Below are 115,343 nucleotides of genomic sequence, written 5' to 3'. Positions count from 1 at the left end.
TCCCCCTCGTGGTCAGCCGTGATCCCGCCGGAACCCGTTCGCGGTGCACCACGGGTCCCGGCCGCACGCTCACGGCCTCGACAAGCCGATGTGGACACGTCCCCTACGCTTCCACCGGCGTTTCAGTGCGGCCTGGATCGGGCGGCCCCACCGCCGACTCGGGTTCGAAAGAGCACCACAGTCGCCACACTGGTGTTATACCCGCTGCGGACTATACGCGCACGCTCTGTCGTTGTTCGAATTCGTTACGTAGTAAACGATTCATCTACCCCGGTAAACGGATCCCAGCTCGCGGGTGACCGCCGCGATGCCGAACCGCTCGCCGTCGACACCGCGGTTACCAGCACTTCCCATGCGGACCCGTTCGGCCGGGTCCTCCAGTAGGTCGGAGATCGCTCCGGCCAACAGATCGGGGCGACGTGGCGGAACCAGCACCCCGTTGTGTCCTGTCACGACGAGGTCCGGGACAGCGTTGACCGCCGTGGCAACGACGGGGAGACCACACAGCATGGCCTCGATCACCGCCAACGGCAGCCCTTCGTACCTGCTGGGCAGGGCGAACACGTCGAAGGCTGGCAGCAGCTCGGCGACATCCGAACGATGCCCCGCGAACACGAAACGGTCACCGAGCCGGTCCCGTGCCAGACGTTCGAGCCGGTTCCGCAGCTCCCCCTCGCCGAGCCAGACACCACAAACATCCGTTCGGGGCAGCCGGGCCAGTGCGTCGACGAGGTCCTCCGGCGCCTTTTGATAGGTCAGCCTCCCGACAGCACCGACGACCAGCCGGTCGTCGGGGATGCGAAGCGCACGACGGGCTCGGCGTCGGCTCTCGGCGTCCGCGCGGGGGGAATCCAGCGAAACGGGAACGCCGACGGCGCGGATCCGGTCGGGGGCCGCCAGCCCGAGCCGCGTCGCCTCGTTCGCGACCTCGCCCCCCACGCACAGCACATCGTCGGTGAGTCGGCCGAGCAGCCGTTCCACCGCCGCGTAGCAGAGTCGCAGCCAGCGCGCCTGAAACCGGTGGAACGGGAATCCGTGGTACGTGTGGACCACTCGCGGCACCGCTGAGAACCGGGCGGCCACCCGCCCGAGCGCCCCGGCCTTGGCGGTGTGGGTGTGCACGACGTCGAACCCCGCCCGGGCGAACAACGCGGTCAACCGGAACAGCGCGACGAGATCCCACCACGGGACGATCGGCTTGCGCAGCGCCGGTTCCACCACGACGTCGAGTCCGGCCCGTTCCGCGTGCCTCACCAGTTCCCCGTCGCTGCCGGTGACGAGGGTGACCGGCCAGGAGTCGGCATGTTGCGCGAGTGCGCAGCGCAGGGCCACCAATCCGGCCCCGCCTTCCAACCGCGTGATGACGGTGGCTACCCGTGGGTGCTCGCGCATCTCGTCTACCGCGGCAGAGCACGCACGGTGGTTGCCGGGAGTGCGGGTGTCTCTCGCCCGGAACTCGCGAGCATGGCCGCCTCGAGTTGGGTGTGCACGTTGAGCTTGGTGAGGATGCCGCGAGTGTGCTTGCGAACCGTCTGCACCGAGATGAAGAGTTCGGCGGCTATCTGCCGACCGCGTTTGCCCTCCGCCATGACGGCCAGCACTTGGCGCTCGCGCACGCTGAGGACGGCGAGCGGATCATCGCCGGTCCCGGGGGACCCGGCCTCCTGCCGCAACGCGCACAGCACCTCAGCGAGCACTTCAGGGGGGTACCAGGCGTGTCCGCGGCCGACCAGCCGGATGACCTCGACGAGTTCGGTGATGCCACGCTCCTTGGGCAGCCAGGCGGCCGCGCCGGCACGCGCGGCACGCACCGCCGAGTCCGAATCGAGGGTCGAGCTCAGCATCACCACCCGCGCGTCGGGACACGCTTCTTCGAGTCTTCGTAGCACTTCGTGCACGCGATTTCGCAATATCGCGATATCGACGACAGCGACGTCGGGCCAGGCGATTCGTGCCCGGTCGAGCAGATCCGTCTCGCTCGGATACGCGCTGTCGGACACCCAGAGGTCCGACTCGGTGGACAGGTACTGCGAGAGAGTCTCGACGAACATGCGTTGTTCGTCCACGAGCAACAGGCGGAGCATGTTCCCCCCAGGACACGGCCGGCGCGGTTACCTCCCGTACCGGCGAATTCTGCAGTAGTCACACAGGACGCGCAGCACGAGGGGATCGCGCCGTTCCATGGGAGCGCGAGACGTTCTCCGAGCAGAACGACGTGATGTTCACGCTCCTGAACCACTGGATGTGGTGACATCGGTCCCGACCGAAGGGTTCGGCTCCACCGGCGATGGCGCGGGAGCACGCCGTCCCGGACTCCGCCACCGTCCCGTCGACCTGGTCAGCCATGCCAGCGGGAGGGTGTACAGCGACAGGGCGGCATCCAGTATCCGCAGGAACAGGAAGAAGGCGCCGAACACGAGAAAACGTGGTTTGCGAAGCGCCAGAGTCACCAGCAGGGTCAGGGACAGGTCCACTACCACCACGGCCAGCAGCAACGAGAACAGGCTGACGTAGCCCGACACCGCGTCGTGCAGTGGTCCCAGCACGACGAGATCTGCCGTGCCGGGGAAGAGCAGCGGCAACAGCAGCAGCAGGAGGACGAGCGGCAACGCGACCATCAACAGACTGCTGGTGAGCAATTCGGTCAACAGCAGCAACAGCATGCAGGTGAACAGATTGGTCCTGGGGCGATGTCGGCGTACGGTCTGCCACAGCCCCAGCGCCCAGCGCTTGGTCTGCCGGACGTAGTCGCGAAGGTTGTCCGGATCCTGTGTCACTGCCACCGCGGCGGGCGTGAAGCCGACCTTGCCGAGCCGTTTCTGATACACCTCGAAGGTCATGTTGAAGTCCTCGATGACCAGACCGGGTGGATTCATCTCGATGTGGGGCAGCACCTCGGTGCGGTACATACTGGCGAAGCCGGGAACGATGTGTGTGGCGTTGCACCGCAGCCAGGTCTGACCGAACTTGAGCAGATACTGGCTCAGCGCGTAGATCCGCTGCCGGTGGGACACCAGCAACCTGCCCAGTGGAGAGATCCCGCCGCGATCCCAGTCGGTTCGTACGAAGCCTGCGACCGCGGCGACCCGCGGATCGCCGAACAACGGCAGGGCCGCCCGGAAGTAGTTCCTGTCGAGCCGGGTGTCGGCGTCCAGCAGCAGTACGGCCGGATAGTGTTCGACGAGGCGGAACCGCTCGATCGCCTGCTGCAGTGCGCCCGCCTTCCCCACGTTGCTCCAGGTGCTGATCACGTTCACGCCCGCCCGTTCGGCGAGTTCGACGGTTCGGTCAGTGGAGCCGTCCGAAACCACGTACACGTTCTCGCGTGGCACGAGCTCGGTCACCGAATCCAAACTGTCGTTGATCACGAGCTCCTCGTTGTGGGCGGCCATGAGCACTGCCACCCGATCGGTGCCGAAGGGAGGATCGCCAGCCGCTCCCCGTCCGAGATCGACGTCACCGGGAAAGCAGCCGGAGCCGCGACGCGAGAGCGGTGGTCGGATCCGGCGCGCCACGCGGTCGTAGGACGCGGCAAAGCTCGTAGTGAGCATCCGGAGCAGTCCCATGCTCCCCCAGAGCACGAAATTCGCCCCGAAGATCAGCACGGCCACAAGCCACCACGGAATCAACTGGCCACCTCCTCAACACCCGAACCACCGCGTGGACGGACGTCATCGGCGTGCGCGAGCGGAACGACGGGCCACGGGAAAGGTCTGGCGCAGTCGCGGCCAGGTGGCGGGATCGGCCGGGCCGTACATCCACAGGTAGACACCACCGATGCCGGACCGGTCCGCCACTTCGAGCTTGGCGTGCGAACTGGCCGCGTTCTCGAACCACACCTCGTGCCGGGTGCCGTCCGTGTCGGTGTAGCGGAACCACGGAGTACGGCTGTCCTCGTCGAACCGGATCCGCACGTCGTGCCGCCGCGCGATTCGAGTGGCCTCGCCCCAGGTCACCGGCTGCCCCTTGCCCTGTGACCAGTCGTATCCGTAGAGCGGTATCCCCAGCACTATCTTCTCGGGCGGTATGGTGCCGCGTGCGTAGTCGAGCACGTCTCGTATCCAGTCGACCGGCGCCACCGGCCCGGGCGGCGAGGTCGACCAGTGCCGGTCGTACCCCATCAGACGCACCTGGTCCGCGGCACGCCCGATGGCCGCGTAGTCCTGCGCGACGTTGCGTTCGTCGTAACCACGTCGGCTGGCCTTGGCGAACACCGCCACCGACAGTGTTCTGTCGTGGGCGTGCAGCGCGTCCGCCAACTCCCGGACCAGCGTGCTGAACTCGTCGCGGTCCTCGGCCTTGAGATCCTCGTAGTCGATGTCGATACCGGCGTAGTCGTTGGAAAGCACCAGGTCGACGATCTCCCGTACGTGCTGTCGCCTGCGCTGCGGATCGTGCAGGATCGGAGCAACCGAGTCGTAGGACCAGGCACCGTGGGTCATGTTCGCCACGCTGGGGGTGAACCGCAGTTCGGTCCTCCGCAGCGAATTCAGGGCCTCACGGGTCCGCCCGGCTCGGTCCGAGGGGATCTGGCTGACCACGTGCCCCTCGGGATCGAGCCCGTACATCCAGGGCGAGACCTCGGTGAACCCTTCGGTGTGCCGCATCAGCTCCGAGGTCCCACCCTCGAAGTTCCAGAACGGCAGGGCGGCGACCACCTCACCGGATCCGGCCGTAGGGCGTGGAGCGGGATCGCGTCGCACCGAAAGCACGACCAGTATCAGCGCCAGGCACAACACCGCCACACCTCCGACCAGGGCGATGCGCCGTACCCTGGATCCGAGCACGGTGAACCGCCCGGTTACGGGCTTCCCACGCATGAGCACACCCCCAACCGCGCGTCAGCCGGTGTCGACACGACCCGACCTGGCGGTGACGCCCTCCCCGGCGCGGGTGTGCTCGTCGACGACCGATCTGATGATCGAATCCAGATCGTGGACCGGCCGGAAACCGACCAGCTCCCGCGCCAGCGAACAGTCGGGCACACGCCGCGACATGTCCTCGTAACCGGAGCCGTACACGGCCTCGTAGGGGCTGTGCACGATATCGCTCGGGGAGCCGGTGGTGGCTATCACCCGGTGCGCGAGTTCCTCGATCGACACCTGCTCGGTACTGCCGAGGTTGACCGCACGACCACGTGCCGAGTCACTGTGCACCAGCGAGACCAGCGCGGGAACCACGTCGTCCACATGGCAGAAACAACGAATCTGCTCGCCGCTCCCGAACACCGTGAGCGGGTGTCCGCGAAGCGCCATCGACACGAAACGGGGCAGCACCATGCCGTAACGACCGCTCTGTCCGGGCCCGACGGTGTTGAACAGACGCACGATGACCGCCCACAGCCCCTGTTCGTCCACGAAGGACCTGGTCATGCTCTCGTCGACGGCCTTGGCCTCCGAATAGGACCACCGCGACTTCAACGGCGATCCGACTACCCTGTCGTCGTCCTCGGTGAGGCCGATCTTGTCGTTCTTGCCGTAGATCTCGCTGGTGGAGGCGATCAGCACCCGGCTGCCGTGCCGGTGGGCCGCCTCCAGCACGTGGTGTGTGCCGTGGATGTTGGTGAGCAGGCTTTCCAGCGTGCGGTCTCGGATGACGAAGGCCCCGACGGCGGCGGCCAGGTGGAACACCACGTCACAGCCGGCCGTGGCCCGCTCCACGGTCTCCCCGTCCACAACGCTGCCCGGAACCGGGCACAGCCGTTCTTGATCGGCCACCCCGGCGAGATTGTCCCAGTCCCCGGTGCTGCCGTCGTCCAGCGCGACGACGGTGTGTCCCGCCGCGAGCAGATACCGAACCAGGTGTGATCCCACGAAACCCGCGGCCCCGGTGACGAGTGCCCTCATGGGTTCACCCCCGAACTCGCGGGGTCGCCGACAGTGCCCTGCTGCCGAACACGCCGTCCGTCACGACGACCGCTCAGCAGCTCGTCGTAGAGCTGGTCGATCCGCTCGGTCACGGCGTCCATCCCGTACAGCTCCCGCAGCTCGGGAACCTGGGCGCGTGGCCGAGCGGCTGACAGCTCCGCACGCAGCGCGGACCGCAGATCCTCGACCTCTCCCGCCACCTCGATCGCGCGGTCGGTGCTGACCCCGTCCAGTGCCGGGCAGGTGGTGTAGAGCACCACGAGCCCGTTGGCCAGAGCCTCCAGCACCGACAGCCCGAACGTCTCCTGCTTGGAGCAGGCGACGAAGAGGTCCAGCGCCGACAGCACGGACGCCACGTCACTTCGCTTGCCCGCGAAGACCACCTTGTCGGAGACCCCGTTGGCTTCCGCGAGTTCCTCCAGCCGTTGCCGGTCCGGACCGTCGCCCACCAGCAACAGCCTGGTGTCCTCGTCCAGCAACGGAGTGGCGGACTCTATGAGCAGGTCGAACCGTTTGTTCGGGTCGAGCCTGCCGAGCACTCCGACCACCCGGTGCCGCTCGGAGAGTCCGAGTTCGTTCCTGGTGCGTGCGCGGGCGTCCGCATCGAAGGCGACCCTGTCGAAGTCGACACCGTTCGGAATGACACGCACCTTGCGCGCGGGCAGACCCCACCGACGCAACCGGGCGGCCACGGTGTCCGACACCGCTATGGTGGTGTCGGAGAACAGATCACTGGCCAGGTAGAGCAGCCGCACCCCCGCGCTCATGCGTCTGCGCTCGAGGTGGGTTTCGCCGATGGAGTGCTCGCTGGCGACGACCACGGGAACGCCCGCGAGTCGCGCCGCTGTCCGGCCGTAGACGCAGGAACGGTAGAGATGCGTGTGCACGGCGTCGAACCCGCCGGAACGCATCAGGGAACGGAGCCGGAACAACGCGCCCAACTCGGTGTTGCTGGTCATGCCGAGATCGTGCACCGGAATTCCGGCCCCGGAGATCATGTTCGCGACCTCGCCCGCGTTGTACAGGGTCACGACCTCGCATTCGTGTCTGCTACGGCGTACCAACTCGTAAAGCTGCAGTTCTGCTCCGCCGATCCCCAGTCCGGTGATCACGTGTAGGACTCGCACTATTGCCCCCTCTGCCGGTCGCGGCGCGACCCGATGAGTCCCGTGAGCACGACTCCGGCCGTGCGCACGAGAATCACCAGGTCCAACCAAGGTGACCAGTACTCGATGTACTGGTTGTCGAAACGGGCCCGCTCGACGATCGAGGTGTCACCGTGCAACCCGTGCACCTGTGCCCAGCCGGTGAGCCCTCCCACGACGCGATGCCGGTCGGAGTAGCTCGGTATCGCCGCCGCGAAGCGCACCGCGTAGTACGGCCGCTCGGGACGTGGCCCGACCAGGGAAATGCCACCTCGTAGTACGTTCCAGAGCTGCGGTAACTCGTCGAGGTGATTGCCGCGCAGCCAACCACCCAGCTTTCCGCACTGCCCCGGTGTCGGTGTCCACCCCGTATGCCCGGTCGGGTTGACGGTGCGGAGTTTGGTGACGCTGGTAAGAGCTCCGGCCGCGGTGATCCGCTCCTGCCGGAAGAACGCCGCGGGGTTCCGGCAACGCACGGCGATGCTCAGCAGCAGCAGCACCGGCAGCGTCAACAGCGACAGCACCGGGGCGAGCAGCAGATCGAGGGTTCGTTTGGCGAAACTCCCGCCGAGGGCGTGTGCGCCGCGGCGGAGCGGCAGCAGCGGTATCCCCCACACTTCGTCCAGCGACGCCCGTGACGCGGCCAGCCCCAGCCCGGGCATCCGGGGAAGCACGCAGATGTCCAGCGCCGAGCTCCGGCACCGGCGCACCACACCGGTGATCTCGGGGATCCGCTCGTCGGTGCAGCACAGCACCACCCGGGTGACGCGGTGGCGTCGAACGACCTCGGCCAGCTCTTCCGGGCGGGACAGCACGTCCCGCCCCACCTCCTCCGCCGGGCCGGGGTGATCGAGAAACCCTACGAACCGCAGGCCGAGTTCACGGCGCCGCGTCATGGCGCGGGCCAGCTCCGTCGCGATCTCGTTGCGTCCGACGATCACCACGGATTCGAACAGCCTTCCCCGGCTACGGGCGCTACGGAGCACGAACACGGTCACCGACCTGCCGAACAGCAGCGCCGCCGCGGAGCAGGCTCCCAGCAGCAGCACACGGGATACCGGTAACCAGGCGAACAACGCCAGCAGCGGCAGACCGGCGGCGGTCAGCAGGCTTCCGGCGTCGTCGGAGATCCTGCTGCGCAGTGGGAGACGTTGGGTCCCCCGAGCGGCCAGCGACAGCAGCACCGCGGGTACGTAGAGCAACGCCGCTGGGCCCGGCAATCGCAGCACGATCGCCACCGCACCGAGCACGAGCAGATCGACCGCCGGAAACAGCCGCGGTAGCAGCGAGGGCGTCCAGCTCGCGGGCAGCGGCGAGTCGGTCCCGAGGGCCCCGGTGAGTCCCGCCGACTCACCGGGTCGCCGCGTCTCCCCCGGTCCCGCCGCTCGTGGAGCGGGCACCGCCCGGTGCCGATCGCGCACCGGTTGCCAATTCATCTACCCACCCCCGGCAGGGCGAACGCGCGGCGCTCCCTGGCTGGTGAGATCCGGCCGGTGACGGCGCGAGCGGCGTGGTCGGCACCGTAGACGAACCGCATCACCGGACCGAACGTCGGGGTGACGGCGGGTCCGATGAAGTACAGTCCCGGCACTGTGGACTGGTACCCGGGATCGACACGCGGTGCCCGGTCCAGCGTTCCCACCCTGCCGCGCAGCTCGGGGCTGATGAAGGGCAACCGCCCGAGGTCGGGTCGATAGCCGGTGGCACTGATGATGTGATCCAGCGTGAGCGTGGTGGTCTCGCCGCCTCGGCGCAATCCCAGCCTCAACCGGTCCCCGGTGGGATCGGCCCAGTCCAACTGGCGGTCCAGCAGCATCGGGATGCGTCCGTCCACGCGTTCCCGCAACCACCAAGCACCGGCGGGCCCCATCGCGGTACGGGCCAGCCGCACCCGAGTGCTCACCGGCAGCCTGCGGAACAGGTCGGGGTGTTCGGAATAGAACCAGGTCGCCCAGCCCGAACCGAGTCCCGCTTCGGGTTCGCGGAGTCTGCGGCGCAGCGATTTGTCGTCGGTGGGTGGTAGACCGTTCCACACGATGTCACTGGCTCGGGCGATGATCCGGACCGAAGCCCCGGACTCCCGCAACAGCGCGGCGGTCTCCAGTGCGGACTGTCCGGAGCCGACAACGGCCACCTCGCGGTCGCGGAAGACCCCGAGGTCCACGTGAGCACTGCTGTGGGAGGCCAGGTGAGCGGGCAGCTGGGCGAGCACGTCGGGAACCCGGGCGAAGTGCTCGACGCCGGTGGCTATCACGACGTTTCGGGCGGTGGCGCTCCTGCCGTCGGTCAGCTCCAGTTCGTAGTGGCCCCCGGCGCTACGAACGTCCTCGACCAGCACCTGCTCCACGTCGGGAGTGTGGTGGCGCTCGAACCACGCACCGTATTCCAGAAAGGTCTCCAGCGAGACCGGGATTCCGATATCGGCGTAGGCCCGTCCGGTCTCGCGGCAGAACTTTTCGAGCGTGTGGCTGGCATGGGGATCGGAGAGGTTGGAGGCGAATCCCTGCGATTTGAGGTACATCCCCCGAGGCATGGCGGTACGCCACAGGTTGAGCGGAACTCCGAACTGTCTGTGGCTCACTCCGGCGGCTCGCAGGTGGGCCGCCAACGACAGGCCGTAGGGACCGGCTCCGACAATGGCGACGTCGACTGTTTCGTTCATCGCTGGACCCCCTCAACTCGGAACTGAAGTACTCGACTCGTTCGACTCGTTCACCGTGGGCGAGCCCCGACGGGAGCCCGCTCGTCCGGGACGGAACTCGGGTGCGCGCGCCCGTTGCGGCCGACGCGACACCGGAATCCGACGTGACAGCGCTCGCCATCCCATCCGCAGACACATCAGCCCGAACGGAGCGAGGTCGTCCCGTGCGAACCATGCGGTTTCCTCGGCGCCACGCAGCGAGGTGATCCACTCCCGGAGACCGAGACGACCACCGCGCCACCCTCCGAACGCCGCCAGCGGGTCGTAGTTCTCCACCACGAAACGACGCTCGGGACCGTGCGCTATGCGTGGAACACGCTGTCCGGTCAGGTCCAGATAGGCCGTCACCGCGAGGTCCAGCCCGGCGCGGTCGCTGAAAAGCCGGAACTGAGCGCCCAGTCTGGGGTTGCAGTCGAGTAGTTTGTAGTGGCCGTCCCTGGGATCCCAACGCCAGTCCATGTCCACGAGACCGCGGAAACCGGTACGGCGCAGCAGTTCGACGGCTTGTCGCCCGAGCTCGTGGTTGGCCACCCAGCGACCGAAACTGGTCAGTCCCGCCGCGGCCGGATAGGAGCGTTCCTTGACCCCGGTGCACACCGGACTCTGTGCCGGATCGTCACCCAGATACCCGTGGAGGAACCAGTCCTGACCACGTCCCGGCGTCGTCGCCTGGGGCAGGAACTCCTGCAACACGATCGGCTGCCCCGCGGCGCGATGCAGTTCCGCGAGTTGATTCGGGGTGCTCACCACGCTTGTGCTGGGAACGCGGTGGCCGTCGCGGCGCCAGGGGGTGGCCAGCTTGGCGATCAGTGGATAACCGACCGAGGCCGCGAACGCACGGGCTCTCGGCCAGGTGGTGACCGTCTCGGTTCGGGGAGCGGGAACTCCGTGATCCCGGCAGAGCCGGTACAGCGAATCCTTGCCCGCCAGTTTTCGCGGCAGCTCGGTGGGAGGGCTGGGGAACAACAACCACGGATGCAGTCCGGCCGCGTGTTCGGCCAGCAGGATGGCCCCCGCGTCGTCGGTCGGCAACACGACCGTGGGCCGTCCGAGCCGTTCGACGATCCGTGCCAGCCCGTCCACGACGTCGAGTTCGGTGCCCTCCCCGGCACGCCATCGCCAGTGGCCGTACAGGTAGCGGGAGTGGGCGGTGGGAACGAGCGGGTCCTCGCAGACCCCGTAGACCGGCACCCCCAGCCTGCCCAGACCGCGGATGATCCCCAGACCCCCGTGGTGCAGCGGGTTGTCGTCCAATTTGAGGACCACCACTGGTGTGGCGGTGTCGAACACCCCCGCGGCGGGCGACGGTGTGTTTCGTGAACCGAGCACGGCACACCTCCTCACACGAGCCTGCGATGCGGCGCGTGATCGAACCGGTAGGTGGCGTCGAGCACCAGCGGGAAGCGGCCGACCCAGCGGTAGTCGAACTCCGGATGGGGCGTGTGCACCAGCACGAGATCCCACTGTCCGTCGGCGGGGCTGAGCTCGCTGGCCAGCTCGGTGCTCTCGGAGAGCCGGACTCGCGGAACCAACGGATCGTAGTAACCGATCTCGGCCCCCAGTTCCGCGAGCCCGGACAGAATGGGCAGTGCCGGCGACTCCCGCAAGTCGGCCACGCCCGCCTTGTAGCTGACCCCTACCAGCAGAACGCGGGCCCTCTCGGGGGTGATCCCGGCCTCGTCGAGCAGTTCGGCGACCCGCGCCACCACCTGTTGCGGACGGTCACGAATCACACGCATCACCTGCTCCAGCAGCGGAGCGGACACTCCCTGGGAGCGCAGCTGCCACAGCAGGTAGTAGGGGTCGCAGGGAATGCAGTGTCCCCCCACACCGGGGCCGGGGAACCCACCCAGAAACCCGTAGGGTTTGGTGCCCGCGGCCAGTGTGACCTCGATGGGATCCAGCTCGAGGTGCCGGCACACCTCGGCGAACTCGTTGGCCAACGCCAGCGTGACCGCGCGGAATATGTTCTCGTACAACTTGGTCAGCTCGGCGGCTTCCGGGGAACTGACCAGGAACACCGAGTCGGTCACCTGGTTGATCACGTCAGCCGCCCGCACCGAACAGCTCTCGGTGACCCCGCCCACGACACGCGGCGTGTCCTGCTGCCGGTGATCCGGATTTCCCGGATCGATCCGTTCGGCGCTGAACGCCACGTGGACGTCCCTGCCCGGCAGCAACTCACGTCGCCGCAGGGGTTCGACCAGCAGCTCACGCGTGGTGCCCACATAAGTCGTGGAGGTCAGGATCAGGGTTTGGCCCGGACGGGCGTGCGATGCCACCTCGGTACAGGCCGCCCGCAGCGCGGCCAGCTCGGGAGTGCCGTCCTCACGCACCGGTGTGGGAACGCATATGACTATCACCTCCGCCTCGGCGATGGCTCCGCTGTCGGAGGTGAGTCGGATCCCTCCCGTGCCGAGCGCGTGCCGCAGCGCCTCCCGGTCGGATTCGGCCAACTCGACGTCGCCGTCCAGTATGGTGCGCAACCGCTCGCCGCTGGTGTCCACTCCGATCACGTCGATTCGTTTGGAGTGGAACTCCACAGCGGTCGGCAGCCCCACGTAGCCCAATCCCACCACCGCCACCCCGGCGGGAGCGGAACCGGCGAGTCCGTCTTCGCCGTCCCCGAGCGGCGAATGAGTCACCAACCGATCGTTGAATTCGTACTCCCGGCCGTTGACCGCCAGCGAGAGCGGAAGTTCCCCCACGATTCCTCCCAGGATCGACGGTGCGGTATCACTGCCGATGCCGTTCGACCATGCCATCGGCGGGACCCCGCGTTCCTCATCCGCAGTGGGGAAAAGCGTCTACCCACCCGGCAGGAGGGATTTCCGCCACCACTCGACGGGACGCCGCACCGGACTCGCCGTCAACGGCTCGGGCGCAGCCGGGCGCGCCACCGCTTGGCCTCCAGCCGCGGCCCGTTGTCACGGTCACCGACGTGGATTCGTGGTATGGCGAATCCACAGGCGAGCGAACCCGGCCGAACGGCGCAGGCGTAGGTGTAACCGGCCTCGTGGACCTCGCGCATCGTGTTCCGGTCGAGGTCACCGTAGGGATAGCAGAAACCCTCGATCGGGTGATTAAGTAACTCCGTGAGCTCGGAACGGCTGCGGTGCACCTCCTCGGCCATCTCGGCACGGGAGAGCGCGGACAGCGGGCGGTGCAGCAGACCGTGCGAGCCGATCTCCATCCCCAGTTCGGCGGCGCGGTGGATCTGCTCGGCGCTCATCAGGGACTTGCGTGGGCCGTCGCCGTCCCACGCGTTGTGCCCGTCGATCCGTCGGGCGAGCACGAACACGGTCGCGGTGAAACCGTGTTCACGCAGCGCGCTCACCACGGTGGTGTCGAAGTCGGCGTAGCCGTCGTCGAAGGTGAGCCCGATGAGCCCACGCGCGAGTCCCTGCCGGTGCGCGCGGAGCAGCTGCCCCACCCCCACACCGGTCCAGCCGCGCAGGCGGAGCCAACGCAGCTGCCGCAGGAAACGCTCGGGGCGAACCGTCACCCGGTAAGGGTCAGTCGCGTACTCCTGCACGGAGTGATACATCAGCACCGGCGGCATGTCACCCGACAACCGCTGAGCAGTGCCTGTCGTTTCCGAGCCGATCATCGTCCTCCCCCGCGACGGGCACTCGTGCGGGGTCGACGATAATCGGCGACCCGCCCCGACGGATCCGTCAAGGCGGGTATCGCGCCTACCTCAGATTGTCCAGGTGTCGCGGCCGGTGAGCAGCTGCTGCAGGTCGGCGGGACGCTGTCGGGCCGCGTCGTCGAGCTGCTGCCTGGCCTGGTCGTCGTAGGTGGGTCGGTCGACGGCGCGGAAGACACCGGTGACCGTCGGATCGAGGTCCTGCCCGCCGAGCCGGGACAGTGCGAAGGCGTGACCGGTGTCCTCGCGGTGCGCGTCGTGGATCACGAGGTCGCGCTCGTCGATCTCGTCGAGCTTGGCCACCCGCAGCTCGCCCCGCTCATCACGGACCACCCCGAACCTCTCGTCCTCGGGACCGAACGTGACGGGCTCACCGTGACGCAGCTGGATCAGCCTGCGCTGCTTTTCGTCGGAGTCCTTGAGCACGTCGAACGCGCCGTCGTTGAAGATGGGGCAGTTCTGGTAGATCTCCACCAGCGACGAGCCGCGGTGGGCCGCCGCCGCCCGCAGCGTCTCGGTCAGGTGTGCGCGGTCGGAGTCCAGGGTGCGGGCCACGAACCCGGCCTCGGCCCCCAGCGCCAACGACACCGGGTTGAACGGGGTGTCCACCGAACCGACCGGGGTGGACTTGGTGACCGTGCCCTGGTCCGAGGTGGGTGAGTACTGCCCCTTGGTCAACCCGTAGATCCGGTTGTTGAACAACAACACGGTGATGTTGACGTTGCGCCGCAGCGCGTGGATCAGGTGGTTACCACCGATGGACAGGCCGTCGCCGTCGCCGGTGACCACCCACACCGACAGATCGGGCCGCGTGGTCGCCAGCCCGGTGGCGATCGTCGGTGCCCTGCCGTGGATCGAGTGCATCCCGTAGGTGTTCATGTAGTACGGGAAGCGGGCGGAGCAGCCGATACCGGACACGAACACGGTGTTCTCCCGCTTGATGCCCAGCTCGGGCAAAAAGCCGCGCACCGCCGCCAGCACCGCGTAGTCACCACAGCCGGGGCACCAGCGGACCTCCTGGTCACTGGTGAAGTCCTTGGCGGAGTACTCCTCGTCGGTGGTGGGCACCTCGGCCAGGCCACCCATCGTGGGCAGTCCCAGATTCGTCGTCACAGCTCGACTCCCTGAACCACATCGGACAGCACGTTTTCCAACTCCTCGGCCTGGAACGGCAAGCCCGCCACTTTGGTGTAGGACTGAGCGTCCACCAGGTACCGCGATCGCAGCAACATCGCCAACTGCCCCATGTTCATCTCGGGCACCACGACTCGCTCGTAGCGCCGGAGTACCTCGCCGAGGTTGCCCGGCATGGGGTTGAGATGGCGCAGGTGTGTCTGCGCGATCGACATTCCGCGCGCTCGCAGCCTGCGGCAGGCCGCACCGATCGGCCCGTAGGACGAACCCCATCCCAGCACCAGCACCCGCGCGTCACCGCCGGGATCATCCACCTCGACGTCGTCCACCTCGATGCCGTCGATCCTGCGTTGCCGCAGCCGCACCATCGCGTCGTGATTGTCCGGGTCGTAGGAGATGCTGCCCTTGCCGTCCAGCTTCTCCAACCCGCCGACGCGGTGCTCCAGACCGGCCGTACCGGGGATGGCCCACTGCCGGGCGAGGGTCCGCGGGTCGCGCAGATACGGCCAGAACTCCTCGGAACCGTCGGTTGCGTTCGCCTCGGTCGCGAAGTCGACCCGCAGGTCGGGAAGGTTCGCCACGTCGGGGATCATCCAGGGTTCGGAGCCGTTGGCAGTGGCCCCGTCCGACAGCAGCAGCACAGGGGTGCGGTAGGTCAACGCGATCCGTACGGCGTCGACGGCGATGTCGAAGCAGTCCGCCGGTGAACGCGGCGCCAACACCGGCACCGGGGACTCCCCGTTGCGGCCGTACAGCGCCTGCAACAGATCGGCCTGTTCGGTCTTGGTGGGCAACCCGGTCGACGGCCCGCCACGCTGGATGTCGCAGATCAGCATCGGCAGCTCCAGGGCCACCGCCAGTCCGATCGTCTCCGACTTCAGCGCCAGCCCCGGTCCGGAGGTGGTGGTCACGCCGAGCGAACCACCGAAGGCGGCCCCCAACGCGGCCCCCACGCCCGCGATCTCGTCCTCGGCCTGGAAGGTCGTCACACCGAAGTTCTTGTGCTTGGCCATCTCGTGCAGCACGTCAGAGGCGGGCGTGATCGGGTAGCTGCCCAAAAACACCGGGAGTTCGCTGCGCTGCCCGGCCGCCACGAGACCGTAGGACAGCGCGAGGTTGCCGGTGACCTGCCGGTAGGTCCCCTCGGGCAGGCTGGCGGGCTCGACCTCGTAGGTCACCGCGAACGACTCGGTGGTCTCCCCGTAGTTCCACCCAGCCCGGAACGCGAGCAGATTCGCCTCGGCCACCTGCGGTTTGCCGGAGAACTTCTCACGCAGGAAGCGCTCGGTGTTCTCGGTGGGACGGTGATACATCCACGACAGCAGCCCGAGCGCGAACATGTTCTTGCAGCGCTCCGCCTCCTTGCGGGTCAGCCCCGTCTCGGCAACCGCCCCCTTGGTCAGCTCGCTCATCGCCACCCGGTGCAGCGTGAACCGGTCGAGTTCACCGGACTCCAGCGGAGACTGCTCGTAGCCCACCTTCTTCAGGTTGCGCTTGGTGAACTCGTCGGTGTTGACCACCACGGTCGCGCCGTGCGGAAGATCGCCGAGATTGGCCTTGAGCGCGGCCGGGTTCATCGCCACCAGCACGTCCGGCCGGTCACCGGGCGTGAGAATGTCGTAGTCGGCGAAGTGCAGTTGAAAGCTCGACACTCCGGGGAGGGTTCCCGCTGGTGCCCTGATCTCGGCCGGGTAGTTCGGCAAGGTCGCCAGGTCGTTGCCGAACGCGGCGGCTTCCGAGGTGAAGCGGTCGCCGGTCAACTGCATACCGTCACCGGAGTCCCCGGCGAACCGGATCACGACGCGGTTCACCTTGCGCTGCGTGTCCGGCTGCTGTTCGTCAGCCCCGGCTCCCGCTCGCTCAGCGGGTTGTTGCCCGTTCGTCGCCACCACTTGACCAGTTCCCTTTCACCGTGCGAGGAAGCCCCCATCGCGGAATGGGCGACTCGTCCACCGCCGCTGTTCGTACCGTGAGCCGCGTCCGGCGATCAAGTCGCAACCCGTCCGCAGCATACTCGTGGCACAACGAACTCGGCAGTCATCGCATTCCGTTTTCCGGGAAACTCCGTTCCGTGCGGCACGGGAGGAAGCGCGGTCGACGACGGAAACGAGAATCGCCATGACCGATTCGAACACCTCCCACAACAGTGAAAACCGCCACGACGGGCGCGGGGCACGTGGCGAGCACCCGCGCGGCGACGGTCGAGCGAGGTGGGCAGGGTGGCGCATCTCCGGAACGCCGATCGTGAGCACGGCATCACCACTGCGCATCCCACAACCAGCCCCACGGCAGCGGTTCCGCGTCCCGGCGGCAACGTGTCCCGAGCCGCACGTCGGATCCGTGAGCACGGCAGGAACGGCTCGACACGGTCCCGGCGTGCGCCTCGAGCCCGATCACGCGAGCGGATGCCTGCCCGGTGGCGGGCGACCCGTTCCACCCGTGCATTCGAAACGGGGACACCCATTCCGGACGACACCTGATCGGCGGCGCGATTTCGCATTACTCGACCGAAAAAATAAATGTGATTTACACCATATCGAACGGCGGGGTTTTTCCGCGGTCACGGGCGGCGGCCACAACACCCGCGACCACGGCGCTCGGGCTTGCCCACATCGGTGCGGGGAAACCGGTGTCCTCGCGCGGCACGGATCGCGGGGGTGGGCGAGACCCCGTGTCCGGCTGTCGCGATTCAGCCTCGACCGGAAACCACCATGCCGTCGCGGAAAATACGGGTGTACTGCTCCGCGATCCCCTGGACGCTCATGCGGCCACCGGGGTTGTACCAGCGCACGGCGGCGGAGACGGAGTCCCGGATGAATCGGTGCGCCAGGCGGGGACTGAGCTCGGCGCGAAACACACCCGTCCGCTGGCCCTGCCGCAGCACACGTACCCAGATGCGCTCGAAGTCGCGGTTCGCGGTGTCGATGTAGCCGAACCTGTCGAACCCGGCGAGGTATCCGGCCTCGTTGTGCAGAACGGCCATCGCCCACCGATGGCGGTGCAACGCCGCGAACGCCTCGTGGATCAGCTCGCCCACCGTGGTGTGCGGATCGTGCCCGGCGTCGACCACCCGGCGGAACCGCTCCAGCTGCGCGTTCAGGTACTCCCGCAGGATCTCGTCGACCATCGCCTCCTTCGAGTCGAAGTGGTGGTAGAGACTGCCGGGCAGTATCCCCGCCTCGTCGGCGATCTCACGCATCGTGGTGGCCGCGACCCCGCGGGTCGCGAACATCCGGGCCGCCATGGACAGCAGCTCCGCCCTGCGCCCGGAACCACGCTCCTTGCCGCTCGTCCGATTCCCACCGCTCATCAACGACATTGTCCGGGCGCACGCGGGAGTTCGCCGGAAAGCAGCGGGGTGCTCGACGGCTGGAACTCCGCCGTGCTCGCGGCCCGGCCCCGTCCGGGAGCGGTCGGACTCGGGCACGTGATCACTCACTGCCCGGGCGGGGCCTAGGCTGATCGTGGTCGAGTCCACTTGGAGGAGTTTCGGTGTCCGCGTCCCCGTCCACCGTCGAGCGGCGGAACCCGAACACGCGTGCGGCGATGGGGACCACCTCGTTCGCACGCGTGCCGGTACCGCTGCTCGCGGGAGCAACCACCGCCCTGTTGCTGGTGCTCAGCCCTCGTTACGGCTATCTCTCGGACGAGCTGTACTTCCTGGCCGCGGGCAAGTACTACCTGGACTGGGGCTACATGGACCAGCAGCCGCTGGTCCCGTTGTTGGCGCGGTGGGCCGACGCGCTGGCTCCGGACTCACTGCTCGTGCTGCGGTTCGTCCCCGCCCTGGTGACCGCGGGCGGAATCGTGCTCACCGCCCTGATCGCCCGGGATCTCGGCGGGGATCACCGGGCACAGACCCTGGCGGCCGCTGCCTACGCGATCTCACCGTGGCTGCTGCTCAGCGGTCACTGGCTGGCCGCTGCCACGCTGGCGCCGCTGGAGTGGGGCCTGATCCTGTGGTTGCTGATCCGCTGGACCCGGTGGCACCGAGCCGGATTTCGCAGGGACAGGCTGCTGTGGGGCACGACGGCGGTCGTGGTCGTGGGGGTGCAGACCAAGTTCCAGGTGGTCCTGTTGTGCGTTGCGGTCCTACTGGCGGTTCTCGCAGTCGGACCACGTCGGATGCTGCGCCGGCCGGCGGTGTGGCTCGGTGCCGGAGCGGTACTGGCCACGTCCGTGCCGACCCTGCTGTGGCAGCACCGGAACGGATGGCCCGCCCTGGACATGGGCGCGGTGGTGGCGGGCGAGACGCGACGCCTGCTGTTCGTGCCGAACGCGCTGTTCTACTCCGGGGTAGTGGTGGGAGCGGTGCTGTGCTGCTACGGGCTGTGGCAACTGCTGCGAGCTCCCGAACTCGCCGAGTACCGGTTCCTGGGGTGGACGGTACTGGGCCTGGTGTTGTTCTTCCTCGCGGCCGGTGGCAGACCGAACTATCCGGCGGGAACGTTCGGGTTGCTGTTCGCCGCGGGCGCGGTGGGACTGCGGCGCCGCCGCGAACTACCCGGGCACAACAGGGCCCGTTGGGTCCCGTGGGTGGTCTATCCGCTGTCGGCGTTGCTGCCGATCGCGCTGCTGCCGATCTATCCCCTGCCGCTGTTGGCCGCCCACCCCGAGCTGCCCAGCTACAGCAGGATGTACGAGACGGGGTGGCGAGCGCTGGCACGAACAACCGCGAGTGCCTACCGCGAGCTGCCCGCGGAACTGCGCGAGGACACGGTGGTGGTGGCGGAGAGCTATCCGACCGCGGCGGCGCTGGACGTGCACGGGCGGGAACTCGGGATACCCCGGGCCTACAGCCCGCACCGGGGGTACTGGTTCTTCGGGGCCCCGCCCGATTCGGCGCGCGCGATGCTCTACGTCGGCAGCGAGCATCCGCTGGCGCCCCACTTCGGCGACCGGCGGCAGCTGGACACCGTGCGAACCGAGCACAACGTGGTCAACATCGCGCGCGGCGTCGCCGTCACCCTCTACACCGAACCCGAGCTGAGCTGGTCCGAGCTGTGGCCCCGGATCCGCGGGATGTGAGTGCGGCGGCCCGCCGAGCGGAAGCTCAGCCCGGAAGCTCAGCGACGCGCCACGGGCCTGCGGCAGACGTAGACGCGAGCGGGTGGCACGTTGCGCCAGACGGTGCGCGAGGTGATCACCTCGTCGAACGCCGCTCCCAGTCGGTCACGGAATCGCCGGGCACCCGACATCCCCAGCGCGTGTGCGTAGGCGATGGTGGTGAACCCGCCGCCGGGTGCCAGTACGGAACCGATCTCGCGCAGGATCCGCCGCTGCGATTCGGCGGCGAACAGCGACCAGGGCAGCCCGCTGACGACGGCGTCCGCCGACTCGATCCCGTTCTCGGCGAGCAACTCGCCCAGCCGCATCGCGTCCCCCTGCAGGACCTCCAACCAGGGCGCCTCGGTGCGCAGGTGCTCGCACATACCGGGGTCGACCTCGACGGCGACGTGGCGTCCCCCTTCGGGGACGCGCTCGGCGATGGCACCGCTGAGCGCACCGGTTCCGGGGCCCAGCTCGACGACGACCGGCTGTTCGACGCTCGGCACGACGGCTGCCATCTCCCTGGCCAGCACGGGAGAACTCGGCAGGACGGCACCGACGGTGGAGGGTTCGCGCACCGCCCGGTTCACGAAAGTGCGGTACTCGGACAGCAGCGAACCGCTGCGGGATGCCGGTCCGGCGAGGTCACCGGATCCGGTCTGCTGGGATCGTGTCAACGGATGGCCTTCTCGTTCGGTCCTGTCCACGCCGGAGTCACCGATCGTGGCGGTATTTCGGCCGGAAACCCGGCACGGTGTCTGACTCCGGGCGTCACGGGGTTCGGGACGGCCACGCCGGAGCGAACCGCCCCTACTGGCAACCAGCCTAGCGCCCGGTGGTGCGGGAGCGCGGACGTGGCCGCTGCTACGCCCGTTCGGGCGTCACGCGACGGGCGTCGCGGCGCGCAACGCCTCGACCAGCGCCCGAGCCCCTTCGGTCGCCTCCTCCTCGGTGACGCTCAGCGGCGGGGCGATACGCAGCACGTTTCCCTCCAGTCCCCCTTTGCCGATCAGCACTCCCCGCTCCCGCGCCCGCTCGGTGACCGCGGCCGCGGTCTCGGGGGCGGGGGTTCCGTCCGCTCGCGCCAGCTCGACACCGAGCATCAGCCCCTTGCCGCGGATCTCGGCAACCGAGCTCAGGGACTCGGCGGGCCGCAGTTCGTCGCGCAGCACCGCACCGACCCGACGCGCGTTCTCCCGCAGGTCGTGGCGCTGGTGGTAGTCGAGGTTCGCCAGCGCGCCGGCGGCTGTCAGCGGGCTGCCGCCGAAGGTGGAGATCGAGTTCGCGGCGACGCTGTCCATGACCTCACCCCGGGCCACCACCCCGGCTATCGGAAGACCGTTGCCGATCCCCTTGGCGAAGGTGACCACGTCCGGCGTGCCGTTGTCGGCGTGCGCCTGCCAACCCCAGAAGTGCTCGCCGGTGCGTCCCCAGCCGGTCTGCACCTCGTCGCTGATCCACAGGATGCCGTGCCGGTCCAGCACTTCTCTGAACCGCGCGAGCAGGCCGTCCGGGGGCGCGGCGAACCCACCGACGCCCTGGATCGGCTCGGCGATCAGGCACGCCACGTTGCCGTGCAGCTGATCGAGGGTGTCCTCCAGGTCGCGCACGCAGGACTCGGTGAACTCCTCGTCGCTCAGCCCCTCCAGCATGGTGCCGCGCCTTCGGGTGCCGTGGACGTAGCTGGTCTGCACCGGTGAGAGGCTGCTCGGCGACCAGCTCCGGTTGCCGGTCACCGCCAGCGAGGCGAACGAACGGCCGTGGTAACTGTTGCGCAGCGCCAGGATCTGGTTGGAGGCCCGGTAACCGGTGGCCAGCAGCAGAGCGGTGTCGTTGGCCTCGGTGCCGCTGGTGGTGAAGAAGACCCTGGGATCGTCCAGGCCGGACAACTCGGCGATCCGTTCCGCCAGGTCCACCATCGGCCGGTTCAGGTACAGCGTCGAGGAGTGCAGGATCCTGCCTGCCTGTTCGGCCACCGCCTTGGTCACCTCGGGCACGGCGTGACCGGTCATGGTCGTGAGGATGCCGCCGAAGAAGTCGAGGTAGCGGTTTCCCTCGCCGTCCCACACGTGTCTGCCGGAGCCGCTCTCGATGTCGATCGGCTCGGAGTACATGGTCGACAACCAGGACGGCATCACCGCGGCACGCCGCCGCGCCAAGCGTGCGTGCTCTCCGCCCCGGTCGAAGCCCGCTTCGGCGTTCATCGTCACTCCTGTCAGCTCCGCCGTTGGTGCCGCCGGACCGCTTCGCGGGCCAGCGTGGTCTCGAACATATGGGCGAACCTGGGTCGGGGCAATACCGAAGCACGCGAACGGAGCGACTTCGGGAGGGCCTCATCCGGCCGGGGAATCCGGCCGGTCTGGTGGGTGGGCTCGTTCTGCCGGGTTCATTCGGCCGAGTTCGTCCGGGTGAGCTCATTCGGGTCGTCCGCGCCTGCGCGCCTCGTCCCTGGTGGCCCTGCGGACCTCGCGGTACATCGCGCGGGTCTCACGTCCGATCCCCGGGGGGTAGCCGTGTTTGATCACGCGGTGTTCACAGCTCTCGCCCATGGCGCTGATCGAGTAGAACAATCCCACCAGCAGCCCCAACGCGACCGAGGACAACCGGATGTAGAGCGGGCCCGGCAACAGCAGCACCACCACGCAGAACGGGGCGAGCTGCGTCAGGGCGCGGAGGAGATGGCGGAGCACCCAGGTACGGCAGGTCACGTCGTGCAGTACCCATTCGGCGAGGTGAGCGGGTAGCTTGCCGCCGAACGTGTACCAGACCCACTGCGGGGGGTTGGGCCGGTGCTTCCCCATCGTCCCGACGATAGCCCGCCTGCCGCGGCTCGCTCGCCGCCGGCGGGTGAACATGACCGCCACCCCCGTGCTCCGGGGCCGCAGAAGGTGGTGTAAGCTGATCACAGTTCAACAGAAGAGCGGGACGTGGCGCAGCTTGGTAGCGCACCTGACTGGGGGTCAGGGGGTCGTGGGTTCGAATCCCGCCGTCCCGACCAGAACTCAGCCCCGCTGATCTGTCACCACGTGCCAGGTCAGCGGGGTTTTTCGTTATCTCCTGCCCGCGGTGGTGTCGATCCGGCACGCCGACACGAACGCGTCGCACGGCCGGGGTCTCGTCGTGGTTTCACCGAACCTCGGAAATCCCTCGGTCGCACTGCTCATCGTGCCCGAACAATTCACCGTGATTTCGAAATCAACAGGATCGGAGCACCCGAAACGGAACGGCACGACCTCCGAATTACCGGGAGTCACCGGTTTCGTCGGAAGGTAGTGCGGTCGTCTCCTGGATGTGTTGCACCTCAGCCCAGTAGCCCTGGGCCTGTTCGGAGGCTTGATTCAGTACCTGCCGCAGACTGCTGAGATGTTCGACAGCCCGGTCGAGCGCCTCGTGAGGGTGGTCCTGCAGTGCATGGCGGTAGAGGCGTTCGCGGTCGTTCTCGTCGATCTGGGAAACCAACTCACCCGCGAACGCGGCCATCGCACCCAGCGTTCCCACCAGAGCCGAACCGTAAGCGGTCCAATCCATCTCGTCGAGACGGGTGTGGCGCTGGCTCTGTGCGGCGTTTTCGAGTTCGGTCCGCGCGTTGTAGATCGATTCCAACGGGTGGTCCGGCATACTCACGAACTCATTCTACCTCGGCAGCCGGGAACACGCTCGCTGCTTGACGGCCGAGGAGATGCTTGTCGACCTCTCCACGAGGCCCGGACGGGACAGAGCGCGACTACTGCCCTCGGGGAGACGAGCGGTGAATCCGGCCCCGGGCGGTTAGCGTGGATGCCGTGGAGGCCAGAGCGTGGCGAGCGAGGGAACACGTGCTGTGGGAAGCCCTGTGGAATCAGGCAGCGGGCCCGATCGCGCTCGTCGACCTGTCGGGACGCCACCTGGATGTCAACCCCGCCCTGTGCGATCTCCTCGGCTACGACCGGGAGACGCTGCTGCGGCTGTCACCCGCGGAAGTCACATATCCGGGCGACTACGCGTTGGAACGAGAGACGATCGACAGCCTCGTAAGGGAGGAGATCGACTGCTTCACCTCGGAGAAGCGGCTACTGCGTTCCGACGGCCGCGCCGTCCTCGTCCTCGTCAACAGCTCGCTGATCAGGACGTCGGACGGCTCCCCCGAGATGATCGTGTCCCAGTTTCACGACATCACCGCGCGCCGGGAGTCGGAACGACTGTGGCAGCAGACGCTGCTCAACGCACCGGTCGGGGTGACCTCGATGGACCTGGAGGGACGTCTCACCGAGGCCAACGGCAGATTCTGCGAACTGGTCGGTCTGCGCAGGCGAGAACTAATCGGTCAACTGTGCACCGGTCTGATCTACGACGGGGACCAGGCACAGGTCGATGCCCTGAACGCCGAGTTCCGGAACAGAAGCACCGACTCGGGGACAGTCGAGATTCGCCTGCGACACCGGGACGGCCATACCCTGTGGGTCCTGGGCAGGCTGGGTCTCGTTCGAGGACTCGACGACCAGCCGGCCTATGTCATCGGCCAGTACGAGCCGATCGGCGACGATACGCAGGTCAACGAGGAACGTCTGGCCGAGCTGACCCGCATGGCGCTGCACGATCCGCTGACGGACGTAGCCAACCGTTCCCTGCTCGGCGACCGATTCCAGCAGGAGCTCTGCGCGTTGTCGAAATCCGACGGCGTACTGGTCGTACTGCTGGTCGACCTCAACGGGTTCAAAGAGGTCAACGATCAGTACGGCCACGACGCGGGCGACGAGATCCTGCGAGCCGTGGCGCACGAACTTTCGAACGCCGTACGCTCCGGCGATACCGTGGCCCGCATCGGAGGGGACGAGTTCGTCGTCCTCGCCTGTCTGGTCCACCAGACGGAGGCTGTCGAGCTGCGTACCAGGGTCGAGCACCGACTCAATACGGCGACCAGCACAGCGGCCGGAGGCATCCGAGTCACGGCCAGCGTCGGCATGTCCTCCACCCGCGATCCATCGACCTCCTACCGGGACCTGAAAAACGAGGCCGATCAGGACATGTACATTCGCAAGCACAATTACAGCTTGTAGGTCGACAACCTCGCGAGGGGCCCGAATCCGGGCACAGGACCCGCTTTTACGACCCTACCGGGGCCGGGAAAACCGAGTTCGACTACGATTCGAATGATCTTCCTTGCACCGGAAATTTTCCGATACGACTTCGAGGGGATAGTACGACTTCCGGCAAGAGAGAAAGGCACGTGGCTCCGCCTGGCTCACACAGCAACTCTGCCGAACGAGGAAGTCAGCACCACGATCCGCAAACTACATTTCAGGAATGTTCTTCGATCCACACATCCCCATCAGACTCCAGGCGACAACTACGCAAGCCAGTGGATCCGTCACTCATCCGCAGCTTCAATTCCCACGCTTCCCGGACGGACAAAATACCAAAAATTCAACCAGAAACCATGATTTAGTCCGACCAAGGAATAACCCGTGGACAACGAAAATACCACCAATAATCCCCACGGAAACGAACCCCTTGTCTTTTAAGTTCGACGCCTCCGTCGTGCACAGTAACCCTGCAAAACCTTCGATCGACAGGATCGACGATGCTTTCCAAGACGCCGGACAAACTCACCCCAACACGATCAATAACTTCCTGAATTCCGCTCCTGATGTCAAGATCGTTATGGTATTCGAATACCATATACCAATCATAGGGCGACCAATCACTCTCCATAACTTCCACCAAGATCTCCCAATTACGCAAACGATTTCTCGTCGAATGGACACCACGAAGACTCTCGAACACAGTCGGACTCACACCGGGAAACCTCGACAAGGTATCACTGTAATCAATTGATGACATCAAATCCTTGTCTTCCTCTGAAAGACGATCGAACATCCGCTCAACCCAAGTGACACGAGGACTGTTTTCAGACAAAACAAACACCCTTTTGCTTGACCTGATGACCTGAAGCACTTACGCACCCCCGCTCTTTCTCCGCCAGCCTGACGCAATGCGACCGGTAGAGAATATTTCTTCGTTTCGGGAAATTATCACGGCGTCCGGAACCCGCGAAAGGTAACCGCTTTGCGGACCACGAAACCGAGTCGTTCGTAGAGCGCGCGAGCATCGCTGTTGGCAGCCGCCACGTGCAGGAAGGGACGCTCGCCCCGGGACTCGATACGTTCGATCATCGCGAGCACCAGCCGGGCCGCGTGGCCTCGACCGCGCGCTTCGGGAGCGGTGCAGACGGCACTGATCTCGGACCAGCCCGTGGGGCGGAGCCGCTCGCCCGCCATCGCGACCAGCACGCCGCTCTCGCGGATGCCCAGATAGGTGCCGAGTTCGTACGTGCGGGGCCGGAACGGCCCCGGGGCGGTCCGCGCGGTGAGGTCGAGCATCTCCGGAACGTCGTCGGCGCCCAGCTCGACCACGGCCGGACCGTGCTCGCAGGCGTCGTGCTCGAGTGGGTTGTGAGCGGGGTGACTGTCGGTGGGACGGATCAGCTGCAGACCTTCCAGGGAGAAGACCGGCTCCCAGTCCGACGGCGGGGTCGCCGGACAGCTGAACATGTCGGCCAGCTCGCCACGACCGAGCAGCTCCGCCAGCTCCGACCACGAGTCCCGGTCCGGCTCGGCGGGCAGCGCGCAGAAGGTGGCGACCTCCGGCGTGTAGGTGGCCGCCCGGCCGACCAGACGAGCCAGGTGCGCGTGGTTTCCGCGCAACGACTCGCCGACGGGGTCGTCGAGTACCTCCGCGTCGCGATCGACCATCGTGGTGCCCCTCCTCCGTCTGGAAGGTGTTCGTGGCGAGCTCCGCCGTCCGGAGCATCCCACCGACCGATTCCCGTTCCTCCGGTTCCCCCGTCACCGGCTGGTGGAAGGAACCGCCACACGAGCTCGGGACGAAGAGGGCGCACCCGGCGCAACCCGCCCGGAAATGCGGGCGCTCCGGTGGACGGTGCCTGGCAGGCTGCGTGGTCATGCGGAACACGGATGGGGAACCCGGGCTCGGTGACGCGTTCGGCATTGCTCTTCGGCAGCACCACGAGGGCCGGAGTTCCTTCGAGATCGTCGAGCGCGACGACGGCCTGATCGGCGTGAACGACCTCGCTCCCTACTTCGCGGACCGGGCCGACTGGCCCGCGATCGATCAGCGTGCCGCACCGGGGATCACCGGCAGGGTGCTCGATCTCGGTTGCGGGGCGGGCAGGCACGCCGTTCCGCTGAGCCGCGACGGCTTCGACGTGCTCGGGATAGACTCCTCGCCCGGTGCCGTGGACGTGGCACGCGAGCGAGGCACAGCCGCGCTGGTCGGCCGTGCCGACGCCCTGCCGGACGATGTCGGCGGCTTCGACACGATCCTGGTGCTCGGCCAGAATATCGGGCTAATGGTCCGCCGATGACCGAGTCGTCCGAGCGGAACACGAGCACGCTTTCCGAGATTGACTTCGAGTTCGATCGAAGTCCTATTCTCGGTTCGATTCCGTTCGAAGGAGCAGCGCATGACCACGAAGGTACGGCCGAGGCTGAACGATCCGGTTGCCCAGGACGCCGCGAAGGAAGCGGTGGAGCGCTTCACAGCCCAGCTGCAGCGGGGCCTGGACACCTACGACGCCGAGCTCTACGACCGCGACTTCGCGGCGGACTTGCTCTGGGGCAGTCCCTACGGGAAGACGCTGGACGACGTCGAGGAACTGCTCGACAAGCATCACGCGCTGATGGCGGCTGAAGCGGCACCACCCTCGCGGTTCGAGATCGTGCGGGTCACCGCTCCGGCGCCAGGCGTGGCGATCGCGCACATCCGCCGCCGGGCGCTCGACGAGACCGGGTTCTCCGAGATGGCGCTGTACACCCTGGTCGAACGGGACGGGCGGTGGTGGCTGGCCGCCGCGCAGAACACGCCGATCGTCGAGCCGCACGACTGAGTACCAACCGGTCTCCGACCGAGGGAACGGACAACCGCGCGGCCACGATCGCTGTGGACCGAGCAGCGATTTTCCGAAAGGTTCCCTCCGGCTGTCCGACCCCAGGTGAATACCGGTGAACGCGTCGTCGAGCACGAATCCGCGGCGACGACGCGTTCCTCCGGGAAACGCCGCATCGGCTCACGTTTGCGGCAACCAGACCAGCCGGAGCTCGCGAGCCATCCCCAACACCTCGCACGCGCTCTCGGCGGAGCCGAAACTTCCCCGCATCCGCCCCGCCGCACCGAACACCTCGGCATGTTCTGCCAAGGCGAGGCCCCACGCGAAGATCTCGGCGTCGGCCCGCTCGCCGACCTCCTCGACCAGCGCGAACACCCGTGGCGCCTGCTCGCGAACGAAGCTCTCCACCAGCGCCGCGAACTCGGCTGCGTCTCCCAGCGGCTCCGACGGTGCGTGCTCCGCCGCGAGGATCTCGTTGTCGCTCATGACTACCTCCCGAGCTGAAAGTTTCCGCCTTGTGCCGGACTCCCTCTCAAGGAGAAGGGTTGAGATATCCAGCACTACTTATAGACTAAACTTAGTTTCTAAGTTTCTCTATTGCCTGATCAGGTGTAGTGATATGACACTGCGTGTTCAAACGATACTGTTGGCGAACACTCGTACGTCGTGGACGATGAGACAGGCACGAAAGAGACCGGAGGTCAGGCGTGGCTTCAAGCCCGACCGTGTGGCGCAGATGGCTGGCCCACGAACTGACGCGTCTGCGCAAAGAGGCCACGCTTGAACGCAGGGATGTGGCGAAGAAGCTGCGCTGCAGCCCCCAGAAGGTCGGCCACATTGAGACAGCCTTCGTGCCACCCAAGGTCCGCGATCTCGAGGAGATCCTGCTCCCGCTGTTCGGTGTGCCTGAGAACCGCTGGCCCTACTATCTTCAAGCCGCCAGGGACGCCCGTAAGAAGGGCTGGTGGGAGAGTTACGAATCCGAAGCCCTCCCCGACTGGTTCTCCCTGTTCGTCGGTCTCGAACAAGGTGCCTCGCAGATACGCATCTATGAGGCCCAACTCATCCCCGGTTTGCTTCAGACACGCGAGTACGCGAGGGCTGTTTCCCAACGGGGCACAGTGGAACGGCACCAGGAACAAATCGACCAGCACGTCGAAGTCCGCATGTCCAGGCAGAAAGCGCTCATTCGGGAAGACAAGCCGCTGCGTGTATGGGCAGTGTTGGATGAGGCAGTGCTACGTCGCAGTGTCGGTAGCAGAGAGGTCATGCACGAACAGCTCGTGCATCTGAACTCGATGAGCAAGCGGCCAAAAATCACCGTGCAGGTCATCCCTTTCGAGTACGGCGCTCATCCGGGTATGACTGGTCGCTTCCAGGTCCTGGATTTTCCTTGGGCTGACGACCCGGGCGTCACCTACGTCGAACATCGAGCAGGTGCACTCTACTTGGAGGAACCCGGTGAAATCGAGGCGCACACCGTGGCTTTCGAACATCTCTGTGCTCTTGCCCTGTCTCCGGACGACTCAACCACAATGATCGAATCGGTCGCGAAGGAGTACTCATGATTTCGCTCTCGCAGTCTCGACTGACCTGGATCAAGAGCAGTCGCAGCGCTGACCAGGGGGCCTGCGTGGAAGTGGCGACTGTCCCGGAGGAGATGAGCTGGCGCAAGAGCAGCTACAGCGGAGATCAGGGTTCCTGTGTGGAAGTGGCGACCGTTCCGGCAAGAACGAGCTGGCTCAGGAGCAGCCACAGCTCCGACCAGGGCGGCAACTGCGTCGAGGTCGCCTACCCGGCCGGCGGGGTCGCCGCGCGGGACTCGAAGGACCCCCACAGCGGCGTGCTGGTCTTCGAACATTCGCACTGGAAAAGCTTCCTGGACGCCGTGCGGCGGGAAAAACTGGAGCACGGCTGAGAGCGGGAACCGGTTCTGGTTGGATCGGGGCATGACGGCCGAGAACGAACCGGTGCTCGAATTCGCCTCCGGCGAGCAGTGGCGGGAGTGGTTGGCGAACAATCACGACGACTCGTCGGGGGTGTGGCTGCGCATCGCGAAGAAGAACGCGGCGACGACCTCCGTCTCCTACGCGCGAGCGTTGGACGAGGCGCTGTGCTTCGGCTGGATCGACGCCGTGAAGCGCTCCTACGACGACAGCTCCTGGTTGCAGCGGTTCACCCCGCGCAAGTCCCGGAGCAAGTGGTCGAGGATCAACCGGGACAACGCGGAGCGCCTCATCGCGGAAGGTCGGATGTGCGAGCCCGGACACCGCGAGGTCGAGAAGGCCAAGCAGGACGGCAGGTGGCAGGCCGCCTACGAGCCGCAGCGCACGGCCACGGTGCCCGAGGACCTGCGGCGTGAGCTGGACGCCAACCCGACGGCCAAGGAGTTCTTCGACAACCTCGACAGCCAGAACCGGTACGCGATCCTGCACCGGGTGGCCGACGCCAAGCGCGCCGAGACCCGCGCTCGCCGGATCTCGCGGTTCGTCGCCATGCTGGCCGAGCACCGCAAGTTGCACTGACGCCCCACGCGTTCGGCGCCGCCGCACTTCCTCCCGCCGAACCGCCGATCAGGCCAGCGAGTCGTCGTAGGAGGCCGTCAGCGAACTGTCCGTCGCGTCACCGGTGTTGACCACCCCTCGCGGCTCCATGAGCACCGCGTGCACCTCTCCCTCGGCCACGGGACAGTGCTCCACCCCACGAGGAACGACGTACAACTGCCCGGGGCGCAGTCGAACGTCGCCGTCCCGCAGCTGAATGGTCAGTTCGCCGTCGACGACCAGGAACAGTTCGTCGGTGTCCTCATGGGTGTGCCAGACGAACTCGCCCTGAACCTTGACCACCTTGATCTCGTAGTCGTTGAGCCGGGCCACCACTTTCGGTGCCCAGTGCTCGGAAACCCGGGAGAGCTTGTCGGCGATATCAATCGGATGATCAGTCATGGCCCGAGTCTAGTGCGAGTTCGTCGACTCGACCTCCCCAGTTCCCGGCCTGCGGAATCCATGGCGGACTCTCCCCCGTCCCACCCCGACATCGAGCGGCTGGATCCGCACTGCCCTGGCACTACGGGCTTCCTGGCACTACGGGCTGCCCCGGCACTGCGAGCCGTCGAACACCCCGAACCGTACGAACCGGTAAACTCGCGTTCCCGGAAAAGCCGCCGTACTCGCATTCGTGCAATTGCAGATGCATATTCGCCCTACCCGCGCGAAAACCGCACGCAGCACGAAATATCTCCATTTTTCACGTGTTACTAATAAATGGCACAACGCGCTCACCCAAACGGGCTATTAAGCATCCCGGGAAACTGTCACTAGAGTGATTACTCATCAGTAGCACGAACTGCGGAGCAAGAACCGGAGTAGCGAACCGGTTCTCCTCGCCTCCGTTGCACGAGGGAGGGTTATGCCGAAACTGGCCAACAGTACCGAGTCCACCAGACTGTGGGCAGCGCTCCCCGACAACCTCGCGACCCTGTTGCGGCCCGAGATACCCAGTCTGGCGACCCAGATCCTCACCGAGATCCAACGGCAGATCCCCGAGTACGCCCGCCCGCTGGACCAGCACTACGTACACGCGATACGTCGCGGCATCGAGGAAGCCCTGACCAGGTTCGTCGACCGGATCGCCGACCCGAGCACACCGCTGCGACGCTGCGCCGAGGTGCATCGCGCGCTGGGCAAGGCCGAGATGCGGGAGGGCCGCAGCCTGGACAGCCTGCAGGCCGCCTACCGGATCGGCGCACGGTTGGCCTGGCGACGGGTGGCGGGTATCGGCGAGCGGATACGACTGGCACCCCGCACCACGCTGTTGCTCGGCGAGGCGATCTTCGCCCACATCGACGAGCTGACCGCCCTGTCGGTGGAAGGCTACGCGGCCGCCCAGGCGCGTGCCGCGGGCACGCTGGCTCGCAGGCGCAGGAGGCTGCTGGAGCTGCTGGTGTCGGAACCACAACCGGCGCAGCGCACCATCGAGGAGTCGGCCGTTACCGCGCAGTGGCGGGTGCCGCGCCAGGTGACCGTGGCGGCACTGGAGCAGTACGACGAAACCCGCTCCCGAACCGGCACACCGTTGTCCCGCTGGAACGCCCTGGTCGACCTGGAGTGCGTCGAACCGCACGTGCTGCTACCCAGTGACCACGGCGAACCGGACGAGATCGACTGGGAGACCGAACTGGCCGGGTGGCGGGTGGTGGTGGGCTCCCCGGTCGCGCTCGACCAGGCGGGCAAGTCGCTGCGCTGGTGCCGGAGGATGATGGGACTGATCCGCTCCGGTGTGTGGCCGGACCAGCACATCAACCGGTGCCATGAGGACCTGTCGAGCATCCTGTTGCTGCAGGACGAACATCTGATCAGGGAACTCGCCAGGCAACGGCTGGCACCGCTGAACGGGCTGCGTCCGAAACAGCGGACGCGACTGGCCGCCACACTGCTGAGCTGGCTGCAGACCCGTGGCGGTGCCCCCGAGATCGCCCAGCGGTTGCGGGTACACCCGCAGACCGTCCGCTACCGGTTACGGCAGCTGGAAGAGTTGTTCGGCGAGGCACTGCACGATCCGGAGTCCCGTTTCGACATGGAGATAGTGTTGCGGGCCTCGAACATGCTCTCCGGTGACACCGAGGACTGGCTGGCCGACTGAGATTCCCCGCCCGGGGGTACAGGTCCCCGGTCGGCGAAACCTTCCGTCCACCCTCACTTCGGAGGACCCGACGTCGAGTGGACGCCTACGCCGTCGGGTTTTCCCCGCGAGAGCACGGCTCCATCCGGGATGACGGTCCGGCCCGGGCGTCGATTTCTCGCGAAATCGCCGGGACGGTGGGTCCTGTCGGCAGGGGATCACAGTGGCATGGTGCTGTGCTTCTTCGGTGGGGATTCCTCCCGTTTCGCCTCGAGCATCAGCAACGCGTCGGACACTCGGGCGCGCGTCGTGGCGGGCCGGATCACCGAATCGACGTAGCCGCGTTCGGCCGCCACGTACGGGGTCGTCATGGTGGTCCGGTACTCGGCGATCAGCTTCGCGCGGACCGAGGCGCGGACGCCGTTGGACTCGGCTTCGGCCAGCTCGGCGCGGTAGAGCAGCTCGACCGCGCCTTCGGCCCCCATGACCGCGATCTCCGCGGTGGGCCAGGCCAGGTTGACGTCGGCACCGAGATGTTTGGACCCCATCACGGCGTAACCACCGCCGTAGGCCTTCCTGGTCACCACGGTCACCTTGGGAACGGTGGCCTCCGAGTAGGCGTAGAGCAGCTTGGCACCGCGTCGGATTATTCCCCGCTGCTCCTGTTCCCTGCCGGGAAGATAACCGGGCACGTCGGCGAACGTGAGCAGGGCGATGTTGAACGCGTCGCAGAACCGCACGAAGCGTGCGGCCTTCTCGGAGGCATCGATGTCCATTATCCCCGACTGCCGCAGTGGCTGGCTGGCGACCACTCCGACGGTTCGTCCCCGCACTCGGCCGAAACCGCACAGCACGTTCGGGGCGAACGAGGCGTGCACCTCCAGCAGTTCGCCGTCGTCGAGCACAGCCGCCAGTACCCGCCGCATGTCGTAGGACTGATTGGGTGAGTCGGGCACCACGGTGTCGAGCTCGGACGCGGCAGCGGCGGGCTCCAACACCGGATACTCCGGCGGCACGGCCATGTTGTTGGCCGGCAGGAACGCCAGCAGCGTCCGCACCCAGTCGAGCGCGTCGACCTCGTCCGAGGCGACGTAGTGGGCGTTGCCGGTCACGCTGCCGTTGACCTCGGCTCCCCCGAGTTCCTCGGCCGAGATGTTCTCCCCGGTCACCGAACGCACGACGTCGGGGCCGGTCACGAACATGCGCGAGGTCCGGTCGACCATCACGGTGAAGTCGGTCAGCGCGGGCGTGTAGACGGCGCCACCCGCACACGGTCCCATGACCACCGATATCTGGGGCACCACTCCCGATGCCTTCGAGTTGCGTCTGCTCAGCTCCGCGTAGTAGGCGAGCGAGACCACCCCTTCCTGGATTCGCGCCCCGCCGGAATCGTTGATACCGACGACGGGGCACCCCGCCTTGGTGGCCATGTCCATGATCTTGAGAACCTTCTCGCCGAATGCCTCACCCATGCTTCCGCCGTAGGTGGTGAAGTCGTGCGAGAAGAGGCAGATTCGCCTGCCGTCCACCGTCGCGTAACCGGTCACCACCCCGTCGCCGTAGCAGCGGTCGTCGCCCGTGTCGAACGAGGTGGGGCGCCGCAGCGTGAACTCGCCGACCTCGACGAAGGAGTCCTCGTCGACCAGTAGCTCGATGCGTTCCCGTGCGGTGTACTTGCCCCTGGGGTGCTGCTTGGCCGCCGCTACCTCGTCTGCCCGGGGAACCGCTTCGACGCGCCGTTGTTCGAGATCGTCGATGCGTTCGGACGTACCACGGGGTTCGTTGTCCGCCATGAGTCACTCCCTGACTTCACTGCTGTCACCGATGCCGAGTAGTCGCCGGAGGTGGTCGGTCATGACGTCGACGTGCGGGGGGTCGATCATCGAGAGGTGGTCACCGGGCACCCGCACGACTTCCAGGTCCGCGGCGTAGTCGTCCCAACCGAGCGAGTCGTCCGACCGCAGGTAGCGGGGATCGAGGGTGGTCGTGGTGCTTTCGGCCGCGGCGGCGCGGTACAGCACCACCGGCCCCTCGTAGCGACCCGGTTCGTAGCGCTCCGCGATTCTGGCGTCCACATAGGATGTGTACTGGTGCCGCAGCACACCGGCGCCGATACCGAGTTCGTCGCCCGCGAGCGCCGACATGACCCGTTCCATCTGTTCCCGCTCGTCGAACTCGTCCAGCTCGTCCACCGGAACCGGCAGCGATACCCCGTAGGTGTGCTCGATGTGTTCGACGAACCGCCGGAAGCGGCGGGTTATCAGTTCCTCGTCAGAGAACTCCGGAGCGGGCAGCGGCAGGATGGAGTCGATGAGCAGCACCGTCTCCACTTCCTCGCCACGGTCGGCCAGTTGACGTGCCGCCTCGAAGGCCAGACATCCGCCGAAGGACCAGCCACCCAGGCGGTAGGGCCCCTCGGGTTGGATCTCGCGGATCAGCTCGATGTAGCGGGTGGCTTTCTCGGGAACGGTCTCGTACTGGTCCAACCGCTCCATGCCGTAGCAGGGCTGCTCCCCGCCGAGCCGTTCGACCAGTGGCTGGTACACGCTGGTGGGGCCACCGGCGGGATGGAACAGGAACAGTGGCGTGGCCCGCCCCTCGGCACGGAGCGTCCGGACCGGCCCGTCCGACGACTCGAAGGAGTCCCGGACGAGATCGGCCATCCGTTCGATCGTGGGCTGTCCGAACAGTTCCGGGACCTCGGTCCCCAACCGCTCCCGCACCGCCGCGGTGACCTTCTCCGCCAGGAGCTCGTCACCGCCGATCCGGTAGAAGTCCTGGTCGACTCCCACGCTGTCCAGCCCCAGAACTTCGCGCCACAGGTGCGACAGCCAGCGTTCCGTGGCATCGCGCGCACCGATCGCGCGAGGGGCTGCCGGTTCGGCGTTCACCCGCTGGGAACCGGGGGACTCGACGCCGAGGTCGACGAGCAGCTGGTTCGCCAGTTCGGCGGTACTGCAACCCCGCAACAGCATGGCGGGAGCTATACCGACCCCGAACTCGCGTTCGACCGCGTTGCGAGCTCGCATGGCCATCAGCGAGTCGAGTCCGAGCCCGGTCAACGGTCGGTCGGGGTCCACATCGGCCGCGGCCGTGCCGATGATCTCGCCCAGCAACCGCGTCAGCGTCGAAGTCACCGTGCGCAGCGCCTCTTCCGGGGTGACGGAGCGGAGCTGTTCGGGGTCGGTGCCGACAGCGGCACCCGGTTCCTCGCCAACCACGTGCCGGAAGAACGGGCGCGCGGACAGTTCCGGAAACATCCGACCGGCCCGGTTCCCGTCGAGCCACGCCATTCCCGTGACGGGCTGTTCGGTCCCCAGCAGAATCTCGAACGCCTCGGTGCCGGTGGCAGTGGACAACGGCCGCAGCACACCGGTGAACGACTCGCTCGCGGCCCCCACCTCACCCCACACTCCCCATTGCACGCTGGTGCCGACGAGCCCTTGTGCACGGCGCCACCGCACGAGGTCGTCGAGGGCCGCGTTGGCGGTGGCGTAAGCGGCCTGGCCCGGTGAGCCGAGCAGTGCCGCCGCCGAGGAGAAGGTGACCCACCAGTCCGGTTCGGAGCGGAGGGTGGCCTCGTGCAGCCGTAGGCCGCCCCCGACCTTGGCGTGCCAGACGCGTTCCAGCCCCTGCTCGGTCGACTCGGTGAACGGACCGTCGTCCAGGTCTCCGGCGGCGTGCAGCACTCCGCACAACGCGAGCCCGCCATCGGTGGCGGCCGCGACCGACCGCTCGGCCGTGCCGGCTTCACCGATGTCACCGGTGACCACGACGACCTCGGTTCCACCCGCGCGGAGTCGTTCGATGTCGCGCTCGACGTCCGGAGCGGGCTCGCGGCGGCCGTTGAGCACCACCCGAGCGGCGCCCCGCTCGGCCAGCCACCGGGCGAAGGTGTAGCCGAGACCGCCCAGCCCACCGGTGATCAGATAGGACTGCGGCCGTACCGCGGGTGTGGCGACCGAGGACTCCGGCCGGACGCCGCGCAGCCTGGCGACGTGACGACGGCCCTGCTCGTGACGTACGTCGTCCTCGGCGGAGTCGGCGCACAGCTCGTCGGCCAACGACTCAGCGTCCGCCCCGGACGCCTCGACGAGTGAAACGCGCACCCGGGGATGTTCGAAGGTGAGCACCCGAACCAACGCCCGAAGCTCCGCGTTGGCCGAGCTGGTGCTGACCAGCCACAACCTCGCGGGAGCACCGTCGTGGGCCTCCAGGACCCGCACCAGCCCCGCCAACCGGAGCAACCGCTCCCGCGCTGCCGAGAAGTGGGCTTCGAGGGTGTTCTCCTCCCCGACGAGAACGACCATTCCGGCGGGGGCCACGGCTTCGTCCAGGAAGCGCTCGGCCTCGTCGAAGCGCCGCGGCAGTCCGTCGTCCGGCCCCGGCGTAGCGCTGGTGACACGCCGACCACGCTCCCGCAGCCGCTGGGCCAGTTCCGGAGCCGCACCGAACAGCAGCCAGTCACCGCCACCGCGGGCGGGCTCAGGCGGGTCGGACTCCTCCCAGCAAAGCCGCAATCCGGCTTCGGCGGGATCACGCGGTACGGGAGTGGCCCCCACGCGGCGTGCGCGGACCAGGCCGATCCGCAGCACCGCGCGCTCGTGCTCGTCGGTGACGAACACGGATCCGGTCACCTCCGGCTCTCCGGGACTCGTGACCAGCCTGGCGTGACAACGAACCCGGGAGGGCACGCGACGGAACAGCCGCACGTCGCGCAACTCGACCGGAACGAACAGCTCGACTTCCGCGGAACCGTCGGTACCGATCGCGGCCGCCACGAGAGTCTGCAGACAGCCGTCGGTGATCACCGGATGCGCGAGGAACTCCTGGCAGCTCCCCGCCTCGGGGGGCAACGCCAGCTCGGCCACCGCGCTCGCGTCACCGGCGTGCGCCCGCTGCACGGGTCGGAAGGCCGGTCCGTACTCCTGGCCCGCCGCGCGCAGCGCGGAGTACAGCCGCACCTGTTCGCCCCCGTCCGCGACAGCGGTGGGGGCCCGATCGGTGGAGTCACGACCGGCCGGCTCCTCGGGCGTCGTACGAATCACCTCGGCGACGGCGTGTCGGTGCCAACCGCCGTTCGCGGAACGGCTGTGTACCTCGACGGTCACACCAGCGGTGCCGTACGGCTCGGGCTCGTGCGGGGTGACCACCGTGGTGACCGTCAGCTCCGGAGCGAGCACGAGCATGTCGTGCAGTTCGAGCCCGCCGAGCAGCAGACGGTCCGGTTGCAGGTCCAGCACTCGACCGGCGGCGGCCAGCGCCATCTCCAGATACCCGGTACCGGCCAGGACCTCGGTGTCGTGCACCCGGTGGTCGCCCAACCAGGGAAGGGAGCCGGTCCCGATCTCGCCCTGCCAGGCGTGTCCGCCGTCCGGCAGCTCCACGTGATGCCCGAGCAGCCGGTGCTCTCCCCCGGCGGAGTTCGTCCTGGCGACGGAGATCCAGTACCGCTCGTGCTCCCAGACGGGCAACGGCAGCTCGGCGATGTTGCCCGTGGGAAGGCCGGGAGGTTCGGGCAGTCGTCCGTTGACGTGCAGTCGGGCGAGGTTCTCGCGGAACGTCGCCGTCTCTTCGGTGTCCCGTCGTGAGGCGAACACCAGCAGCGGATCCCGCACGCCCGCGTCGACCGCCGACTCCTCGACACCGGAGGTGACTATCGGGTGCGGGGCGATCTCGACGAAGGTGTCGAACCCACCGGCCACCGCCTCCCGAACGGCGCGATCCAGCAACACCGGGCGACGCAGGTTCCGCGCCCAGTAATCGGCGTCGAACGTCGGTGTGACCCCGGATTCGTGCTCGACGGTGCTGTAGACGGGAATCACCGGGGTGGCCGGGGCGAGGTCGGCCAGTTCTTCCCGCAACCTGCCCAGCAGCGGATCGACGGCGGAGGTGTGTCCGGCTCCGGCCACGTCGAGCACCCGCACCACGCGGTCACGACGCCGGAAGTGCGCTGCCAGCAGCTCGATCTCGTCGGCCGGGCCCGCGACGGTGCAACGGCGGGAGGAGGTGTGCACCGCCACTACCGCCCCCGGAAACCAGTCCGCCAGCTCGGCGACCTCATCGGGCGATCCCTCCAGGACCGCCATGGCCCCACCGCCCGCGGCTTCCATCTCGGCCAGCAGCCGAGTGCGGGTGTCCATGACCCGCAGTCCCGTGCCGTAGTCCAGCGCACCGGCCGCCACGGCGGCGGCAACCTCCCCCATGGAGTGCCCGATGATCGCGCCCGGTCGTGCGCCGTGGAACTTCCACAGTTCCGCCAGCGCGAGCTGGGTACCGAACAGTCCGAGCTGGGTTCGGTACAACCCGTCGAGTTCGGCTCCCGTCGCGAGCGCCTCGTACAGCGAGAAGCCGGTCACGGCGCTGAACTCGGTGTCGTTCCGCCGCAACGACTCCGCGAGAACCGGCTCGTCCCGCAGCAGTGCACGGCACATGCCGGGCCACTGCGAACCGTAGCCGGAGAACACCCATACCGGTTCGCCCGCCGACCCGGCGTGCCCGCGCACCACTCCGGCCGCGGTGTCCCCGGTGGCGAGAGCGTCCACCCCCTCCGCGAGCCGAGCGCGGTCCTGACCGACGACCGCACCGCGCCGCGCGTGCTGCCTGCGGTGCCGCAGCAGGGTGTGGGCGATGTCGGTGACCGGAGTGTCGGCGTGTTCGGGGTCTCGCAGCCGTTCGGCCAACCGCGCCGCCGTCCGCCGCAGGTGGGAATCGGTACTTCCGGACAGGAACAGCGTGTGCGGTCCGGCGACTTCCCGGACGCTCTCGGGCGGGTCCGGCCAGGACTCCAGCAGCACGTGCGCGTTGGTGCCACCGAATCCGAAACCGGAGACACCGGCCCGTGCGACGCCGGAGTACTCCGGCCAGGGGCGGTCTTGCCCCACGACTTCCAGGCGTGCGCGTTCGAAGGGAATGTGGGGATTGGGAGTCCGGTAGTGCGGTGTGGCCGGTAGCCGGCCGTGCCGCATGGCCAGCACCACCTTGATGATCCCGGCGATGCCCGCGGCCGCCTCCAGGTGCCCGAGGTTCGCCTTGACCGAACCGAGCAGCAGCGGCCGATCCCCCGTGCGATCGGCACCGAAGACCGCCCCCAGCGCCGTCGCCTCGATCGGATCCCCCAGCAGGGTTCCCGTGCCGTGGGCCTCCACGTAGTCCAGCACGCCGGGATCGAGATCGGCGGTGGCACAGGCCGAACGCAGCAGTCCTTCCTGGGCAGAGGGGTTGGGGGCCATGAGTCCGTTGGAACGGCCGTCGGAGTTCACCGCGGAGCCGCGAATCACCGCGTGCACCCGGTCACCGTCCCGATTGGCCTCGGACAGCAGTTTGAGCACGACGACGCCGCAGCCCTCGCCACGGACGATGCCGTCGGCGGCGGCGTCGAAGGGTTTGCACCGCCCGTCGGCTGCCAGCGCACCGGCACTGTGGAAATTGGCGGTTATCGCCGGGGACAACAGCAGGTTCACCCCACCGGCCAGGGCGGTGCGGCTCTCCCCCGTGCGCAGGCTGGCGCACGCCTGGTGCAGCGCCACCAGCGAGGACGAGCAAGCGGTGTCGACGGCGAGGCTGGGGCCGCGCAGATCCAGCAGGTAGGACAGGCGGTTGGCGATCACGCTCATCGCGCCGCCGGTGCCGGTCCACGCGTCGATCGCCCCGAGATCCCTGGTGGTCAGCTGGCCGTACTCAGTGGCAGCTGCCCCCACGAACACGCCGGTGTTCGACCCCCGCAGGCGTTCGGGAACAACACCCGCGTTCTCCAGCGCCTCCCAACTCACTTCGAGCAACAACCGCTGCTGCGGATCCATGACCTCGGCTTCACGCGGGGAAACCTCGAAAAATCCCGCGTCGAACGCGGCGACGTCGTCCAGATATCCGCCAGCGGTGGGAAGATCGTCCAGCACGCTCCGCTGCCCGGGGGCGAAGTCCTGCCAACGTCGGTCGGGAACGGTTCCGACGGCATCGGTTCCCGAACGCAGCAGCTCCCAGAACCGTTCCGGGCCGTCGGCTCCCGGGAAACGGCACCCGAGACCGATCACCGCGACCGGTTCGGCCGGTTCGGTGCCGGCAACGGTCGAACCGGCCGAACCGGAACCGGCCAGCGCTTCGGCCAGCCGTTCGATCGTGGGGAACTCCCAGAGCAGCGTGGCTGGTAGTGATCTGCCCAGTAGAGTTTCCAGATCACCCGACAGCGCCACGACGTCCCGGGAGGAGAGTCCGAACTCGTCGAAGGGCCGGTCGGTTTCGATCCGTGCGGGGCGCATCCCGGTGCGCTCGGCGATGCGGTGCACGAGCCACTCGCCGAGTTCCGACCGATCAGTCATGGGCCTTCTCCGAGCTCAGTTCGCCGTCGAGGTAACGCCGCCTGCACTCGCGGCGCGCCACCTTGCCGCTGGACGTGTGGGGGACGGTGTCCGGTTCGAGCAGCAGCAGCTCGTGCACGCTCACGCCGTGCGCGTTGGCGATGTCCTTGCGCAGGGCCGCTTCGATCTCCGAGGGGAACCGTCGTTCGGGCGGAAGCGAGCGGGAGTACTCGGCGGCTATCACCACTCGTTCGGTGTCGTCGACGCTGACGGAGAACGCCGCGGTGTGGTGCTTGCGCACCTCGGAGCGCTGTTCCACGGTCTGCTCCAGGTCCTGCGGATAGTGATTCCGACCGTCCAGAATGATCAGGTCCTTGATCCTGCCCGTCACGAACAGCTCACCGTCGTAACGAACCCCGAGATCACCGGTGCGCAGCCAGCCGGTTTCCGGTAGCTCACCGGCTTCGTGCAATCGAGCTCGGAAGACCTCGTCGGAGGCGGCACCGTCCCAGTTCCAGTAGCCCTGTCCGATGTTGGGGCCGTTCACCCAGATCTCACCCACTGCCGCGTCCGGGAGCGGGCGGTGGGACTCGGGATCGACGATGGCCACCCGCTGCCCGAGCGGGCTGCCGCAGGAGACCAACGTGCTCGACGGGGCATCGTCGTCCGCCGTTACCGCTGCCCCGCCGCCGAGGGAATCACGGTCGAACCGAACACTCCGGGGAGCGGTCCCGGCCGGGCTGGTGGCGACGAACACGGTCGCCTCCGCCAGCCCGAACGAGCAACGGTGGGTCTCCGGGCGCAGACCGCAGAACTCGAACGCCCGGTTGAACCGCTCCACGGTCGACGGCAGCACGGGCTCGCTGCCGTTGATCATCGCGACCACCCGGTCCAGTCTCGTCCACGCCTTCTCCCGATCGGTCACCCTGGCCGCGGTGTAGTCGAAGGCGAAGTTGGGAGCGGCGGTGATGCAGCGCGGGTTCGCCGCGAGCTGGCGCAACCAGCGTCCCGGCTGCCGCAGGAACGCCGCGGGATCCAGCAACACGGACTTTATGCCACCCACCACGGGGGCGGCCACGGAAAGCACCAGCCCCATGTCGTGGAACAGCGGTAGCCAGCTGACGGTGGCCCCGCCCTCGATCCGCTCGCCGAAGTAGGCCGACAGGGCCTGTCGCGCGTTGGCGACCACATTGGCGTGCGTGATCCGCACGCCTGCTGGCACCCGCGTCGAACCGGAGGTGTACTGCAGGTAGGCGACGTCGTCCGGTGCGGCGGTCGGCGGAAGCGACTCGGACGACCACTCCTCCTGGAGGGTGTCGACGGCCAGGAACTCACGCGGCGCACGGCCACCGCGCTGCCGGATCACCTCCCGAACCCGGTCGAACGCGTCCTTCGTGGTCAGCACGCACGCCGGTTCGCAGTCGTCGAGTACGGCATCGAGCCTGCCCTCCTGGCCGGGCATGTCCGGCTGGAACAGCGGAACCGCGATGGCACCGGCCCGGATGGCTCCCAGGAAACCGATGACGTACTCGATTCCCTGCGGAGCGAGGATCGCCACCCGTTCTCCCGGATCACAGCGGTGTGCCGTCCAGGCCGCCACCGCGCGAACACGACGATGCAGTTCGGAGATCGTCAACGAAGTGGTGAGACCGTCCTTGCTCGCCTCGTAGTCGACGAAGGTGATCGCGGTGGCATCCGGTCGCTCCGCCACGGAGCGGTCCAGGTACCCGGTCAGAGTCGTCACCCCGTCGTGCGGCGCGAACTCCGCGGCCGTAGATTCCATAACACCTTCCCACGCTGGGAGCGAAACACGAATACCGACAACGAACGAAACGAAAAGCACGAAACATCGGATCCCGCAACGGAGCGAATTTTTCACGCGGGGCAGGCGGTGTCAAGACGAGCGAACGCAAGAAACACCGGGAAAGAAACAACACGCATTCCGGTGCGCATGACGGACGATCTTCTTGTCACGTGTCTGATAATTACGAGCGAACGCCACAACGGGGACTGAATCGCCGTGCTTTCGTCTCCGAACCGACGGGAACGGAGCGGCGCCGCACTCGCCTAACAGCAGCCCGTCGTCGAGAGCACGGGGTTACGGAACCCCGGGCGTACTGCGGGAACCGCGGTCCCCGCGCCGGAAGCGGCCGTGCCTCGGCACCACGCGAAACCGGACCTCTCGATGTCGTCGGGAGCCGGAAAGCGAAAACCGGCCCGAGAGCGAAGGGCCGGGCGGCGAACGATTCCACCGGTGGAGGGCAACATCCGCACCGGAGGACAAAATGATTTCTGCGCCCGAACCGTACTACAACCGAATTTTCGCTTTCGAGCGGGAATCCGGACCGAATTCCCCACCGCTACCGAGAACGGCCCGGCGGAAGCGGGCGAAAACGCGTGGATCGGCCGTGGGAGCGCCGAACGCGGCCGGGGTCACTCCCGCGGCGGAACCGGGCCGTTGAAGTCGGCTCGTCGCACGCGAAAGACCTGCAACAGCAGGCCGTAGTACTTGGTGGTCTCACCGACCCACTCCATGCCGAGCTTTCGCGCGGTGGAGACCGCACGTGCGTTGGAGGAACGCGCGACCGCGAAGATCTCGTCGACGTCCTGGGTGAACGCCCACCCGAGCAGCGCCCGCGCACCTTCCGTGGCATAACCCTTCCCCCACTCGTGCTGACTGACCTGCCACCGGATCTCGATGTCCTCCTCGTAGGGCGGGAGCAGGCGCAGCGCGAGCCCACCGATCAGCACGTTGTCCGAGCGGCGCACCATCGCCCAGCGCCCGGTCGGCGGTGCCAGATTGGGAGCGGACTCCACCCACGCCTCCAGCACCGAGCGCATCGCACTCGGATCGGTGACGCGCTGCATCATGGGGGCCAGCCACATCGCGACTTCGGGATTGCCGTAGATGCGGAAAGCCGCATCGGCGTCCTCGACCCTCCAGTCGCGTATCAACAACCGCTCGGTGGTCAGCGAGAGTGACGCCATACGGCCACGCTACCCGTTTCCGCCTTAATCGGCCGATCGACGACGTGGGGATGCGAACCACCCGCGCGGGATCGAGACGGGAGAGGACCTGGCCGGGGAGTTCCATCACCGGCCGTCCTGCCGCCCCGGCACACGAGAGCCCGCGAGGGGTTCCACCGAGCGGGAACAGCGGAACCCCGCGGGGGCGGTCCTACTAGAATCACGTTCGACAGCCAGTCCGCAGTCCAGCGACACGAGAAGGAACCAGGGTGGCCGCAGCCTCGCCGACAGACGCCACAGCCGACGCACCGCGGCACCGAATGCCACCGCGGTTGCTCGAAGCAGCCCGCTCCGCGACCGGATTCATGCCGGATTCCGAGGGCACGGCGTTGTTCGAAACAGCGATGACGTACCTCGCCGACGGGGTCGCCGTGGAGATCGGTACCTACTGCGGCAAATCGGCGATCTACCTGGGAGCCGCTGCCGCCGCGACCGGTGGCCTGGTTGTGACGGTCGACCACCACCGGGGTTCCGAGGAGCACCAGCCGGGCTGGGAGTACCACGACCCCGAACTGGTGGATCCCGCGGCCGAACGACTGGACACGCTGGGACGGTTCCGTCGGACCATCTCCGATGCCGGACTCGAGGACCGGGTCATGGCGGTCGTGGGCGGCTCGACCGCGCTCGCCTCGATCTGGCGCACCCCGATCTCGATGCTGTTCGTCGACGGCGGGCACACCGACGAGGCGGCGAGCGCCGACTTCGAGGGCTGGTCCCCCTGGATACGCCGTGGGGGAGCACTGGTGCTGCACGACGTGTTCCCCGATCCCGCCGACGGCGGCCGAGCACCGTACCGAATCTACCGAAGAGCCCTGGACAGCGGTGAGTTCCGCAAGGTCTCGGTCACCGGCTCGCTACGGGTGCTGCAGCGCGTCGGTGGCGGGGTCGACCTCGGTTAGGCAACCGCACTCGGAATCGTTCTCGCCGAGCAGCCCGTCCGGCAGTTCTCGCGCACGGAAAACACCGTTTCCCGGTGTGGTCCGGGAAAGCGCGTCAGCGGCAAGGACCACGGCGGCCGCCGTCCAGGTGGTGTGCTCCACGGGCCAGTTCTTGCCGTCGCTGTAGACGAAGCCGGTCCAGTAGGAACCGTCGGTCTCGCGCAGGTGCTGCATCTCGCGGAACAGCCGAACGGCGTCGGCGTGCCAACCGAGTGCGTCCAGGCTCAGCACGAGTTCGCAGGTCTCGGCACCGGTCACCCAGGGGTGGTCGGAGACGCAACGGGCACCCAGACCGGCGACCACGAAGTCGGACCAGCGGTCACGCAACCGCTCGCGCCCCTGCTCACCGCGGACCGCACCGCCGAGGACGGGGTAGTACCAGTCCATCGAGTAGCGGTCCTTGCTCGTGAACGCCTCCGGGTGGGCACGCAGCACGTGGCCCAACCGCCCCAGCGCGATCTCCCAGCTCGGCTGGGGACTGCCCACCGACTCGGCCAGCGCCAACGCGCAGCGCAGGCTGTGGTGAATACTGGAACACCCGGTGAGCAGCGACTCCGGTAGCGTGCTCCCGTCGACGCCGACCGCCCAGCGAATCTCGCCGCGGGGCAGTTGGGCCGAGAGCACGAGATCGATCCCGGCTCGTACGGTGGGCCACAACCGCGCCGCGAACTCACGGTCACCGGTGATCAGGAAGTGGTGCCAGACGCCGACCGCGAGATAGGCGCAGAAGTTGGTGTCCGCGCCGTGGTCCTCGACCCCGCCGTTCCGGAACCGCATGGGCCAGGACCCGTCGGGACGCTGGTTGCGCGCCGACCAGTCGTAGGCCCGTTCGGCGGCGGCGAAGTGCCCACCCGCGGACAGCGCCATGGCCGATTCGACGTGATCCCAGGGATCGAGGTGCCCACCCGGGTACCAGGGAATCGCCCCGGAGGGTTCCTGGGCGGCTCGGACGGATTCGACGGTGGTGGCCACCTCGGTCGCCGACAGCACTCCGTCGACCGCCGGGACCTCAGGCAATTGTCACCCCGGGCTTGTAGAGGTAGGTGACGATGCTCTTGCCCAGCACCGGGTTGAGGGCGCGCTCCAGGCTCCGGGTCAACCACGGCGCCCGGAGCATGTCCCACACCAGCAGTCGGTGGTACGACCGCGTGAGCGGATGATCACGGTCGACCCCCACCGCGCACTTCAGCCACCAGTACGGCGAGTGCAGCGCGTGGGCGTAGTGGTGGTGAACCGGCCGCAGCCCGGCCGAGCGCAGCCTGCCGAACAACTGCTGTCGCTGGTAGATACGGACGTGACCACCCTCGACGCGGTGGTACTCCTCGGACAGTGCCCAGCAGACCCGCTCCGGGAACCGGTTGGGAACGGTGACGGAGACGCGCCCACCCGGTTTGAGGACCCGCACCAGCTCGTGCATCGCCTTGTCGTCCTCGGGAATGTGCTCGAGGATCTCCGAGGCGATGACGTGATCGAAGGATTCGTCCGGAAACGGCAGGTCGAGCGCGTCGCCCTGCACGGTGGTGGCAGCCCCCGTGGCGGGAACCTCGCCCGCCTGCTCCATGGCGCCGAACATCGCGGCCACGTCGGCCAGATCGGATTCGTCGTGGTCGAAGGCAACCACGTCCAGCCCGCGCCGATAGAGTTCGAACGCGTGCCGGCCGGCACCACACCCCAGATCCAGCACTCGCTGGCCCGGTCGCACTCCGAGAGTGTCGAAATCCACCGTCAGCAACGCTTCACCGCCCTTTTCCACTAGCTTCGATCGCCTCGGCGTAGCAGTCGACCGTGGCGGCGGCCACCGACGACCAGCTGTAGCGGGTGAGAACCCGCTGTCTGCCCGCTTCGCCCAGCGCTGCCCTGCGGCTGGGATCGGCCAGCAGCGTGCCCAGCCCGGCGGCGAGTGCTTCCGCGTCACCGGGCGGCACGAGTTCTGCGGTGGTGCCGTCGGGACCCACCACTTCGGGAATCGCACCCGCCCGGCTGGCAACCAGCGGGGTACCGCAGGCCATGGCCTCCACCGTCGGCAACGAGAAGCCCTCGTACAGCGACGGAACGCAGGCGATCTCGGCGGAGCCGAACAGCTCGGCGAGCCGCTCGTCGGTGAGCCCGCTGACCGTTCGGACCACGTCACCGATGGCCAGTTCCTCGATCAACCGCTCGGTGGGCCCACCCTTGGTGGGTTTGGCGACCAGCACCAGCTCCACGGCGCGCTCGGTGCGCAGTTTCGCCACGGCCTCCAGCAGCGTGCCGATGCCCTTCATCGGGGTGTCCGCGCTGGCCATGGCAACGATTCGACCCGGAACCCTGGGGCGATGAGGTGGGCGGAAAACCTCGGGATCCACCCCGAGCGGCACGACCCGCAGGTTCGCCCGCTCCACGGCGAAGTCGCGCACGATGTCCTCGGCCGAGGACTCCGAGACGGTCAGCACTCGCGGTATGCGGCGGGCCACTCGGCGCTGCATCCGCAGGAAGCCGTACCAGCGTCGAACCCCGAGCTTGCGCCACCCCCGGGCGGCCGCCAGCTCGACACGCCGGTCGTGGGTGATGGGATGGTGCACGGTGGCCACCAGCGGAATCCCGGAACGGCGCAGGTCGAGCAGGCCGTAACCGAGGGACTGGTTGTCGTGCACGACGTCGAACTCACCCGCTCTGGAGCGGAGTATCCGTGCGGCACGCAGGCTGAACGTCAAGGGTTCGGGAAAACCCGCCGACCACATGATCCCCAGTTCGGCCAGGTCGAGCGGGCCGCGCAGCTCACGGGGGTGCGGGGTTCGGAACGGGTCGGACTCCCGGTAAAGATCGAGGCTGGGAACCCGGGTCAGCCGCACTCCCTCGTCCAGTTCCGGATACGGCTGTCCCGACAGGACCTCGACCTCGTGCCCGAGTTCGGCGAGCCCACTGCTGAGGTGACGAACATAGATACCCTGCCCGCCGCTGTGCGGCTTGCTTCGATAGGAAAGCAGCGCAATTCGCACGATTCACCTCACGCATCCGGAACATCGCGGAACGAGCAGGCTGAGACATGTTTCGGTTCCGGCTCCGCGTAAGCTTACCCGGTAGTAACTCGGAGCGAGCACCCTCCTGGCCGCAGCGGGCGAAGTGCATCGGAACAGCTGCACACGGCGGAGCGAACCACCGGACAGCGAGGACCGAGTGATGACGAACGGTCTCGCCCCCGCCGAACACGAAACAGGGGCGCCCACCCGGGTGGACGCCCCTGTTGTCGCTACCGCGCTGTTGTCACGATCGTTCTGTTGTCGACCGCGCGGTGTCGCTCACCGGATGGTCGTACTCACTGGGCGAGTTCGAGCAGGTCGGAACCGCTGCCCTGGAACAGGTTCCTGTCCACCGGACCGGTGATGCCGGGGACGCTGCCCTTGTTGGTGTACTGCCAGAACGAGTAGGCGTCCCACCCACCGAACAGGCTCGGCTGCGGGACCCCGTAGGAGGCCAACCACAGCGGGTTTTCCGAGAATGCCTGCGAACCCGCCATGCAGCTGCTCCAGAACGACGGGCTGGCGTAGACGATGGCGTCCTCGCCGGTCTTGGACTTCACCCGGTCGAGGAAGCTCTGAGTCCAGGAGTGCAGCTGACCGGACGTCTTGCCGTAGCAGCCGCCTCCGTTGGGCGAGACCTCCAGGTCCAGCACCGGCGGAAGGGTCTTTCCGTCCTCGGTCGAGCCCATCGTGTTCAGCAACCGGTCGGCCTGTCCGACAGCGGAACCGGTGGGCCTGCCGAAGTGGTAGGCACCGGCGAGCATTCCGGCGTTCTTGGCGCCGTTGAACTGCTGGTCGAACATCGGGTTGGTGAAGTTTCCGCCATCGGTGGCCAGCACGAAGGCGTAGTGCTCACCGGAGGCGGCCACCTTGTTCCACTGGATGGGGCCGTTGTGGTTGGAAACGTCGATGCCGTGCGCGTTCGGCGGAATGTCGACGGCGGGCTTCGCGGGGGAGCTCTTGGCCTCGGGGGAGCCGTCCGAGTCGGGGTTCTCGGCCTGCTCCTGGTCCGAAGCGGAGTCCTGCCCCGAGGAGGAGTCCTGTTGGGTTCCGCCCTGGTCGGACTGCGCCTGGTCGGGGGAACGCAGCTCGACCGTGTGGGCCGCCGGGGTGGTCCGCTCGCCGGTGTCGGGTCCCGCGGTGCCGACGAGGATCGCCAGCACGCCGAACGCCGCCACAGCCGCGGTCAGCTGCACCGAACGGCTGCGCAGCTGCGCCCGGTGGCGGCCGGAGCTCTCCGGCAGCCTAGCGCGCAGCTTGGCGACGCGGGGGCGCAACTCGTCGCGGATCCGGTGTGCGGTGGGGGCCAGCCGCTGCCGGACCGGTTCGATCACCGGCGAAAGCCGCTGCCGCAAGCGCCGCACGATTGGGTCGATTCGGCGTTGCACCCCTTCGATGGCGGGGATCAGCCACGCGTGCGCGCGCCGCGCGTAAGGAGCGGCCCAGCGCACCACACGTTGGGTCAGCGTCGCCAGTGCGGCCAGCACTTGCCGCAACCACCGGACGATCCGATCCGTGGTTCGACGCGCGACGGGGCGCAGCCGGTAGGCGGTGTCACGCGCGAACTGTTCGGTTCCGCGCGCGCTACGCTGCCAACCGTTGGAAGCACCCGGTGCGTTCGAGGGGCGCTCCGGGTTCGCTCGACGCTCGGTGGCGTCTGCCGACTCGGAAGAGCCGACCGGTTCACGGGGTTCTTCTTCGGGGTTGTGTTGGCCGGGGGTATTCACGAGTCCCCAGACTCCCAGCACTGAGCGTGCACGTAACCACCGGAAAACACGTACACGACTACCTAGATTGCCCTCGTAGGTAGCACTCAGAGGGCCATTTAGTCACTCAACGTGTTGACATCGCCCCGAAACGTCGGATTCGGCCCCGGGAAGCACGGCGACAGAGGTCCGAACCACACCACATCGACCCTATACCTTCCAGCGCGGCCGTCGAAGCGGGCGGTGATCCGTGTCGCAGTGGCTGCCATGCTGGGGGTATGAGCAACGAGCGCAACGTCCTCGGCGAGCCTCTCGAAGAGTGCGGCACCGATCCGCTTACCGGTTTCCACCGCGACGGCTGTTGTGCGTCCGGTCCGGAGGACACCGGAAACCACTCGGTGTGCGCGGTGGTCACCAACGAGTTCCTGGAGCAGCAACGCGAGTCGGGCAACGATCTCACGGCCGCGCTGCCCCAGTTCGGTTTTCCCGGCCTGCAGGCCGGGGACCGCTGGTGCGTCTGCGCCTCCCGCTGGCTCGAGGCATACCACGCGGGAGTGGCTCCTCCCGTGGTGCTGGCCGCCACACACGAGCGCGCCGTCGAGGTCGTCTCCCTGGACGTGCTGCGCGAGCACGGAGTGGATGTTCCGGCGGATCCCAGCGCGTTGAGCTGAGCACGGACCACGCCGGACCTTGGTGGATCCATGTCGAGGAGGGGCGATGCGAGACCGATCACGCGGACTCGTCGTGGTTCGGCACGCGAAGTCGGACCGAACGGTCACCGGAGCGGATCACGATCGGCCGCTGGCCACCCGTGGGCGGCGCGAAGCTCCGCTCGCGGGTGAATGGCTGCGCGAGCACGGGGACGGTGTCGACCTCGTACGCTGTTCCACTGCGAAGCGGGCACGGCAGACCGGGGAGCTGCTGCTTCCGGAGCTGCCCGGTTCCCCGAGGCTCGAGCACGACCCGAGGCTGTACGGGGCGGACACCGGCGAGCTGCTCGCCCTGGTCCGCGAGCTCCCCGACGAGGACCACGTCGCACTGCTGATCGCGCACAATCCGGGGCTGGAGGAGGTGGTCGCACTGCTGACCGGCACGAGCATCGAGCTCAAGACCTCGGGGATCGCGGTACTACGTGCCTCCGGCACGTGGTCCGAGGCCGGCGCGGGGTGGGCCGAGCTGGCGGCACACGCCACACCCCGCCCACCGGAACAGCACTGACGCCGGGGCTCGCGGCTCCGGAATTTCCACTACACCGGCGATACGAGCACTCGCACGACCCGGCACGACCGACAGCTGACGACGCCCGTTCCGTCCGGCCGGTCGCGAGGACGACTACGTGTGCCCGGTGCCCGTTCTCGGTACACACCGAAAGCGGGCACCGCGCACCGCGCACCCCGGCTCGGACCGCTCGTGGGGTTCACACCCGACGAGTCGGGAGACTCCCCCGCACGAAGTCATCCGGTGCTGCCCGGAGGTGCGAACGCCTCAGTTCGTCTCACGCTGTCCACCGGAGGCGGCCGACAGCACGGTCGTGTCCTCGTCCTCGGAGGCGTCTGCCTGCTCGACCGCCCGCTGCCTGGGCAGTTCGACCGGTTCGTCCCGCATCTCGTCCGAATTCTCGTCACGGGTCGTTTCCCGCACGTAGTCATCGGCCCGCTCGGACTCGGTGCCGGTCACCGAGGCAGCCAGGAACGGCTCCGCCTCGCTGAGCAGATGCTGACCCGCCCTGACCTGCTCGGCCATGTTGCGACGCAGTGCCCGCATCGCCTCGACCTGCTCGTTGGCGCGCTTGGTGCGTCGTTCCGCCTCGGCCGCCGCCTCGCTGATCCGCCGCTCGGCCTCCTGCCTACTGGCGAGGTCGCGTTCGGCCAGTTCGCGCATGGCCTCCTCGCGGCGTGCCGCCATCGATATCTCGAAGTCGCGCTCGATCTCGTTGCGTCGCCGCTCGGCGTCGCGGTCCAACCTGCGGCGGTGCTGCTCGGCCTCCTCGGCCATCCGCTCGATCTCACGGCTGGTCTGCTCCAGCGCCTGCTGCCGCTGGTCCTGCGCCTGCTGCCGCCATTCGTCCGCCTCGGCGACCAACCGCTCGTACCTGGCGCGCAGTTCGGAGGCGGCCTTCTCCGAACGCGACCACTCGTGCTCGGCCGTCGCCCGGGCCGAGGAAATGATCTCGGCGGCCTCGTCGTTGGCCAGCTGGACCATACGACGCAACCGATCCGACAGCGCCTTCTCCTCGACGGGAGTGCGGCAGACATCGTCCAGCTGTCTGCGTAACGAATCGATCTCGGCACGTGCCTGTTCGAGCTGGGTGTTGAGGTCGGATACCTGACTGAGAGCGGAATCGCGATCCTCGGTCAGCATCCGGACCTCGGCCTCGGTCTGCTGAATGTAGAACTGCACCTGCGAACGCCGGAATCCGCGCCACACGACGTCGAAATCCGACTCGAGCGGCACTAGCTCACGGCTGTCATTGTGCCCCACGGTCTCACCCCATCCCTGATCACTCAGTGGTTGCATGTGGTTGGAGCGAGCCACGCCCCCGACGCGGCAATTTCCGTTTTACACCCGAAACGCGTCCGGCGATGTCCGCCACTCGACTGAACTACGTACGGTTCACATCGCACTGTGCACACGGGCTGGAAACGGATCGCTGCCACACATTGTCCACACCAACCGGTGCGGCGATCAACGGCAGGGACGAAAAAGCGGGTAACCGTCCGGTGTCGGACCGGACAATGCGAGAAAACCGGCTCAGCCGTGGGCGGTATCACCGACCGCACGCCGAAAGATCGTCTCGATCTCGTCGCGGTCGGGCAACGGTTCACGAACGATCCCCTGCCACAGCAGGCCACAGAACACCGCCGCGAGCATTTTGCCCGAGACCTCGTCGGTGTAAGCGGTGAAAAGGTCCCGCAACGCCCCGTCCCACTCGGTGCTGGCGGCCCGCAGGGCGGGACGGTGCAGCGCGGCCACGTAGAGTTCGTGCTCCACCACGGTACGTTCCCGCTCGGGGCCGAGATAGCGCAACACCAGATCGGTCAACACGGCGGGCAGATCGACGCCGGAGTCCATTCCGTCCGCCCACTCCCGCAGTTCGGCGACGTTGTCCTGGGCCGCCTGCCGCAGCGCGACGGCGAGCAGGTCGTCCAGCGTGGCGAAGTGGTAGGTGGTGGAACCGAGCGGAACCCCGGCCGCCGCGGCCACCGCGCGGTGGGTGATCTTCTCGATGCCACGCTCGGCGACGACGCTGATCGCGGCCCGAGCGATCCGCTCCCGCCGCCCGGGATCCTTGCGTGAACCGCCGTTCCGACCTCGTCGCTCATCGACCGTCGCGTGCGGCGACTCGGAGTCCGTCGTGGTCATCGCCTGTCGTGTGCCCTCCACCGGTTCACCTACACCTCGTACTCGCCGGAACACCTTCGGTGATTCCGACCCGCAGAACGAACAACACCCTGCCACGAAACCGCCGAACGGCGATGCGACCCACCTCACGACAACCGCTTCTTCGCCGGTCAAAACCTCGACAATGATCGAACCGAACTCCTCGCGAGCAACTATGTGTACATCTGTACATAAAAACTGCTAGAGTTCGCCCCCGGCAGCCGCGGTGCGTCTCGTGCGGGCTCGCCCCAGGTACGCACCGCCCCGGTACACGACGACGGAAGCAGTGGCCGCACCGGACAACCGCCCGGCGACGGGACCTCGCCGTCCGGACCGGACAACCCCGGGGAGCGCTCACCCGCGCCGCGGTGATCCACCGAGTGTTGCCGGGAGCGGCCGAACGGCCGGGTGGCGCGCCACTCGGAAAGCAAGCAAGCAGCCTCGACGGGAAACTCACTATGTCGCAGACCCACGCCCCGCCGAACGAGTCGATCGCCACGCGAACCGGGGATCCGACCGCTTCCGGCACCCTGTTCATCGATGGTGCGTGGCAGGCGGCCTCGGCCGGGAAAACCCGGGAGATCCGCTGCCCCGCCGACGGTTCTCCGGTGATCACGGTCTCCGAGGGCGACCGCACGGACGCCGAACACGCCATAGCGGCGGCCCGGGCCGCGTTCGACGAGGGAACGTGGCCCGCCACCTCGCCCTGGGAACGCGGCGACCTGCTGCTGCGGGTGAGTGAGATCCTGGTACGCGACCGTGCGGAATTCGCACGCGCGGAGTCGCTGGACACCGGTAAACGACTGGTCGAGAGCGGCTACGACATGGACGACATCGCCGCGTGCTTCCGCTACTACGGCAAGATCGCCGGAACCGACGCGGGTCACGTCGTCAACACCGGTTCCACCGAGGCCATCAGCAGGGTCGACTACGAACCGGTCGGCGTGTGCGGTCTGATCACACCGTGGAACTTCCCGCTGCTGCAGGTGGCCTGGAAGGTCGCGCCCGCTCTCGCCGCGGGCAACACCTTCGTGCTCAAACCGAGTGAGCTGACTCCGAGCACCGCGATGCTGCTGATGCGCGCACTCCGCGAGGCGGGCATGCCCGCGGGAGTGGGCAACCTGGTTCTCGGCAACGGCGCCGAGACCGGCGCCCCGCTCGCGGAACACCCCGACGTCGACCTGGTCTCGTTCACGGGTGGCCTGCACACCGGTCGGAACATCGCCGCCTCGGCCGCCGCGACCGTGAAACGGGTCGCCCTCGAACTGGGCGGGAAGAACCCGAACGTCGTGTTCGCCGACGCGGACTTCGAAACCGCCGTGGACTACGCGTTGACCGCGATCTTCCTGCACTCCGGCCAGGTCTGCTCGGCGGGTGCCCGACTGATCGTGCAGGACGAGATCCACGACGCACTGGTCGACGAGATCGTCCGGCGCGCCGAGCGCATCGAACTCGGCGGTCCCTTCGACGAGAACGCCGAGTCCGGACCGCTGATCTCGGCCGAGCACCGCGCCAAGGTCGAGGACTACGTGGCTCGCTCGGTCCAGGAGGGAGCGGTGCTGCGTACCGGCGGGAGCCGCCCGGAGGACGCCGACCTGCGGGCGGGTTACTTCTACCTGCCCACCGTGCTCGACGAGGTGCGGCAGGGCTCGGTCGCCGTGTCCGAGGAGTCCTTCGGACCGGTGTTGACCGTGGAACGCTTCCACGACGAGGACGAGGCCGTGCGCATCGCCAACGACACGCACTACGGCCTGGCCGGTGCGGTGTTCACCTCCGATGTGAGCAAGGCGCAGCGGGTGGCCGGGCGGCTGCGGCACGGCACCGTGTGGATCAACGACTTCCACCCCTACCTGCCCCAGGCCGAGTGGGGCGGCTTCAAGCAGTCCGGTATCGGACGTGAGCTGGGCGGCGGCGGCCTCCGGGAGTACCAGGAGGCCAAGCACGTCTACCAGAACCTCCGTCCAGGACCGCAGTACTGGTTCGCGGGACAGCAGCCGAACGCGTGAGCTTCCCCGACCTCGGGGCGTCGGTGGTCGACGCCACCGCCGAGGGATTCGACCCGTTCCGCCGAGTGGGCGCCGAATCCCCGAACCACCGACGTCCCGGAACCAACCACGCCGGACTCCGCCCGCGGCGACCCGTTCGAGGGCCGCGGGGCGAGCCGGTGAGCTCCCGATCGTCCCCGGCTTCGACGGGCCGCGGACGTATCGCGGTGTCGCGCACAGAACAGGAGAGCAACGATGAGTGATGAGGCGACCGCTTTCGACTACGTCGTCGTGGGGGGTGGCAGCGGAGGAGCCGCGCTCGCCGCACGACTGTCGGAGGACCCGGACATCACGGTGTGCCTGCTGGAGGCCGGCCCCACCGACCAGGACAAAAGCGAGGTCCTGGAACTGAAGCAGTGGATGTCGCTGTTGGAGTCAGGCTTCGACTGGGACTACCCGATCGAGCCGCAGGAAAGCGGAAACTCCTTCATGCGGCACGCGCGTGCGAAGGTGCTCGGCGGCTGCTCCTCACACAATTCCTGCATCGCCTTCTGGGCTCCGGCGGAGGACCTCGACGAGTGGGAGTCGATGGGGGCCACGGGCTGGGGCGCCGCGGACGTCTTCCCGCTCTACCGCAGGCTGGAGAACAACGAGTCGCCCTCGGAACACCACGGTCACCAGGGTCCGGTCCGCCTGCGCAACGTTCCGCCGAACGATCCCTGCGGCAGTGCGCTGCTGCGTGCCTGTGAAGAGACCGGCATCCCGATCACGGAGTTCAATTCCGGCCGGACCGTCACCCACGGTGCCAACTGGTTCCAGATCAACGCCCACGAGGACGGCACCAGGGCTTCCTCCTCGGTGTCGTACCTGCACCCGATCATGGGCAACCGTCCGAACCTGCACGTGCGCACCGAAGCCAGGGTGAAGCGGGTGGTCTTCGACGGGAACCGGGCAACGGGAGTGGAGTGCCTGGCGGCCGACGGCATCCGCACCGAACGGGTGACGGCGCGGCGGGAGGTGGTGCTCAGCTCGGGCGCCATCGACACGCCTAAGCTGCTGATGCTGTCCGGTATCGGTCCCGCCGAGCACCTCCGTTCGGTCGGGGTGGACGTGCTGGTCGATTCCCCCGGTGTGGGATCGAATCTGCAGGACCACCCGGAAGGGGTGATCGGCTGGGACGCGGCCAAGCCGATGGTGCAGGACTCCACCCAGTGGTGGGAGATCGGCATCTTCACGACCACCGAGGCCGGTCTCGATCGCCCCGATCTGATGTTCCACTTCGGTTCGGTGCCGTTCGACATGCACACCGTGCGGCAGGGGTACCCGAGCACGGAGAACGGGTTCTGCCTGACCCCGAACGTCACGCGGAGCCGTTCGGTGGGGACGGTGCGCCTGCGCAGCAGGGATTTCCGGGACAAACCCGCGGTGGATCCGCGCTACTTCACCGACCCGCACGACATCAGGGTGATGACCCACGGCATCAAACTGGCACGCGAGATCGTGAGCCGGCCCGCGATGCGCGAGTGGGCCGGAGCCGAACTGCATCCCGGACCGGACGTGGTCTCCGACGACGAGATCGCCGATTATCTGCGTGCCACGCACAACACGGTGTACCACCCGGCTGCCTCTGTTCCGATGGGCAACGGTGAGAACGCGCCGCTGGACGCCAGGCTGCGTGTGAAGGGAGTGCACGGTTTACGGGTGGCCGACGCCTCGGCGATGCCGTTCCTCGTGGCGGTGAATCCGAATATCACCACGATGGCGATCGGTGAAAAATGTTCCGACATGCTGAAGGAGGACGCCGCCTGATATCGGCGTGACACTGACGGAACAAAAACTGGAGGGCTTTCCGCGGAAAGCCCTCCAGTTTTTTTGGTTCAGCTGACGCTGGTGGTGGTCAGCACGGGGTTGGGCGAGGGATAGCAACTCGTCGGAACATCGATACTTCCGAGAATTGAGGAAACCTGCGCGTTGAACGTCAGACCCGGATCGTCGTAGGCGGTGCCGTAGAGATGGGTCTCGATCGGACCGGAGCTACCCGCCTGCAGCGTGGCGGTCACGGTGGGCAGCTCGAACTGTGCCCCGCCGGAGATCGGACCGGACACGTGCAGCGTGGCGATTCCGTTGCTCACGTCGATCGTGGGCGCCGGAGTGCCGAGGTTGGAGCCACCGGTCTGCGAGGTCGAGACGTGGGTGGTGTTCTCGGGCACCGGCAGCTTGAGCTCCAAGCCGTCGATCTGCTCCACGCCGAAACCGTTCACCTCGGAGGGCACGGTGTTGACGGCCGGGTCGATGACGATGTCGAACTGCTCACCAGGTGCGACGCTCGCCGGGGCGGTCACCTCCGAGTCCTGCTGGTAGCTGAACTGCTGCGCCCCGAGCGGAGAATCCCCCGAGCACTCGAAGTTGTGCGAGAAGCTCTCCGCGGCTGCGGGCTGGGCAAGAGCGATCACGGGGGCGACGGCGAAAGCGGCCGCCGCCAATAAGCGCGTCCCGCCCGAACGAATGGAAGATGCCATTGGTCTCACCTCTGAAACGATTGTCCGAAACGTGGATTCCACATGGAATGCCGCGCGGCAACCAAAATATCTACCGACCAGTAGGGCTTTTCGTCAATAACGGCGAACAACCCCCGGGAAAACGAGACGAAAAAATAGATACGACTGGTAATTCAATTGACTGGATAATTTCACTGAAACACAGCAGTAACCGGCCGAGCGGAGTCACACCTTCGGCGCAGTATCGCTACGCACGGTTCACGTGATCCACCAAACGTGGGATCTTCGTTTTTCGCCCGTTCGCGTGTGAGCCAGGTTACCGAAAGGACCGATCACGTGACGCTCCGCAGCCAGCGCCGAACAACAGCGCGAAACGAGCGGAACCCGGACCCTGGTCAGCATACCGGCTAGTCGGTATGCTCCGCACCATGCGGACCGAACCCGCCATAACCACCGTGGTGTTCGACTACGGGGGCGTACTCACCACACCGGGCCGAACGGCCGTCGAGTCCTGGGCACGTGCCGAGGGTATCCGATCCGAGAGCTTTTCCGCAGTCCTTCGGGAATGGGTCGGCCGCGACGCACCGAGCGACACCCCGATCCACCTGCTCGAGACCGGCGAGCTCTCCCTCGCGGAGTTCGACGGGATGCTCGCCGAACGACTGCTTCGCACGGACGGGAGACGGGTCGTGGCCGAAGGACTGCTCGCCAGGCTGTTCTCGTTCATGGAACCGGACGAGGAGATGATGCGGCTGGTCACGGCACTTCGTGATTCGGGAACCCGGACGGGGTTGCTGTCCAACAGCTGGGGCAACAGCTATCCGTGGCAACGACTGGGACCGATGTTCGACCAAGCGATCGTCTCCGGCGAGGTCGGCCTGCGCAAACCGGACCCCCGGATCTATCACCTGGCGCTGCGGCGACTGGACACGCCACCGGAACGCACGCTGTTCGTCGACGACGTGCGAGCCAACATCGCCGCCGCCGAGGAGATCGGCATGCACACGATCCTGCACCAGGACGCGAAGCGAACCCGGACCCGTCTCACCGAACTGATCCCAGACCTCGACGCACCCGACCCGCAGGAGTAACCATGTCCGACGAGACCGCGAAGTCCCAGCCTCCGGGACTGGACCTCGGCGCGCTCCGTTCCTACCTGGAGCGCGATCACCCCGGCTTGATCGACGGCGAGCTGCACGGCGAGTTGATCCAGGGCGGAAGATCCAACCTCACCTACGCGATCGGCGACGGGAAGAACAGCTGGGTACTACGACGTCCCCCGCTCGGTCACGTGCTGGCCACCGCGCACGACATGAGCCGCGAGTACCGGGTGATGAGCGCACTGGCCGGAACCGACGTGCCGGTCCCCGGCACGTATCTGCTCTGCGAGGACGAACAGGTCATCGGTGCGCCGTTCTTCATCATGGACCTGGTGTCGGGCCAGGCGTGTCGCAGCGAGGAGCAGACCCGGGCGTTGAGTTCCGAGCAGCGCCGTGACCTGGCGATGCACCTGGTCGAGGTACTGGCGCGGCTGCACGCAGTGGACCCGGAGTCGGTCGGACTCGGCGACTTCGGCAAGCCCGAGGGGTTCCTGCGGCGTCAGGTTCGCCGCTGGAGCAAGCAGCTGGATGCCTCGCAGCAGCGGGATCTGCGCGGGGTCACCGAGCTGCGGGACCGACTGGCCGCACGCGTACCCACGGGCGGACCAACGGCGATCGTGCACGGTGACTACCGACTGGACAACGTGCTGATCGATGAGAACTGCGCCATCCGGGCGGTGCTCGACTGGGAAATGGCCACGCTCGGTGATCCACTCACCGACCTCGGGCTGCTGGTCGTGTACTGGGAGGGCTTCAGCGGCATCGCGGACAACCCCGTCGCCAAGGGCGTGGGTCCGGAGTTCGGTTTTCCCTCCGCGCGCGAGATGCTGCGGCACTACGCCGAACTCAGCAGTGTCGATACTTCCGAACTGGACTGGTACGTGGCTTTCGGCTTTTTCAAGATCGCGGTGATCCTGGAGGGAATCCACTACCGCTTCACGCAGCGCCAGACCGTCGGTGAGGGATTCGAGCACGTCGGCGCGCTGGTCGAACCGTTGATCGAGCAAGGATTGACCAACATTCCGGAGAAATGAATGGATTTCACTTTTGATGAGCGTACCGAGAACCTGCGCTCGGAGATCAATTCCTTCATGGAAACCCACGTTCATCCCGCGGAGGAGGAATTCGAGCGGCAGGTGAGCGACGCGGCCGATCCCTGGTCGGTCCCCCAGGTGGTCGAGGATCTCAAGCAGGAGGCACGTCGGCGTGGGCTGTGGAACCTGTTCCTGCCCGGTGAGCACGGCGCGGGGTTGACGAATCTGCAGTACGCGCCGCTGGCCGAGATCACCGGACGCAGCCCGCACCTGGCACCGCCCGCGATGAACTGCGCGGCCCCCGACACGGGAAACATGGAAGTACTCGACATGTTCGGTGACCAGCGACAGCAAGAGCGGTGGTTGGAGCCGTTGCTGCGTGGCGAGATCCGCTCGGCGTTCTGCATGACCGAGCCGGACGTCGCCTCCTCGGACGCGAACAACATCGCCACCCGGATTCGCCGGGAAGGTGACGAGTACGTCATCACGGGACGCAAGTGGTGGTCGTCCGGGGCGATGAATCCGAACTGTCGGGTGCTGATCGTCATGGGCAAGACCGACCCGACCGCCGAGCGGCACCGGCAGCAGAGCATGATCCTGGTTCCGGTGGACACACCCGGCGTCACGATCCGGCGTGGTATGCACGTGTTCGGTTACACCGACGGTGATCACGGGGGACACGCCGAAATCGACTTCGACGAGGTCCGGGTTCCCGCCACGAACATCATCTCCGGCGAGGGCGAGGGATTCGCCATCGCGCAGGCCCGGCTGGGTCCCGGCCGTATCCACCACTGCATGCGGGCGATAGGTATGGCCGAACGCGCGCTGGAGCTGATGTGCCGTCGGGTCACGCACCGGGAGGCGTTCGGACGCCCGCTGGGCGATCAGGGCGTGGTGCAGCACTGGATCGCCGAGGCACGGGTACGGATCGAATCGGTTCGCCTGCTGGTGCTGAAAACGGCCTGGCTGATGGACACGGTCGGCAACCGCGGCGCGCACACCGAGATCCAGGCGATCAAGGTGGCGGTACCGGAGATGGCCACCACCGTGATCGATCGTGCCATTCAGGCGCACGGCGGCGCTGGAGTCAGCCAGGACACCCCACTGGCCAATCTGTACGCGCACGCCAGAACGCTGCACCTGGTCGACGGCCCCGACGAGGTGCACCGCCGCTCGCTGGCGCGCCGGGAACTCAAGCAGTACCGGTGACACCGGAGAACCCTCGAACCCCGCCCGACAACGGACGGGGTTCGGCTGGGAGCGGGCTCGGCCCCACGGGATTCGGCACGACGGGGTTCGACCGCTGGAAGCCGAGACACACCGCGCCCCCACGACGAGAACGACAACGCAGAACGATCAGGAGGCAGCACCATGACCGTGTTCAGCAGCGCCGATGAACTGCACGCCGCCAGCGGCACCGATCTGGGCAGCAGCAGTTGGTGGACGGTCACCCAGGACATGATCGACCGGTTCGCGGAGGCCACCGGCGACCACCAGTGGATCCACGTCGATCCCGAGCGGGCCGCGGCCGGGCCGTTCGGCACCACGATCGCGCACGGATTTCTCACGCTGAGCATGGTCAGCGCACTCAACGCCGAGATCTACGGCGTGCGAGGCGCGAGCATGGTCATCAACTACGGGCTGAACAAGGTCCGCTTCCCGAGTCCGGTGACGGTGAACAGCCGCGTGCGTGCGAGCTCACGGCTCGCCGACGTGTCCGAGGCTGGCGAGGCATCGCAGCTGACGCTGCACACCACGGTGGAGATCGACGGGACGGACAAACCGGCCTGTGTCGCCGAGGTCCTCTCGCGGGTGATGTTCTGACGTCGGTTCCGATACCGCCGCGGCCCGGCCACTCGACCGATGAGGACGAGTGACCGGGCCGCGGCGGACGGCTCATGACAGGCCGGTCACGGCCGAAAGGTTCGGTACCGAGCAGCGGGGCTCGGCAGCACCGTTCCGGCCCTGATCAACCGGCGTACTTCCGGACGGTGCGGTTACGAGTTCACGTAAACCACTCGCCCGACGGTGTGACCGTCGGCGACGCGTTGCGTGGCCTCGGCCAGCTCCGACAGTCCGACCCGCTGACTGACCAGCGGGGACAGCCTGCCTTCGTCGGCCATCCGGCAGAGGTCCTCGTGGGCCTCGCGGACGGCTGCCGGATCGCGCTCGTTGTAGAGTCCCCAGTGCAATCCGACGATCGAATAGTTCTTGATCAACGCGTGGTTCAGCCCGGGACTCGGGATCTTCCCACTCGCGAAACCGATGATCAGAATCCGTCCTTCGAAGGCGACGCACTTGGTGGACCGCTCGTAGGTTTCCCCTCCGACCGGGTCGTAGATCACGTCGGCCCCCCGACCGCCGGTCGCCTCCTTGACCACCCCCACGAAGTCCTCGCTGCGCCGATCGATCACCACATCGGCACCGAGTTCGCGGGCCACCTCGGCCTTTTCCGGTCCACCCACGACACCGATCACGGTGGCCCCGGCCGCCTTGCCGAGCTGCACCGCCGCACTTCCCACGCCACCGGAGGCCGCGTGGACGAGTAGCGTCTCGCCCTCCCGCAGGGCACCCCGACGGTGCAACCCGAACCAGCCGGTCTGATACCCGATGAACAGCGAAGCGGCCTCGGCGTCGGACAGCGCGGCCGGAGCGGGGAAGGTACGGGCGGCGTCCATGAGGGCGTACTCCGCGAATCCCCCGGTGGGTACGGCACCGCCCCCGATGACCCGTTCACCGGTGGTGAAACCGCCGACCCCCGATCCGAGCTCGACGATCTCACCGCAGAGCTCCACTCCGGGGGTGAAGGGCGTTTCCGGTTTGACCTGGTACTGACCCCGACACATCAACGCGTCGGGGAAGTTGACCGGAGAGGCCGCCACTCGAACCAGAACCTGATCAGGACCGGGTCGCGGTAACGGGGACTCGACGAGTTCGAGCACATCCCTCGGCTCGCCCAGTTCCGAAACTCTGAGTGTCTGCACTGGTCACCTCCAACATTCTTCCCACGACCGCCGCGGCCGCGGGAACGATCCGAACTCCGGGAGTTCATGACAGAACTTGTTCGCCGGCTCGGGACTTGTTCGAGCGCTCGGGTGCCGACCGGCTGCGTCTCCGTGCCCAATCACCGCTGTCCCCACCGCTGGGTAACCGAACAACGGACCGGTGGACGAAGGTCCCGAACCGACAAGCATCGCACCGACCGGTCGGTACGCCACCTGCTCGGCACCTCCCGCGGCAGAGCGACCGGCACGGCGCCCCTCGCGGTTCTCAGGCGCGCAACGCGTCCAACAGCAGGTCCGCGAACTGATCACCCACCTGCTCCCCGCTCATCGGTCCGTCCCTGCGGTACCAGCTGCCGAGGTGATGCACGGCGCCGAAGAAGAAGTCGACCACGAGCTCGGGAGAACGGTCCGCGCGGAACACTCCGGCTCGTTGCCCCTCCTCGATCAACTGCTTCACTCGTTCGTGATAGCGCCGACGCTGGGCACGCACCTCGGCCTGTTTGTCGGAATGCAGCAGGTGCATGGAGCGGAAGAAGATCACGGTGTCCTCCAGATAGGCGACCGTGGTCACCACGACGTCCGCGGCCACTGCCCGGAGTCGCCGCTCGACGGACTCCGAACTGTCCGCCGCCTGTTCCATCCGGGACATCTGCACGCGCAGCACTCGCGCGTAGATCTCGTAGAGCAGGTCGTCCTTGGAGCCGAAGTAGTGGTACATGGCTCCCTTGGTGACTCCGGCCGCGTCCACGATCTGTTGCACCGAGGTCGTCTCGAATCCCTGCTCGGCGAACAGTCGTGTGGCCGCGCTCAGCAGCCGCTGCGGCACCGGCTCCTGCCCGCTGTGCCGCGTCCGCTCGACGGTCTCTCCGCCTCCCTCGGTGAACGAGCTCGGTGCCATCGCTTCCTCCCTGACTGCTGCCACTGGGTACACAACAGGGTACCGACCGGTCGGTCCCCGTACGCGTCCGTCGACGGGCCCGTCGCCGAGGGCGCGCACCGAGCCGACTACCGTCACTCAACCCTGGCCGCCGGCAGGCTGTGCGGCCACCACCAGGTCGTCGGTCCCGTTCCCGGAGCCTGCAGGCAGCTCCCGAAACGGAGCGACCGACCTCAGTCGGACCGTTCGACCTGCCTGCGCAGCGAGCGCATCCCGGACAACCAACGATCCGGGTCCGTCGCGCGCTGGACGTAATGGCCGGCCACCTCGGGATGCGGCAGGATCAGGAACTCGCCACCCAGCGAATCCGCGACGACCTCGGCGACCTTCGTGGGCTCCACGGCATCGGCGTCGAGCAGCCGCCGCCCAGTCTCGCCGCTCTCGGCGAGCATTCCGGTCCGCACGCCCTGCGGGCACAGTGCCTGCACCGTGACACCTCGATCGGCGTAGGTCACCGACAACCATTCGGCGAATCCCAGTGAAGCGTGCTTGGTCACCGAGTACGGCGCGGCTCCGAGCATGGTGAGCAGACCTGCGGCCGAGACCGTCGCCAGGAAGTGACCGCCGCCCGCCTCCAGCCAGTGCGGCAGCACCGCCCGTGCCGCGCGCACGTGCGACATGACGTTGATCTGCCACGCCCTGTCCCAGTCCTCCTCGGGGGCTTCCGGCCCCCCGGCGGTGGCGACACCGGCGTTGGCGCAGAACAGATCGATGCGGCCGTGACGCCGCAACGCGGTGTCGACGAGTTCGCGCGCTCCGGACTCACCGGCCGCGTCACCGACCACGGCCGTACCGCCGACCTCCTCGGCCACCTCTCGTGCCGCCGCACCGTCGATGTCGTTGACGACCACACTCGCACCCCGCGAAGCGAACTCACGACTCATCGAGGCGCCTATACCGTTACCCGCGCCGGTGATCACGGCCACGGAACCGGCCAGCCGCATGCCGACCTCCTGTCCCCGTCGTTACGAAACTGACTGTCGATTCGACAAACCCGCTCCGGATGAGGCTCACGACGCGATGGCGAATCGCTCCGCGCGGATACCGCGAGCCCCACCCGCTCCTACCGGCCGAGGGGGCTCACATCCCGCCGGTGAGCGACACCCCGCCGTCCAGGGTCAGGATCTGGCCCGTCACCCAGGACGCCTCGTCGGAAAGCAGGTAGGCGGCGGCCCCGGAAATATCGGAGGGCACCCCCAGCCTGCGCATCGGGTACTGCTCGGCGACCTCCGCCTCGTTGTCCTGATACAGCGCGGTGGCGAACTGCGTCTTGACCACGGCGGGGGCAACCGCGTTGACCCGCACGTCCGGACCGAGCTCGACGGCCAGCTCACGAGTGATGTGGGTCAGCATCGCCTTGGTCGCTCCGTAGTAACCGATGCCGGGAGCCGGATTCGATCCGGCCAGCGAGGTGACGTTGAGTACCGCACCGCCGTTCGCGGACATCCACTCCCGGTGGACCAACTGGGTCCAGGCCAACGAAGCCAGCACGTTGACCTCGAACGTCTTGCGTGCTACTTCGTGATCGAGTTCGATCAGCGGGCCGTAAGCGGGGTTGATACCGGTGTTGTTGACCAGCATGTCGACACGGCCGAAAGTGCGCAGGGTGCGGTCGACCGCGTCGGACTGGTGCTCGCTGTCGTCGGCCTTGCCCGCCACCGCGATCGCGTGTTCCGCACCGCCGAGTTCCTCGACGGCCTCCCGCAGAGCATCCGGTTTGCGCGCCGTGATGCACACCCGGGCACCCTCGGACACCAGGCGCTGTGCGATGCCGAAACCGATTCCCCTGCTCGCACCGGTGACGATCGCCACCCGACCGTCGAACCGCTTGCTCATACGTTTCCTCTCCTGGTAGTTGTCGATCAATCGCGCGCTTCGTCCCGAAGCCGCCGTCGAAGGATCTTGCCGGTGGTCGTCTTCGGCAACTCCTCGACCAGCTCCACCTCTCGTGGATACTTGTAGGCCGCCAACCGCTGTCGGCAGTGGTCGGCGAGTTCCTCCCCGGTGGTGCTCGTACCGGGCGCCAGGCTGACGTAGGCCTTGACCGTCTCGCCCCGGTACTCGTCCGGAACGCCCACCACCGCCGCCTCCCGAACGGCGGAGTGCGAGTAGAGGACGTCCTCCACCTCGCGGGGCCAGACCTTGAAACCGGAGGCGTTGATCATGTCCTTCTTCCGGTCGACGACGTAGAACCAACCCTGTTCGTCCATGAAGCCGACGTCACCGGTGTGCAGCCTGCCAGCCGGGATCGACTCCTCGGTCTGTTCCGGCTGGTTCCAGTAGGAGGGCACGACCATCGGCCCCTCCACGACGATCTCGCCGACCGACCTCACGGGCAGGTCCACCCCGTCGTCGTCCACCACGCGCAGCACGCAGTTGAACGTGGGGACACCGACGCTGATCGTGCCGGTCTCCTCGTCGACCGGAGCCTCCAGGTGCGGCGGCACGGAGGTCGCCGTGGCCGTGGTCTCGGTGAGCCCGTAGCCGTTGCGGATGTAGAGCCCGAAATCGGACCGGAATCGTTCCACCATCGCGGCCGGAAGCGGCGCCCCACCCGCGTACACCTGTTCGAACGAGCGAAAATCGTCGGCGGTGGCTTCGGGATGATTCATCAAAGCGATGTAGGCCGTGGCAGGACCGATCATGTACCGCGGCCGCCACCGGCGCAGCGCCTCCAGTACCGCCGACGGTTCGAACCGGTACACGAGGTCGAGCCGTCCTCCCAGGGCCAGCGTGGCGCCGAACTGGCACACGAGGCCGGTGATGTGGAACAGCGGAGCCAACGCGATCATGCCGCTGCCGTCGTGGCTACCCGTGCGCTGCGTGAACGCCTGGGCGTTGAAACTGAGGTTGCGATGGGTGTTGGTCGCACCTTTGGGAGCACCACTCGTTCCGGACGTGTAAGTCAGCAGTGCGATGTCGTCCGGATAGAGTCGAACGCTCGGAGGCGTGGCCGTCCGGCGTGCGGTCGCCGTTGCCACGAGATCCGCGGTATCCGCGGGCCGACGGCGCTCCAACCGCCGCAACGGAGTCCCCTCGTGCTCGGCGGCCAGATCCAGCTCGCTGGTGGTCAGTGTCACCGTCGTTCCGGTGGAGGCGGCCACTTCGCACAGCACGTCGTGCCAACCGTTCTCGGAGGAGATCACCACGGCGGGTTGGGCGTCCGCCAGGATGGTCGTCAGTTCGTGGGAGCGGTACATGGGGTTGAGCGGGACGACGATACCGCCCAACTTCCATCCGGCGAGCACGGCGATCGCGAACTGCGGAACGTTCTGCAGATACACCGCGACGCGGTCACCCCCGCCGATCCCCTGCTCGGCGAGGTACTCGGCCACCCCGTTGGCGAGCTCGTCCAGCTCACGATAAGTGATCTCGGTACCGAAGTACGTAAGGGCGACGCGGTCGGGAAACCGCGAACGGGTGTCCGTCAGCACGGACAGCATGTCCTCGTACGGTGGGGCGATGTCCGCGGGCTCGTCCGCGGCATAGCACTCCAGCCAGGGACGTTGATCGTAGAGACCGGACATGAACACCTCCGCAAGACCGACCAGTCGGTACGTCCAGTAGACTGATTACGAGGGCCCACGTCAACCCACCTCCGGAACACGGCGAAAAACCGACCACGTCTTGACGAGATCCATTGGTCTAGTCCAACTTCGGTGATTCAACCCGTGACCCCGGAGGTTTCGATGCACATTCGCCGCATCACCGCCGCCATCGCCGCCGCTGCCATCCCGTTGACGATGACAGCGGCCCCGGCCGTGGCAGCGCCCGACAACGGAGGAAAGGCTAACCAGCCGAGCGCCGCGGCCGAGAGTGCCGCGTTGCCCGAACACCAGCTCACCGGCTATTGGCAGAATTTCGTCAACAACGCCGAGCCATTACGCGTAAGCGACATTCCGGACAATTATGATCTGGTCGCGCTCGCATTCGCCCAGTCGGACGCCACCAGCCCCGGCGCCGTGAAATTCAGCGTCGATTCACAACTCTCGGGCGCGCTGGGCGGCTACTCCGACGCCCAGCTCAAGGCGGACATCGCCGAAAAGCAGAGCCAGGGCACGGATTTCGTGATGTCCATCGGCGGCGCCAAGGGTTCGCTCGATCTGAGCACCGAGCAGCGCGTGACCAACTTCGTCGACTCGATGACCACGATTATCGAGAACTACGGCCTGGACGGTCTCGACATCGATCTGGAACACAGTTTCGACACCGCCGGAATGACCAGTGCCGCGCGCCAGCTCCGAAACCACTTCGGTCCGGACTTCATGCTGACCATGGCGCCGCAGACACTGTACGTACAGCCGGGCGGCTCGTACATGCAACTGATCGACAACCTGAGCGACATCATCACCACGGTGCACACCCAGTACTACAACTCGGGCTCGATGCTGGGATGCGACCAGCAGGTGTACAGCCAGGGCTCGGTGGACTTCATCACCGCCCAGGCGTGCATTCTGCTGGACAAGCTCAGCGCCGACCAGATCGCGCTGGGGCTACCCGCCGCACCGTCCGCCGCGGGCAGTGGTTACGTGCAGCCCTCCGTCGTCACCGACGCACTGGACTGCCTGGCGTCGACGACCAACTGCGGACAGTTCGTCCCAGGTCAACCGCACCCCTCGATCAGCGGGGTAATGACCTGGTCGATCAACTGGGACGTCAGCAACGGCACCACCTTCTCCACGACCGTCGGCAACCACTTGGAGACCCTGCCGTAACCCCCGTGCCCCCGCGGGCCGCGAAGCGTCACGGCGGATCGGACGAGCCGGATCCCGGAGCCCGCTTTTCCGGAACGGCCAAGGGGACGGAAGCCCCCTAACACATTCCCCGACGTGACGCCTCGCCGAAAGTGGACGACTCGAAGCCGCCAGCGGTGGAAAGTCGTCCACTTTTCGCGCCCTTTCCCGAACTTTGATTACACAAAGCGATATTCTTGTCACTTAATGTGATTCTACTGACAACCCGCACGTTGGCGCACACAAACTCTTCACCAGGAGGTAAGCTGGCACCATGACAGTCGCGCTGGAGACCGTGCTCGCCAGAGCCGGTCTGAAGGTCACCGCGCATGAATTCCTCGTGCTGGTCGAGGACGCGGCCAAAAGACTCACGCCGCCACAGGCGGATCCCAGCGCGCACTTCGACGAATCGGAACGCGCGGCGCTGATCGAAACGGGGCTGGATCTGTCGCCGCTCGCCGAACAGGAAACCGACCCCCGTGCACGCGCGGTGGCGGAGCAGACCGTACTGCGCGACACCGCACTGTCGGTGGGCCAAGCCGCCGAGATCGTGGGAGTGGACAGCAGCCGCATCAGACACCGGGTGGCCTCCCGCCGGCTGATCGGCTGGAAGGACCGCGGTGGCTGGCGACTGCCGGCCTGGCAGTTCACCGAGGACGACGTACTTCCCGGCCTGGAAACGGTGCTGGCTGCCATGCCCGGTGATCAACCGGCGCTGGTGCTGGCGAACTTCATGACCACTCCGCAGCAGGACCTGGATCTGGGAGACCGCCCTGTGAGTCCGCGTGACTGGCTGATGGCATACGGTAATCCGCAGCGAGTCGCCGAACTCGCTGCGGTCATCGGAACGCCCGCGTAGTCGACGACGGACACAGGACCACCAATGGCTCGGCTCCCACAGCCGCCCGCTCCAGCCGTGCTGCAGGCGCTCCTTCGCCGAACCGAGGACGTCGTCGCGGTCCCCGCCGGGACCCGGCTCGTACGGATCTTCGCCTCGGGAGGTAATCACCCGCAGCACTGGAACAGTTTCCGCTACGCGGGACCGCTGCCGCACGCCCGCTTCGACCCGCACCCCCCGAAGCCGCAAGGCGGTCCCACCGTCACCAGGGAGCACGGCGTGCTGTACTTCTCGCTGGCGGTACAGACCTGCATCGCCGAGGTGTTCCAGGCGACATCCACAGTGGACCGCAAAACGCGTGCGCCACAACTGGTGATATTCCGACCACGTCGGACGGTCCGACTGCTCGACCTGTCCGGGCTCTGGCCCACCAGAGCCGGTGCCTCCCAGGCGATCAGCAACGGCACGAAGGAGCGCGCCCAGTCCTGGGCACGTTGCATCCGCGCGGCCTACCCGGAGTTGGACGGTCTCTGGTACCGATCGTCGATGGACGCCGGTGAGCCCTCGGTCTGCCTGTGGGATCCACCGGCGGCGACGGTACTGCCGGAAGACCCCGACCTACTGCTGCCGCTCGAACACCCCGGCCTGGACCTGCCGTTGGGAAGGGTCTGCAAGGAGCTCGGCTACACCCTGCTGAACTAGTGGGACCTCGTCCACCGGGTTCGACGCGGCACTCGCCTCCCTCGCGGACCGGCGGAACCACCCGCGAGCTCTCGCCGCTGGCAAGCGGAAGCATCGGACGACGGCCTGCCCGACAGCGGGCCGGACACCCCCGCACGCGAAGCGTGCTCGCGAGCGACCTGTCCGGCCCACCGAGCCGGCCCGGCGGATGCCGCCGTTTCGACCTGTCTGCTGTCTCAGCTCGTCTCCGCGTTCTCGGCTTCACGCTGCTGTCGACGTGACCTGAGCAGACTCGCCACCGCGGTGACCAACAGCACGAGAACGATCACACCGAGCGACAGGAAGTTCCCGATCTCGAACCACTCGGGCACCAGCCCGTAATCGTGCAGGGCGTGCACGATCAGCTTGAATCCGATGAAGGCCAGAATCACGGACAGCCCGGTGGAGAGGTAGACCAACCTGTCGACGAGGTCCCCGAGCAGGAAGTACAGCTGGCGCAACCCCATCAACGCGAAGGCGTTGGCGGTGAACACCAGGAACGCCTCCTGCGTGATCCCGAAGATCGCCGGGATCGAATCCACCGCGAACATGACGTCGGCGCTGCCGATGGCCACGATCACGATGAACATCGGTGTCAACCACCGCTTACCGTCGATCCTGACCGACATCTTGGTGCCGTGGAACTGCTCTGTTACGGGATAGGCCTTGCGAACCCAGCGCACGACCGCGTTCTCCGGATCATCGTTCTCCTCGTTGTTACGGAGCATGCTGATCGCGGTCCAGAGCAGGAAAGCGCCGAAGACGAAGAACACCCACACGAAACGGGAGATCAACTGGGCGCCGATGGCGATGAACAACCCACGGAAGACCAGCGCGAGCACGATACCGATCAGCAGCACCCGGTGCTGGTGGATGGCGGGAACCGCGAAGCTGGACATGATCACCATGAAGATGAACAGGTTGTCCACGCTCAGCGAGTACTCCACCACGTAGCCCGTGAAGTACTGGATCGCGAAGTCGTGACCGCCGAACCACCACACCCCGAGACCGAACAGGAGGGCGCAGGCGACGTAGAAAACCACCCAACGAGCGGCCTCACCCGCCTTGACCTCGTGCGGCTTGCGGTCCACGATCACGAGATCCAACAGCAGCAGCACGACCAGACCGGCCAAGGTGGCCAGCCAGACCCACCAGGAAACACCCAACGTCTCCTGTTGACTCCGCTGTGCCGCCTCCGCGAGCACATGAGTCCCGACGTACATCGATCACCTCCGGTACAGGGCTTATGCCGGGGACCGGAGGTCTCTCCCACCGGCTGAGCCGGCCGGCGGCACCGGGAAAGAGTCACCGGACATGCCGGAGTTCGATCCGTGATGACGACACCGCCGCGACAGGAATACTCCCCTCCAAACCTCGTGAATTGTCACCCACGTCCGACGTCGACCGCTATCGGGGGTACGCACCGACAGCCGTTCACCGAGAACGCCATGACCCCGGAAAACACGGGGAACACGCGGCGCGAACTGTAGCCAAGGTCACTCTCGCGTGGTTAAATGAGGGCTCCACCGGCGATGACGTCTTCGCCTGGGGGCCGGTTCCGGCCAGAGGAAGGCCCGTCGGATCACGGTTGACATCACTGGGAGACGTCACGGGGAGCCCGTCCGAACCGGAGCAGCGGGGTCGGTTCGTCGAAGGGTGATCGAGCCACTCACACGGCTCGCGCCACTCCCGTGCGGCAGCTGTGGAATATTCCCATCGCGATGCGATTTCGTCCCGATATCCGATTCATAGCTTCTTCGGTCGTATCGGATCCACGGGACCCCGTGATGCGACTCGTTGCCCTAGAGTCACCCGCGTGTTCCAGTCCCGCCGGTATGTCCCGAACTTCGCGTTGCTGCCGATCGTGCTGGTGGCTCTGATCGTGGCAGCCACAGCGATGTGGTCGGCCGAACAGGATTCGACCGACCGTGTTCCCCGCGTCGACACGCGGGACGCGAGTATCGACGTGCTGGACGGCCCCGAACGGCAGCAGCGGATACAGCTCGATCTCAGGCTGTTCGTCCCCGAACGCACCCCGGCACCATCGGTGGTACTGGCACACGGCTTCGACGGCGACAAGACCGAACTGGCAGGCCCCGCACGGCGACTGGCCGCACGCGGATTCACCGTGCTGACCTACTCGGCCCGCGGTTTCGGGCGGAGCACCGGCAGGATCGCGCTGAACTCACCGGATTACGAGGTGACCGACGCACGCCGGATCCTGGACTGGCTGGCCCGGCAACCCGAGGTTGCGACCCAGGACGAGGAGGACCCCCTCGTCGGGGTGGGAGGAGTCTCCTACGGTGGAGCGCTGAGCATGCTGCTGGCGGGTAACGATCCCCGCGTCGACGCGATCGCACCGCTGAACACCTACAACGACCTGCGTACCGCGATGCTGCCCAATGCCGCCTCGACCGAGTCGATACCGACCGCCACCGCCGCGCACGGCAGCGACTCGGGTCCGGGCGTGTTCCGGCGGGCCTGGGCAAGCTCACTGTTCGAGATGGCAACGCGCCCGCAGTCGGAACAACGCACCTCGCGGAGCCCGGGAGCCTCGTCGACCACGCCGCCACCGCCCGAGGAGAACGGCGAGGCGGACAACACGAGAACACCACTGACGTGCGGCAACCTCACCGCGAGGGTATGCGGTGCCTACACCGAGCTGGCCCGTACCGGACGAGCCGGATCGAGCACGCTCGAACTGCTGGCCGCGGCCTCGCCGAGCAGCGTGACCGGCAACATCGACATTCCCACCCTGCTGGTGCAGCGTCAGCGCGGCGAACTCTTCGGGTTGTCACAAGCCGACGCGAACGCGCGTCAGATCAGCGCCGCGGGGGGCACCGTCAGCATGATGTGGCTGCACGGCGGCGGCAACGCTTCGCTGCCCACGCGCGTCTGGGAGAAGGTCGGCGACTGGTTCTCGTACTACCTGCACGATTCCGACGAACCACGACCGCCCCACCCGGAAACGGGATTCCGGTACCAGTTGGTCGACCGCGTCGCCTCGGAGCGTCAACCCGCGACGACCTGGCGGACGGCGGAGTACCCGGGTCTGGACTCGAACGAAGTGGCTCGCACCGAGCTCTCCCTGGAGGGTGAGCCCTCCCGAGTGATCAATCCACCCGGTAACGGTGCGGGCACGAGCGGGTTCTCGACCACTCCTACTCCCGGGAGCCGGGCAGGAACGACAGTCGGAAACGACGGCGACTCGGCCACCCGCGGCGGGACCACACCGGGGAGGGTGGCGGTTTTCAAGACCGCACGGGTGGATCGATCCACCCTGATCACCGGGAAACCACGGACGCGGCTCTCGGTGGCTTCGGTTCCGGAGCAGCCCGGCAACGGCGAGGCGGTGCTGTTCGGCAAGCTGTTCGACATCGGACCGAACGGCTCTCGGACACCCATCGGCGACGGCAGTTCCCCCCTTCGAATAACGGGGCTACCCGACAACGGGACGGCGGTCCGGGTCGATGTGGCCCTGCCCGCCACGATGCACACCCTGCAACCCGGTCACCGGCTGGAACTGCGAATGAGCACCAATGATGCCGCCTACAGCGGCCCCCGGGAAACAGCGGTGCACCTGATCTCCCCGGCTGGTGCGGGAAATATCTCGCTTCCCGCCGTACCCGCCTCCCGGATCGATGAAACGTCGATCCCGGTGGGTGCGCTGATCGGCATCGCGGCGTTCGTGGTGCTGCTGGTCGTGGCGGGAGTGCTGGCGATCAGGTTCGAACGTGCGCGTCGGAAACCGCCGAAACCGGAGTTGACCGGCGTGCCGATTTCGATCGAGGGAGTGAGCAAGTCCTATCCCCGGCGTCCCGACGCGGTGAACGACCTGTCACTGCGAGTCGAGGCAGGGCAGGTCGTCGGACTGCTCGGCCCGAACGGTGCGGGCAAGACGACTCTGCTCCGCATGGTGCTCGGTATGACACGAACCGACACCGGCCGGATTCACCTGTTCGGTCACTCGGTGACACCGAGCGCACCGGTACTGTCGCGAGTGGGCGGGCTCGTGGAGTCCCCGGGACTGCTGCCGCACCTGACCGGTCTGGAGAACCTGCGCAGCTACTGGCAGGCAACCGGCAGACCGGCGGAACAGGCAGGGCTGGACGAAGTGGTTCGGATCGCCGGACTGGGCGCCGCGGCTGATCACAAGGTACGTACCTACGGCCCGGGGATGCGGCAACGAGTGGCCCTGGCACAAGCCATGCTGGGACTGCCCGACCTGCTCGTGCTCGACGAACCGATGAACGCGCTGGACCCCGCGCACACGCAACGGATGCGCGAGGTCATCCGGGAGTACGCCAGGACCGGACGCACCGTCCTGATGTCGAGTCACCTGCTCAGCGAGGTCGAACAAACCTGCACACACGTCATCGTGATGCACGACGGGCACCGAGTGGCGGGGGGAACGGTCGACGAGATCACCGCTGGGGACTCGATGATCGCCTTCCACGTCGATCAACCCGAACTCGCCGCGCGTACACTCCGCTGTCTGGAGGGAATCGGCAGCGTGCGGGTCGGCTCCGATGTGGTCTACGCCGAACTGGCCGGACACTCCACGGCGACAGCCGTGAACGTGTTGGTCGCCTCCGATGTCTCCATAACGCGCGTGGGGCCCCACCGCAAACTCGAGGACGCGTTTCTGGAACTGGTCGGAGAGGACCACTGATGCAGCACGAGCGGGACCGCTCGGCCGACCGTGCCGTGGAACCGGCCACTCGCCTTCCGGGAGGGTCCGACGGCAGCGCACCGGGATACCGCGCCAATCGGACCCTGCCACTGCGTGTGGAGCTGCGCAGGCAGCTGGCGCGCGGCAGGACCAAGCTGGTGCTGTGCTGTCTGGCGGTACTGCCGCTGTTGTTGGTGGGCACCTTCGCCCTAGGCAACGACGAGACGACTCCGCACCCCCCGGCCGACTTCGGTGATCTGGCCACGAGCAGCGGGGCGAACTTCACCGTCTTCACGCTGTTGCTGTGCACCCATCTGTTGCTGGTACTGCTCGTGGCACTGTTCTTCGGGGACGCCATCGCGGGTGAGTCGTCCTGGGCGAGTCTGCGTTACCTGGTCGCGATCCCCATACCCAGGCATCGACTGTTACGGCAGAAAGCACTGGTGGCGGGACTGCTGTCCTGCCTGAGCCTGCTCGTGCTGACCGGCGCGGCCCTGGCCACGGGCACCTTCTGGTACGGCGCGGGCGTACTGCGCACCCCACACGAGGGAGTGCTCCACTTCCCGTGGAACGTGCTGGTTCTGCTCGCGATCTGCGGCTATCTGGCGATCCACCTGACCTGGGTGGCCAGCCTGGCACTGCTGTTCAGCGTGATGGCCGACAACCCGCTCGCGGCGGTGGGCGCGACGGTGGGCGTCTCGGTGATCTCGCAGATTCTGGACGAGATTCCCAGGCTGGAGCAGTTCCGCATCCTGCTTCCGAGCCACCATGCGACAGCCTGGACCGACCTGCTGGACACCGGCATCGACTGGACCGACATGGCGAACGGAACGCTGTCGGCCACCGCTTACGCGGCGGTGTTCATCACCGCCACGCTGGTGCGGTTCCACCGGGCCGACATCACCGACTGATCGAGGAGTTCGCCGGAACGGACCGGCCCCACGGATCGGTCCCGCCGCGTTCGATCACTCGGGCGAACCGTTCGCGTAGCACCACTCAGTGGTGCGGCACGTCCCGGTTCTCGGCCGCATCCCAGCAGTGCCAGCGGTCCACATCGATCCAGGCGCTGACACGGTCGCGGTCGCGCATATGGTAAGGGGCTCCGGTGTGGTGCCGAGCGAGCCGGTCCATGTCGGAAAGGCTCGGATCGTCCAGCAGTTCGGTGACGCGTCCCAGCAGACTCACGTGGGTGTACCAGTCCTCGGTGGCCAGCACGGTCAGCGACACACGCACATCCGTAGGGGTGCTCTCCGAGCGCCACACTCACCCTTCCGGAGTAGCCTCGGCCGCGATGGAGCTATTCCACCTGAGTTGTTTCCTCGCCGTCGTGGCGAGTCTCCGTTTCTCGGTTCGAACGCCGACTCCGAATGGCCGCCTCCCCACTCCTCTCCCCGGCCGCGTGACGCCTACGGCTGGCGGAGCAACGCGCGACACCAACCACGCGGAACGATCCCAGCAGGAAGCAGGTGATCATCATGGCGAAAACCGCCAACACCGATTCCGACTTCTTCGGATTCGAGGAACTGCTGACCGAGCAGGAGCGAAGTGAGCTGGCCCGGATCCGCGAAGTCCTGTGGCGGGAGATCAAGCCACTGGCCAACGATGCCTGGGCCCGTGCGGAGTTCCCGTTCGAGGCTGTCGAGACCTTCGCGAAACTCGGCATCGCAGGCTTCCAGTTCCCGGAGTACGGCGACGGGGTCGCTCGCCGACCGCTGTTCAACGGGTTCCTCGGCCTCGAGATGAACAAGGTGGACCCCTCGCTGGCCGTTGCCTCCGGGGTGCACACCGGGCTGGCGATGGGCAGCATTTACGGCGGTGGTGACCAACGCCAGCGGGATCGCTGGATGCCGGACATGGTCGCCTGGAACAAGATCGGAGCTTTCGGGCTGACCGAGCCCGAGGGAGGCTCCGACGTGGCCGGGGGAATGCGCACCACCGCCCGCCGCGAGGGCGACGAGTGGGTGCTCAACGGAGCCAAGCGCTGGATCGGCAACGGCACGTTCGCCGATCTGGTCGTCATCTGGGCCCGCGACGAGACCGACGACAGTGTCAAGGGCTTCGTGGTCGAGAAGGACATGCCGGGCTTTCACGCGAGCAGGATCGAGGGCAAGATCGCGCTGCGCTCGGTGCAGAACGCGGACCTGTCGCTGGAGGACGTGCGCGTACCGGAGGACAACCGGCTGCAAAACATCGACAACTTCCGCGACACCGCGAAGGTACTGGCCAAGACGCGGGGAAACGTGGCCTGGCAGGCACTCGGCGTGGCGGCACGTGCCTACGAACTGGCGCGGGACTACGCGGTCACCCGCGAACAGTTCGGCAACCCCATCGGAGGGTTCCAACTCATCCAGGACCTGCTGGTCAAGATGCTGGGCAACATCACGGCCATGTTCGGGATGGTCACCCGACTCGCCCAGAAGATGGCGGAGGGCACGGCGGGGCCCGACCACGCGGCGCTGGCGAAGAGCTTCACCACCACCAGAATGCGCGAGTGCGTGGCGTGGGCACGCGAACTGTTCGGCGGTAACGGCATCGTGCTGGACTACGAGGTGGCCAAGTTCTTCGCCGACGCGGAAGCCGTCTACTCCTTCGAGGGCAGCCGGGAGATGAACACGCTGATCGTGGGCAAGTCGATCACCGGGCAGAGCGCATTCACCTGAGCCACGGAGTCCGATGTCCCGTGGCGGGGACGAGTGAACGTCCCACCCGTCCCCCGCGAGGTTCAGCTCACACCGGCTTCGTCCATGGCCCGAAGCTCCTTCTTGAGATCATTGATCTCGTCCCGCAACCGCGCGGCGAGCTCGAACTGCAACTCCCTGGCCGCGTTCATCATCTGGTCGTTGAGCTGCTGCACCAGGTCGGCCAGCTCCGCCCGTGGCATCGACTTGGTGTCGCGATCCTTGAGCACACCCGAGCTGGTGGTGGCCGCGGTCTCCCCGCCGGGTTTCTTGCCACGCGAGGCGTTGCGCCCGGAACCACCCTCCGGAACGGTATCCTCGGTGTCCTCCGACTCCGAGTACACCCGGTCGAGAATGTCGGCGACCTGCTTGCGCAACGGCTGCGGATCGATGCCGTGCTCGGTGTTGTAGGCGATCTGCTTGGCCCGCCTGCGGTTGGTCTCGTCGATGGCCCGGCGCATCGAGTCGGTCACCTCGTCCGCGTACATGTGCACCTGCCCGGAGACGTTGCGGGCGGCACGGCCGATGGTCTGCACCAAGCTGGTCTCGGACCGCAGGAACCCCTCCTTGTCCGCGTCCAGGATCGAGACCAGTGAGACCTCGGGCAGGTCGAGCCCCTCACGCAGCAGGTTGATACCGACCAGCACGTCGTACTCACCGAGCCGGAGCTGGCGCAACAGCTCCACCCGTCGCAAGGTGTCCACCTCCGAGTGCAGGTACCTCACCCGGATCCCGAGTTCGAGCAGATAGTCCGTGAGGTCCTCGGCCATTTTCTTGGTCAGCGTGGTGACCAGCACCCGTTCGTCCCGGTCGGCACGTTGCCGCACCTCGGCGACCAGATCGTCGATCTGCCCCTCGGTCGGTTTGACGACCACTTCGGGATCGACCAGCCCGGTGGGTCGGATGACCTGCTCGGTGAACTCTCCACCGGAGCGCTGCATCTCGTAACTGCCCGGGGTCGCCGACAGGTACATCGACTGACCGATGCGATCGGCGAACTCCTCCCACTTGAGGGGCCTGTTGTCCAATGCGCTGGGCAGTCGGAATCCGTGGTCGACCAGGGTGCGTTTGCGCGAGGCGTCGCCCTCGAACATCCCGCCGATCTGCGGCACCGTCACGTGGGACTCGTCGATGACCAGCAGAAAGTCCTCGGGAAAGTAGTCGAGCAGCGTGGCCGGGGCCGAACCGGCCTCCCGACCGTCGATGTGCCGTGAGTAGTTCTCGATACCGGAGCAGAACCCGACCTGGCGCATCATCTCGATGTCGTACTGGGTGCGCATCCGCAGTCGCTGCGCCTCCAGCAACTTGTTCTGGCGCTCCAACTTGCCGAGCTGTTCGGTCAGCTCCTCCTCGATGCCGCGGATGGCCTGTTCCATCCGCTCCGGCCCGGCCACGTAGTGCGTTGCCGGAAAGATACGCAGGTCACGCACCTCGTGCACCACGTCGCCCGTCAGCGGGTGCAGGTAGTAGAGCCTGTCGATCTCGTCACCGAAGAACTCCACCCGTACCGCGAGTTCCTCGTAGGCCGGGATGACCTCGACGGTATCCCCGCGCACGCGGAAGGTGCCGCGCTGGAAAGCCAGGTCGTTGCGCTGGTACTGCACGTCCACCAGGGCGCGCAGCAGCACGTCGCGGTCGATCTCCCCACCGACCTCCAGGGCGATCGAACGATCCAGGTACGACTGCGGCGTACCGAGACCGTAGATGCACGACACGGAGGAGACCACCACGCAGTCCCTCCTGCTGAGCAGGTTGGAGGTGGCAGAGTGCCGCAACCGTTCGACGTCCTCGTTGACCGAGGAGTCCTTCTCGATGTAGGTGTCGGTCTGCGGTACGTAGGCTTCCGGTTGGTAGTAGTCGTAGTAGCTGACGAAGTACTCCACGGCGTTGTCCGGGAAGAACCCGCGCAGTTCGTTGGCCATCTGGGCGGCCAGCGTCTTGTTCGGCTCCATCACCAGCGTGGGGCGCTGGATCCGTTCGATCAGCCACGCGGTGGTGGCGGACTTGCCGGTACCGGTGGCTCCCAGCAGCACCACGTCGGTCTCGCCCGAGTTGATCCGACGTTCGAGCTGATCGATCGCCTCCGGTTGGTCACCGGCGGGTTCGTAATCACTGACGACGCGGAACCGTCCGTCCTTGCGCGGGATCTCACCGACCGGGCGGAACTCGGAGTGCGCCAGCACGGGGTACTCAGTCGCGAATGCCACTCTCCCAGCTTACGGGGCCGGTACGACATCACGCCGCCGACTCGGATCGCGCTCGGATGCGGACAGCGACCCCCCTCAACTCGTAGAGTGGCACCGTGACGACGCAACGGGAGATCGCCGCGGACCTCGGGCTTCCGATTCATCCCCCGAAGGTGGAGATTTTCGATCTGACCGATCGCACGAACACCGACGCCAAACAACGGGTGCGCCGGGTGGACGAGTACCGGGCGGAACCGTTCGGGCTCTACATGGCACGTCCCGTGATCGATCACCCCGAGCTGGAGTACCTCGAGTCCTGGCTGCTGCCCGACCTGGACCTGCGTATCAGTGACTACCGGCGGAGGCCGGGACACGACAGGGAACAGGACTTCTACGTCGACATAGTGCGGATAGAGCCGGGGGAACACCGCTGGCGCACCGTCGACCTGTACCTGGACGTCGCCGTCAGGCAACGGCAGGAGGCGCGGGTGCTGGACAGCGACGAGTTCGTCACCGCGCTGCGGGCGGAGCTGTTGGACGACGAGACCGCGCGGCGCGCGATGGACGCCACGCACCGGGTGGTTGACGGGCTGGCCCGGCACGAGTACGACCTGCCCGCGTGGTTGCACACCCTCGGTATCGAGCTGAGCTGGCGGCACACCGGTTGACAGAGGCCGGGGACGGCAACACGTATCCACCCCTCGGAACAACCGCCGAACTTCGCAATCCGTCGAACGAAACCCGAACGTGACGTCTACAACACTCAAAAGTTACGTAACGGATTCATATTGTTGATCATTTCACAGTTTCCGCGCGGCTATGGTCGAGTTCGTGGGTTCGGTGATCACTCCTCAACACGTTGAAGTCGTCGATGTCGCCAATGGGCAGCGACACCTGGGCTCCGGGATCACCCAGCAACTTGACGACTGCCATCTCGAGCGGTGGGGGTTGTGCCTGGAACGCAGCACACCCGACGACCCCGTGCACGGCAGCGAGGTGACCTGGTTGCTGCCAGATCTCGGGCTGCGGCTGACGCGCTATCGCCCCCGCAGCAGACACGCCCGTCCGGACGGCAGCCTGCTGACAGCGGCCCGGATCGACCGGGACGCGCGTTCCTGGATCACGACGGATCTGCTGCTGGGGCTGGAAGTGCCCGAGCACGGGGCCGCACGAATCGTCAAGTCCGAGGAATTCGCCGCCGCGGTCAGCGACGGGATGCTCACGCTGGAGGAAGCCGATCTGGCGGTGTGTACGGTGCACCGGATCTACGAGGAGATCCGGCTGCACCGGGATGTCGAACAGTGGTTGGCCTACCGCGGCGTGTTCACCGCTTGGTAGCCGGAGCAGCGCTCGGGCGGATGCTCCGGAACCGATCGAGTGCAGGCAGGCATGCGGCTTCCCGTCGACACGCTCCCGGAAGGGCCCGGACGACTCACAACGACGGTGGCTGCCACCCGGTCTCGGATGCCCACCGCTCCGCGCGGGGCAGCGCCCGCTCGAACCAGGGCCGCTTCGCCTCGACGTAGCGACGCGTATCGGGGTCGGAGCCGAACCGGGCCGCGAGATCGCGTTTGATCGAGGCGTACTCCCGCCGAGCGGCGTCATCGGCGCGGAGCCAGGCCGGAAACAACAGTGCGAACCGCCAGTCGGCCGTCCCCGCGACCCGCGAGTACAGCTTCGCTCGCCGTCCCGGGTCGGCGGAGACGTGCGTGCGATCGCGCCACTGTTCCGGATCCGGCTGAGGGTGGTGCACCTCGTCCGGGTCGGCCCCGGGCAGTAGGGGCATCCCCGCTTCGGCCAGCGGCTCGGCGAGCGCTTCCGCCTCGGCGAGACTCCGCACGGTGAGCTGCAGGTCGATCACGTCATTGGCGGGCAGGCCGGGCACAGAGGTCGAACCGATGTGATCCACGCGGAGCGCGGAATCACCGGCGGCCTTGGAGATTCTTGACAGCAGCCTGCTCGCCCGGCGCGGCCATTCCGGGTCCGGATCGACGATTCGGGGCCCGTTGAGCGGTAGCGGGCTACGGGAGCGGATGTTGGCCTCGAAGGGCACGAGCCGCTCCCGCCAGAGCTCGTCCACGCTCGACCGGATCCGGTCCAACTCGGCACCGTTGTCCAACCAGATGTCCGCAGCGTCCCTGCGCTGCGCCTCGCTCGCCTGCGCCCCGATACGGGCCCTGGCGTCCTCCTCGGGCAGCCCGCGGTCGACGAGCCGCCGCACTCGCTGCTCCACCGGAGCGTCAACGATGATCACGAGGTGGTAATCGGCCTGATAACCGTTCTCCACGAGCAACGGTACGTCGTGGACCACGATGGCATCGGAACCGGCTTCGGCCATCAGCTCGGCGGTTCGCGCTGCGACTCTGGGGTGGACGATGCCGTTGAGGTCGCTCCTGGCCGCCTCGTCGCCGAAGACGAGGCGCGCCATGGCGGCACGATCCAGCGCGCCGTCGGCATCCAGCACCTCGGGGCCGAAACGGGCGGCTATCTCGGCCAACCCGTCGGTTCCGACGGCGACCACTTCCCGGGAGATCCGGTCCGCGTCGATGACGCGAGCGCCGTGTTCGGCCAACCGGTCGGCGACCGTCGACTTGCCCGAACCGATTCCTCCGGTGAGACCAACGCGCAACATCGGCTTCATCCTGCCAGGCGGTTCAGGCCATGCCGAAGCGGTCCGCCGCACGGTGGAGCGAGCCGACCGGGCGGGCGACGAAAAACGGCCCCGCCCCTGTTCGCGACAGGGGCGGGGCCGTCGACGGTTTCAGCCGTTCGCCGCAGGACTAGCGGTCACGCGCCACCGGAGAGCTTCTCGCGGAGAGCGGCCAGCTGAGCGTCACTGGCCATCGCACTCGGCTCCTGCTCTTCCTCCTCGGCGGGAGCGGCGGAGGTGTAGTTGCCCTCCTGCTGCTGCTGTTCCTCCTCGCCACCGGCGGCAGCCGCGGCGGCGTCGGCCTCGGCGGCCTTGGCGACCTGGCGCATGTGAGCCTCGTAGCGCTCGAGGGCCTCGGCGTACTGCCGCTCCCACTCCTCGCGCTGGGTCTCGTAGCCTTCGCGCCACTCCTGGGTCTCCGGGTCGAAGCCCTCGGGGTAGATGTAGTTGCCGTCGTTGTCGTACTCGGCGGCCATGCCGTACTGCGTCGGGTCGAAGTCCGAGTCCGGCGTGAAGCCCTCGTTGGCCTGCTTCAGCGACAGCGAGATGCGCCTGCGCTCCAGGTCGATGTCGATGACCTTGACCATGACCTCGTCACCGACCTGCGCGACCTGCTCGGGAATGTCCACGTGGCGCTCGGCCAGCTCGGAGATGTGGACCAGCCCCTCGATGCCCTCGTCGACGCGGACGAAAGCACCGAACGGCACGAGCTTGGTGACCTTGCCCGGCACGATCTGACCGATCGCGTGCGTACGGGCGAACTGACGCCAGGGGTCCTCCTGCGTCGCCTTCAGCGACAGCGAGACCCGCTCCCGGTCCATGTCCACGTCGAGCACCTCGACGGTGACCTCCTGGCCGACCTCGACCACCTCACTCGGGTGATCGATGTGCTTCCAGGAGAGCTCCGAGACGTGAACCAGTCCGTCGACCCCACCCAGATCGACGAACGCACCGAAGTTGACGATGGAGGAAACGACGCCCTTGCGGACCTGGCCGTTCTGCAGCTGGTTGAGGAACTCGCTGCGCACGGCCGACTGGGTCTGCTCCAGCCAGGCACGGCGGGACAGCACGACGTTGTTGCGGTTCTTGTCCAGCTCGATGATCTTGGCTTCGAGCTCCCGGCCCACATAGGGCTGCAGGTCGCGGACACGCCGCATCTCCACCAACGAGGCGGGAAGGAAACCACGCAGGCCGATGTCGAGGATGAGACCACCCTTGACGACCTCGATGACGGAGCCGCGCACGGGCTCGTCCTTCTCCTTGAGGTCCTCGATGGTGCCCCAGGCACGTTCGTACTGCGCGCGCTTCTTGGACAGGATCAGACGGCCTTCCTTGTCCTCCTTCTGCAGGACAAGAGCCTCGACAAAGTCGCCGACGGCCACGACCTCGGCGGGGTCGACATCGTGCTTGATGGAGAGCTCCCGGGAAGGGATGACCCCCTCGGTCTTGTAGCCGATGTCGAGCAGGACCTCGTCCTTGTCGACCTTGACGATAGTGCCTTCGACGATGTCGCCATCGTTGAAGTACTTGATGGTCTGGTCGACGGCGGCGAGGAAGTCCTCCTCCGTCCCGACGTCGTTCACTGCGACCTGCGGCTTGGTGGCGGCTGCAGTCGGGACGGTGGTGGTGTCGGTGGACATCAGGTGGGTTGCTCCGGTACGGGTAGGTCGGTTGTCGAGTCTCTAGGTTCTCATGCACCCGGATCGGCTCCGCACGGACCACCCCCGCTACCGCCGAGGCGCCCCCACGGAACGGCGGGAACCGCCGTCGACCACACCGACGTTCCACTTCCGTCCGGAAGCCGCAGCTTCCGGCGGGAAGCAGCACGTACGGTGGCTTCCCGCGCGGTGTTCTTCCGAGAATGACCGCTCCGGAACGAATCCCGAGGGCGGACGGACCACGCGAAAACGGACTGCTCCGGCGCCGTGCGGTAACACGGGCCCTGACGGAGACAGACCCCTGGTGCGAGCGATAGCGTACCCGTCTCGGCGATCGTGGGGCAAATCGCCCGGCGGTTCCCGAAAGCGATCGGCACCGGCACGCACCGCACACCACACGATTCCCAGGGAGGCGATGGTGACCAATCCCGCACCCGATCCGACGGGGCAGGCGGCGGAGTCCCAGCACAGCAACGCCGAGAGCATCCTCGGGACGATCGGGGTGGCCAACCGCGCCGCCGGAGCCACGGAGTCCCGTTCGGCGAGCAGAATGTGGTGGGACGCCGACGCGGACGACTACCAGGCCGAACACGGCGCGTTCCTGGGCGACACGGAGTTCGTGTGGTGCCCGGAACGACTCAGGGAGCGCGAGGCGCGACTTCTCGGCGACGTCGAGGGCTCGCGCGTACTGGAGGTCGGCTGCGGAGCGGCGTCCTGCTCCCGCTGGTTGGCCGCCCGGGGAGCACGACCGGTGGGGCTCGACATCTCCGGCGGCATGTTGGGGCACGCCCTCGCGGGCAACGAGCGCAGCGGGATCCACGTCCCGGTGGTGCAGGCCAGTGCCGACATGCTGCCCTTCGCGTCCGACTCGTTCGACATCGCCTGCTCAGCGTTCGGCGGCGTGCCGTTCGTGGCGGACTCGGGAGCCGTCATGCGTGAGGTGGCGCGCACGCTGCGCCCCGGGGGACTGTGGGTGTTCGCGGTGACGCACCCGATTCGCTGGGTGTTCCCGGACGATCCCGGCCCGGACGGGCTCACCGCCGTGGGCTCCTACTTCGACCGCAGCCCCTACGTGGAGATAAACGGCACCGGCAGGGCCACCTATGTCGAGCACCACCGGACCCTGGGCGACTACATCACCCAGCTCGACGACGCGGGGTTCCGGCTCCGCGGCCTCGTGGAACCGGAATGGCCCGACGATCTCACCGAGACCTGGGGGCAGTGGAGTCCGCTGCGCGGCAGAACCCTGCCCGGAACCGCGATCTTTCGGTGCGAGCTCGTGGCATAACGACCGAGGCGACGTCTCCCGTCGCACCGGTGTTTCGCCACCGGACCTTGACAACAACCACCGGAATCCCACGAAGGAAGCGCAGCAGGGTCGTGACCAGCGCTCAGGAACTACTGGAAATTCAGCAGGCGAGGTTTCGCCGGTTGGATCCGGCACTGCCGGACGCCTACCCGCTACCGCGCGGCGGTGAACCGGTGATGGCCCGGTTGCGCGGTGGTGAACCGGTGGCGGGACTGACGGCACACACCACCCAGCCACCGGGCTCGCTGGCGAGCCTGTGGTCGACCACCGAGACCTACGAGCTGTTCCCACTGCTGGGCGATGCCCCGGGAGAGGGCATGGACGCACTGCTGCACGCGCTGCGGCGGCAGCTCGGCGAGCTGGGGGCGCCGGGGCACGACTCCTCCTGCCTGGTCACCTGGCCCAGCAGGGACGTGGCGGCGACTCGCGCCCTGCTGGATCACGGCTTCGCCCCGTTGTCGTGCCTCGCGATACGAACGCCCGTGGCTACAGTAGATACGAAACTGTCTGGTACCGTAAAAATGCGCCGGGCGGAGCCTGCCGACGTGGACAGTGTGGTGGAGCTGGCGATGGCCGAACTCGAATACGCCACCCTCGTCGGCGCCTCCGTTCCGCGCTCCGGCGCGGCCGGACTCAAGCGCGACGCCGTGTCGGTCCGACTGCGCACGAAGAGCGGACCACGCGGGATTCGCCGCGCGGACGGCGCGCCGTCCGGCGACCCGGTCTGGTTGGCCGAACGGGACGGAAACCCGGTCGGACTGGCCGAGTGCGGCTGGGTCGACGCCGACAACCACCACAGTGGACACCGGCTCGGCAACGGGCTCTGGGGTTACGTCAACTGCCTCTCGGTACGCGAGGAGGAGCGGGGCACCGGCATCGGGCGAGAACTGATGTCGTTGGTCCACGACGACTTCGCCGCCGCGGGTGCGGTGGGCAGCTATCTCTACTACAACCCGGCGAACCCGTTGTCCCCGGTGTTCTGGCACCGCCAGGGCTACCGCCCGCTGTGGACGCTCTGGGAGATCCGACCGGCAACCGCGCTTCGCTGAGACGTCGAGGGTGCCGGTCGCGGAAGCGAAAGGCAAACCGAGCCGTGGAGATCGTGGCAGTGGGCGCCGGGGTGACCGGGCCGCACGGGACACTACTCGAACCGACCTCCCTACGGGCATCGTCGGGAGAACTGCTGCTGGTATCAGGACCGCCGAGATCCGGGCGCACCGCACTGGCCCTGCTGCTCGCGGGCAGACTCCGCCCCGACTCGGGAACCGTGCTCCGGAACGGACGCCGGGCCCCCGCCGAACTGCGCGAAACCGTGGCCGTCGTCGACGCGCCCGGCGTCACCGAACCGGAAGGCAGTGTCGAGCTGCGCGAGGTGGTCGCCGAAGGTCTCGGGATAGCCGGAAGGCCCTTCGGCGGACGGGCGGTACGCGACTGGCTCGCGGAACGCGGTCTGCGGCAGCAGGCCGGCCTCAGGTTCGAACGAATCACCCCGCACTGCCGCACGCGGCTGCTGCTGGACCTGGCCCGCGAGGCTCGTGGCGTCGAGGCTCTCGTGCTCGACTGCCCGGACCGGCACGGCGGCGAGGCGATCCGCTGGTACAGCGCCGCGCAGGAGGCCGCCTCGCAGGGATACGCCGTCGTCGCCCTGTGCTCACCGCACACCGCCACCGAGCTCAACCACCTCCCGGCGCGTATCGGCACGGACAACGACGAACCGGCGTCCCCGCCGCGAACCGAACCGTCCGCCGATTCAGCCCCGTCCGCCGACTCCGGCTCGTTTTGAGGAAATCAGCATGACCATGTTCCGGCTGGCTCGGACCGAGCTCCGTCGACTGACCTCCGGCAAATTACCCAAACTCGCCCTGGTCGCCGTCACGCTCGTACCGCTGCTGTACGGCGCGATGTACATCTACGCCAATCTCGACCCCTACGAACGCCTGTCCGCAGTTCCCGCCGCCGTCGTGATCGACGACGAGGGGGCCGAAACGGAGGACGGCAGCGAACTCAACGCCGGCGAGAAGGTCTACGACCGCCTCGTCGATTCCGGGGACTTCGACTGGCACCGGGTCGGTGAGCGGCGGGCGACCACCGGTGTCTCGGAGGGGCGCTACACGTTCGCGCTGGTGATTCCGGAGGACTTCTCGCGTGCACTGCGGTCGCCGAGCGATTTCGACCCCAGGCAGGCCCGGCTGCGGTTGGTGACCAACGACGCGAACAACTATCTGGTGGGCACCATCGCCGACCGCGTGGCCACCAGGATCCGTGAGTCGGTGGCCGCCGATGCGGGCAGTGACGCGGCACGCCAACTGCTGCTGGGACTGAGCACGGTGCACGACCGAACAGCACGGGCGGCCGACGGTGCGGGAGATCTCGCCGACGGTGCGGGAGATCTCGACGCCGGATTGGAAAACGCCAGGCAGGGCGCCGAGAAGCTGTCGACGGGCACCCACGAGCTGCTCACCTCGCAGCGGAAGTTGGCCGACGGGGCCGCGACGCTGGAGGAGGGCGCGGGCCGGGTCTCCGCCGGTAGTCAGCGGCTCGCCGACGGGGTGGACGAACTGAGCGAGAAGACCGCGGACCTTCCCGCCAAGAGCGAGGAACTCGCCGACGGTGCCGAGCGAGTCGCGGAGGGAAACGCCGAACTGGCCGCCACGGCCGAACGACTCGGCGGCGTCTCGCAACACATCGTCGACGAGCTGGACGGGGCCAACGAGAGGATCGCGGACCGCCTGCGGGCGCTGGGCCTCGACGAACAGGAGATCGAGCGGATCACCGGCACGCTGGACGAGCTGAACCAGCCACTCGACGAGGCCAACAGCCGGGTACAACAGCAGGTTTCCCGGGTGAACGAGCTCGCCGACGGCGCCGAGCGGGTGGCGAGCGGGGCTCGTCGACTGGCCGACACCGCGCCGGAACTGGCCAACGGCATCGAGAAGCTCGACGCGGGCTCACAGCGTGTCGCCGAGGGGGCGAGCGAACTCGATCGAGGCCTGGGCGAACTCGTGGCCAACCAGCGACGTGCGGTCTCCGGAACGGAGAAGCTGGCCGGTGGCGCCGCCGACCTGACGGCGGGAACGAGCAGGCTCGCCAACGGTTCGACGGAACTGGCGACGGGCTCGAACGAACTCGCCGACAGGTTGTCGAGCGGGGTGGACGAGATCCCGAACCCGGACAGCGGAGCGCGGAAGGCCACGGCCGAAACCATCGGGGACCCGGTCAAGGTGAGCGAACGGGCGCAGACCAGTGCGGGCAGCTACGGCGCCGGGCTCGCGCCGTACTTCATGGGGCTGGCGCTGTGGATCGGCGGGTTCGTGCTGTTCCTGCTGCTGCGGCCGCTGTCCAACCGGGCACTGGCCGGAGGGGTCGCCCCGTGGCGCGTCGCGCTCGGCGGCTGGCTCCCCGCGGCGATCGTGGGAACCGTGCAGGCCGTGCTGCTGTACGGGGTCGTGCGGTTCGGGGTCGGGATAGAGCCGGCCAGGCCGGTGGCGACGCTGGCGTTGCTGGTGCTGACCTCGCTGGCGTTCACCTCGGTGGTGCACTCGCTCAACGCGGCCTTCGGACCACGCGGCAAGTTCCTGGCGCTGGTGTTCCTGGTGCTGCAGCTGGTCAGCGCCGGTGGAACCTTCCCGTGGCAGACGACACCGGCACTGCTGCATCCACTGCACCACGTACTACCGCTGAGCTACGTCGTGGACGGCCTGCGGCAGCTGCTCTACGGCGGCTCGCCGGACAACGCGGCACACGCGGCACTCGTACTGGGCAGTTACCTGATCGGGGGACTGCTGCTGAGCACGGCGGCAGCGGCACGCCAGCGGGTGTGGACCGCGAAACGGCTGCGTCCGGAGCTCGCCCTGTGACGTGGCGCGAACCAGGGCGTGACCGATGACCGAACCGTTCGGGCGGTGGCCTGTCGAGCGGACCACCGCCCGAACGGCGTCACCGCTCGGGGCGCTGCGAGGGATCGTCGTAACGGGCGACCTCGATCAGGTTGCCGTCCGGATCGCGCAGGTACAACGAGGTTATGGGGCCGTTGGTGCCGGTGCGGACCACGGGACCGGCCTCGATCCGCACGTCGTTGGCCCGCAGGTGCTCCTGGACGTCACCGAGCGCGTCGCCGGTCACCAGGCACAGATTCGCCGACCCGGGAACCGGGTGGGTGGCCGTGGGCTCCACCAGTTCACTGGCGGCGTGCAGTTTGATGGTCTGCTGTCCGAAACGCACCGCGCGTCGTTCCTCCTGGAACTTCACGGGCTCCATACCGAGAATGTTCTCGTAGAAGTCCAACGCACGATCGACATCGGCCACGGTAAGTACCAGGTGGTCCAGTCTGTCGACGTTGATCATGATCCTCCTTCGCCGACGCCAGGCACACTCCCCCAACACCACGCGTCGGCACCGCGGTTTCTCGTGTCGTCCAACTACGTCGGGTCCCCGGCGATTCGTTTCCCCTGATCGAGTGAGCAGACGGAATCCCCGACGGAACCGGTACCGCCGACGCATCAATGAATCCAGGGCAGCCTAACGGCAGCCGTTGATCGCCGAAGCAGCAGGCCGACACGGTTCAGTGTGTGCCCACCGCACTCCGGAGCGGTAGGGGAAGCCGCCCTCCGCGCCGCGGAGGGCGGTTCCGCCAAGCGGGCACCCCGACAACCCGACCGGAAACCTCGATCAGTGGGCGGCCGTGTCCCAGGAGACACCGGTACCGACCGAGACCTCCAGCGGAACGTCGAGTTCGGCGGCCGAGGTCATCTGTTCCCGCACCACACGCCGGACCGCCTCGGTCTCGCCCTCGGCCACCTCGATGATCAGCTCGTCGTGCACCTGGAGCAACATGCGGGAGGCCAGTCCTTCCGCCGCCAACGCGCGGTGCACTCCGAGCATCGCCACCTTGATGATGTCGGCCGCGCTGCCCTGGATGGGAGCGTTGAGGGCCATGCGCTCGGCCATCTCGCGACGCTGCCGATTGTCGCTGGTCAGGTCCGGAAGATACCGGCGCCGCCCCAGGATCGTGGCGGTGTAGCCGTCCTTGCGCGCGCGCTCGACGATCTCGTGCAGGTACTCCCGCACGCGCCCGAAGCGGGCGAAGTAGGCCTCCATCTGCTGCTTGGACTCCTCGTTGGAGATCTGCAGCTGCTGGGCCAGCCCGTAGGCGGACAGCCCGTAGGCCAGGCCGTAGGACATGGCCTTGACCCGCCGGCGCAGCTCCTGGTCGACCTCGTCGATGGGAACCCCGAAAGCCTGCGCCGCGACGTAGTTGTGCAGGTCCTCGCCGGTGCGGAACGCCTCGATCAGCCCTTCGTCACCGGAGAGGTGAGCCATGATCCGCATCTCGATCTGGCTGTAGTCCGCGGTCAGCAGGGTCTCGTAGTCGCGCCCCACCACGAACACCTCGCGGATGCGGCGTCCCTCCTCCGTACGGACCGGGATGTTCTGCAGGTTGGGCTCGGTCGAGGACAACCTTCCGGTGGAGGCGATCATCTGGTTCAGCGTGGTGTGGATCCGACCGTCGGAAGCCACCGCCTTGTCCAACCCCTCCACCGTGGTCTTGAGCTTGGTGGCGTCCCGGTGCTCCAGCAGGTACCGCAGGAAGGGGTGCTCGGTCTTCTCGTAGAGCCCCTGCAACGCCTCCGCGTCGGTGGTGTAACCGGTCTTGGTGCGCTTGGTCTTGGGCATGCCCAGCTCGTCGAACAGCACGGTCTGGAGCTGTTTCGGCGAACCGAGATTGATCTCCTTGCCGATCACGGCGTACGCGTCCTCGGCCGCCTGCTTGACCCGCGCGGCGAACCGGGACCCCAGCTCGGTGAGCCGATCCTGATCGACCGCGATCCCGGCGGTCTCCAGATCGGCCAGCACCAGCAGCAGCGGCAGTTCCAGATCGGTGAGCAACCCGTGGTTCTCGATCGCACGCAGCTGCTGGTCCAGCTCGTCGGCCAGTTCCAGGACCGCCTTCGCCCGGGTCAGTTCCGCGGCCGCCGCGTTCTCCCTGACCTGCTGTTCGTCCTCCAGCAGCGAGAGCTGACCGCTGCCGTCGCCCTGGTCGACGGTGAGATCGCGCTGCAGGTAGCGCACCACTAGGTCGGGAAGGTCGAAGGAACGCTGTCCCGGACGGACCAGGTAGGCGGCCAGCGCCGTGTCACTGTTGAGCCCACCGAGCGACCAGCCGCGGTCGCGGATCGCGTGCAGCGCCCCCTTCACGTCGTGCGCGGCCTTGGGGACGGCAGAATCGGCCAGCCAATCCGCGAAAGCCGCGTCGTCGTCCGAGGTCATCGCGGTGACGTCGACGTAGGCTCCCTGCCCGGCAGCACTGGCCACGGCGATTCCGGCGAGATCACCACCGTTGCGGGACGAACTCCCGGAGCAGGCCAGACCCACGCGCGAACCGTCCCGCGCGTGACGCTCCAGCCAGGTGCGCAGCGCACCGGGCTCGACGATCCCGCCGGCCACCTCGAAACCCTCGACGACTTCCGGCTCCTCGGTCGACAGCGTGGCGAACAGTCGGTCACGCAGTACCCGGAACTCCAGATCGTCGAACACCCGGTGCACCGCGTCGCGGTCCCACTGCCCCATTCGCAGGTCCTCGGGCCCGGAATCGAGCGCGACGTCGTCGACCAGCTGCGTCAGCTGCCGGTTGAGCAGCACCTGAGCGATGTTGTCCCGCAGCTTCTCCCCGGCCTTGCCCTTGACCTCGTCGGCCCTGTCGACGAGGTCGGACAGCGAGCCGAACTGCTGTATCCACTTGGTGACCGTCTTCTCGCCCACACCGTCGATCTTGGGAAGGTTGTCGGACGGATCGCCGCGCAACGCGGCGAAATCGGGGTACTGCACCGGGGTGAGCCCGTACTTCTCCTCGACCGCCTCGGGCGTGAAACGGGTCATCTCGGAGACGCCCTTGCTGGGATAGAGGACGGTCACGTCCCGGCTGACCAGCTGCAGCACGTCCCGGTCACCGGTACAGATGCTGACCCCGAAACCGGAGTCCACAGCCTGTCCGGTCAGGGTCGCGATAACGTCGTCGGCCTCGTAGTTCTCCCTGCTCAGAACCGGTATGTTCAGCGCACCGAGCACTTCTTGGATCAGACTCACCTGGCCGCGGAACTCTTCCGGCGTCGAACCGCGGTTGGCCTTGTAGTCGGGAAAGGTCTCGGACCGGAAGGTTTGCCGCGACACGTCGAAGGCCACCCCGAGATGTGTGGGCTGCTCGTCCCGTAGCAGGTTGATCAGCATCGAGGTGAAGCCGTAGACCGCGTTGGTGTGCTGTCCGGTGCCCGTCTGGAAGTTCTCCTTGGGCAGTGCGTAGAACGCTCGGTAGGCCATGGAATGGCCGTCGATCAGCAGCAGGCGTCGGTGCTCGGATGCCATCACGGCATGCGAGTCTAGGCTTACCCCCCGACAGAGGTCGCGCGCAGGTCAGGAGTTTGAACAGTGACCGAGAACACCGATACCACGTCGCTGAACGGCGGGGAAGCGCTGGAGGCGACGGCGACGGTTCCGCCCGAGGAACAGCTGGGAAGCCGGATGGGCATAACGGTGACCGAGTATGACCCTGATCGTGTGGTCGGAACCATGCCGGTGGCGGGAAATCGGCAGCCCTACGGCCTGCTGCACGGCGGCGCCAACGCGGTACTGGCCGAGCAGCTCGGCTCCATCGCGGCGGCACTGCACGCGGGAGCGGATCGGATCGCGGTGGGCCTGGAGCTGTCTTGCACGCACCACCGGGCAGCGACCGAGGGAACGGTGACCGGGGTGGCGACGCCGTTGCACCGGGGTGGCGCCACGGCCACGTTCGAGATCGTCATCACCGACGAGCGCGGCAAACGCACCTGCTCGGCACGGTTGACCTGCGTTCTGCGCGACAAACCGCCCGCGAACTGAAGCGGAGTCGGAACGGACACAGCGCCCCGAGCCGGGGCCTGTGCTCCGCGGTCGAGACGCCTCGCGCGGAAAGCGTCAGGCGGCCCCGCGACGGATCCGGTGGTTCGAGCGGGAGCGGCACCCACCAGTGTTCATTCCTTCGTGTCCATGCTGTCGAGCACGGCCTGGGCGACCGCCTTCATGGTGGTGCGCCGGTCCATGGCGGTTCGCTGCAACCAGCGGAACGACTCGGGCTCGGACATGTCGTGGTTGCTCATCAGCAGGCCCTTGGCGCGCTCGATCGTCTTCCGCGATTCCAGACGTTCGGAGAGACTGGCGGCCTCGGCCTCCAGCGCCTGCACCTCGGTGAACCTGGAGACCGCCAGCTCGATGGCGGGAACCAGGTCCCGCTTGGCGAAGGGTTTGACCAGGTAGGCCATGGCTCCGGCGTCCTTGGCCCGCTCCACGAGGTCGCGCTGGCTGAAGGCGGTGAGGATCACCACGGGGGCGATGCGCTCACCCGCGATGGAGGAAGCGGCCTCGATGCCGTCCATCTTCGGCATCTTGACATCCAGGATCACCAGATCGGGACGCAGTTCCTCGGCGAGCCGCACCGCCTCCTCGCCGTCACCGGCCTCACCGACGACCTGATATCCCTCCTCGCGAAGCATCTCCACCAGATCGAGCCTGATCAGCGCCTCGTCCTCGGCCACGAGCACACGGTGCTGAGTAGCGTTCGTCGCACTCGCCGCGTTCGGCTCCTCGGCAGCCGGCGTGGTCACCGGATCCTCCTGGATGAGTCTCGGGTCTGCCGATGCGGTCGCATCGGAGCCTGCAGCTTATCGTCCTGCGCACCCCCACCACAGCGGCAGGGGCGCGGAAGCGGGACCTCGCGTCGGGCACGCCAGGCGGGCGAGCCGAAGGAGGATCCCGCCGGGCGGAGCGGCGGGCCCGGCCGGGCCTCACCGGGTGGCGGCGCCCCGAGCTGGGAGCATGAAGAGGGCCGCCCACCCCGCTGTCGAGCAATGATCACCCCTACCGTATGCTGTGAGTAGTAGCGGCCCCCGTAGCCCAATAGGCAGAGGCGGCGGACTCAAAATCCGTGTAGTGTCCGTTCGAGTCGGACCGGGGGCACCCTTCATCGCAGTTCACAGGGCTATGGAAGACCCCACAGGAGATCCAACTCCCTTTTTCCGCCCTCTTTCAGCACTTCAAAGATCCAGATGTCGGTCCAAGCTGGCCTTCTCCATGACCGACATCTGTCAAACTCTTACACTCAGTGCCTGACGAGTCGTACAGTGGCGCACCTCACTGCTGCTCGCCCCGCTCGGGGTCGCCATGAAACGCGGCACGGTCGACGGGGTCACGTTCAAGGTCCACAACGTGCGCTCTGAAGCTTCTACCAACTCGCTGGGTAACGCCACGCCTTCGCCCGTAGGTCAGCGGTTCGTGGCCTTCTACATGGACGTGACCAACAACAGCGGCGAGGAACGCTCGGCCCTCGGCGTGTCCGAGTCCCGCATCCACGTGGGCAGCGCGGAGCTTCACATGGACGTCGACGCGCTCACGCTGCCAACCACGTTCCTGCTCGGTGATCGCGTCACCTCCACGCATTTCGTCGCGGTGGACTGCACCGCCAAGCAGCTGCGCATCACGGCAGGACTCGGCATGGGGTAGAACCAGCAGTTGCAGTACCCGGTGCGAAACCCGCACTTCCGGGGTCCACTGCCGCAGGAGCAGCCGCGGCCCGCCTCGGGTCCCGCTGAGGAGTAACTCGCCCCCGAACCCCAGGACCACGCCACAGCAGCCACGGAGATGATGACTCTGGCCGTGACTTTGGGCGAGTACTCGCACGGCGAACTCGACACCGCCAAGGCCCACAGCAAGAACCCCGTCGGCCCCGACGGCAAACCCTCCCTCGGTAAGCCGCATTGGAGCCCGAACAAGCAGGGCACCCGAATGATGCGACTGCGCTGCCCGTACTGCGGCTACACCGTCCGCACCACCGCGAAATGGCTGGAATACGGCAACCCCGCTCCGCCGGGGAAGAAATGACCCTGTGAGTGTTCTTCCCCGGGCACGAGGAGGGACGAGTCCACGTCCTCATACACATACGTCAAGTCCCCGACCGTGGCAGGCCGGGGCTTGATGTAGATCACTCGACGTTGGCTGTCCGGGCCCGTCGTGCTGCCACCGCATCGGTGTACTGCTCGGTGGTGAGATCGTCCTCGACGACGCACAACGAGTTCAGGACCGCGCGTACCACCGCCAAGCCGGCTGGGACATCCTCGGTCCGCCCGACCTGGGTTTCGACTTCGAGGAAGGTTCCCTCCAGTTCGGGAACGTGCACCAGAGTCGCGAGCAGCTCGTAGCCGCTTTCGATGAACCGGTAGTTGCGGCAGTGCTTGCTGAACGCGATTCGTTCGATAAGTCCGAGACCGTTCAACAGCGCTGCTACAGAAGCCCCATCGGCAACCTCGGTCTCGTACTCGGGTTTGGAGCCGCTGGTGTGCACGGCGGGTTCCTTGAAGGTCAACACGGTTTTCGCGGAGCATTCATCCTCCACGGTCCGCAGCCGCACCTCGTAGTCTTGGGCGGTTAGTTCTCCGGTCGGCTGGTCGAAGTACCGATCCCGGTAGATCTGCACCTGTTCCTCAGCGCGCGAGGCCAGTCGCTCGTGTACCGCATCCGGATGACGGACATGTGCTTTCAGTTCGGCCTCTACTGCCACGGTGACTCCCTACACGATCCGAACGGCCTGGTTGCGCAGTTCATGGGTGAACCTGCGAAAACCTCGGTGTAACGCGCCGTGCGAACTTTCCGCAATCTTGTACATGCGTGAAGTGTGTCCCTCGTGGTTCTCACCGAAGGCGGACACGAACTGAACATCGTCCAGAGTCAGCACTCGCCAAGTCGGGAGCATGTCGTAGAAATACACTCGCACATCAGTGTGCGTGCTCAGCTCTTCGAGACGCGCGACGCTGAACTCTATACCTGATTTGAACACTCCCCAGCTCTCGCCGACCTCTCTGGCACGACGCTGCGCTGCTTCGCCATTCGGGTCAAGCAACACAGCACTCACTGTCGGGCAACCACGACTGACGACTGACCGAAGCAGGGAGTCATTCATCGCGACAATGCCCAGCCCGCGCACCGCCACGATCTCTATCATGCTCGCGGTGGCAGCTGCCCGCTGAATATCCGAGACGGCATTCGACTGTGATGGAAACGTCGCCAGCAGTTCCGCTTGGCCAGCTGTTCCCAGGTGATCCACTCCCAAAGGACGTACTGGTGCCAACCCGAACAGAACTCGCACCTCGTCAGGCATATTCAGACCATCGGCGATGCGTTCGTAGACGTCGAAGGCGGTAATTCGACGTGAGCCATTCACGATCTCACTGATACGTCCTTGAAGGATGTCAGTGGCACTGGAAAGCTGAGACTGCGTAGCTCCAGCCGAACGTTGCAACACGCGGAAGAGCTCTCCAACGTCACGATCGCGGCACGCTTTCCGCAGGTCGTCGCGTTTCCACACCGGTTCAGGAACGTTGAGCGAGTTCCACACGAACGTGATCTTCTCACCATGAGAACCCCGAGTTGGAATTGGGATACCCCCTCACCGTGCCGATGCTGGGAGTGATGAAAGCGGCAACGGCGCACATCGGCCGGGACTGACCCGGTCGGTGTTGGAGGAGATGGAGCACGACATGCTCGACATGGACCCGCCGGAGGACAGGCACACGGTCTACCGGTTCACATCCGAGGGGAATGGCTTCAACACACGACGTTGACGCAGCCTCCGGAAGAGTGCGGGCCGGTAGACACGCTCGGCGGTCACGGCTCCCGCACAGCTCCCCCGAACTCCGGCACCCGGATGCGCCACACCCAGCAGTTCTGCCCCTAGTGCTTCGACGCCTATCTGCACTTGCCCACGCCCGCCCCCGGATGGAAGCCCACGGAGCGATCTTGTGACGACGACACAAACGCATCACTACTGGCTGCCGGTTCCGGACAGAACCGGTTATCGCTGGAACCGCCACGCTTTCCGGGTCGAACAGTGGGACGGGCGCACCACCGAGACGTCGGTGTGCGACGTCCCGTGCCCCATGCCCCAACCCAGTGAACTCGACTGGGTGCAGTCGCCCACCTGCCAGGAATGCACCAGGATCCCGCTGGCCGAACAGACCACCTGAACTCGACAACTTCTGCTCGTCCCCTGCCCTCATTGAAACCCCATGAAAGGAGAAAGGCTTGGCTCCCCCCTTCCCACGTGAAGCCCGGTGCATCCGCGAGGCCCTGGACCGCACCGACCCGCAGCGACGTGCCGAGTTTGACCGCGACTTCCAGGAAGCGCTGCGAAAAGTCGCCGAGGACTACAACACCGGCCACATCGACACCGTGCTAGACGACTGGTGGGGCACGGCCATCCTCGCCGAATACCCACCCACCGAGGAAGAAGAAGCGATCAAAGCCCGCGTCGACCGCGGTGACTTCTCCGGACTGATCCGAGTCGACGAAACCGGTCTCGAATGGCGCGAGGACGCACACGGCAACCTGTGGCGCACCGACGACAACGGCAAGCTGTGGCGGGAGACCCCCGACGGCAAACGGGAAAAGGTCGAGGCAAACACGACTCCGGAGGAGAACTGATGGCTCGTCACTTCATCCAATGGAGCGATGTTCCCCGAGAAGCATATCGAGCTCTGCCAACCAAGCAGCGCAGAGCCGTCGACAAGCGTATGGAGCAGATCGCGGAAACCCCTCGGGACGACAGCAGATACGACAAGAAGACGGACCGATGGAGCACTACCGCTGACAACGGCGCCATACTGATCGTGTTCGCACTACACGACGAGACCCTGCGCATCACCATCCTGCGCCTGTTCTGACAGCTCCCTGACGACCCCGAACTCGGCCGCTCGTGCGTGAGTGGCCGATTACGAATTCTGCGGTTGTTCCCGGCTCGGTGCGGGTCTGAGCGGATGTTCACGGCACATACACGGCAAGTTTTCGCCTTATGTATCGCCCAGTTCCTCCAAGAACTTCTGAATCCGGTTTCGTGCCGCTTCTTCCTACCCGGTCAGTACCTTGGCGTAGATCCGGAGGAGCACGCTGACGCTGGGTCCGGCTCATTCAGCCACCTGGGTGAGTGGCACTCCGGCGGCCAGCTGGACACGACGGCGCGCCCGAAGATCATAGGGCCGCTTGGCCAGTGGGGATGCGAACTCAGCCGGTTGTGCAGCATCCCGAAGTTCATAGTCCCTCGAAGCACTGTTCCCACAGCCACTTCGGTGGTCCGTACACCGCACGCACGGTCAACTCGGTTATCTCCCCTTCGGCCGTGGCTCCGAACGGGCTCCAGTGAAGCACTGTTTCCTCGTTCGTATCCGCACCCCAGGGTCGGGTCGAGCTGCGCCACATCCCGCCATCGAGCGCATTCATCAGTCCGTCCAGCACCCGATGGTGATCCCTTTCGAAGGTATGCATCGACGCCTGTGCTCGGTACTTACCGGCGCCACTCGTACATGTCTCCTCGGGAATCAGCCACGTCTTCTCGGTCGAGACACGTGGCCGGATACCGTCCAGCAGGTTCCGAAGCGCGTTCTCGGCGACAGCGACCCGGGAACAACGCACCTCGGCGCTGACAACGAGCCAGACCTGCCCCAGGACATCCTGCAAGCCACTGAACACTTCGACGAATTCGGACAGCTGCTCATCGGTGAAGTCGCCCTCCGGCAGGTCGTCCTCCTCGGGGGCCTCATCCGACTCGGATCGCGAGGTGCTGTTGTCGACGATTCCGAGCGGATCGGCATCGAGCCGCACGTAGATCCCCTCGAACCACCTGGCACCCGTCGAATTCCCCCGATCTCGTGGGTTCCGCACCACTCCGATCGATTCGCGGGGCCACTGTTCGACGATCGCACTGTCGTCCGGAATGCCGAAGAAGCGGGCCGTATCCCGTCCCGCGGCCAGCATTCGCTCTTCCCGATTCGTACTCGCATCGCTCGCGACGGTGCGGAGCAGTGCCGCATGATAACCGTCCTCCGCACGAGCACCGGCCGGTAGTAGTTCGACCGCCTGCCCGCCCCATTCGTACAGCGGCTGTCGTATCAACCCCACGGCCGTGGTCAGATCCGCGGCCGCGAGCCACAGCTGCGTACGAACCACCACCTCGTCCGGCTGGCTTCCGGCATCCGCGAACACCGAATGCACCCGCCCCGAATCATAGGTCTCACGTCTCCGGAACGGGTAATCCGCTTCCGGGTAATCCCCACGTGCGTGCTTCGCGGTGAACCCCGATATCGAGGACACGGTGGCACCCATTTTCGGAAAGAACCGAGGCGGCGCCACGAGATCGGCGAAGACCTCGTCCTCGTCGTCTCCCTCGTCCCCGATGATCCTGTACCGGTCTTCCGAGAACCCGAACTTCTCGAGAGCCGGATAAGCGGCGGCGAGGAACGAATCGCCGATCGATGACCGAGAATCACGGGGCGTCATCGACGTAACGACGGAGCTGTAACCCGGCCCGTCCTCCTCGAAGCCTCTCGATCCCACACGAAGCGTCGAGTACTCCAACATCTCGGCGATCGAACAAGATCTGTCCAGCGCTTCGGTGATCGTGTCGGCATCGACATCCAAATGGACCGAAGTCACCACGTCGTTATCGTCGAAGTGCATTCCACCCCCGAATTACTCCCCCTGCTCCGCATTCGGTGTTCACCTTTCCGGCGTTTTCCCACGCGGGACAACGTATACCGGTCGGTACGTGTCGAGCAAAGCATTTCGACGGAGCCGCGCATCGGTAACCGAGCACCCCTCGACCCGGTGACACGTCGAGATGTACGGTCGAAGTTGGGCATATGCCCAAGGCGATCGCCCGAAACGGACGAAACAGGTGGTGCCGACATGGCCGCGACGGCGAAGGAACGGGGACGCGAGGCGCGTGAACGGTTGCTGCGCGCGGCGGCGGAGCTGATCACCGAACGCGGCTGGACCGGGGTGACCACTCGCGCGGTGGCCGAGCGGGCCGGAGTGACCGCCGGAATAGTGCACTACCACTTCGACTCGGTGGACGCGCTGCTGGCGGAAACGGCCGTCGGGACGATGCGTGCGGCAACCGCGTGGCTCAAGACAGCCCTCGAACGGGTGAGTAGCGCGGACGAAGCACTGACGACTCTGCTCGCCGCGCTGGATTCCTACGGTGGAAACGATCCGGAATCGGTGTTGTTCGTGGAGGCGTACCTCGCCGCCACCCGCGATCCCGGCTTGCGGGAGCGGATCAGCGCCGTGCTCACCGAGCTTCGCACGGCACTGGCCGACCGATTCACCGAACACGGAATCACCGACGCCGAAGAAACCGCCGCGGTAGTGGTCGCGAGCCTCGACGGCCTGGTGATGCACCGCGCCCTGAACCCCGCGCTTACCACCGGGACCGTACGGCCCGTGCTGCGCAGGCTGCTCGGCACCGAGCAGGACGGCGGGAGCGACCGACACGACGAACCCTCGGACGACTGCACCACTACCGACGGGAGAGACCGATTGTGAAGGCGATCATCTGCGGAGCGGGCATCGCCGGACTCACCCTGGCGCGGCGACTGAACACTCTGGGCTGGCACGTGGTGCTGCTGGAACGGGCGCCCGGTCCGCGCACGCAGGGCTACATGATGGACTTCTTCGGTCCCGGCTACGACGCCGCCGAGGCGATGGGGGTGCTGCCGAGATTGCACGAACTCGGCTACCAGGTCTCGGAGGCGTGTTTCGTCGACCGGAACGGCCGGACCCGCGCTCGGCTCGACTTCGAGCGGTTCTCCCGAGCGGTGAACAGTCGCATGGTGAACATCCCGCGTCCGGACCTGGAACTGGCGTTGCGGGAAAACCTTCCCACCGAAGTGGACCTTCGGTTCTCGGTCGGTCCCGTTCACCTCGACAACCGTTCCGACGGGGTGAGCGTGACGCTGAGCGACGGGCGGGTGCTGCACGCGGATCTGCTGGTCGGCGCGGACGGTGTTCATTCCACGGTACGAACGCTGGTGTTCGGCGACGAACGAAACCACCTGCGGTATCTCGGTTTCCACACCGCCGCGTTCACCTTCCACGACCCCGAGATCCACGCCCGCCTGGAGGATCGTTACTGCCTCACCGACACCGTCGACCGCCAGATCGGGCTGTACGGCCTGCGCGACGACAGGGTCGCGGTGTTCGCCGTCCACCGCACGGGCGATCCCGCGCTGCCCACCGACCGCCACACCGCGCTGCTCGACAACTACGGTTCGCTGGGGTGGCTCGTTCCCGACGCGCTGGCGCATTGCCCGCCGTCCGAGAACGTGTACTACGACCAGGTCGCGCAGATCGAGACGCCCCGCTGGCACAGCGGTCGGGTGGTGCTGGTCGGTGATGCCTGCCACGCCGTGTCGCTGCTGGCGGGCCAGGGTGCCTCACTGGGGCTGGCCGGTGCGTACGTACTCGCCGACCGACTGCGGCGTGCCGCATCGATCGAGGACGGACTCGGGGACTACGAACGGCTGTGGCGACCGGTGGTCGAGGAGAAACAACGGACCGCGCGCGGCGGCGTGCGCTGGTTCCTGCCACACACGACCGCGCAACTGACACTGCGCCGGCTCGTGCTCGGTCTGACCCGGGTTCCCGGGGTAGACCGCCTCGTGGCGCGCTCGCAGACCGGCAAGCCGGTAACGACCATCACCGAGCTCGGCCAGCAGGGTGACAGCACCACGGGCTGCTCGGCACGGCGGTGAGCGATGCGCGGGACTCGGAGACCGCGAGGACGAGGGAGACACGGCGGGCTCCGCAGGTGTCCGGGCCGATGCCGGGAGGACTTTAGAATGCCCGTTGACACGAGCTGACCGACTTCGGGAAGGACCCAGTGAGCCAGCAGGAGCCCACTCCCCCGCCAGCAGCACGACCACGACCACGTCTGATGCGTCAGGAGGATGCGCGGCGCTCCGAGGTCGCGCCGATCGAGCTCTTCTTCGACCTGGTCTACGTCTTCGCGATCGTCCAGGTATCGCACACGCTGCTCTCCCACCTGAGCTGGGTGGGGGTGCTGGAAGTGGCCCTGCTCTTCGGGGCCGTGTGGTGGGCCTGGAACTACTCGGCCTGGGCGATGAACTGGCTGGATCCGAGCAGCGGGCTCGTTCGGGTCCTCAACGGACTGCTGATGCTCGCCGCGCTGGGCATGTCGCTCGGGTTGCCGCACGCCTTCGCCGAGGACGGCCTGTTGTTCGCCGCCTGCTACGTGGGCGCCCAGGTCGGACGCGCGGCGTTCATGGCCGTGGCGCTGCGTGGGCACGTACTCGGGAAGAACTACACGAACCTGCTCGCCTGGAGCGCCTCGGCAGGCGTGCTCTGGCTCGTCGGCGCGTTTCTCGACCCCACCGCACGACTGGTCGTCTGGCTGGTCGCGCTGGTCGTGGACGTGGCGGCCCCACGATTCGAGTTCCGCTTCCCCGGGCTGGGAACGGCGCCGATGCACACCTGGCCCACCGACCCGGAGCACCTCGCCGAGCGCAACCGTGGCGTGTTCATCATCGCGCTCGGTGAGTCCATCCTGATCATGGGGTTCACGCTCTCCGAACTGGAGCCGATCACCGTCCGCGCGATCGTGGCCACGCTGCTCGGTTTCGTCGGACTGTTCGTGCTGTGGTGGGCCTACTTCGCGCTGGCCGGGCAGGACACGCAGGCCAGTCGGGGCGACGCGAGCACCAGTGCGCTGCGTTCGGCGTTCGCCTACGCCCACGCGCTGATGGTGGCGGGTGCGATCGTCGTGGCCGTCTCGATCGAACTGCGCATCAGCCATGCCGAGACCGACCCGGCGGTGGTGCTGACCACTGTGGGGGGTCCGCTGATCTATCTGGCGGGCAACATCCTGTTCCTGCGCTCACGAACCGGTTCGGTGGCCCGTGCCCGTTACGTGGCGGCGACGGTGCTGGTCGTGATCGGTGTCATCGGTCTGGTACTCGGGCACACGATTCCCTCGCTGGCCATCGGGCTGGCCACCGTGGCGGTCATGGGGACGCTGGCCGTGGTCACCCAGCTCACATCGAAGTCGGGTTCCTCGGAGACCGCGGCGTGATCGCACCTCTCGGCGCGAGGCGGGTGTGATCCGGCGGCGGCTCTTCCCGAGCTGACGCACCGCACTCCCACGTCCGGCGCTCGGCGGCTCGACGAGCGTCGCGTCCTCCGGTTCACGGAGCCACCGGCCACTCCGCGGTGGCCCGGTGGTTCCGACGGCTCTGCCTGAGTCCTGACGCGTTTCCGGACGAGCGATCGGTCGACGTCCAGCGCCATTCGACACGACTCTCCATTGACGTGATACCGATCACTGTCTACTGTGCTGTCGAAGCGCTTCGAAAAACGGAAGTTCGTTCGGTGCGGATGAGAACAACTTATGCCAACGGTCGCCGATCTCGCCCGGCAAGCCGGTACACCGATGAGCACCACGTCCTCCGACGCCGGCGGAGAGCGGTCCACCCCGGAGGACACGGGCGACCGTGCGGGTCGGGGTGTTCACCGCTGGACGCACCCGCCACGACAGGGTTCGCGGACGCCGCGGTCTCCCATCGACGTGAGCGCCGTTGAGCTTCCGCCCCAGCGGCGAGGAGAACGTGCCGGTAACGCCCGAGCGCGCGGTAACGCGGGCTCGGGGCCTCCCGCGCTCCCCCGAGCGAACGAGACGACGGAACCACGGCACCTCGCGACCGACAGGAACGCCACGGGACCGGAAGAAGGTGGCAACGGTGCGATTACCCATAAGCATAATCGAACCGCTTCGACAACCACGCTTCGGAGGAAGCGGAATCGACCGTTCGGCGGAAGGCGGTAGGGCCACGGCGGACGGGCACGGGGCACGCGGTTCCCGGTGGCCCCGTTCGAGAGCCAGGATGGTCACCTTCGGTCTGGCGCTGCTGTTGGTCACCGCGGGCTGCACGGGCGGGGTGAGCTCCCGGCCCGCTGATGTGGTCGTCGAGCTCGACCACTACACCAGCGCCGAGGCCGGTCGTCAGTTCCGTTCGGTGCTGGACCGGTGCGCCGAACGGTTCGGGCTGCGCATCCGCAGGCAGAACGTCCCGGTCGACCAGCTCATGCCCAAGGTCCTCCGGGACGCCACGGCCCATTCCCTTCCCGATCTGCTGTTCGTGGACAACCCCGATCTGAAGACCGTGGCCAAAACGGGAGCGCTCACCGAGCTGAGCCAGTACGGGCTCAGCGGCGAGGGGTTCTACCCCGGCATCGTCGAGGCCGGCAGCTACCGGGGAAAGCTCTACGGCCTGGCACCCGGGGTGAACGGACTCGCGCTGTTCTACAACCGCACCATGTTCGAACGGGCCGGACTGGAGCCGCCGGAGACCTGGCAGGAGATGCGAAGCGCGGCCGGGGAGTTGACCGAGGGCTCGACCCACGGGATCGCGTTCTCGGCGATCGCCTCCGAAGAGGGGTCCTGGCAGTTCGAGCCCTTCCTGTGGAGCAACGGAGGCGCACTCGACTCCCTGGACTCGCGGCGCTCCGTCGAGGCGCTGGAGTTCTGGTCCGGCCTGGTCGAGGAGGGCCTGGCATCGAGATCGGTGGTCAACTGGAACCAGAACGACGTCATCGACCGCTTCGCCGGTGGAAACGCCGCGATGATGATCAACGGCTCCTGGTCGTTGTCCTCATTGGATGATTCCGGGGTGGACTACGGCATCGTCACGCTCCCGACGCCGAGCCCGGACATCGCCCCGAAGGTGCCGCTGGGTGGTGAGGTCGGCGCGATCCCGGAGACGACCCCGGAGCGGCAGCGCGACGCCGCTCGGGTGCTGGGCTGCATGCTCGAGCGGGACAACATGCTGGATTGGACGAGCGACCACGCCTACGTACCGGCGCGCACGAAGGTGGCCGAGCAGTACGCCGCGGAGCGTCCGGTCATGAAACCGTTCGTCGAGGAGGTGGCAACCGGCCGGGCCCGCACCGCCGAGCTGGGACCACGCTACCGCGAGGTCTCACAGGGGTTGGCCGACGCGATCCAGGCCACGATCGCGGGATCGACCAGTCCGCGAGAAGCATTGGAACGGGCGGCACGCATCGCGGCGAACGCGGACTGACGTCGACGGTGTCGAGTGGATGGTTGCCATGACGACGAATACGCGAACGACGAGCGGAACCAGCAGACCGCGACACGCCCACCGGAAACCGGGCGGCCACCGCGAGCGTCTGGCCCAGTGGACCTTCGTCCTGCCGATGATGCTGTTCCTCCTGCTGTTCTTCTGCTATCCGGTACTGCGGAACCTGGCGATGAGCTTCCAGGAGTGGACCGTCGCCTCGTTCTACGAGGGCGGTTCCCCGTTCGTGGGGCTGGACAACTACATCGCGCTGGTCACCGACCCGATCTTCGGCAGAGCGGTGCTGAACACGGCCCTGTTCACCGCGGGATCGTTGTTGTTCCAGTTCGTGATCGGGTTGGGGCTCGCGGTGTTCTTCCAACGGCGTTTCCCGCTCAGCGGAACGTTGCGCGGCCTGATGCTGCTGCCGTGGTTGTTGCCGCTGGTGGTTTCCGGCGCGGTGTTCCGCTGGATCTACGACGAGGGGTTCGGGGTGCTCAACCAGCTGCTGCTGGGGCTGCACCTGATCTCGGATCCGATCCCCTGGCTCTCCAGCACCCAGTACGCACTGACCTCGGCGATCATCGCCAACATCTGGGTCGGGGTGCCGTTCAACCTGGTCATCCTGCACAGCGGACTGCAGGCTGTACCCGCTTCGCTCTACGAGGCCGCCGCCCTGGACGGGGCGGGACCGTGGCAACGGTTCCGAATGATCACCCTTCCGCTGCTGCGCCCCGTGATCGCCATCGTGCTGATGCTGGGGCTGATCTACACCCTCAAGGTGTTCGACATGATCATGATTCTCACCGGCGGTGGTCCCGCGAACGCCAGTGAAACGCTGACCACCTGGTCGTTCGCCCTGTCGTTCGAGGAGTTCGACTTCGGACAGGGAGCGGCGGTGGGCAACCTACTCATCGTGATCGCGCTGGTGTTCGCGTTGTTGTACCTGCGTTCCATCCGGAACACGTTCAGCTCACAGGGAGAGCGAGGATGACTACCACGCGACGCGTCGGCAACACCGTGGTCGGGATCCTGCTGGTGCTCGTGTTCCTGGCACCGGTCTACTGGATGATCAACGTTTCGCTGCAGAGCAGCGACGCGTTGCTGCGGACACCGCCCGCCTGGTTCCCGTTCGACCCGACCTGGAGCGGCTATGCCGAGGCCCTCCGCACCCAGGGCTCACATCTGGTGACCAGCCTGGTGATCGCGCTGGGCACCGTGGTGTTCACGCTGCTGGTGAGCGCGCCGGCCGCCTACGCCCTCGCGCGGTTCCGGTTGCGCGGCACGCTCGCACTGGTGCTGGTCGTGCTGCTGGTGCAGATGGTTCCCGGCATCGTGATGGCCAACTCGCTGTATCCGATCTTCAGCGGGGTCGGGCTGCTGGACAGCTATCCCGGCATGATCCTCGCCGATTCGACGCTGACCGTACCGTTCGCGGTGCTGATACTGCGCACCTTCATGAGCGGCGTCCCCGGTGAGCTGATCGAGGCGGCCCGGGTCGACGGTTGCGGCCAGTGGCGCACTTTCGGCTCCGTGGTGCTACCGGTGTGCCGCAACGCGGTGATCACGGCAGGGCTGTTCAGCTTCCTGTTCGCCTGGGCCGACTTCCTGTTCGCCGTCAGCTTCACCACCGGCAACACCATTCAACCGATCACGGTGGGGATCTATCGCTTCGTGGGGAACCAGACGACGAACTGGAACGGCGTCATGGCCACCGCGGTACTCGCCTCCATTCCCGCCGCCGTCCTGCTGCTGACGGCACAGCGCTACGTCGCGGCGGGAATCACCGGGGGCGGCGTGAAGGAATGACGTTCGCGAGGTTCGCGGCAGCGGATCGTTCCGCGCCCCCGGCGACCGGCTCTCGGAGTTCCTCCGACACGACGGGGTTCTTCCGCTCCCGCGGATCAGTCAAGGACCCGATCGACCACGGCTACAGGAAGGCGGAATCATGCGAGGTGCCCACGAGAACGACGGGGCATTGGAGTGGACCCACGGTCAGGAGACCGTTCGGATCGAACCCTGGGGACGGGACAGCCTGCGGGTGCGAGCCGGATTCGCTCCGCTGGTCGACGACTTTCCCGGGGCGCTCGTCGAACGTCCCGAGTCCGGCGAGGCTCCCGGGATCACCATCGAGGACTCCCTCGCCAGGATCACCAACGGTTCCCTGACCGCCGAGATCGACACGGCGGGAATGCTGCGTTTCGTCGACACGAGCGACGGCGGCGAACTGCTGGCCGAACAACCAGCGCACTTCTGGTGGCCCGGACCGCGGCTCTACGGGTCCAGCTCCGGCAGCAGCAGGCGCATGGAGCAGTGTTTCCGGGCCTACGACGGGGAGCGGATCTACGGGCTGGGGCAGCACACGCACGGACTGCTCGATCAGAAGGGGACCGTGCTGGATCTGGTGCAGCGCAACGCGGAGGTCTCCATTCCCTTCCTGCTCTCGAGCAGGGGATACGGCTTTCTGTGGAACAACCCGGCGGTCGGCAGGGTGGAGTTCGCGCACAACGGGACCAGGTGGGTGGCCGACAGCACCAGGCAGCTGGACTACTGGGTCACCACCGGCCGAACACCGGCCGATCTGCTGGGCAACTACACCGAGGTCACCGGCCGGCCCCCGATGCTGCCGGAGTGGGCCGCCGGATTCTGGCAGAGCAAACTGCGGTACCGCTCCCAGGAGGAACTGCTGGAGGTCGTCCGGGAGTACCGGCGTCGCGGGTTGCCGCTGTCGGTGATCGTCTCGGACTTCTTCCACTGGCCCCACCTGGGCGAGTGGAAGTTCGATCCGGCCGAGTACCCGGACCCGGCGGCCATGCTGCGCGAGCTCGACGAGGCCGGGGTGCGCCTGATGGTCTCGATCTGGCCCTCGGTCAACCCGCTCAGCGAGAACTTCGAGCGAATGAGTCGGGAGGGGTTGCTGGTCGAGACCGAGGCCGGGGTCCCGTACCACGCACCGTGGCGGGACAAGGGGTTCGACGTCGAGATGCCGGTGGCCTTCTACGACGCCACGAACCCCCGGGCGCGCCGGTTCGTCTGGGACAGGGCGCGGGAGCACTACTACGACCTGGGAGTACGGGTTTGGTGGTTGGACGCCTGCGAACCGGAGATCCGCCCGGGCACTCCGGAGAACCTGCGGTTCGCGGAGGGGCCGGGCAGGGAGGTGTTCAACCTGTATCCGCTGCGGCACGCCCAGGGATTCCACGACGGGATGCGGGACGAGGGCGAGACCGAGATCGTGTCACTGTGCCGTTCCGCGTGGGCCGGTAGTCAACGCTACGGTGCGGCCCTGTGGTCCGGCGACATCGACGCCACCTTCGAATCGCTGCGGGCTCAGGTGCGTGCCGGGCTGAACGTCGCGTTGTCCGGGATTCCCTGGTGGACCACGGACATCGGCGGGTTCCACGGTGGCGACCCCGATTCGGAGTACTTCCGGGAGCTGGTGGTGCGGTGGTTCCAGTACGGGGTGTTCTGCCCCCTGTTCCGGCTGCACGGAAACCGTGATCCGCGCATGCCGCTGGGGCCGGAGATGACCGGTGGCCCCAACGAGGTGTGGTCGTTCGGCGAACAGGCCTACGAGTCGATCCGCGAGACGCTGTTCCTCCGGGAACGGCTCCGGCCGTACCTGATGGAGCAGATGCGCGTGGCGCACGAACGCGGTCTGCCGCCGATGCGCCCGTTGTTCGTCGACTATCCGGACGACGAGCGGGTGTGGGATGTCGAGGACCAGTTCCTGCTGGGGCCGGACGTGCTGGTGGCACCGGTTACCGAGTACGGCGCACGGGAGCGCTCGGTGCGGCTGCCGCACGGCGACAGGTGGGTCGGCGCCTGGGACGGGCGGACGTTCGACGGGGGCAGCACGATCACGGTCGGGGCCCCGCTGGAGACGGTGCCGGTGTTCCGCCGGGAGGGCGCGACCGTGGAACTGGGCACGTAGGCGGCCCCCGGTGTGAGGTCCTCGTGCGCGGCGGGACGCCCGTCGCACGGGCGCGAGTCCCGTGGTGGTCTCCGCCCGGTTCCGGTGGCGTCGGGACGGGCACCGCCGGAACCGGGGACACATGGCCACCACGGGCTGCTCGCTCGGCGTGACGGAGTGGTGTCCGATGTGGTGGGACCGGCGGCTGCGTGGTCGGGTGCGAGCATCCGCACCCGACCACGAGCGGGTCGCGAACCCCCGCGGTGAAGAAGGGGCCTACTCGAAGGACGCGAGGAAGCTGCTCACCGCGGCTTCGGCGGCACCGAGCAGGTGTCCCTGCTCCCCCAGCCGAGCGCTGCCGAGTTCCACCGGCAGTTCGGGAAGTCCCCGGACGCGTTCGAGGCTGTGGCGCAGTTCTCCCTCGGCGTGCCGCAGCAGAGGTCGCAGCAGCCCACCGAGCAGCACCAGTCCCGGATCGAAGATGTTTATCAGATTGGCCAGACCGATCGCGACCGGCGCACAGAGCTGCCGGAACGCGTCGAGCGCTTCGGCGTCCCCCCGTTCGGCGCGGTCGAACAGCCGTTCCAGTTCGGCCTGTCTGTCGGCGGGTTCGACGACACCGCTCCGCCGCAGCAGTGCATCGGCCCCGATCTCGGTTTCCCAACACCCCCGGGCACCACAGTGGCAGGCTCTGCCGCCGGGACTCGTGATCATGTGCCCGATCTCGCCCGCGTATCCGGTGCTGCCGGTGAGCAGCTGGTCGTGAGCCACGATCCCGGCGCCCACGCCGACACCCGCGGACACGTACACCAGGTCGGTTCGATCCCTGCCCGCACCACGACGGTGTTCGGCCAAGGCGGCCAGCCGCGCCTCGTTGCCGACCACCACCGGAGCCGTGATATCCGCCGACTCGCGCAGTCGTTGCCCGAGCGCCAGCTCGTGCCAACCGAGGTTGGGAGCGCGGGTGACCACACCGTCCTCGTCCCGTACCAGGCCGGGCACCGCCACCCCCACCGCGATGGGCGAGGCCTCGGTCGTCGTCACGAGCTCGCGGACCAGTCGTGCGAGCTGCTCCAGCCCCGGTGTGGGGTCACCGGGCGAGTGTTCGTGCTGGGTGGTCATCTCCTCGAGAACGTTGCCTCCCAGCCCCACTCTGCCGATGCGTACGGTGTCCACGTCGACGGCTATGGCGAGCGCGTAGGCGCGTTCGTCGCGCGGCGAGACGATCAGCGGGGGACGTCCCCGGCCGGTTCTGCCCGGCTGCTGCTGGCTCGAACCGCTTTCCAGCACCAACCCGCGTTCGGTCAGCTCCCCCACCAGGTCCGCGATGGCGCTGCGGGTGAGTCCGGTCACTTCGCCGAGTCCGACCCGGCTGGTGGGGCCCCGCAGGTGCAGATGACGCAGCAGCGCCCGGAGATTGTGACGTCGCAGGCTGGCCGGATCGCGGCCCTGCGCGGTCGATGCGGTCACGTGGTCCTCGCTTCGCGGCTCATTGCTTCCCTCGCCAGTCAACGTTCGCCAGTCAACGTTGCACCGTTGCGCGGCGCCAACGGGTGTGGGGGTTGACACGCCGCCCATTTTGTTTTTACCTCTTACAAATAATATTTAACACGTCACACCGCACGATCGCGGCAGCGGCGAACCGGTGAACGACCGGATCCGGTCCCGCTGTCGAGACCGAACGACATTTGGCACCGAGTTGACGGAGAGCTGGATGAGACGAGGACCGACACGTCTCCTGGTGACCCTCGGCCTGTGCGTGAGTTGTGCGCTGTCCACCGCACCCGCGCTGGCCCAGGAGAGAACCGATGAGACGCCCGTGTACCTGGACCAGAGCCACTCGGCACGGGAACGTGCCGCCGACCTGGTTTCCCGGATGACGCCGTCCGAGAAGGCGTCACAGCTGATCAGCAGTCAGGCACCAGCCATCCCCCGGCTCGGGGTGCGGTCCTACGGCTGGTGGAACGAAGCGGCACACGGCGTCGCACGGGAGCAGTACAACGAGGAGGGCAACCCCGAGATACTGACCAACACCACCTCGTACCCGGTGAGCCTGTCCATGGGATCCACCTGGAACCCCGACCTGATGTACCGGGTCGCGCAGGCCACCTCCAGCGAGGCTCGCGAGGTGGTGCGCGACAACAGGCTCGACCTCAACTTCTACTCCCCCACCATCAACCTGAGCCGGGATCCGAGGTGGGGCCGCAACGACGAGACATTCAGCGAGGACCCCGGCCTGACCGCGGCCATGGCCTCGCAGTACGTCAACGGTATGGAGGGCAAGGACAAGCAGGGCAACCTGCTGCCCGCCGCGGAGGGCTATCTCAAGACCAGCACCACGATCAAGCACTTCGCCGCGAACAACAGCGAGTTCAACCGGCTCACCGGCACGTCGAACATGGACGAGCGGACGCTGCGCGAGTACTACACGGCTCCGTTCAAGGAAGTGATCCGCCAGAGCTCGCCCGGTTCGATCATGACCGCTTACAACCGGGTCAACGGGGTGCCCGCCTCGGCCGACGTCGGCCTGCTGGACACCCTGGCCCGCAAGACCTTCGGGTTCGACGGGTTCTTCACCTCCGACTGCGACTCGGTCTACGAGATCCAGCACGGCCACAACTGGAAACCGGAGGGCGAGGAGGAACCGCTCGACCACATCGAGCGCAACGCCTACGCGAACGCGGCCGGTGTGGACCTCAACTGCAACCAGGGTTACCACGACGAGCACAACTTCGGTAACACGCTTCCCGAGGCGGCCCAGCAGAAGATCGAGACCCACAACGGCGTCTACACCGAGAACTTCATGGACGCCTCGCTGATCCGGATGTTCACGGTGCGGATCCGACTCGGCGAGTTCGACGACCCCGAACAGGTGCCCTGGGTCCAGCGCGCCCGCGAACGCGTCCCCAAGGGCAGCTGGGAGGACGCGGAGTCGAACAACGCGGTGACCCAGACCCCGGAACGGTTGGACCTCGCCCGCGAGGCGGCCTCCGAGTCCATCGTGCTGCTGCGCAACCAACCCGCCGAGGACGGTGGCAAGCTGCTGCCGCTGCGGATACCGAAGTCCGGACAGTACCGCCTGGCGGTCATCGGTGACCACGCCAATCCGGAACAGATGTATCTGGGCGGCTACTCCAGCGACCAGGGGCCGTCCGGCCGTGCCAACGGCGTCAACGGCTACGAGGGGCTCAAGCGGGCGGTCGAGGAGATCAACCCCGATGCGGTCGTGGACTACCTCCCCGGCACGAAGCCCGGTACCGAGCACCAGTTGAACCGGAACTCCGTGCGTGCCTCCGCCGACTTCGACGCGGTGGTCGTCTACGGCGGAACGGACGAGAGCACCGCGAAGGAGGACGAGGACCGGGAGTCGCTGCGGCTGCCGGAGCCGCAGACGAAGCTGATCAACGAGGTAGCGGCGAACAACCCGAACACGGTGGTCTACCTGGAGACCATCGGGGCGGTCGACGTGAGCGACTTCTCCTCCGAGGTGCAGGCGCTGCTGTGGAGCTCCTACAACGGACAGCGCAAGGGCCAGGCACTGGCCGACGTGCTGCTGGGCGAGAGCAACCCGAGCGGGCACCTGCCCTTCACCTGGTACAAGAACGAGTCCCAGCTGCCCTCGATCGGCGACTACTCGATCAGACCGGCGGACTCGCGACCCGGCCGGACCTACATGTACTTCGACGGCGGGGCCTCCTACCCGTTCGGCCACGGTCTCGGCTACACCGAGTTCGAGTACGGTGACCTGCGGATCCAACGCGACCACGTCAACGCCAACGGTAAGGTCCGCGCGAGTGCGCGGGTCACCAACACCGGAGAGGTCGCGGGCTCCGACGTGGTGCAGCTCTACGCCGCCTCGTCGAAGGCGGACCGGGCCGAACGTCCGGACGAGCGGCTCGCCGGCTTCGAGAAGGTCTCGCTCCGGCCGCACGAGAGCAAGCGTGTCGAGTTCACGATCCCGGTGCGCGATCTGGCGCTGTTCGACCAGCAGCGGAACCGCTACGAGCTCAGCGCCGGTGGCTACGAGTTCCGACTGGCGCATTCGAGTTCCGAATCGGACGTCGCCGACAGCGAGCGGGTGACGGTGCACGGCAAGCTGCGGCCGGTTCCCGCCGCTGTGAGCACCACGCCGCGGGCCGCCGGTGACGCCGAACGCGGGATCACGGTGCGCAGGATCTTCGATCGCGACACCGTGGTCCGGCCGCGCACGACGGTCTCGTTCAGCGACGGAACGCTCGTCGGACATGTCGCGGACGAACGCGACGAGCCCCTGCCACCCGGAATGCGGGTGCAATACCGCAGCAACCGACCGGGGGTCGTGTCGGTGAATCCGCACGGGGTGATTCGCACCCGTGATTCCGGGGTCGCCACGGTCACCGCGACCGTGCGCTATCGCGGTCACACCGAGTCGACGAAGTTCGTCGTCAAGGTTCGGTGACCGAGCCGGGGAGCCGGTGGCCACCGGCTCCCCACCCGTCCCCAGTGGACGGCAATGCCGTTCCCGTGAAAGGAGCAACAAGTGAACGACTACTCACCCGCCGCGGCCGACAAGTTCTCGTTCGGACTCTGGACGGTCGGTTTCCAGGGAGCCGACCCGTTCGGAGCGCCCACCCGGCCGGAGCTGGACCCGGTGCGGGCGGTGCACCGCCTGGCGGAGCTGGGGGCCTGGGGAATCACGTTCCACGATGACGACCTGATCCCGTTCGCGGCGGACGAGTCCGAGCGGCAGCGGGTGGTCTCGCGGTTCCGCGAGGCACTGGACGAGACCGGCATGACCGTGCCGATGATCACCACCAACCTGTTCGGACACCCGGTCTTCAAGGACGGCGCCCTGACGGCCAACGACAGGGACATACGGCGGTTCGCGCTGCGCAAGATGCTGCGCAACGTCGAACTCGCCGCCGAACTCGGTGCGCGGACCTTCGTCGCCTGGGGTGGCAGGGAAGGCGCCGAGACCGACGCGGGGATCGACGCCCGGGCGGCCTTCGCCCGCTACAAGGAGGGCATCGACACGGTCTGCGAGTTCGTTCGGGACCGCGGTTACGACCTGCGGTTGGCCCTGGAGCCCAAGCCCAACGAGCCGCGTGGCGACATCCTGCTGCCGACGGTGGGGCACGTGCTCTCGTTCATCGAGCAGCTCGAACACCCCGACATGGTCGGGGTGAATCCCGAGGTCGGTCACGAGCAGATGGCCGGGCTCAACTACGTGCACGGCATAGCCCAGGCGCTGTGGGCGGGCAAACTGTTCCACCTGGATCTCAACGGCCAGCACGGCGCCAAGTTCGACCAGGACCTCCGGTTCGGTGCGGGCGACCTCAAGAGCGCGTTCTTCACGGTCGACCTGCTGGAGAACGCGGGCTACCAGGGGCCGAGGCACTTCGACTTCAAACCCTCGCGCACCGAGGACGACGAGGGCGTGTGGACCTCGGCCGCGGGGTGCATGCGCAACTACCTGATCCTGCGGGAGAGGTCGGCGGCCTTCCGCGCCGACCCGCGAGTGCGGGAGGCGCTCGAGGCGTCCCGCGTGGACGAACTCGCTCGTCCCACGCTCGCCTCCGGCGAGAAGCCCGAGGAACTGCTCAGTTCCGCGGAGGGATTCGACCCTGAGGAGGCGGGTAAGCGCGCCATGCACTACGAGCGGCTGGACCAGCTGGCGTTGGAGCACCTGATGGGGCTGAGCTGACTCCGCACGCCCCGCCGCCGCGGGGCGACTGCCACCACGGCAGGCACCACTCGTGTCGAGCGCGTGTGTCGCGAGCACACGCGCTCGACGCGTGTCGTCACGTACGAAAACCAACGAGATCCGAGCGCGCCCGTGAGGTGCTCTCCTGGTCACCGCGAAAGGAGTCGTCGTGTTCGTTCTGGGGATGGATTCCTCCACCCAGTCCACGAAGGCGCTGGTCGTCGACGCCGAGGACGGCAGCGTCGTCGCCGAGGGCAGGGCCTCCCACTCACCGCACTCCGAGATAGCTCCGGAGGTGTGGTGGCGGGCGTGCGGCGAGGCCGTGCGGCAGGCGGTCGATGCCGCCCCCGGCCCCGTCGAAGCCGTGGCCGTGGCCGGACAGCAACACGGCATGGTCGCGCTCGACTCCGCGGGCACGGTGCTGCGGGACGCACTGCTGTGGAACGACACCCGCTCGGCACCGCAGGCACGACGGCTGACCGAGCGACACGGCGCCGCCGAGCTGGCCGAACGCACCGGGCTGGTTCCGGTGGCGAGTTTCACGCTCACCAAACTCGCCTGGCTCGCCGAGAACGAGCCGGAGAACGCGGCACGGCTGGACCGGGTGTTGCTGCCGCACGACTGGCTGACCTGGCGGCTGTCCGGCGGTCCGGATCGTGCCGTCACCGATCGCGGGGACGCCTCGGGAACCGGCTACTTCTCCCCCGCTTCGGGGGAATGGCTGCCGGAACTGTGCCGGGAGGTGCTGTCCGACCGTGCCCCTCGATTGCCCGAAGTGCTCCCACCGCGCGAACCAGCCGGGGAGGTCACCGAGCTCGAGGAGCTGCGCGGGGCGACCCTGGGGCCGGGCACCGGCGACAACATGGCCGCGGCGCTCGGGCTCGGCATCGAACCCGGTGATGTGGTCGTCTCCGTCGGAACCTCGGGTACCGCCTTCGCGGTGACCGAGCAGCCGTGCGGCGACCCGACGGGAACGGTGGCCGGATTCTGCGACGCGACCGGCCGCTACCTCCCGCTGATCGCGACGCTGAACGCGGCCCGGGTGCTCGACTCGACGGCCAACGCGCTCGGCACCGACCTCGCCGGGTTGGACGAACTCGCGCTGCGGGCCGAGCCCGGTGCCGAGGGGCTGACGCTGCTGCCCTACCTCGACGGCGAGCGCACCCCCAACCTGCCCGAGGCCACGGGCACGCTGACCGGGATGCGCACCGGCAATCTGACCCCGGAGAACATGGCACGCGCGGCCGTGGAGGGAATGCTCTGCGGACTCGCGGACGGGATCGACGCGCTGCGGAACGTGGGAGTGACCGTGCGGCGGGTGCTGCTGATCGGGGGCGCCGCGGAGTCGGCCGCGGTGCGCGCGATCGCTCCGACGCTGTTCGGAGTGGACGTGCAGGTACCGGAGG

The 115,343-nt window shown here is 67.2% G+C and carries 95 protein-coding genes and 2 tRNA genes (1 of these 97 only partly in view); 47 read left to right on the top strand and 50 right to left on the bottom strand.

What is annotated here, in order from left to right:
* Positions 1 to 261: 261 nt before the first annotated feature.
* The 14 genes from BM150_RS06360 to BM150_RS06290 form a co-directional block, all read right to left on the bottom strand.
* Complete coding sequence (locus tag BM150_RS06360) at positions 262 to 1,392, bottom strand: glycosyltransferase family 4 protein (protein ID WP_092924955.1); 1,131 nt, start codon at positions 1,390 to 1,392, stop codon at positions 262 to 264.
* A 5-nt stretch (positions 1,393 to 1,397) separates the two neighbouring features.
* The gene (locus BM150_RS06355) at positions 1,398 to 2,084 is read right to left on the bottom strand and encodes a response regulator transcription factor (protein WP_092924953.1); all 687 of its coding nucleotides are present in this window, start codon (positions 2,082 to 2,084) and stop codon (positions 1,398 to 1,400) included.
* A gap of 138 nt (positions 2,085 to 2,222) precedes the next feature.
* Positions 2,223 to 3,629 (bottom strand): glycosyltransferase family 2 protein, encoded by a 1,407-nt coding sequence (locus BM150_RS06350; RefSeq protein ID WP_092924951.1) that lies wholly within the window; start codon positions 3,627 to 3,629, stop codon positions 2,223 to 2,225.
* 42 nt (positions 3,630 to 3,671) lie between these two features.
* Positions 3,672 to 4,820 carry a glycosyl hydrolase family 18 protein gene (locus tag BM150_RS06345; RefSeq protein ID WP_092924949.1) on the bottom strand — a complete coding sequence of 383 codons (1,149 nt, stop codon included), beginning with the start codon at positions 4,818 to 4,820 and terminating at the stop codon, positions 3,672 to 3,674.
* 21 nt (positions 4,821 to 4,841) lie between these two features.
* Positions 4,842 to 5,846, bottom strand: coding sequence for an NAD-dependent epimerase/dehydratase family protein (locus BM150_RS06340; RefSeq protein WP_092924947.1), 1,005 nt, complete (start codon positions 5,844 to 5,846; stop codon positions 4,842 to 4,844).
* The gene (locus BM150_RS06335) at positions 5,843 to 6,994 is read right to left on the bottom strand and encodes a glycosyltransferase (RefSeq protein ID WP_245755299.1); all 1,152 of its coding nucleotides are present in this window, start codon (positions 6,992 to 6,994) and stop codon (positions 5,843 to 5,845) included. The genes BM150_RS06340 and BM150_RS06335 overlap by 4 nt, the downstream gene beginning before the upstream one ends.
* On the bottom strand, positions 6,994 to 8,448 hold the full coding sequence (locus BM150_RS06330; RefSeq protein WP_092924943.1) for a sugar transferase: 1,455 nt from the start codon (positions 8,446 to 8,448) through the stop codon (positions 6,994 to 6,996). The genes BM150_RS06335 and BM150_RS06330 overlap by 1 nt, the downstream gene beginning before the upstream one ends.
* Positions 8,445 to 9,674 carry an NAD(P)-binding domain-containing protein gene (locus BM150_RS06325; protein WP_092924941.1) on the bottom strand — a complete coding sequence of 410 codons (1,230 nt, stop codon included), beginning with the start codon at positions 9,672 to 9,674 and terminating at the stop codon, positions 8,445 to 8,447. Before BM150_RS06325 ends, BM150_RS06330 begins: the two co-directional genes overlap by 4 nt.
* 12 nt (positions 9,675 to 9,686) lie before the next feature.
* Positions 9,687 to 11,042 (bottom strand): carboxylate--amine ligase, encoded by a 1,356-nt coding sequence (locus BM150_RS06320; protein ID WP_217641389.1) that lies wholly within the window; start codon positions 11,040 to 11,042, stop codon positions 9,687 to 9,689.
* An 11-nt stretch (positions 11,043 to 11,053) separates the two neighbouring features.
* On the bottom strand, positions 11,054 to 12,478 hold the full coding sequence (locus tag BM150_RS06315; RefSeq protein ID WP_175496706.1) for a nucleotide sugar dehydrogenase: 1,425 nt from the start codon (positions 12,476 to 12,478) through the stop codon (positions 11,054 to 11,056).
* Positions 12,479 to 12,582: 104 nt separating this feature from the next.
* Entirely contained in the window at positions 12,583 to 13,323 is a 741-nt protein-coding gene (locus tag BM150_RS06310) for a polysaccharide deacetylase family protein (RefSeq protein ID WP_092924939.1), read from the bottom strand.
* 90 nt (positions 13,324 to 13,413) lie between these two features.
* Positions 13,414 to 14,448 (bottom strand): thiamine pyrophosphate-dependent enzyme, encoded by a 1,035-nt coding sequence (locus tag BM150_RS06305; RefSeq protein ID WP_092925111.1) that lies wholly within the window; start codon positions 14,446 to 14,448, stop codon positions 13,414 to 13,416.
* Positions 14,449 to 14,471: 23 nt separating this feature from the next.
* The gene (locus tag BM150_RS06300) at positions 14,472 to 16,388 is read right to left on the bottom strand and encodes a 2-oxoacid:acceptor oxidoreductase subunit alpha (RefSeq protein ID WP_092924937.1); all 1,917 of its coding nucleotides are present in this window, start codon (positions 16,386 to 16,388) and stop codon (positions 14,472 to 14,474) included.
* 797 nt (positions 16,389 to 17,185) lie between these two features.
* Positions 17,186 to 17,806, bottom strand: coding sequence for a TetR/AcrR family transcriptional regulator (locus BM150_RS06290; RefSeq protein WP_092925109.1), 621 nt, complete (start codon positions 17,804 to 17,806; stop codon positions 17,186 to 17,188).
* Between the two features lie 182 nt (positions 17,807 to 17,988).
* On the opposite strand from BM150_RS06290, the gene BM150_RS06285 reads away from it, so the two are divergent.
* Positions 17,989 to 19,524: a glycosyltransferase family 39 protein gene (locus tag BM150_RS06285; protein ID WP_245755298.1), complete on the top strand. Its 1,536-nt coding sequence runs from the start codon at positions 17,989 to 17,991 to the stop codon at positions 19,522 to 19,524.
* Between the two features lie 38 nt (positions 19,525 to 19,562).
* On the opposite strand, the gene BM150_RS06280 is transcribed toward BM150_RS06285, so the two are convergent.
* The 3 genes from BM150_RS06280 to BM150_RS06270 all read right to left on the bottom strand — a co-directional run bounded on the left by BM150_RS06280 (position 19,563) and on the right by BM150_RS06270 (position 22,346).
* Positions 19,563 to 20,123 carry a methyltransferase domain-containing protein gene (locus BM150_RS06280; protein ID WP_092925106.1) on the bottom strand — a complete coding sequence of 187 codons (561 nt, stop codon included), beginning with the start codon at positions 20,121 to 20,123 and terminating at the stop codon, positions 19,563 to 19,565.
* Between the two features lie 303 nt (positions 20,124 to 20,426).
* Positions 20,427 to 21,749 (bottom strand): aspartate aminotransferase family protein, encoded by a 1,323-nt coding sequence (locus BM150_RS06275; protein WP_092924933.1) that lies wholly within the window; start codon positions 21,747 to 21,749, stop codon positions 20,427 to 20,429.
* Positions 21,750 to 21,959: 210 nt separating this feature from the next.
* Positions 21,960 to 22,346, bottom strand: a complete 387-nt coding sequence (locus BM150_RS06270; RefSeq protein WP_092925105.1) for a DUF5313 family protein — start codon at positions 22,344 to 22,346, stop codon at positions 21,960 to 21,962.
* Positions 22,347 to 22,466: 120 nt separating this feature from the next.
* On the opposite strand from BM150_RS06270, the gene BM150_RS06265 reads away from it, so the two are divergent.
* Positions 22,467 to 22,543 (top strand) — tRNA-Pro (locus BM150_RS06265).
* A 242-nt stretch (positions 22,544 to 22,785) separates the two neighbouring features.
* On the opposite strand, the gene BM150_RS06255 is transcribed toward BM150_RS06265, so the two are convergent.
* Positions 22,786 to 23,163, bottom strand: a complete 378-nt coding sequence (locus BM150_RS06255) for a hypothetical protein (protein WP_092924929.1) — start codon at positions 23,161 to 23,163, stop codon at positions 22,786 to 22,788.
* A gap of 164 nt (positions 23,164 to 23,327) precedes the next feature.
* Here BM150_RS06255 and BM150_RS06250 point away from each other — a divergent pair, with 164 nt between their 5' ends.
* The gene (locus tag BM150_RS06250; protein WP_175496705.1) at positions 23,328 to 24,581 is read left to right on the top strand and encodes a sensor domain-containing diguanylate cyclase; all 1,254 of its coding nucleotides are present in this window, start codon (positions 23,328 to 23,330) and stop codon (positions 24,579 to 24,581) included.
* A 385-nt stretch (positions 24,582 to 24,966) separates the two neighbouring features.
* On the opposite strand, the gene BM150_RS23630 is transcribed toward BM150_RS06250, so the two are convergent.
* Positions 24,967 to 25,479, bottom strand: a complete 513-nt coding sequence (locus BM150_RS23630) for a hypothetical protein (RefSeq protein ID WP_139219457.1) — start codon at positions 25,477 to 25,479, stop codon at positions 24,967 to 24,969.
* 77 nt (positions 25,480 to 25,556) lie between these two features.
* Positions 25,557 to 26,276: a GNAT family N-acetyltransferase gene (locus BM150_RS06245; RefSeq protein WP_092924927.1), complete on the bottom strand. Its 720-nt coding sequence runs from the start codon at positions 26,274 to 26,276 to the stop codon at positions 25,557 to 25,559.
* Between the two features lie 209 nt (positions 26,277 to 26,485).
* On the opposite strand from BM150_RS06245, the gene BM150_RS06240 reads away from it, so the two are divergent.
* Together BM150_RS06240 and BM150_RS06235 are read left to right on the top strand one after the other, a co-directional pair.
* Positions 26,486 to 26,908: a class I SAM-dependent methyltransferase gene (locus tag BM150_RS06240; protein WP_139219456.1), complete on the top strand. Its 423-nt coding sequence runs from the start codon at positions 26,486 to 26,488 to the stop codon at positions 26,906 to 26,908.
* Between the two features lie 99 nt (positions 26,909 to 27,007).
* On the top strand, positions 27,008 to 27,430 hold the full coding sequence (locus tag BM150_RS06235; protein ID WP_092925103.1) for a DUF4440 domain-containing protein: 423 nt from the start codon (positions 27,008 to 27,010) through the stop codon (positions 27,428 to 27,430).
* A gap of 180 nt (positions 27,431 to 27,610) precedes the next feature.
* On the opposite strand, the gene BM150_RS06230 is transcribed toward BM150_RS06235, so the two are convergent.
* Entirely contained in the window at positions 27,611 to 27,916 is a 306-nt protein-coding gene (locus tag BM150_RS06230; RefSeq protein ID WP_092924923.1) for a hypothetical protein, read from the bottom strand.
* A gap of 221 nt (positions 27,917 to 28,137) precedes the next feature.
* Here BM150_RS06230 and BM150_RS06225 point away from each other — a divergent pair, with 221 nt between their 5' ends.
* From BM150_RS06225 to BM150_RS06215, 3 genes are read left to right on the top strand one after another with little or no spacing between them, the layout of a single operon-like run.
* Positions 28,138 to 28,998, top strand: coding sequence for a helix-turn-helix domain-containing protein (locus BM150_RS06225; RefSeq protein ID WP_092924921.1), 861 nt, complete (start codon positions 28,138 to 28,140; stop codon positions 28,996 to 28,998).
* A complete protein-coding gene (locus tag BM150_RS06220; protein ID WP_092924919.1) occupies positions 28,995 to 29,348 on the top strand; it encodes a DUF397 domain-containing protein in 354 nt (117 codons plus the stop codon). The genes BM150_RS06225 and BM150_RS06220 overlap by 4 nt, the downstream gene beginning before the upstream one ends.
* A 31-nt stretch (positions 29,349 to 29,379) precedes the next feature.
* Positions 29,380 to 29,955, top strand: a complete 576-nt coding sequence (locus tag BM150_RS06215; protein ID WP_092924917.1) for a YdeI/OmpD-associated family protein — start codon at positions 29,380 to 29,382, stop codon at positions 29,953 to 29,955.
* A gap of 48 nt (positions 29,956 to 30,003) precedes the next feature.
* Here BM150_RS06215 and BM150_RS06210 read toward each other — a convergent pair whose 3' ends face one another.
* Positions 30,004 to 30,375, bottom strand: coding sequence for a cupin domain-containing protein (locus BM150_RS06210; RefSeq protein ID WP_092924915.1), 372 nt, complete (start codon positions 30,373 to 30,375; stop codon positions 30,004 to 30,006).
* Positions 30,376 to 30,838: 463 nt separating this feature from the next.
* Here BM150_RS06210 and BM150_RS06205 point away from each other — a divergent pair, with 463 nt between their 5' ends.
* A complete protein-coding gene (locus BM150_RS06205) occupies positions 30,839 to 32,071 on the top strand; it encodes a PucR-like N-terminal domain-containing protein (protein ID WP_092924913.1) in 1,233 nt (410 codons plus the stop codon).
* A 197-nt stretch (positions 32,072 to 32,268) separates the two neighbouring features.
* Here BM150_RS06205 and BM150_RS06200 read toward each other — a convergent pair whose 3' ends face one another.
* From BM150_RS06200 to BM150_RS06185, 4 genes are all read right to left on the bottom strand, one after another.
* Positions 32,269 to 33,843, bottom strand: a complete 1,575-nt coding sequence (locus BM150_RS06200; RefSeq protein WP_092924910.1) for an acyl-CoA carboxylase subunit beta — start codon at positions 33,841 to 33,843, stop codon at positions 32,269 to 32,271.
* 3 nt (positions 33,844 to 33,846) lie between these two features.
* On the bottom strand, positions 33,847 to 40,368 hold the full coding sequence (locus tag BM150_RS24885; protein WP_092924908.1) for a type I polyketide synthase: 6,522 nt from the start codon (positions 40,366 to 40,368) through the stop codon (positions 33,847 to 33,849).
* Entirely contained in the window at positions 40,361 to 42,130 is a 1,770-nt protein-coding gene (locus tag BM150_RS06190) for a fatty acyl-AMP ligase (RefSeq protein WP_092924906.1), read from the bottom strand. The genes BM150_RS24885 and BM150_RS06190 overlap by 8 nt, the downstream gene beginning before the upstream one ends.
* A 650-nt stretch (positions 42,131 to 42,780) precedes the next feature.
* The gene (locus BM150_RS06185; protein WP_092924904.1) at positions 42,781 to 43,335 is read right to left on the bottom strand and encodes a GNAT family N-acetyltransferase; all 555 of its coding nucleotides are present in this window, start codon (positions 43,333 to 43,335) and stop codon (positions 42,781 to 42,783) included.
* Between the two features lie 299 nt (positions 43,336 to 43,634).
* Between BM150_RS06185 and BM150_RS06180 the strand changes: the two genes are divergently transcribed.
* A complete protein-coding gene (locus BM150_RS06180) occupies positions 43,635 to 44,273 on the top strand; it encodes a class I SAM-dependent methyltransferase (protein WP_092924902.1) in 639 nt (212 codons plus the stop codon).
* Here BM150_RS06180 and BM150_RS06175 read toward each other — a convergent pair.
* The 4 genes from BM150_RS06175 to BM150_RS06160 form a co-directional block, all read right to left on the bottom strand.
* Positions 44,229 to 45,329 carry a prenyltransferase/squalene oxidase repeat-containing protein gene (locus BM150_RS06175; protein WP_092924901.1) on the bottom strand — a complete coding sequence of 367 codons (1,101 nt, stop codon included), beginning with the start codon at positions 45,327 to 45,329 and terminating at the stop codon, positions 44,229 to 44,231. The two genes, BM150_RS06180 and BM150_RS06175, sit on opposite strands and share 45 nt — an antisense overlap.
* Positions 45,322 to 46,044: a methyltransferase domain-containing protein gene (locus BM150_RS06170; RefSeq protein ID WP_092925101.1), complete on the bottom strand. Its 723-nt coding sequence runs from the start codon at positions 46,042 to 46,044 to the stop codon at positions 45,322 to 45,324. Before BM150_RS06170 ends, BM150_RS06175 begins: the two co-directional genes overlap by 8 nt.
* A 4-nt stretch (positions 46,045 to 46,048) precedes the next feature.
* The gene (locus BM150_RS06165) at positions 46,049 to 47,287 is read right to left on the bottom strand and encodes a glycosyltransferase family 4 protein (RefSeq protein ID WP_092924899.1); all 1,239 of its coding nucleotides are present in this window, start codon (positions 47,285 to 47,287) and stop codon (positions 46,049 to 46,051) included.
* Between the two features lie 317 nt (positions 47,288 to 47,604).
* Positions 47,605 to 49,035: a GH25 family lysozyme gene (locus BM150_RS06160; RefSeq protein WP_092925099.1), complete on the bottom strand. Its 1,431-nt coding sequence runs from the start codon at positions 49,033 to 49,035 to the stop codon at positions 47,605 to 47,607.
* 257 nt (positions 49,036 to 49,292) lie between these two features.
* Between BM150_RS06160 and BM150_RS06155 the strand changes: the two genes are divergently transcribed.
* Positions 49,293 to 49,685, top strand: a complete 393-nt coding sequence (locus tag BM150_RS06155) for a DUF2237 family protein (protein ID WP_092924897.1) — start codon at positions 49,293 to 49,295, stop codon at positions 49,683 to 49,685.
* Positions 49,686 to 49,731: 46 nt separating this feature from the next.
* Positions 49,732 to 50,232, top strand: coding sequence for a SixA phosphatase family protein (locus BM150_RS06150; RefSeq protein WP_092924895.1), 501 nt, complete (start codon positions 49,732 to 49,734; stop codon positions 50,230 to 50,232).
* A gap of 267 nt (positions 50,233 to 50,499) precedes the next feature.
* Here BM150_RS06150 and BM150_RS06145 read toward each other — a convergent pair whose 3' ends face one another.
* Together BM150_RS06145 and BM150_RS06140 are read right to left on the bottom strand one after the other, a co-directional pair.
* Positions 50,500 to 51,531, bottom strand: coding sequence for a coiled-coil domain-containing protein (locus BM150_RS06145; RefSeq protein WP_092925097.1), 1,032 nt, complete (start codon positions 51,529 to 51,531; stop codon positions 50,500 to 50,502).
* A 234-nt stretch (positions 51,532 to 51,765) separates the two neighbouring features.
* Positions 51,766 to 52,377, bottom strand: coding sequence for a TetR/AcrR family transcriptional regulator (locus BM150_RS06140; protein WP_092925095.1), 612 nt, complete (start codon positions 52,375 to 52,377; stop codon positions 51,766 to 51,768).
* Positions 52,378 to 52,853: 476 nt separating this feature from the next.
* Here BM150_RS06140 and BM150_RS06135 point away from each other — a divergent pair, with 476 nt between their 5' ends.
* The gene (locus BM150_RS06135) at positions 52,854 to 54,401 is read left to right on the top strand and encodes an aldehyde dehydrogenase family protein (RefSeq protein ID WP_092924893.1); all 1,548 of its coding nucleotides are present in this window, start codon (positions 52,854 to 52,856) and stop codon (positions 54,399 to 54,401) included.
* Positions 54,402 to 54,635: 234 nt separating this feature from the next.
* Positions 54,636 to 56,189 carry a GMC family oxidoreductase gene (locus BM150_RS06125; protein ID WP_092924889.1) on the top strand — a complete coding sequence of 518 codons (1,554 nt, stop codon included), beginning with the start codon at positions 54,636 to 54,638 and terminating at the stop codon, positions 56,187 to 56,189.
* Between the two features lie 68 nt (positions 56,190 to 56,257).
* Here the strand turns inward: BM150_RS06125 and BM150_RS06120 are convergent, their stop codons facing one another.
* On the bottom strand, positions 56,258 to 56,899 hold the full coding sequence (locus tag BM150_RS06120) for a cyclase (protein ID WP_092924887.1): 642 nt from the start codon (positions 56,897 to 56,899) through the stop codon (positions 56,258 to 56,260).
* A 407-nt stretch (positions 56,900 to 57,306) separates the two neighbouring features.
* Here BM150_RS06120 and BM150_RS06115 point away from each other — a divergent pair, with 407 nt between their 5' ends.
* The 4 genes from BM150_RS06115 to BM150_RS06100 all read left to right on the top strand — a co-directional run bounded on the left by BM150_RS06115 (position 57,307) and on the right by BM150_RS06100 (position 60,836).
* A complete protein-coding gene (locus BM150_RS06115; protein WP_092925093.1) occupies positions 57,307 to 57,969 on the top strand; it encodes an HAD family hydrolase in 663 nt (220 codons plus the stop codon).
* 2 nt (positions 57,970 to 57,971) lie between these two features.
* On the top strand, positions 57,972 to 59,012 hold the full coding sequence (locus tag BM150_RS06110) for a phosphotransferase family protein (protein WP_092924885.1): 1,041 nt from the start codon (positions 57,972 to 57,974) through the stop codon (positions 59,010 to 59,012).
* Positions 59,013 to 60,221 (top strand): acyl-CoA dehydrogenase family protein, encoded by a 1,209-nt coding sequence (locus BM150_RS06105; protein WP_092924883.1) that lies wholly within the window; start codon positions 59,013 to 59,015, stop codon positions 60,219 to 60,221.
* 162 nt (positions 60,222 to 60,383) lie between these two features.
* Positions 60,384 to 60,836 carry a MaoC family dehydratase gene (locus BM150_RS06100; RefSeq protein WP_092924881.1) on the top strand — a complete coding sequence of 151 codons (453 nt, stop codon included), beginning with the start codon at positions 60,384 to 60,386 and terminating at the stop codon, positions 60,834 to 60,836.
* A gap of 173 nt (positions 60,837 to 61,009) precedes the next feature.
* Here BM150_RS06100 and BM150_RS06095 read toward each other — a convergent pair whose 3' ends face one another.
* The 5 genes from BM150_RS06095 to BM150_RS06075 all read right to left on the bottom strand — a co-directional run bounded on the left by BM150_RS06095 (position 61,010) and on the right by BM150_RS06075 (position 66,481).
* Positions 61,010 to 61,996, bottom strand: a complete 987-nt coding sequence (locus BM150_RS06095; RefSeq protein WP_092924877.1) for an NADPH:quinone oxidoreductase family protein — start codon at positions 61,994 to 61,996, stop codon at positions 61,010 to 61,012.
* 286 nt (positions 61,997 to 62,282) lie between these two features.
* The gene (locus BM150_RS06090) at positions 62,283 to 62,915 is read right to left on the bottom strand and encodes a TetR/AcrR family transcriptional regulator (RefSeq protein WP_092924875.1); all 633 of its coding nucleotides are present in this window, start codon (positions 62,913 to 62,915) and stop codon (positions 62,283 to 62,285) included.
* Between the two features lie 212 nt (positions 62,916 to 63,127).
* Entirely contained in the window at positions 63,128 to 63,898 is a 771-nt protein-coding gene (locus BM150_RS06085; protein ID WP_092924873.1) for an SDR family oxidoreductase, read from the bottom strand.
* Between the two features lie 136 nt (positions 63,899 to 64,034).
* Positions 64,035 to 64,790: an SDR family oxidoreductase gene (locus BM150_RS06080; protein ID WP_092925091.1), complete on the bottom strand. Its 756-nt coding sequence runs from the start codon at positions 64,788 to 64,790 to the stop codon at positions 64,035 to 64,037.
* 26 nt (positions 64,791 to 64,816) lie between these two features.
* Positions 64,817 to 66,481, bottom strand: coding sequence for a class I adenylate-forming enzyme family protein (locus BM150_RS06075; protein ID WP_092924871.1), 1,665 nt, complete (start codon positions 66,479 to 66,481; stop codon positions 64,817 to 64,819).
* 162 nt (positions 66,482 to 66,643) lie between these two features.
* On the opposite strand from BM150_RS06075, the gene BM150_RS06070 reads away from it, so the two are divergent.
* The 3 genes from BM150_RS06070 (at position 66,644) to BM150_RS06060 (ending at position 69,227) form a co-directional block, all read left to right on the top strand.
* Positions 66,644 to 67,669 (top strand): chitinase, encoded by a 1,026-nt coding sequence (locus BM150_RS06070; protein WP_092925089.1) that lies wholly within the window; start codon positions 66,644 to 66,646, stop codon positions 67,667 to 67,669.
* Positions 67,670 to 67,961: 292 nt separating this feature from the next.
* On the top strand, positions 67,962 to 68,546 hold the full coding sequence (locus tag BM150_RS06065; RefSeq protein ID WP_092924869.1) for a DNA-binding protein: 585 nt from the start codon (positions 67,962 to 67,964) through the stop codon (positions 68,544 to 68,546).
* A 24-nt stretch (positions 68,547 to 68,570) separates the two neighbouring features.
* Positions 68,571 to 69,227, top strand: a complete 657-nt coding sequence (locus BM150_RS06060; RefSeq protein ID WP_092924867.1) for an RES family NAD+ phosphorylase — start codon at positions 68,571 to 68,573, stop codon at positions 69,225 to 69,227.
* Between the two features lie 215 nt (positions 69,228 to 69,442).
* Here BM150_RS06060 and BM150_RS06055 read toward each other — a convergent pair whose 3' ends face one another.
* Positions 69,443 to 70,411, bottom strand: coding sequence for a TerC/Alx family metal homeostasis membrane protein (locus BM150_RS06055; protein WP_175496709.1), 969 nt, complete (start codon positions 70,409 to 70,411; stop codon positions 69,443 to 69,445).
* A 650-nt stretch (positions 70,412 to 71,061) separates the two neighbouring features.
* On the opposite strand from BM150_RS06055, the gene BM150_RS06050 reads away from it, so the two are divergent.
* Together BM150_RS06050 and BM150_RS06045 are read left to right on the top strand one after the other, a co-directional pair.
* Positions 71,062 to 73,917, top strand: a complete 2,856-nt coding sequence (locus BM150_RS06050) for an alpha/beta fold hydrolase (protein WP_245755293.1) — start codon at positions 71,062 to 71,064, stop codon at positions 73,915 to 73,917.
* Positions 73,917 to 74,828 carry an ABC transporter permease gene (locus tag BM150_RS06045; protein WP_092924863.1) on the top strand — a complete coding sequence of 304 codons (912 nt, stop codon included), beginning with the start codon at positions 73,917 to 73,919 and terminating at the stop codon, positions 74,826 to 74,828. The genes BM150_RS06050 and BM150_RS06045 overlap by 1 nt, the downstream gene beginning before the upstream one ends.
* An 85-nt stretch (positions 74,829 to 74,913) precedes the next feature.
* Here the strand turns inward: BM150_RS06045 and BM150_RS06040 are convergent, their stop codons facing one another.
* Positions 74,914 to 75,144, bottom strand: coding sequence for a hypothetical protein (locus BM150_RS06040; protein ID WP_245755292.1), 231 nt, complete (start codon positions 75,142 to 75,144; stop codon positions 74,914 to 74,916).
* A gap of 248 nt (positions 75,145 to 75,392) precedes the next feature.
* Between BM150_RS06040 and BM150_RS06035 the strand changes: the two genes are divergently transcribed.
* A complete protein-coding gene (locus tag BM150_RS06035; RefSeq protein WP_092925085.1) occupies positions 75,393 to 76,577 on the top strand; it encodes an acyl-CoA dehydrogenase family protein in 1,185 nt (394 codons plus the stop codon).
* Between the two features lie 62 nt (positions 76,578 to 76,639).
* On the opposite strand, the gene uvrB is transcribed toward BM150_RS06035, so the two are convergent.
* Positions 76,640 to 78,802: an excinuclease ABC subunit UvrB gene (gene uvrB, locus BM150_RS06030; protein WP_092924861.1), complete on the bottom strand. Its 2,163-nt coding sequence runs from the start codon at positions 78,800 to 78,802 to the stop codon at positions 76,640 to 76,642.
* A 95-nt stretch (positions 78,803 to 78,897) separates the two neighbouring features.
* Between uvrB and BM150_RS06025 the strand changes: the two genes are divergently transcribed.
* On the top strand, positions 78,898 to 79,449 hold the full coding sequence (locus BM150_RS06025; protein WP_092924859.1) for a ribonuclease FAU-1 family protein: 552 nt from the start codon (positions 78,898 to 78,900) through the stop codon (positions 79,447 to 79,449).
* A gap of 151 nt (positions 79,450 to 79,600) precedes the next feature.
* The gene (locus BM150_RS06020; protein WP_245755291.1) at positions 79,601 to 80,119 is read left to right on the top strand and encodes a ribonuclease FAU-1 family protein; all 519 of its coding nucleotides are present in this window, start codon (positions 79,601 to 79,603) and stop codon (positions 80,117 to 80,119) included.
* A 94-nt stretch (positions 80,120 to 80,213) separates the two neighbouring features.
* Here the strand turns inward: BM150_RS06020 and coaE are convergent, their stop codons facing one another.
* Together coaE and rpsA are read right to left on the bottom strand one after the other, a co-directional pair.
* Complete coding sequence (gene coaE, locus BM150_RS06015) at positions 80,214 to 81,413, bottom strand: dephospho-CoA kinase (RefSeq protein WP_092924857.1); 1,200 nt, start codon at positions 81,411 to 81,413, stop codon at positions 80,214 to 80,216.
* 155 nt (positions 81,414 to 81,568) lie between these two features.
* Positions 81,569 to 83,071 (bottom strand): 30S ribosomal protein S1, encoded by a 1,503-nt coding sequence (rpsA, locus tag BM150_RS06010; protein WP_092924855.1) that lies wholly within the window; start codon positions 83,069 to 83,071, stop codon positions 81,569 to 81,571.
* 436 nt (positions 83,072 to 83,507) lie between these two features.
* On the opposite strand from rpsA, the gene BM150_RS06005 reads away from it, so the two are divergent.
* The 4 genes from BM150_RS06005 to BM150_RS05990 all read left to right on the top strand — a co-directional run bounded on the left by BM150_RS06005 (position 83,508) and on the right by BM150_RS05990 (position 88,255).
* The gene (locus tag BM150_RS06005; protein ID WP_245755290.1) at positions 83,508 to 84,377 is read left to right on the top strand and encodes a class I SAM-dependent methyltransferase; all 870 of its coding nucleotides are present in this window, start codon (positions 83,508 to 83,510) and stop codon (positions 84,375 to 84,377) included.
* 92 nt (positions 84,378 to 84,469) lie between these two features.
* On the top strand, positions 84,470 to 85,447 hold the full coding sequence (locus BM150_RS06000; protein ID WP_092924851.1) for a GNAT family N-acetyltransferase: 978 nt from the start codon (positions 84,470 to 84,472) through the stop codon (positions 85,445 to 85,447).
* Positions 85,448 to 85,500: 53 nt separating this feature from the next.
* The gene (locus BM150_RS05995) at positions 85,501 to 86,181 is read left to right on the top strand and encodes a hypothetical protein (protein ID WP_175496704.1); all 681 of its coding nucleotides are present in this window, start codon (positions 85,501 to 85,503) and stop codon (positions 86,179 to 86,181) included.
* A 10-nt stretch (positions 86,182 to 86,191) separates the two neighbouring features.
* Positions 86,192 to 88,255, top strand: a complete 2,064-nt coding sequence (locus tag BM150_RS05990) for a YhgE/Pip domain-containing protein (protein WP_092924849.1) — start codon at positions 86,192 to 86,194, stop codon at positions 88,253 to 88,255.
* A 79-nt stretch (positions 88,256 to 88,334) separates the two neighbouring features.
* Here the strand turns inward: BM150_RS05990 and BM150_RS05985 are convergent, their stop codons facing one another.
* Both BM150_RS05985 and polA read right to left on the bottom strand, forming a co-directional pair.
* Positions 88,335 to 88,742 (bottom strand): VOC family protein, encoded by a 408-nt coding sequence (locus BM150_RS05985; protein ID WP_092924847.1) that lies wholly within the window; start codon positions 88,740 to 88,742, stop codon positions 88,335 to 88,337.
* A gap of 324 nt (positions 88,743 to 89,066) precedes the next feature.
* The gene (gene polA / locus BM150_RS05980; protein ID WP_092924845.1) at positions 89,067 to 91,757 is read right to left on the bottom strand and encodes a DNA polymerase I; all 2,691 of its coding nucleotides are present in this window, start codon (positions 91,755 to 91,757) and stop codon (positions 89,067 to 89,069) included.
* Between the two features lie 90 nt (positions 91,758 to 91,847).
* On the opposite strand from polA, the gene BM150_RS05975 reads away from it, so the two are divergent.
* On the top strand, positions 91,848 to 92,270 hold the full coding sequence (locus BM150_RS05975) for a PaaI family thioesterase (protein WP_342752537.1): 423 nt from the start codon (positions 91,848 to 91,850) through the stop codon (positions 92,268 to 92,270).
* A 131-nt stretch (positions 92,271 to 92,401) separates the two neighbouring features.
* Here the strand turns inward: BM150_RS05975 and BM150_RS05970 are convergent, their stop codons facing one another.
* Entirely contained in the window at positions 92,402 to 93,031 is a 630-nt protein-coding gene (locus BM150_RS05970; protein ID WP_092924843.1) for an ANTAR domain-containing response regulator, read from the bottom strand.
* Between the two features lie 278 nt (positions 93,032 to 93,309).
* Here BM150_RS05970 and BM150_RS05965 point away from each other — a divergent pair.
* The 3 genes from BM150_RS05965 (at position 93,310) to BM150_RS05955 (ending at position 94,304) form a co-directional block, all read left to right on the top strand.
* Positions 93,310 to 93,383 (top strand) — tRNA-Leu (locus BM150_RS05965).
* Between the two features lie 249 nt (positions 93,384 to 93,632).
* The gene (locus tag BM150_RS05960; RefSeq protein ID WP_139219455.1) at positions 93,633 to 93,926 is read left to right on the top strand and encodes a hypothetical protein; all 294 of its coding nucleotides are present in this window, start codon (positions 93,633 to 93,635) and stop codon (positions 93,924 to 93,926) included.
* 141 nt (positions 93,927 to 94,067) lie between these two features.
* Positions 94,068 to 94,304, top strand: coding sequence for a hypothetical protein (locus BM150_RS05955; protein WP_092924839.1), 237 nt, complete (start codon positions 94,068 to 94,070; stop codon positions 94,302 to 94,304).
* A gap of 100 nt (positions 94,305 to 94,404) precedes the next feature.
* On the opposite strand, the gene BM150_RS05950 is transcribed toward BM150_RS05955, so the two are convergent.
* Together BM150_RS05950 and BM150_RS05945 are read right to left on the bottom strand one after the other, a co-directional pair.
* Positions 94,405 to 94,980, bottom strand: coding sequence for a class IV adenylate cyclase (locus BM150_RS05950; RefSeq protein ID WP_092924837.1), 576 nt, complete (start codon positions 94,978 to 94,980; stop codon positions 94,405 to 94,407).
* A 9-nt stretch (positions 94,981 to 94,989) separates the two neighbouring features.
* Entirely contained in the window at positions 94,990 to 95,814 is an 825-nt protein-coding gene (locus BM150_RS05945; protein ID WP_245755288.1) for a helix-turn-helix domain-containing protein, read from the bottom strand.
* A gap of 403 nt (positions 95,815 to 96,217) precedes the next feature.
* Between BM150_RS05945 and BM150_RS05935 the strand changes: the two genes are divergently transcribed.
* The 3 genes from BM150_RS05935 to BM150_RS24040 all read left to right on the top strand — a co-directional run bounded on the left by BM150_RS05935 (position 96,218) and on the right by BM150_RS24040 (position 97,138).
* Entirely contained in the window at positions 96,218 to 96,442 is a 225-nt protein-coding gene (locus BM150_RS05935) for a hypothetical protein (protein WP_092924835.1), read from the top strand.
* Positions 96,443 to 96,500: 58 nt separating this feature from the next.
* Positions 96,501 to 96,899: a DUF6247 family protein gene (locus tag BM150_RS05930; RefSeq protein ID WP_092924833.1), complete on the top strand. Its 399-nt coding sequence runs from the start codon at positions 96,501 to 96,503 to the stop codon at positions 96,897 to 96,899.
* 89 nt (positions 96,900 to 96,988) lie between these two features.
* On the top strand, positions 96,989 to 97,138 hold the full coding sequence (locus BM150_RS24040) for a hypothetical protein (RefSeq protein WP_175496703.1): 150 nt from the start codon (positions 96,989 to 96,991) through the stop codon (positions 97,136 to 97,138).
* A gap of 364 nt (positions 97,139 to 97,502) precedes the next feature.
* Here the strand turns inward: BM150_RS24040 and BM150_RS05920 are convergent, their stop codons facing one another.
* Entirely contained in the window at positions 97,503 to 98,927 is a 1,425-nt protein-coding gene (locus BM150_RS05920) for a hypothetical protein (protein WP_092924831.1), read from the bottom strand.
* A gap of 228 nt (positions 98,928 to 99,155) precedes the next feature.
* On the opposite strand from BM150_RS05920, the gene BM150_RS05915 reads away from it, so the two are divergent.
* The 7 genes from BM150_RS05915 (at position 99,156) to BM150_RS05885 (ending at position 108,275) form a co-directional block, all read left to right on the top strand.
* On the top strand, positions 99,156 to 99,794 hold the full coding sequence (locus BM150_RS05915) for a TetR/AcrR family transcriptional regulator (RefSeq protein ID WP_092924829.1): 639 nt from the start codon (positions 99,156 to 99,158) through the stop codon (positions 99,792 to 99,794).
* Positions 99,791 to 101,002: an FAD-dependent oxidoreductase gene (locus BM150_RS05910; RefSeq protein WP_092924827.1), complete on the top strand. Its 1,212-nt coding sequence runs from the start codon at positions 99,791 to 99,793 to the stop codon at positions 101,000 to 101,002. Before BM150_RS05915 ends, BM150_RS05910 begins: the two co-directional genes overlap by 4 nt.
* 182 nt (positions 101,003 to 101,184) lie before the next feature.
* Positions 101,185 to 102,339, top strand: a complete 1,155-nt coding sequence (locus tag BM150_RS05905) for a low temperature requirement protein A (RefSeq protein ID WP_092924825.1) — start codon at positions 101,185 to 101,187, stop codon at positions 102,337 to 102,339.
* Between the two features lie 808 nt (positions 102,340 to 103,147).
* Positions 103,148 to 104,344, top strand: coding sequence for a sugar ABC transporter substrate-binding protein (locus BM150_RS05900; RefSeq protein ID WP_092924823.1), 1,197 nt, complete (start codon positions 103,148 to 103,150; stop codon positions 104,342 to 104,344).
* 28 nt (positions 104,345 to 104,372) lie between these two features.
* Entirely contained in the window at positions 104,373 to 105,335 is a 963-nt protein-coding gene (locus BM150_RS05895) for a carbohydrate ABC transporter permease (RefSeq protein ID WP_092924821.1), read from the top strand.
* Positions 105,332 to 106,150: a carbohydrate ABC transporter permease gene (locus BM150_RS05890; protein WP_092924819.1), complete on the top strand. Its 819-nt coding sequence runs from the start codon at positions 105,332 to 105,334 to the stop codon at positions 106,148 to 106,150. The genes BM150_RS05895 and BM150_RS05890 overlap by 4 nt, the downstream gene beginning before the upstream one ends.
* Before the next feature lie 139 nt (positions 106,151 to 106,289).
* The gene (locus tag BM150_RS05885) at positions 106,290 to 108,275 is read left to right on the top strand and encodes a glycoside hydrolase family 31 protein (RefSeq protein WP_092924817.1); all 1,986 of its coding nucleotides are present in this window, start codon (positions 106,290 to 106,292) and stop codon (positions 108,273 to 108,275) included.
* A 255-nt stretch (positions 108,276 to 108,530) separates the two neighbouring features.
* Here the strand turns inward: BM150_RS05885 and BM150_RS05880 are convergent, their stop codons facing one another.
* Positions 108,531 to 109,724 (bottom strand): ROK family protein, encoded by a 1,194-nt coding sequence (locus tag BM150_RS05880; RefSeq protein ID WP_092924815.1) that lies wholly within the window; start codon positions 109,722 to 109,724, stop codon positions 108,531 to 108,533.
* A 244-nt stretch (positions 109,725 to 109,968) separates the two neighbouring features.
* On the opposite strand from BM150_RS05880, the gene BM150_RS05875 reads away from it, so the two are divergent.
* The 3 genes from BM150_RS05875 to xylB all read left to right on the top strand — a co-directional run.
* Entirely contained in the window at positions 109,969 to 112,692 is a 2,724-nt protein-coding gene (locus BM150_RS05875) for a glycoside hydrolase family 3 C-terminal domain-containing protein (protein ID WP_092924813.1), read from the top strand.
* 81 nt (positions 112,693 to 112,773) lie between these two features.
* The gene (gene xylA / locus BM150_RS05870) at positions 112,774 to 113,937 is read left to right on the top strand and encodes a xylose isomerase (protein ID WP_092924811.1); all 1,164 of its coding nucleotides are present in this window, start codon (positions 112,774 to 112,776) and stop codon (positions 113,935 to 113,937) included.
* A 184-nt stretch (positions 113,938 to 114,121) separates the two neighbouring features.
* Positions 114,122 to 115,343, top strand: the 5' portion of a protein-coding gene (xylB, locus tag BM150_RS05865; RefSeq protein ID WP_092925077.1) for a xylulokinase. Its footprint extends 173 nt past the window's final position; the window shows 1,222 of its 1,395 coding nt (coding positions 1-1,222); its start codon is at positions 114,122 to 114,124; its stop codon lies off the right edge, out of view.

Origin of the sequence: Actinopolyspora alba, from assembly GCF_900112765.1 — a bacterium.
Taxonomy (GTDB): domain Bacteria; phylum Actinomycetota; class Actinomycetes; order Mycobacteriales; family Pseudonocardiaceae; genus Actinopolyspora; species Actinopolyspora alba.
Note: the sequence above shows the minus strand (reverse complement) of the source record. Positions and strands in the feature narration are given on the sequence as shown.

What these genes read in the sequence shown, in the direction of transcription:
- BM150_RS06180 (WP_092924902.1), top strand. Translation starts at nt 43,635, where the DNA reads ATGCCACCGCGGTTGCTCGAAGCAGCCCGCTCCGCGACCGGATTCATG.
- BM150_RS06090 (WP_092924875.1), bottom strand. Translation starts at nt 62,915, where the DNA reads ATGGCACCGAGCTCGTTCACCGAGGGAGGCGGAGAGACCGTCGAGCGG.
- BM150_RS06190 (WP_092924906.1), bottom strand. Translation starts at nt 42,130, where the DNA reads ATGGAATCTACGGCCGCGGAGTTCGCGCCGCACGACGGGGTGACGACT.
- BM150_RS06345 (WP_092924949.1), bottom strand. Translation starts at nt 4,820, where the DNA reads ATGCGTGGGAAGCCCGTAACCGGGCGGTTCACCGTGCTCGGATCCAGG.
- BM150_RS06330 (WP_092924943.1), bottom strand. Translation starts at nt 8,448, where the DNA reads ATGAATTGGCAACCGGTGCGCGATCGGCACCGGGCGGTGCCCGCTCCA.
- BM150_RS05955 (WP_092924839.1), top strand. Translation starts at nt 94,068, where the DNA reads ATGACTCTGGCCGTGACTTTGGGCGAGTACTCGCACGGCGAACTCGAC.
- coaE (WP_092924857.1), bottom strand. Translation starts at nt 81,413, where the DNA reads ATGTTGCGCGTTGGTCTCACCGGAGGAATCGGTTCGGGCAAGTCGACG.
- BM150_RS05900 (WP_092924823.1), top strand. Translation starts at nt 103,148, where the DNA reads ATGGTCACCTTCGGTCTGGCGCTGCTGTTGGTCACCGCGGGCTGCACG.
- BM150_RS06355 (WP_092924953.1), bottom strand. Translation starts at nt 2,084, where the DNA reads ATGCTCCGCCTGTTGCTCGTGGACGAACAACGCATGTTCGTCGAGACT.
- BM150_RS06020 (WP_245755291.1), top strand. Translation starts at nt 79,601, where the DNA reads ATGGTCGAGTTCGTGGGTTCGGTGATCACTCCTCAACACGTTGAAGTC.
- BM150_RS06125 (WP_092924889.1), top strand. Translation starts at nt 54,636, where the DNA reads ATGAGTGATGAGGCGACCGCTTTCGACTACGTCGTCGTGGGGGGTGGC.
- BM150_RS05990 (WP_092924849.1), top strand. Translation starts at nt 86,192, where the DNA reads ATGACCATGTTCCGGCTGGCTCGGACCGAGCTCCGTCGACTGACCTCC.
- BM150_RS05895 (WP_092924821.1), top strand. Translation starts at nt 104,373, where the DNA reads ATGACGACGAATACGCGAACGACGAGCGGAACCAGCAGACCGCGACAC.
- BM150_RS06135 (WP_092924893.1), top strand. Translation starts at nt 52,854, where the DNA reads ATGTCGCAGACCCACGCCCCGCCGAACGAGTCGATCGCCACGCGAACC.
- BM150_RS06310 (WP_092924939.1), bottom strand. Translation starts at nt 13,323, where the DNA reads ATGATCGGCTCGGAAACGACAGGCACTGCTCAGCGGTTGTCGGGTGAC.
- BM150_RS05890 (WP_092924819.1), top strand. Translation starts at nt 105,332, where the DNA reads ATGACTACCACGCGACGCGTCGGCAACACCGTGGTCGGGATCCTGCTG.
- BM150_RS06270 (WP_092925105.1), bottom strand. Translation starts at nt 22,346, where the DNA reads ATGGGGAAGCACCGGCCCAACCCCCCGCAGTGGGTCTGGTACACGTTC.
- BM150_RS06215 (WP_092924917.1), top strand. Translation starts at nt 29,380, where the DNA reads ATGACGGCCGAGAACGAACCGGTGCTCGAATTCGCCTCCGGCGAGCAG.
- BM150_RS24040 (WP_175496703.1), top strand. Translation starts at nt 96,989, where the DNA reads ATGGAGCAGATCGCGGAAACCCCTCGGGACGACAGCAGATACGACAAG.
- BM150_RS06065 (WP_092924869.1), top strand. Translation starts at nt 67,962, where the DNA reads ATGACAGTCGCGCTGGAGACCGTGCTCGCCAGAGCCGGTCTGAAGGTC.
- BM150_RS06305 (WP_092925111.1), bottom strand. Translation starts at nt 14,448, where the DNA reads ATGGGTGGCCTGGCCGAGGTGCCCACCACCGACGAGGAGTACTCCGCC.
- BM150_RS24885 (WP_092924908.1), bottom strand. Translation starts at nt 40,368, where the DNA reads ATGACTGATCGGTCGGAACTCGGCGAGTGGCTCGTGCACCGCATCGCC.
- BM150_RS05905 (WP_092924825.1), top strand. Translation starts at nt 101,185, where the DNA reads ATGCGTCAGGAGGATGCGCGGCGCTCCGAGGTCGCGCCGATCGAGCTC.
- BM150_RS06120 (WP_092924887.1), bottom strand. Translation starts at nt 56,899, where the DNA reads ATGGCATCTTCCATTCGTTCGGGCGGGACGCGCTTATTGGCGGCGGCC.
- BM150_RS06360 (WP_092924955.1), bottom strand. Translation starts at nt 1,392, where the DNA reads ATGCGCGAGCACCCACGGGTAGCCACCGTCATCACGCGGTTGGAAGGC.
- BM150_RS05985 (WP_092924847.1), bottom strand. Translation starts at nt 88,742, where the DNA reads ATGATCAACGTCGACAGACTGGACCACCTGGTACTTACCGTGGCCGAT.
- rpsA (WP_092924855.1), bottom strand. Translation starts at nt 83,071, where the DNA reads ATGTCCACCGACACCACCACCGTCCCGACTGCAGCCGCCACCAAGCCG.
- BM150_RS06185 (WP_092924904.1), bottom strand. Translation starts at nt 43,335, where the DNA reads ATGGCGTCACTCTCGCTGACCACCGAGCGGTTGTTGATACGCGACTGG.
- BM150_RS06200 (WP_092924910.1), bottom strand. Translation starts at nt 33,843, where the DNA reads ATGGCGGACAACGAACCCCGTGGTACGTCCGAACGCATCGACGATCTC.
- BM150_RS06235 (WP_092925103.1), top strand. Translation starts at nt 27,008, where the DNA reads ATGACCACGAAGGTACGGCCGAGGCTGAACGATCCGGTTGCCCAGGAC.
- BM150_RS06210 (WP_092924915.1), bottom strand. Translation starts at nt 30,375, where the DNA reads ATGACTGATCATCCGATTGATATCGCCGACAAGCTCTCCCGGGTTTCC.
- BM150_RS05920 (WP_092924831.1), bottom strand. Translation starts at nt 98,927, where the DNA reads ATGCACTTCGACGATAACGACGTGGTGACTTCGGTCCATTTGGATGTC.
- BM150_RS06255 (WP_092924929.1), bottom strand. Translation starts at nt 23,163, where the DNA reads ATGCCGGACCACCCGTTGGAATCGATCTACAACGCGCGGACCGAACTC.
- BM150_RS06100 (WP_092924881.1), top strand. Translation starts at nt 60,384, where the DNA reads ATGACCGTGTTCAGCAGCGCCGATGAACTGCACGCCGCCAGCGGCACC.
- BM150_RS05885 (WP_092924817.1), top strand. Translation starts at nt 106,290, where the DNA reads ATGCGAGGTGCCCACGAGAACGACGGGGCATTGGAGTGGACCCACGGT.
- BM150_RS06155 (WP_092924897.1), top strand. Translation starts at nt 49,293, where the DNA reads ATGAGCAACGAGCGCAACGTCCTCGGCGAGCCTCTCGAAGAGTGCGGC.
- BM150_RS06045 (WP_092924863.1), top strand. Translation starts at nt 73,917, where the DNA reads ATGCAGCACGAGCGGGACCGCTCGGCCGACCGTGCCGTGGAACCGGCC.
- BM150_RS06140 (WP_092925095.1), bottom strand. Translation starts at nt 52,377, where the DNA reads ATGACCACGACGGACTCCGAGTCGCCGCACGCGACGGTCGATGAGCGA.
- BM150_RS06035 (WP_092925085.1), top strand. Translation starts at nt 75,393, where the DNA reads ATGGCGAAAACCGCCAACACCGATTCCGACTTCTTCGGATTCGAGGAA.
- BM150_RS06145 (WP_092925097.1), bottom strand. Translation starts at nt 51,531, where the DNA reads ATGCAACCACTGAGTGATCAGGGATGGGGTGAGACCGTGGGGCACAAT.
- BM150_RS06115 (WP_092925093.1), top strand. Translation starts at nt 57,307, where the DNA reads ATGCGGACCGAACCCGCCATAACCACCGTGGTGTTCGACTACGGGGGC.
- BM150_RS06220 (WP_092924919.1), top strand. Translation starts at nt 28,995, where the DNA reads ATGATTTCGCTCTCGCAGTCTCGACTGACCTGGATCAAGAGCAGTCGC.
- BM150_RS05875 (WP_092924813.1), top strand. Translation starts at nt 109,969, where the DNA reads ATGAGACGAGGACCGACACGTCTCCTGGTGACCCTCGGCCTGTGCGTG.
- BM150_RS06315 (WP_175496706.1), bottom strand. Translation starts at nt 12,478, where the DNA reads ATGGCATGGTCGAACGGCATCGGCAGTGATACCGCACCGTCGATCCTG.
- BM150_RS06070 (WP_092925089.1), top strand. Translation starts at nt 66,644, where the DNA reads ATGCACATTCGCCGCATCACCGCCGCCATCGCCGCCGCTGCCATCCCG.
- BM150_RS06230 (WP_092924923.1), bottom strand. Translation starts at nt 27,916, where the DNA reads ATGAGCGACAACGAGATCCTCGCGGCGGAGCACGCACCGTCGGAGCCG.
- BM150_RS06150 (WP_092924895.1), top strand. Translation starts at nt 49,732, where the DNA reads ATGCGAGACCGATCACGCGGACTCGTCGTGGTTCGGCACGCGAAGTCG.
- BM150_RS05915 (WP_092924829.1), top strand. Translation starts at nt 99,156, where the DNA reads ATGGCCGCGACGGCGAAGGAACGGGGACGCGAGGCGCGTGAACGGTTG.
- BM150_RS06080 (WP_092925091.1), bottom strand. Translation starts at nt 64,790, where the DNA reads ATGAGCAAGCGGTTCGACGGTCGGGTGGCGATCGTCACCGGTGCGAGC.
- BM150_RS06245 (WP_092924927.1), bottom strand. Translation starts at nt 26,276, where the DNA reads ATGGTCGATCGCGACGCGGAGGTACTCGACGACCCCGTCGGCGAGTCG.
- BM150_RS06290 (WP_092925109.1), bottom strand. Translation starts at nt 17,806, where the DNA reads ATGAGCGGTGGGAATCGGACGAGCGGCAAGGAGCGTGGTTCCGGGCGC.
- BM150_RS06340 (WP_092924947.1), bottom strand. Translation starts at nt 5,846, where the DNA reads ATGAGGGCACTCGTCACCGGGGCCGCGGGTTTCGTGGGATCACACCTG.
- BM150_RS06275 (WP_092924933.1), bottom strand. Translation starts at nt 21,749, where the DNA reads ATGAACGCCGAAGCGGGCTTCGACCGGGGCGGAGAGCACGCACGCTTG.
- BM150_RS06075 (WP_092924871.1), bottom strand. Translation starts at nt 66,481, where the DNA reads ATGTCCGGTCTCTACGATCAACGTCCCTGGCTGGAGTGCTATGCCGCG.
- polA (WP_092924845.1), bottom strand. Translation starts at nt 91,757, where the DNA reads ATGGCATCCGAGCACCGACGCCTGCTGCTGATCGACGGCCATTCCATG.
- BM150_RS06325 (WP_092924941.1), bottom strand. Translation starts at nt 9,674, where the DNA reads ATGAACGAAACAGTCGACGTCGCCATTGTCGGAGCCGGTCCCTACGGC.
- BM150_RS06060 (WP_092924867.1), top strand. Translation starts at nt 68,571, where the DNA reads ATGGCTCGGCTCCCACAGCCGCCCGCTCCAGCCGTGCTGCAGGCGCTC.
- BM150_RS06105 (WP_092924883.1), top strand. Translation starts at nt 59,013, where the DNA reads ATGGATTTCACTTTTGATGAGCGTACCGAGAACCTGCGCTCGGAGATC.
- BM150_RS06205 (WP_092924913.1), top strand. Translation starts at nt 30,839, where the DNA reads ATGCCGAAACTGGCCAACAGTACCGAGTCCACCAGACTGTGGGCAGCG.
- BM150_RS06240 (WP_139219456.1), top strand. Translation starts at nt 26,486, where the DNA reads ATGCGGAACACGGATGGGGAACCCGGGCTCGGTGACGCGTTCGGCATT.
- BM150_RS06110 (WP_092924885.1), top strand. Translation starts at nt 57,972, where the DNA reads ATGTCCGACGAGACCGCGAAGTCCCAGCCTCCGGGACTGGACCTCGGC.
- BM150_RS06085 (WP_092924873.1), bottom strand. Translation starts at nt 63,898, where the DNA reads ATGCGGCTGGCCGGTTCCGTGGCCGTGATCACCGGCGCGGGTAACGGT.